The sequence below is a fragment of the Emticicia soli genome, assembly GCF_037860775.1.
GTDB classification, from domain to species: domain Bacteria; phylum Bacteroidota; class Bacteroidia; order Cytophagales; family Spirosomataceae; genus Emticicia; species Emticicia soli.
In genome coordinates, this window is the sequence record NZ_JBBEWC010000014.1 from 57,672 (window position 1) to 158,515 (window position 100,844).

Here is a 100,844-nt window from a genome sequence, read left to right on the forward strand (position 1 = left end):
TTGATTGAATAATTAAAGCTTAATGTTGTTGTATATGAGCACATTAAATACCATGATAATTACTGGCTTTAACGTATTATTGTTTCAACCCAATTACTTTAAAATAAGCGGGCTTGGGCTCATTATTTCTGTCAAAGAGTAATGGGTAGTTTGTCCGTCCACGGATCGGCCAGTTGTTAAGCCAGCTATCGCCATCATTAACTCCCCAGAAAGTAACTCTTGCTATTTTGTCTTTGTGTTTCAGAAATAATTTAAAAAGTGCTTCATAGTCATCAGCAAGTTGTTTTTGGATAGAATCGGGGAGACCATTAGGATACGGATTTGATTCAGTTGTATTTGCCAAACGCTGGCTTACATCAGCTCCCTGAAAATTTCGGGGTAAAATCTCAATATCTAATTCGGTAATCATTACTTTTATGCCAAGTGCCGAATACGCAAGAATACTTTCTTCTATATCTTTCAAAGGTATTTTACCAAGATGCCAGTGGCCTTGTATCCCTACGCCGTCAATACGGGCGCCCGATTCTTGGATTTTTTTTATGAGCTTAATACAGCCGGCTCTTTTAGCGGGTTGCTCGTTGTTATAGTCGTTGTAATACAGCTCGGTGTCTGGAGAGGCTTCTTGTGTCAGGCGAAACGCTTCTGCAATATAGCCCTCACCTAATTTTTGAAGAAATATCGAATTTCTGAGTGTACCATCTTCGTTTAACGCTTCATTTACTACATCCCACGAAAATACCTTGCCTTTGTAGTGCCCTGCCACTGTTTTGATATGGTCGTTGAAAAACGTTTTAACCGAATCGGTGCTTTGCATGCGGCGCATAAAACCGGGTAACTGGCTATGCCAGATTAATGTATGCCCATTGATTTTGATATTGTGTTTATTGCCATACTCTATCAGTTTATCGGCCATTTTGAAATCATAAATACCCCACTTGGGCTGTAACAAGGCCGATTTCATTACATTTTCGGGCGTAGCAACATTAAACTGTTGTATAATAAGGTTATTAACTGTCGGATTCCGCTCCTCAATCTGTGCCGAATTAAGCGCAGTGCCAATGGTAAAATCATTTTTAAAAGCCTCTTTCAATGAGTCGATGCCTGGCTTGGTATCTTGATAAGTAAAGTTTGAGAATAAAATTATTACCCAAACAACGAGCATAAATGTTTTTATTTTCATGTAATTAATTAGGTATGATAAAATAAACACTGAAAAAACTGATACTAAATTTAGATAAAATCTAACGCCTATAATTTACAGACGTTAGACTAACTTCACTAAAACAAAACTGCTATTATGATTAACCTATGATTCTGTGATTACTTATTCTACTGTATTGGTTAGAGTTCCGATTCCTTCAATCGAAATATGTACAGTATCTCCTTGTATTAAAGAAAAGCTATCGGGTGGTACAATCCCGGTACCTGTCATCAGAAAACAACCATTGGCAAAAGTGCAGTCAAAGGTCAGATACCTCACAAGTTCAGGCAACTCTCTTTTCATTTGGGTTAAATGAGTAGATTGTGAAAATATGTTTATGCCGTTTCTTTCAATATCAAGCCTAATTTCGGTTTCTTTAGGGATTGGCTGCTCTAGCACCAATATACAAGGGCCAATAGCCGCACTTTTATCATACGATTTGGCTTGTGGCAAATACAATGGATTTTCTCCTTCAATGTCTCTCGAACTCATGTCGTTGCCTATGGTATAGCCCGCAATCGTTCCGCTTGCATTTACAAAGAGTGTTAGTTCAGGCTCAGGTACATTCCATTTTGAATCTCGCCTGATTTTTACACCTTGCTTATGCCCAACAGTACGTGCAGCAGTTGCTTTAAAAAAGATCTCAGGGCGTTCGGCAGAATAAACTCTATCATAAAAATCTCTTCCACCTGCATCTTTCGATTCCTCCATTCGGGCATTTTTGCTACGCAGATATGTTACCCCTGATGCCCAAACTTCCTGAGAAACAATTGGTGGAAGCAAGACACTATCTAAACTGAAATCTTTTTCAGGAGCTTTGTTTGTAATAGCCTGCGCTAAAAATTGATAAAGATTAGGCTCGTTAATCAGCGAATCAAAAGAGTACTCATTAAAGGAATAAAAATCTTTGTTGTGTTCAATATAAGGGCCAAGGGTTGTATTGTAAACTTTCATTAGCTAGTAAAATATTTATTTTTTGAGAATTAAGTGTAGAGCTAATGGTAGTATAATTTAATAAGATTAGACTATCATTAGCTATTACTAAAATGCTTATTCAAAGAAAGGCACGCCTGGGGTAGCGTACTTTTTCATACCTTCTTCGTTAATTTCTACGCCAATGCCCGGTTCGTCTCTTACCTTAATAAAACCATTTTTTTCTACCATATCACCTTTAAATGTTACGATTTCTTTAAACATAGGGTCTTTATGAAAATATATCTGCCATTCCATAATCATAAAATTGGGCACAGAGGCACATACGTGTGCACAAGCCATAGCACCAAGGTAGGAAGCTACCATGTGCGGCGCAAATGGCACATAATACAAATTGGCTAAATTGGCAATCCGTTGGCCTTCTCCCAATCCTCCACATTTTTGTAAATCGGGCATAATAATATCTACAGCTCCGCTTTCAAGCAGAGGTCTGAACCCATAAGCAAGGTAGTGGTTTTCTCCAGCACAGATCGGGGTAGATGTAGATGCTGTTATCTTCTTGTAGGCGTCTGTATTTTCTGCTGGAATTGGTTCTTCAAGCCACATCAGGCCCAGTGGTTCAAGCATTTTAGCGGCTCTTTCGCCGCTGGTTGCATCGTAGCGTCCGTGCATATCGGCACAAATATCTATTTTATTCCCTACTTCTTTCCTAGCCGCAGCCATCTGGTCATACATCCGTTGTAGTTCACCTGGGCTGGCTGTCCAGTTGAAGCGGTCATATTTATTAGGGTCATTACCCTGATCTAAATCAAATTTAACGGCCGTAAATCCCATATCAACGGCTTCACGGGCTGCCTTGGCAAAATCTTCGGGCTTAGGTAATTGATTCTGATAGAGAGCCGTATCCATATAAACTCTGATGTTGTCTCTGAATTTACCACCTAAAAGCTGATAAACAGGTACCCCTAGTGCTTTGCCTGCCAAATCCCACAAGGCAGTTTCAATAGCTGTTAGTACGGCAACAAACATACCTGATTGTGCTCCCTCAAAAAAACCGGATTTTCGGATTGATTCAAACAAGCGATTCACATTTAAAGGGTTTTGCCCCTGAATTCGTCTTGCCATTGATTTTACAAGATGATAAGTGCCGGGGGTCGCATCAACCCCTTCTCCATGCCCGATTATGCCTTGGTTTGTATAAATCTTCACAAATAAACTATGCCCACCACGTATGTATCCGGCTTTAATATCAGTTATTTTTAAATCAGACGGTGCAGAGCTTTTCGGAGCTTTATCAATGGCCTGTATAAACTCATTTCCAAACGTCGAAAATGAAGTGGCAGCTAAAGCAGAACTTACGGCTGCTTTCTGGAAAAAATTTCTTCTATTCACTTATTATAAAGGTTTTAGTGAGGGGGTAGCCCTCAGGCTGAATTGAATATTTTAAAAAAAAGCTTGATTACCAGGTTCTTTGCTTCAATATTTCCTGAATCTGTGCAGGGTCTACCGGTAATTTATTGATATGTTCACGAAGCCATTGAGAAAAGTCTTTCTCAATTTCATCAGACCATCGGTTGTCAATTTGGCCAGGGGTATACTTTTGTTCGCGCAGTCTTTGATGCCCAAACATATCACGCAGCCGAACTACCTCAGAAACTTTAACTACTTCTTCGGCAAGGTGAGGAGGTATGAAAATTACACCACCTTCTCTTCCGAGTACAACATCGCCCGGCATCACAGTAGCAGAGCCAATACGTGTTGGTTGGTTAATACCTACCAGCGTAGTATTTAAGGCTCTTTTAGCTTCATTTAAATGATGTGATGGATGGTAACTCCGATAAAAAGACGTAAACCCGCCTATTTCTTTCAATCCGCTTAAATCTCTTACAGCTCCATCATAGACAATTCCGTTACCTGTTTTGGCATAAATAGAATTGCCTAGGTTGTCGCCAATAGTGGGGCCATCTATGTAGGCATTAAACTGGTCAACTACATATACATCTCCTTTAACCAGCAAATCAATTGGCCAGGCATTCTGAGATTTGATGCGGCCATCTTTTTCGTGTCCTTTATCATCAATAGCTGTTTGCAAATCTGGTCGTCCAGGAGTGAAAATGGCTGTTACAGCTCTACCAACCAGCACCGAGTCTGGATTAATGGTTTGCCAGTTACCTTCAAACTGGTATCTATAATTATGATTTCTTAATACAGCCCATGCTTCTTCTAAGGTTACTTTTTTCATGCGTTTCAAGAGCACATCATCTACTTTGGGTCTGCCATCGGCGAATCTTTCTCCTTTCCACTCACGGGTCAGATGAAGCAGATATTCTTTTGATATTTGCTGGGCATAAAGGCTTGATATTGCTAAAAAGAAGCATATACTTAAATAAATTTTTCTCATGGTTCTTAGGTTAAATATGGTTTTGGATGGTTTTCAATATTTGTCTGTTTTATTATTACTTTTTTGGAGGGCGTTTATTCCAGAAATTGGCTAACATTGAACCAATAATATTCATAACCGGCCCAAAAATAGCTGCTGCCAGCCCAACTGTGGCAATACGACCCATTTCGTTTGCTAAAGCAGAGGCCAGCCCCGCATTCTGCATACCTACTTCGAAAGAAATAGCACGTGCATCTGATTCTGTGAATTTTAAAAGTCGGGAGAAAAAATAACCAAGGGTATAACCAAAAATATTATGGATTATTACCACAATAACCAGTGTTATACCAACTGTTTTAAGTGAATTGGCACCACTTGCCGTAACTATTAATATAATATACGCAATGCCTAGCATAGAAAAAATAGGCAATATTTTGTTAAATCGTGCCATAAGCTCTGGCATTATTTTATAGAGTACTAAGCCTAGGAGTATGGGTAAAATAACCATTTGAGACATATCCCAGAACATAGCCCAGAACTCTACTTCTATTAAACCTCCTCCCAGCGTTTTCATCAGAAAAGGGGTCATAATCGGAGCTGCCAGTGTAGATAAAGTAGTTATCGTAACCGAAAGTGCCACGTTTGCTCTGGCCATAAGTGCCATTACATTAGAAGCGAGGCCACTCGGGCTACTTCCGATTAAAATAATGCCAGCTGCGATTTCTGGTGGGAAACTGAAAATTTTTGATAGTGCCAGCCCTGAAAAAGGCATAATAGTAAAATGACAAACTAAGCCTATTAATACCTTAAGTGGAGACTTAAAAACTTCTGTAAAGTCGTCAACAGTCATTGTTGCTCCCATTCCCAGCATAATAACTTGTAAAACAGGTTTTATGAATGTATTAAGTTTAACTCCTCCAACGCTACTGAAGGTATCAGGAAAATGATAACCAAGTATAACAAGCAGAATAATACTTAGTGGGTACCAATAATCTTTTAATTTCATTAGAGAGTAATAAAAAAGTGGTTAAGTAATGAAATAGCAAGGTCTAAGTTTAACCATTGCACTAGCAAAATGACTAATCAGTATTCCAGTTCTAAAACTATCTTTTTTGATAGGGAATGTTCTTTGATTGTATTAGGATTTTATTTGATTAGTACAATTTTTTGTAATTCGAATGCTAAAATTTCTGATTAACAAAGAAAATAATTACCTAAACTATAGGTAGGATTTTGAATTCCAAACAAAAAGTGTCAATTTGACACCAATTATTGAACGTCAACTATCAGAAACGTTTGTGATAAGCGTTTTTACCATGTTTTTGGCAAGAGAATAGTTAAATTGAATGTATATGAATTAATGATAAGAGATTTTTGTCTAATTTGATTATTGATAAGTAATCTTAAAAAAATACAACTTGATGTATGCAAAGATGTATTAAATGTAATTCGGTAGATGGGGTGATAAAGTCTGGTTTTCTGAGAGGAAAGCAGCGTTTTTTTTGTAAACTGTGTGATTTCTATTTCATTTTAGAAAATGAAAATACCAGATTGCCTCAGAAAACTAACCAGACCACTATTTTAGATGTGGCAAAGCATCTAGGTATTGCTGCTTCAACGGTTTCAAGAGCATTGAATGGGAAATCTGATATAAGCCCATTTACCAGAAAGGCAGTACAACAAGCGGCGATAGATTTAGACTATAAACCTAATTTATTAGCACAGAGCCTTAATAAAGGCAAGACCAATACAATTGGCGTGGTGATTCCGAATGTTGAGTTACCTTTCTTTGCAACTGCTCTGGCTAGTATGCAGCAAGTAGCCATTAACACGGGTTATAGAATTATGGTTTGTCATTCAAGTGAATGTGAAGCAATTGAAAAATTAAATATTGAAACGCTCATTTCGTGCCGTGTAGATGGCTTATTGGTAAGCCACTCAAAAGAAACTACCTCTTTTGAGCATATTAAACGGGTTATAGCAAAAAATATCCCTATAGTGCATTTTGACAGAGTCTGTAATGAAATAACTACTCCTAAGGTAATACATGAAGATTTTAAAGGAAGTTTTGAGTTAGTAGAGCATTTAATACTTCAGGGATGCAAAAAAATAGGAGTGATGCTTGGCCCTGAGAAGTTCTATATTTCACAGATTAGGCTCGAAGGTTATAAAGCAGCCCTTCAAAAATATAACATTCCAATAATTGAGGAATACATCTATTATTCAGACATGAATAAATATGATGGAGCAAAAGCCTTTGAATATTTCATTAATCTACCAGCGCCACCTGATGGCGTTTTTTCTATACTTTCAAGAAATGCTATAGAGATGATGGTAGAGGCCAAAAAAAGACATATTAAAATTCCGGAAGAAATGGCTTTTGTAGGTTTTGGTGACGATACCCTGTGCGAGTTATTTGAGCCGTCTCTCACAGTATTTAATCATTTTCCATCTAAAGTTGGCGAGGCTGCTATTAATTTGCTTATTGAGAACATTAAGAATAAAAATAGCTTGATTCCTGCTGTTTTATCGATTCAAGGAGAGTTAATTATTAGAGATTCTTCAAGGGTTAAAACTGGCGTGAATAGTTGGTCTGTAGGTCAGAAATTTACTGAATAGAAAGAAGATTTTGTAAAACTTATTTTACCCCTCTGGTTAATGGATAGATTGTAAGCCTTTTAAGTCAGCAAAAGAGGCCGTCTTCTATGTCGAAAACAAGCCTCGTTTTGGATGTATATCTGTTGTAAATAAATTTTTTGTAATAAGACTTGCAACAAACAATCTGGAGCATCATTAATCTAGGCTCAGACCAAAAAAAAGTTTGAGTTGGTCATGCGCCTAGATTGTACTGATGATTCAGCAAAAGTTTAAATGTTATTCAAATATAAGTTTTATTACTTCAGGTTCATGGCCTTTCTTAACAGCCCGTAGGTATTATACCCCGCACACAAAGCTGATGGGATTTATTCCTGATAGCAATTATTCCTAATGTGCTAAATTTCAGAGTTTCCTTATTTCTTTAATTTCTATTTTTTCATATCCAGGGCTTCTCCACCCGCAAGTCCACTTTGTAGATTGGATTTCATATTTTACTGTGACTTCCAAGCTATCGACCTGATATTGCGAGCTTAGATTAACAGGGTAATAAAATTTGTCTTTTACACTAAGCAACCAACCACATCCATCAACTGCCGGATCTCCTTCAAACACCACAATAGCTTTTTGAGCTTCAGATATTTCATCTAAAGCCGCTACTTCATTTCTGCAACTCACTAGCATAATTGGTGAAGCACAAACTACTAGCAGAATTTTTATGAAATCTCGCATAATATGAATGATTAAAATTTGTGAGTAAACCAAACTATCTATAGATTTAATTGAAGATAGGCGTTATTTATAAATAGGGATATGAAAGTCATTCAAATGGTTGGAATAAACGCAAAACTTTTATCACAATCTAGTGGGGTTTTGCACATTTTTACTTATCCCTTTTATATTTTATACCCAAAAAGGTATTATTGTAAATCCAAAAGAAGAGAGATATAAGCAAAGAGATAATAGGCTATAAGAAAATTGTCTTTTTATTCCAAGTATTAAATACAACTACCCACTCATGAAAATCCAATACTGTTCCGACCTGCATCTGGAAATGAATACCAACAAAGAATATTTGTTGCAAAACCCGATTTTACCACAAGGCGAGGTGCTGATACTGGCCGGAGATATTACAAATGCGAAATATTATGATTCTCCTCGGCTGATTGAGAAAGAATTTTTTAAGCGCTTATCAGGGCAGTTTGAGCTGATTTTTATTATTGCCGGTAATCATGAGTTTTATCGAAGTTGGGATGTAAGCGTGTTTCAAAAACCATTGTTACAAGAAATAGAGACCAATATTTTTCTGCTTAATAACCAGGAGATTGTCTATAAAGATGTAGCTTTCTTTTTTTCAACATTGTGGTCTGAAATAAATCAGTTAGATGAAGCCTTCGTAAAAAAACATATGCCCGATTTTGGCTTAATTGCTTATAAAAATGCGAGCCTTTTGGTAAAACACTATAATCAGTTACATGAGCAAGCATTGGCTTTTTTAGCTAATTCGATGGTTAAGTCAGATGCGAATAAGAAAGTAGTGGTGAGCCATCATTTGCCTTCTATTCAATGTGTTCATCCCGACCACATAGGTAGCAGGCTGAACTCGGCTTTTGCCACCGATTTAGATGATTTTATTCTAACACATCAACCTGATTATTGGATATATGGACATAGCCATCGTAATATGCCTGAGATTCAAATTGGTAAAACAAAGCTTATCTGCAACCAGTTAGGCTATGTTCCTTATCAGGAGCATTATGATTGGAATAATGGGAAGTTTTTTGAGTTATAAACCTCATAAATTTAATGCCTGAGCATAGGTCTCAGGCATTAATATTAAATAAAGTATTCAATTCTTACCTCCCCGCCTTTGGATCAAAGCTAATTAACCAGTTAATGCCAAATTTATCGGTAAACATACCAAAATAAGAACCCCAGAAAGTATCTTCCATTGGCATTGTTTGTATACCACCTGCCGAAAGTTCATTGTACAAACGGTCGGCTTCTTCTTTTGCATCAACATTAATAGATAAGCTGAAATTATTGCCAAAAATTGTTTTGCCAACTCCTGCTCCGCCAGTATCAGAGCCCATTAATGTGGTTTCTTTACTTATAGGCAGGCTAATATGCATTAATCGATTGCCTTGTCCTTCTGGAATGGCTTCTATTCCAGCTAGCGGAGGCATATCTTTGAATCTGTTTATACTTGCAAATTCTCCACCAAAAACAGACTTATAAAAATTAAAAGCTTCTTCGCAATTATCTTCAAAAGTGAGGTAGACGTTTACTGTAGTCATTTTTTATTGGTTATAAGTGTGAAAAATCGTTAGCAAAATTTAGTAATACATAGGGCTTTAAATCAGAAAGATTCTTTATCAAAACTAACTGCAAAGTTATTGATCGTGAGGGCTTAGGGCTTTAATTTTGTTTTATATTATTTTTGCCTGATATATACCTGAAGACAGTAGGGGCGAAATAAGTAAATATGCATCAGCAAATTCAGATTAAAATCATACTTTCTCCTTTTGAATTTTATTGCTTTATGCTTACTTTAAGGGCCGAAAGTAATACTTACCCATGTTAGCAGAATTATATTATCCCTCGTTACTCGAACCCAAAGATTTAGATGCACACCTTGAAGACGGTTGGTTCAGAATGGGTCAAGCTATTTTTACTACCAATTTCCTTAAATTCAAAGAAGTACTTTATAGTGCTATCTGGCTACGGATTGATTTAAATACTTTTGAGCCCTCTGGCACTCAGCAAAAACTTCAGAAACTCAATTCAAACTTTACTATACATATTCGGGAGGCTTACATTGATGATGCTAAAGAAATACTCTTCGAAAAATATCAGAATCATGTTAAGTTTGATACAGCCCCCAATTTACAGCAATTGTTGTTTGGGCATGGTAGCCATGATATTTATGATACCCTTGAAGTATGTATTTATGATGATACCAAACTGATTGCCTGTGGTTTTTTTGATTTGGGCGAAACCACCTCGGCCGGCATTTCGTGTTTCTACGACCCCGACTATAAAAAGCATAGCCTAGGTAAATACCTGATGTTTCAGAAAATGGAGTTCTCTAAAAAAAGAGGGCTAGATTTTTTTTACCTCGGCTATTTTGCCCCTGGTTACCCTTTATTCGACTATAAACTGGACTTATCCCGAACATCATTAGAATACCTCGATTTAGTTACAGATGTATGGCTACCTATAAAGCAATTCAGTTATGATTCGATACCGCTCGATACCATGATTGCTAAATTACATATGCTACATAATGCCCTGAAAAAAGAACAGGTAAATAGTGTGTTTCAGTACTATGAATTTTTTGACGCCGATTTAATTAATAGTTTGAATGGCCTGCGACTTTTTGATTTTCCTGTTTTTCTGTTTTGTTTTGGCATCAATACCTCGAATCCGATAGTTGTATATGATGTGCGTGATGAAAAATATCATCTGATTACCTATCATTGCATTTACGAAACGATGTTTGAACAAAAAGATAAGACCCGTTTTAATACCCATTTACTACAACTTTCGAAAGTACTTTATTCTACCTCTTCAATAGAAACAATGGTTAAGGTTATCAGTACTGCTTTACGAAGAAATACCAATGGTAATTTTTTTATTCTTGACTTAGTGTTGAAAGAAGTATAGCCAACCCAGAGTAATAAGTAAAAAACTTTGAAACGTAAATTCTGTGCAAAGAAAATCCATTTCACTTTTGGTTCCGGCAGCAGTATTTTTAGATTTTCTGTTTAATTAATAGTGCTTCTATACATTCGCTAAATTTATTAAACTATTGTTCGGTTTCCTCAGTCAATAGCCCATCCAGCAATTTTATAAGTATAGGTATTGAGGTAAAGATATTATTAATAATTAGCTTTGTAGACCTAGCTAAGTGATTAATATTTTATATTTACACCTTGATTTTATACTAAACTCCCCTAATACTTCGACAGCCCTTATGGAGACAAGAAGAGAATTTATTCAGAAAGCCGCAGTTTTAGCCAGTGGCACAGGATTAGCCGGAATGCTACCTCCGGTTATTCAGAAAGCACTCGCCATCGACCCTAAAGCAGGTAGCACTTACCTTGATGCCGAGCACGTAGTGATTTTGATGCAAGAAAACCGTTCGTTCGACCACTCTTTTGGGACTTTGCAAGGCGTGCGTGGTTTCAACGACCCAAGAGCTATTTCGCTTCCAAATAAAAATAAGGTATGGCTTCAGCCAAACGCTGCCGGAGAAACCTTTGCACCGTTCAGACTAGACCTGAAAGATACCAAAGCAACCTGGATGAGCTCTTTGCCGCACTCGTGGGAAAACCAGGTTGATGCCCGTAATCATGGTAAATATGATAAATGGCTCGATGTGAAGCAGTCGGGTAATAAAGATTTCAAGAAAATGCCCCTCACAATGGGCTATTATGACCGTGAGGATATTCCGTTTTACTATGCGCTAGCCGATGCCTTTACGGTTTGCGACCAGAATTTCTGCTCTTCGCTTACGGGTACTACGCCAAACCGCTTGTATTTATGGACGGGTACTATCAGAGAAGAGCAAAATGAAAATTCTAAAGCTAATGTAAAAAACGAAGACGTAGACTACGACCGTTGGGCTCGTTGGAAAACTTACCCTGAAAGGCTAGAAGAAAACAATATTTCGTGGAAAATATATCAGAATGAAATAAGTCTTTCAGTTGGTTTAGAGGGCGAAGAAGATTCTTGGTTAGCCAATTTTACCGATAATCCGATTGAATGGTTTGAGCAATACAATGTGAAGTTTTCGCCAGAGTATTATCAGTATCTGGTAAAGATGGAGAAAGCATTGCCGGGTAAAATCGCAGAGTTGAAAACCAAACTTGCCTCTTTAACCGAAGGAACTGCCGATTATGCTAAAACCAAAAAAGAACTGACACAGAGCGAAGACGAACTGGTTACAGCAAAAAAAGATTTACAAGAATGGACACCTGAAAAATTTGAGAAACTATCAGAGTTTCATAAAAACATTCATAAAAAGGCTTTTTCAAATAACCGAAACGACCCTGACTATCATAAACTTACAACCCTTGAATATGAAGATAATGGTGTAAAACGCACTGTGCAAGTGCCTAAGGGGGATGTTTTGCATCAGTTCCGTGAAGATGTAAATACAGGTAAACTACCACAGGTTTCGTGGATTGTAGCACCTGAAAATTTCTCTGACCACCCTGGTGCACCTTGGTATGGTGCTTGGTATTTGTCGGAAGTGATGGATATTCTGACTAAAAACCCTGAGGTTTGGAAGAAGACGATTTTTATTTTAACCTACGACGAAAACGATGGTTACTTTGACCACGTTCCGCCGTTTGTACCCCCAAACCCAAAACAACCCCATACAGGTAAAGTATCGGCAGGTATTGACCCTGGTGTAGAGCAAGTTGGTATAGCCCAAGAATTGAAACGTAAACGTACCAACCCTGAGCGTGATTCTCGTGCAAGCCCGATTGGTTTAGGCTTCCGTGTGCCAATGGTAATTGCTTCTCCCTGGAGCCGAGGCGGTAATGTATGTTCTGAGGTTTTCGACCATACATCTGTATTACAGTTTCTTGAGAAATTCCTGAAACATAAAACAGGTAAAGACATAAAAGAAACTAATATCAGCGAGTGGCGCAGAGCTATCTGTGGAGACCTCACTTCTAGCTTTGAACCTTATAATGGTGAGAAAATCAAACTACCAACATTTGTTCAGAAAGAAGCTTTTATTAAAACCGTATATAATGCTAAGTTTAAAGGGCTACCGTCGAACTTTAAAAAGCTAAACGAAAGTGAGATAGCACAGCTAAACGAAGGTAAAGACCTTGGTATTTTGCCAAAGCAAGAGCCAGGTGTGCGTAAAGCAATGCCGATTCCGTATCAATTGTATGTAGATGGAATGCTAAGTGCCGATAAAAAGACTTTTGCAATTAATATGCATTCGTCAAACGAGCTATTTGCTAAGCAGTCTGGCGGAACGCCTTTCATTGTTTATGCACCAGGCAAATATGCTATGCGTGATAAAGACAACCAGAAAACAGGCTATGAAACCGTAAGAACATGGAACTACGCAGTTGCCAATGGCGATAAATTATCAGACGAATGGCAATTAGATGATTTTGAGAATGAGCAATATCACCTGATAGCCTATGGCCCAAATGGCTATATGCGTGAGTTTAAAGGAGACGTCAACGATCCGTCATTAGATATTAACTGCGAGTATCAACGTGTGAAAGGCAGCACTAAAAAACTGACAGGAAATGTTGAGTTGAAGATTAAAAACCAAAGCACAAGTGCAATTACTATTGAGGTGGCCGACCAGTCGTACAAAAACGGTAAGCATAGCAAAACCGTAGCAGCCGGCGCTAGCGCAACCATCGTGATTGACCTTGCCAAAAGCTTCAACTGGTACGATTTCAGTGTGAAGGTAAAAGGTAACAGTACTTTTGAAAAACGCTATGCCGGACACGTAGAGACCGGGAAGCCAAGCTTTACTGACCCTGCGATGGGTAAAGTGGTAGCATAAAATAAAATTTATTAATACGCTAAAAGCCCTTTTCTACCCGCTAGAAAGGGCTTTTAGCGTATTAATCAAACATTGTTTTTGATAGTTCTTTACTTTGTATGCTGAGTGCTAAAATTTGTAAGCCTTTGTCGTTTAATCAATCTACTACCTAATATTTGTTGGTTTCGCACGCTTATTTTCGATTTTCGCACTAACTTGCCACCATTATTCATACAAGCCTTTATTTAGTGGAATCGAACGAGATAAAAATAGCAGTAATCGGACTTGGGTATGTGGGTTTACCACTGGCGATTGAATTTGGTAAAAAGTATACTACCATTGGTTTTGATAATAATACACAACGAATCAAAGAATTAACTACTCATTTCGACCACAACCGTGAGCATGAAACAGCTGCATTTGAAGCTGCCAGGTATTTGACTTTCTCATACCAGCAAGAGCTATTAGCTGGCTACAATGTTTATATTATTACGGTTCCAACACCGGTTGATAATTTCAAAAAACCAAACCTTAAACCATTGCTTAAGGCTACCCAAACAGTAGCTGAAGTATTGAAAAAGGGCGATACTGTTATTTATGAGTCGACAGTATACCCAGGTTGTACCGAAGAAGACTGCGTACCTGTGCTAGAACAATACAGCGGCTTGGTGTTTAATAAGGATTTTGTTTGTGGTTATTCGCCCGAACGAATTAACCCTGGCGATAAAACCCGAACGCTTACAAGTATTCAGAAAATAACTTCAGGCTCTACACCTGAAGCTGCAAAGCAAATAGATGCACTGTACCAGAGTATTGTAATGGCCGGTACTTACCTTGCTCCTTCAATCAAAGTAGCTGAGGCTGCCAAGGTAATTGAAAATACCCAGCGAGACCTGAATATTTCATTTGTAAATGAACTGGCGCTTATTTTCGATAAAATGGGGATTGATACTACCGAAGTTTTACAAGCCGCTGCTACTAAATGGAATTTTATGCCTTTTAAGCCGGGCCTTGTTGGGGGTAATTGTATCAGTGTTGACCCCCATTATCTTTTGCATAAATCGCAGTCTTTGGGTTATCATCCACAGGTAATTTTGTCAGGTAGGAGTGTAAACGAAAAAATGGGGGTATTTGTAGCTTCAAAATTAGTTAAAACCATGCTGCAAAGAGGCATTACCATTAAGAATAGCGATGTATTGGTAATGGGTATTACGTTTAAAGAAAACTGTTCAGATATACGAAATACAGGAGTACTTGATGTAATAAGAGAGCTAAATGAATACGGAGTAAAAACTTATGTGTATGATACCTGGGCCGATGCTACCGAAGTACAACGAGAGTATGGAATAAATCTTTTGCAAGAAATTAATAATCAATATGACGGTATTATTCTGGCAGTTCCTCATCAGGATTTCTTAACGCTCGATTTGCAGGTATTAAAAAAAGAAAAACATTCAGTGATTTTTGATATAAAAGCAGTTTTGAATAAAAAAGATACCGATATACGTCTGTAAAAGCAATAATTTTGCTTTTTTTATTTTTCTTTCTACCTTTATGCAATAACCATACATTGTTACTAAACCTAGTACTATCTTAAGCCAACCTATAATAATTATTTTAAGCTAAGGTTTCTTTAAATTCGAAGTATGATTTTTAGTAATATATTGTTAATAGATGACGACGAAGACGACCAGGAGATTTTCCAGTCGGCGGTGCAGCAGATTTCTACCTCAGTTCAATACAAATATCTGAATAGTGCCAGGGAAGCGTTACAGAAATTATCATCGGGTGAGGTTTCACCCGAAGTAATCTTTCTTGACCTGAATATGCCTCTTATGAGTGGGCAGGAGTTTTTGGGTCAAATAAAACAAAATGAACTTCTTTCAACTATACCGGTAATAATTTTTTCTACCTCATCAGACCCCACTACCAAAGAGCTGACCAAACACCTTGGCGCCCATGATTTTATAACAAAACCTTCTGATTTCGACCAGTTAGTAGATTTATTGAAGCCTCTAATTCGTTAAAATTGTTTATGAACACATCAGGTAAAGCTGTTAATGATTTCCCGTTCCTGCAAGGAGGTGGCGAAGTTGGTGCTTTAATGCGAATTAAAGACTGGAGCCAAACATCTCTGGGTACTCCAGATTTATGGCCTATACAATTAAAACAGTTAGTGGCTACCATGCTCACTACGCCTACTCCAATGCTTATTTGTTGGGGCGAGAAGCGCACCCAGTTTTATAACGATGCTTTTTTGCCAATTCTTGGTGATTCTGAGCATCCGCAGTCGTTGGGGTTAAGTGTTGAGGAGACCAATGCCGAGATATGGCGGACATTTTCTTCGCTTTTTGAACAGGTAATAAAGGGTGAGGATGCGAGCTATAAAGACTTTAAATTGCAACTCAGCAGAAATGGAACTTTTGAAGATGCTTTCTTTGATTTTTCATACAGTGCAATTAAAGACGAAAATGCTGCAATAAAGGGAATATTGGTAATAGGTAAAGAAACTACCGACAAGGTAAAGTCAATCAAGAATCTGGAAGAAAGTGAAGATCGTTTTGAGACTATGGCCGAAAGTAGCGATATTCTGATTACCATTGGCGACCCTGATGGCAATATTGCTTATATGAATAATGCATGGGTAAACCTGACTGGTAAACCTATACCTGAATTATATAAAAATGGCTGGCTTGGCCTAATTCATCCCGAAGACAAAGAACGATTTTTTCAATCAGCATCAAAGGCTTTTAAAGATCGGGTTTCGTTCAAAAGCGAGTTCAGGATCTTGGGTAGAGATGGAGAATACCATTTACTATTAGGCCATTCTACTGTTCGTTTTAGTAAAGAAGGCCTGTTTTTGGGCTATATCGGATTATGTACTGAAATAACCGAACGAGCACGGCATGAATACGAATTAGAGAGAGCCGTTGAACAATTGCGTCTATCAAAAGAAGCCGCTCAATTAGGTACTTTTGATTTAGACCTTGAAAAAGGTACAATGGAATGGGACGAGCGATGCCGTATTCTTTTTGGAATCAGCCATAAAGATGATGTTAGCTACGATAAAGATTTTGTGGGAGGGCTTCATCCGAAAGACCGTGAACGCATTCTGTACCAGATTGATAAATCTTTTATAAAATCGGTCAGCAATGGAGATTATGATGTTGAATACCGCACTGTAGGTTTTGAAGATGGCATAGTAAGATGGGTTAAAGCCAAAGGCAAAGTACTTTTTGATAATAACGATAAACCTATACGTTTTATCGGCTCGGTGCTTGATATTACCGATCAGAAAAATGCAACTAAAAAACTTGAAGAAAGCGAAGCACGTTTCCGTGCATTGATTGAAGAGGCACCGATAGCAACAAGCCTTTTTGTAGGCCGAGACCAAGTGATTGAAATAGCCAATGAAAAGATGCTGGATATATGGGGGAAAGGCAAATCGGTATTTGGCAAACCATTAGCAGAAGCATTACCTGAGCTAAAAGGCCAGCCGTTTTTATCATTACTCGACGAAATATATACTACTGGTGTTGCCTATTCAGCTAATGCCATGCGTGCCGATTTAGAAGTGGGCGGCGTTTTAGGTACTTATTATTTCGATTTTACATATAAACCACTCTTAGATAACACCGGTAAAGTTTATGGCATTATGGATATGGCCGTAGATGTAACCGAGCAGGTAGAGGCACAAAAAAAAGTAGAAGAAGCCCAGCGAGAACTACTCACTTCTTTTGAAGAATCTCCGGTAGCTATTGCCATTATAAGTGAAAATAATCTTACGTTCAGAAATGTAAATAAATTCTACGCCGCATTGGTAGGCCGAAAACAGGAGGAACTGATTGATAAACCTATGATGGAAGCACTTCCTGAACTGGTAGGTCAGGGGTTTGACCTGTTGCTGAAAGGAGTAATCAGTACAGGCCAGCCATATATTGCCAAAGAAGTAAGAGCCGATGTAGTACGCAATGGTAAATTAGAAACTATTTTTGTTGACTTGGTTTACCAACCTCGCTACGAAGGCAGCGGCAAAATTGTAGGTGTGCTTGTAGTGGCCACCGATATAACCGAGCAGGTACTTGCCCGACAGAAGATAGAAGAGAGTGAAACCAAATTAAGAAGCATTCTGGCTTCGGCTCCGGCAGGAATAGGGCTTTATGTTGGAAAGGATTTTATTATTGAAAGTCCGAATCAGACCTTTATTGATCTGATGGGTAAAGGGCCTGATATCACAGGTAAATCACTCAGAGAAGTAATGCCTGAATTGATAAGTGAAAATCAGCCGTTTTTAGATATATTGGCCGATGTATTTGCAACCGGGAAGGAGTATCATTCTTCAGGCTCATTGGCCAAAATAGTGAAAAATGGCATAATGACCGATAGCTATTATAACATTACCTATACACCTGTATTTAATGCCGAAGGTGAGGTATATGCCATACTTGAGATTGCTGTTGATGTAACCGACCAGATTAAAGCACAACAGGCACTTGAAGATGCAGAAGCTGAATTACGTGGCGCAATAGAATTGGCCGGCCTTGCTACCTGGAAACTTAATATTAAAAATAATACGTATCAATACTCCCAAAGGTTTATGGAGTGGCTCGGGTTTACCGAAGAAACCCAGAATTTGGTAGCTGCATATAACCCATTACCGGGTGAATACCGTGAATCGGTACCTGCACTTATAGAAAAAACAATTTTACCAGATAGTTCAGGTTTTTATGACAACATACATCCGGTTGTGAATCATAACACGGGGCAGGTAAGACTTATTCATGCTCAGGGGCAAGTGTTTTATGATTCGTCGGGTGCTCCGGCTTTTTTGAGTGGTACGGCGCAAGATATTACGCTTCAACGAGAAATGCAGATGGCACTGGAAGCAGAAGTAAAGTTGCGCACAAAAGAGCTTGATGAAGTAGTAGAAAAACTACAAACAACTGTTGAAGAGCTTGCCGAGTCTAATGCACAACTCATACAGTCTAATGCAGAGTTGGCACAGTTTGCTTATATAGCTTCACATGACTTACAAGAACCTCTGCGTAAAATAAGTACTTTTTCTCAACTTCTTGAGCGAAGCCTCGGTAGCCATGCCACTGATGAATCAAAGAATTTTCTGGCAAAAATCCGTAATTCATCGGCCCGCATGACAGCCCTCATCAGAGATGTACTGATGTACTCGCAGTTGGCAAAAGAAAATGAAACCTATGAAAAGGTAAATCTTAACCAGATTGTAAAGAATGTACTGGCCGATTATGATTTATTAATTGAGCAAAAAGAGGCTACTATTGAGCAGCAGCAATTGCCTGTTATTGAAGCTATACCTTTACAAATGATTCAGTTATTTGCCAATTTAATAGGCAATGCTTTAAAATTTGTTGCTAAAGATGTAAAACCTATAATAAATATAAGTGCAGAAAAAGTAAGTGACGAGTCGGTGCAGAGGCTTGGTTTAAGCCCTGATTCAGAGTATTATAACATACAATGTGCCGATAACGGAATTGGAATTCCGCCTGAATATGCCGAAAAAATATTCAATATATTTCAGCGGCTTCATCGTAAATCAGAGTACGAAGGTACAGGTATTGGCCTTGCCATGTGTAAAAAAATAGTGCAGAACCATAAAGGTAATATAAGCATAGAAAACAATAAGAATGGCGGAACAATATTTAATGTGATTTTGCCTGTAAAGCAACTCTTATAAAAAAAACAGGGGTGCTAACTTAGCATCCCTGCAAATAATACTATTTCTTCTTTTATCTGAAAAAACGTTTCATCTTCTTATTCTTCTTTTTTAGAATCATTTCCGGCAAAACTCCCGACCATGAGTTTGGAATATCTTTCAGGTTGAAGATATTGGCTATTACCAGCGAAGTATTCTTATTACTATTGGGATAATCTGCAAGCCCAAGTTTATTGATTTGTGGCCCTGTGGCTGCCCACGGAATCTGCATTTCTGACATCGTAACACCTCCATGTCCGGCTTCGATGCCACCGTGGTCGGTAATGAGCATGAAATGGGTATCTTTATACAGATTTTCAGCCTTTAACTGAGTTGTGAGTTTACCTATCACACTATCGGCCTCTTCAATAGCTGCTATATACTGCGGCGACATCCACTTGTAAGTATGCCCGGCGTGGTCGGTATGTACGGTATACAGAAACACCATTGTAGGTTCTTGCTGATGCTTTACAATGAAATCATGGGCTTTCTGATAATTGTTTTTGTACCCGTATCCATCTTCAAACGAAACTTCATCAAGGTAATTTTTATTGAACGATTTTATCAGGTTGCCCCAATTGTAATAAAAGGCCGTTTTTACATTAGGTACCTGGTCTTTCAAGAGTTTAAATATTGATGGGTAAAAACCCTCTTTATCGGCCTCTATAGGTTGTAACTGATGGTTATCTATTGTCCAGTTGTTGTTTACTACACCGTGCTCTTCCGGCCCTGCGCCAGAAAGGTGGCTTGTCCAGTTAGGCATTGTTACCGAGGGCATTACAGGGCGGGTTGTTAAAGACAATACCCCTTCTGCTACCAAGGCATCAATATTTGGGTGTTTTGATGCTTTATAACCTTCAGTTCCAAAGCCATCTAGCCCTATCACAACTACTCTTTGGGCAAAAAGACCAGCACTAGCCAGATGAAAATACAGTAGGGTAAAATAAATTACTTTCACAGATTTCATAGTAAAAACGCTTATAGATTTTAATAAGACTAATAGACGCAATATTAACAAAAAGCCCGCTGATGTTTCCCTGTGCTGTGTTATCAATTAGTTATTTTGATCTGATACCATTTAAGCTTGCCTTATTCGCCCGGATGATAGCTCTTTTCGGCATTTTTCAATACATCATCTTTATAAAACAAAACATCTTTAAATTGTCCTTTGGTGTACATTTCGGCTTGGTCTTTAAAATGCGGAGAGTCTGGATTACTACTCTGCCCACCTGCCAGCAAAGATTTTGCTTTGATTTTAGAGCCAAATTCAACAGCACATATAAAGCTATTACCGCTTATTCCGTATCTTTTTTTAGTATTTGCATAAGCCCGGCTGTTGTATGATGGCAACATACCCCACAAAGCAGATGCATAGCCAATCGGGAAACTTGCTTGTTTGTCGTCATATTTACCTTGCAGTTCACCCGTCAGGCGTTGAAAACGGTTAATATCGCCCCAAGGTGTATGCCATGTGCCATATCTGGCTTTTAAATCTTTGAGTGCTTGCGCAAAAGGTTTCAGTAGCTGCTCATGTGTAGCTGTTTCAGCAAACTTTTTGGTGCGGGTTACTTGGTCGGCTTCGCCTTCATCAATGTAAATTTTTTGTATCTCACTACCCAATTTCTGCGCCCACTCAATGGCTATTGAAGTTTCAACTGAGTTTTCACTCGTACGATAATCCCATTTATCCAATAGCTTAATGGCATCAATTACTTGCCCGTGAAGGGTGTCTTTGGGTGCAACATGTTCCTCAAATGATTTTACCAAGGCAGGAACAAGTACTTCAAATGCTGACAGATAGGTGTCATATCCGGCTTCAATTACTTTATCGATAGTGAAATCTTTACCTTGGCTCAATACTCGTGCTGCATTTACCCCTCTGAAATTCTCACCATCGGGTGCCATGTAGGGTGGGTAGTCTGCTTTGTTAGGGCTTTTATCGCCGGCTACCGTAAAGGGCGTAGAGTTACAGTTTTGCAACCAACCATTAGTGGGGTTGTATGAATGTACCGTTTCTTCTACTGTGTGCAAGCCTTTCCATTCGGTTGCGCTGGTGCTTCCATCAACAGGTTTCGACCAGTTCAAAGATTTATCTCTGTTTGGTACATAATTGCCATGCCAGTAAGCAATATTTCCTTTATTATCAGCAAAAACAGTGTTATTTGAAGTATTAGCCTTTAAATCCATCACTTTTTTGTAATCTTCAAGCCCTTTGGCTTTGGTGCGTTTCCAACTTTGTATAAGGCTTACAACTGAGCGGTTATATGATTTCAGACTCATCCACATATCATTGCGTTTGGCCATTATTGGGCCGTGGTGTGTGGCATAAGTCGTAAACTCACGGGTTTGTAGTTCTCCGTCTTTCAGGTATTTTATACTGATTTTCTTTTCTGAAACGGGTTTCAGTTGGCCATCATATTCATAAAAAAACTTACCTTCTTTCTTGCTTATTTTCTCGGCGTAGAGGTCGGCCACATCAACTGCACTTGAGGTGTGCATCCAACCACAATAAGGGTTAAAACCTTGATACACAAAGAATTGTCCCCAAGTTACGGCACCGTAGGCATTTAACCCTTCTTCGCTCACAACTTGAACCTCAGGGCGGAAATAAAAAGTTACGTGCGGATTTATATACAAAATAGCATTGCCCGAAGCAGTTTTTGATGGAGCAATAGCAAAACCATTAGAGCCTGTTTGCATTTCGGGATCTTTTGGTTCATCAACATAAGAAACTTTATCGCCTGAGTAGAAGTTTTTTAATTCTGAAATCGTAGCATCAGCAGTACTTATTGCTCCAATACTGCCATCAGTCCACAAAAGCGGATACCAGGCTTTGAAGCGTGTAAGCATAGCTGGTTTTACCTCAGGATGCTTATATAAATAATAATTAATGCCATCGGCATAGGCATTCATCAGTTTTTTGAGCCAGGGGTCTGCTTTATTATAATCGGCAATGGCCTCGGTGGTATCTATCAACATACGTATTTGCAAGTCGTTGTAAAGCTCGCCTTCGCCTTTTAACTCGGCCATCCTGCCCAGTTTTTCGATGTAGTTCATTTCTACACGCTTAAAATCGTCTTCACATTGGGCATAAAGCAAGCCAAAAACTGCATTGGCGTCGGTTTTGCCATAAATATGCGGAATTCCCCAATTATCGCGAATAATCGTAACCTGCTGCGCTTGTTGTTCGAAACGCTTGATTTCAGCAGCCGAAAATGTTCGAGAAACTTTTTGCGCAAATAATGAAACAGGTAATAGGAGCAAATAGACAAGAATCCTCATATTATTAGTAGTTTGTTTAGATGATTTTCGCTTCACAAAGTACATAAATAATCTTATTAAGTCAATTCAGTGATTATAATATAGACCAAAAGTGAAGATTATGAGAATTGTAAAAGTGTGCATACAGCAAGGTAATTTGCAGTTTCGACTACGAAAAAGGAAATCTTGTTTTTAAGATTGTGTGATTTGAGAAGATGAAAAAAGAGTATTTTTGACATAATAACAGTAATAAGTAAATACACCCAAATTGGGTGAGATTCAGATAGGCTTTAATTTCGTAAATTAGCGTTTAAATTAGGGCCTATGTTAGCAAGACTTTTTATTATTTTCTTTTTGCTGGGTTTCAGAGTATTGGCTATCCCCGGTTTAGACCAGATTGGCTTGAAAGAAGGACTGAGCCAGAGCGAAGTTCGTACAATTTTACAAGATAAAGAGGGCTATATGTGGTTTGGTACCCAAAACGGACTAAACCGCTATGATGGTGCTCAGATGAAACATTTCTATAATAATCCATTTGAGAAAAACAGCTTATCGAACGACGACGTAACGTTTTTGTACGAAGACTCTCAACAAAAACTTTGGATAGGGACTAAATATGGGCTCAATAGTTTCAATAAAATAACGAAAGATTTTGTGCGCCACACCGAGCTTTTCGGTAAAAATAAGCCAGACTACAGCTATGTCGTAACAGGAATTGTAGAAGACCAGTATAAAACACTTTGGATAAGTACCTACGATGGCCTATGGCGGCTTATTCCGAAAGGAAAGGGCTACAAAGCCATTCATTTTGAGCATGATTCGACCAATAATAAAAGTTTACCCAGCTATGGCGTAGGCTATATTGTGAAAGACAAAAAGGGAGGCTTATGGATAACCTCAAGAATCGGGCTTAGTAAAATAGTGATTAAAGATGCTACTAAGCACCCCGAACAACAGCAGGTTGAGTTTTTGCATGCCAATAATACGCCACAAGAGTTTTACAAAAAACTGAATTCCCCGATTCAACGGCTTTTTTGCGATGAACATAATAATCTCTGGATAGCTGCACAAGAACGCTTGTTCAGGCTTAACTTGAATACGGCCGAATTACAGAATTTTTCAGAACAATTGCTTCAGCCTGACGTATTTATATCGGCCATTATGCTTGATAGATTTGGCACTGTTTGGGTGGGTACTATGGCCAAGGGCGTGTTCAGATATGAAGTAAGAGGCAATAGTATTGAACTCATAGAGCACATAGAAGAAGATGCCCTTAGCCGAAAAGGTTTAAAAAGCAGTTCTATTTACTCGATTTATGAAGGAAAAGAAGCCAACGAAGACATTGTATGGATAGGTACACGTGAAGCAGGAGTGCATTTGTTCAGCCATTCTAAAAACAGTTTTAAGCAATGGGATAAAGTACTAGCCAGAGAAAATTCGATAGCAGCTACATCGGTTTCGGGTATTTGTAAAGATAGTTATAATGATATATGGGTAGGTACTTTTGATGGGCTCTTCAAGATTAATGCGCATACCAGTAAATACAAAAAATATGTTTTAAGTACCACAAATAGCCAACTCAATGCACATCAGGTTATTTTTGAAGATTCAAGAAAAAATCTTTGGCTGGGTAGTAACGAGGGGGTATTCAGGTATAACAGGCAGGCCGATAAGTTTTATAATTTCCCGATTCCGAAAATAAAAGGCCATGAACCGGCTGTAATGAGCTTTCTGGAAGATAAGAACCATACGCTCTGGATAGGCACAGGGGGGTATTTGTTGCATATTAATGGCAGCAACATAAAAAAATATGAGCAAACACCTGATGGATTACGGCTCTCGGTTGCAGCTCTTGAAGAAGATAATAGCGGCAATTTATGGATAGGTACATATAATGGCTTAGTGAAGTTTAATAAAGCAAATGGGACTTTTAAAACCTATTTAAACGACCCTAACCAGCCAAAGGGGCTAATCAGCGATTTGATACTCTCGGTATTATGCGATAAAAATAATCAGATATGGGTAGGTAGTGCCAAAGGCTTGAGTAAACTAGTGGTAGAAAAAGGTAAAGAAGCCTTTGTGCATTATACCGAAAAAGACGGCTTGCCTAATAGCTTTGTGTACTCGACACTAGCCGATGCCAAGGGTAGAATCTGGATGAGCACCAACAACGGGATTTCATGCTTTGACCCAAAAGCCAGAACTTTTCAGAATTACTCTTCTGACGACGGCTTGTCGAACAGAGAGTTTAATTCGGGAGCTTATTTTCAGACCAAATCGGGCGAGATTTTCTTTGGCGGTTTAGGAGTATTTGTGAGTTTTAACCCTTTACAAATGACCAATAATAAGCATTTGCCTAAAACGGTGATTACCTCTTTCACAAAGTTTGAAAAAGAGCAGAATCTGGATAGCTTGTTAATGAAAGACGGAAAAATAAAACTGAATTATGATGAAAACTTTTTCGCTTTCCGCTTTGCTTCGCTCGATTTTACGAATCCTGAAAAAAATCAGATAGCGTATAAACTTGAGAATTTCGATAAAGACTGGATTTATTATGGTACCCGTCGCTACATAAATTTCACGAACCTAAGGGCGGGAGATTACACACTGAAAATAAAAAGTGCCAATAATCAGGGTTTCTGGAACGAAAAAGATATTCTGACTATACCGATTTCAATAGCGCCACCTTTCTGGCAACGCTGGTGGTTTTATCTGCTTTCGTTTGTAGTGCTGGGTACTTTGGTAATGACTTTTTATAGGGTAAGAGTAAACCGTATACTAGAGATTGAACGGGTAAAACTGGAAGAAAACGAGCGGGTGCGCAAAATAGCAGCGCAAGATATGCACGATGAGTTTGGCAACTCACTAACCCGAATTACTTTATTGACAGAACTGATAAAGAATAAACTCGTAAAATCGGAGCGGGACGAGGCGCTGGTTCTACTTGCTAAAATAGGTGACAACGCCAGCCGCTTATATCAGGGGACAAAAGATTTTATATGGGCTATTAATCCTGAGCATGACAATATGTTTGAAATTGCCATAAGGATAAAGGATTTTTGCGATGAGATTTTAGATAAACAAGATATAAGATTTGTGTGCGAGGGGATTTCGGAAGACTTTGAGCATATTAAATTACCAATGGGCGCAAGCCGACATCTGGTAATGTTGTTTAAAGAGGCCATCATGAACACCCTGAAACATGCCAATGCCACCGAAGTAAAACTCAACTTCAAGGCTGAGCCTAACACTCTGACGATATGTTGGCAGGATAACGGAAGTGGTATTCAGCAAAATAAGCCTAATAATGGCAATGGCTTAGGTAATATCAGAAGCCGTGCCGAGAAGATTGGGGCAGAAGTAGAGATTATATCAAAAGATAGAGTAGGAACGACTGTGAAGTTAGTCATCAACAATATAAAAAAATGAGCTATCAAAATACGAACCCTATCAAAATCAGCCTGGTAGAGGACGATAATATTATTCGGGAAGGATTTGTCATGCTTTTGAACGAAAATCAAGGTTTTAGAGTAGTGAGTGCCTATAATAACTGTGAGGATTTTCTGCGAAACGTTCAAACCGATAAACCTAATGTGGTGCTGATGGATATTGAGCTGCCGGGCATGAATGGTATTGAAGGCATTGAGCGCACAAAAAAGATATATCCGCATGCGCAAATTATAGTAGTAACGGTTTATGAAAACGATGATTTGGTTTTTAAGGCGCTATGTGCCGGCGCAGGTGGGTACCTGACCAAAAATATGCCTTCGCAACGACTGATTGAGGCCATAAGAGAGATTATGGGTGGCGGAGCGCCTATGAGTACCAACATTGCCCGATTGGTGGTGGCATCGTTTCAGAAGAACCATAATTCGCCATTATCATCAAGAGAAACAGAGGTTTTAGAGTTACTTTCGAGAGGGAAAAGTTATACCAATATTGCCGAAGGCTTGTTTATTGACAAAGAAACCGTACGAACGCACATCAAGAATATCTATTGGAAACTTGAAGTTCACTCAAAAGCCGAGGCTATTGAAAAGGCGATGAAAGAGAAATTGATATAGGGGTTAACAAAAAGAGACAAATTGATTAAATTACTTTGTCTCTTTTGTTTAGCATATATTTCCTCAGTTCAAAGGCGTAAAAATACAAAACGTTGCTCCTTTGCCTGGTTCGCCGATGGCGGTAATAAATCCCTCGTGGTTCTGAATGATTTTCTTGCATATTGCCAAGCCAATACCAGTACCCGAATACTCATTTTTATTATGCAAACGCTGGAATAACTCAAATATCTTCTGCGAGTATTGTTGGTCGAAACCAATACCATTATCGCTGATGCTCAGCATCTGGTAATTTTTATCTGCTTTAGCCCCTTCGTTAATATACGCATTACCTGCTACTACTTTAGCGTTAATTTTTATTTCTACCGGAACATCAGCTTTACTGTATTTAATAGCATTGCTTATAATGTTTTCAAGCAATTGTTGAAACTGGAAAGAAATCAACCTTAATTCAGGTAAAGTAGTATAAGTGATGCTTACGTTTTTTTCTTCGATACTATCTTTAAGTGTAGTTTTTATTTCTTCAAGCAGCGTATTTAAATCAGTTTGCTCAAATACTTTATCAGCCGAGGTAGCTCTCGAAAACGCCAGCAAGTCATTAATGAGCTTTTGCATTTGTGTAGCCGACGACATGATACGAGGCAAAAACTCTTTAGCCGTAGGCGATAAAAGATTAAAGTCTTTCTCAAAAATACGGTTACTGAACAACTTGATTTTGCGTAAAGGCTCTTGCAGGTCGTGGCTGGCTATGTAGTTAAACGACATCAACTCTTCATTACTACGTTGTAGGTCAAGGTTTTTCTGCGCTAGCTGAAGGTTGGTATTGTATTGTTCGGTAATATCCTGGCATGTGCCGGTTATCTTATAGGGTTTGTTAAACTCATCTAATACTACTTCGCCTCTACCTTGTAGTACTCTTATAGTGCCATCGTCCCATACAATTCGCATTACATAATCTTCGGCTATGTGTGTGGCAAGAGCTCTTTGTATTTCTTCTACACGGCGTTCACGGTCTTCGGGATGAACCAAGGAAAGAAAACGCTCAAAATGAATATTTTCAGATTGTGGCTCAAGGCCGTAAATGCGATACATCTCGTCGCTCCACTCAATAGTATTGGTTGGAATATCCCAGCTCCAGTTTCCGATGTGTGTAAGTGCCTGCGCTTGTTTGTGTAGGTCAACAGTATGCTTTAATTGCTGAAGCATAGCGTGTCGTTCGGTTACATCCATCACAGTACCTCTCATTTTGATTGGTTTTCCATCTTGGAAAGTAACAATTCCACGCGACCATATTATTTTATCAGTATATCTTTTATAACGATACTCACATTCATATATACCATTGCCTGTAATAGCCTCATTGATAGCTGCTGATAGCATCACCTGGTCAGCAGGGTGTACAAACTGCAAAAAAGAGAGATAGTCTTGCGCTTCTTCAAGCTCAAATATTTTGAATAACTGCTCAGAATTGCTTGATGTATGATTTTGCAAATCCCAGTCAAAACTACCCAAGCCTGCTATTTCCTGTGCTTCACTTAGTTGTTGCTCTCGTAACTGGAGTTGCTGTAGTGCTCCTTTTTCTTTGTTAATATCAAGCGATATGCCAATGATGTGCTCTGGTATTCCTTCGTCATTACGTTTGAATACTGTTTCATATACCCTTTGCCAATGATATTTGCCGCTTTTGGTTTTAACTCTATACTCTAAAATTCGTATTTCACCATCGTTGGCTAAAGCGAAATCCTGTAAATGACTAATCCTTTTCTCATAATCATCAGGATGCACCAATGCCTTAAATACGTGAGGGCCAAATTCGGCTATTTCTTTATGATTATAGCCCAGAATATGCTCCCTTTTGCTGGTAGTATATATTTCTTTAAAATTAATTATATCATATACGTAGATAATGCCAGGGAGAGTATTGTTTACTTTTTCGATAAAATACAGGTGCTCGTTTATTTTTTGTTGCTTAATATTGAAGAGTGTATTATAAGATTGCTCTTCAACAGTAAGCACAAACCTGTCGATTTCATCAAGAATATTGTTATACAGTAGAAGGTCGGTTGTGTAATCAGGCAAAAAATGCCGAAAAGCGGCTCGGCGTGTATAACTAACCGTTGAAATATCTTGTGCTACTATTTCATTATTCTGCACAAGAGGTAGCTGGTTGTCGGTCCAGCGTTTCAATGAAAGCGCAATAAATTCATCTACTTTGTTGGCTGCAAAATAGCTGAGATAATCTTGCGTGCCCTGAATCGACAGTTTTATTAGCTCATCTTCGGGCATATTCTCAAAGAATCTCAACAAAGGTATTTTTACTTCTCTTGAGATAGCGAGTGTTTTACGGGTAAAATCTTCGAGCCTGTTGCTCAGAAGATATTGTGCGTAGTCTGGTAAGTATTGAAAGTTTAAAGAATCAGGCGTAATGAACTCGCTTTCAGCACGAGTTACGTCTGACTGTTCTTTGCTAAGGGCCATACTTAATAAAGTTTTAATACTTTAAAACAAACTTTTCTTTATCTGGTTGGGGTTTATACTCTTCGCATTTTAGGGTAAAAACCTTTTTTAGGATAATTTTCAGTTTTAGGTATGAGTCAGGCTTAGGGATATACAAATTAGCGCCTGCTTTAAAGGTGGAATTTATCTGGTCGATATTTGAACTGGTAGAGTAGATTACTACCGGAATATTCTTATAGTGTTTATGTGTTTTTATTTCACTGAGGCACTCCTGACCGTTTTTGAAGGGCATATTCAAGTCGAGGAAGATAGCATCGGGCAATGTGTCAGAAAGCATACTCATCAGTTCCATTCCGTCACTAACAGTATTAACAGTTACCGAACTTACAGTTTCTGACATGGCCTCTTTGAAGAAAATCTGGTCATCTTCGTCGTCATCGGCAAGAATGATATTATAGTTTAACTTGGTCATGCAGTTTTAATGGTTAGGGGTCATCGTTTTAATAGTTTTCTTACTTTTAATTAAAGCTCAGGAAAGCAAGTAAAACAATTAATAGAGCGTTGCCAATAGTAAATAAGTTAAGGCAAACGCTTTTATTATCTTTAGAAGGCATAATCTTCTGAAAGATACGTTAAAATTACACACTTTTGTTCAATTATTCTTTTTTTATTTTGTATTCTTACCATTTCAAAAACTCTTTAACTTTTAAACTAATGATAAGACCTATGAATAGAAGCAGACTTGTTATTCTTTTTGTTTTTTATATTGCCACAAGCGTGTATGCACAGGCGCAAATAGGGGTAGGAGCCAAAGCGCCCAAAGGTGCCGAGGTATACTTAGATGGCTCACGCAAGATGCTTGATGAAAAATGGATTTACTGGCAAGGCCCAAGGCTGGCAGCTACTATGCCCATTAAATGGTTTGTGGTTGATGACCCTACCGGAAAAGGCACAGCTATAAATACAAATGACCCTGCCGCTGCTGGTGGTAAATATGGTGCTGCCGATATTGTTACGAAAGATACGTTTCGTGATTTCAGAGCGCACGTTGAGTTTTATATAAGTAAGCCTGGTGGCAATAGTGGTGTGTATTTACAAAACCGCTACGAGATTCAGGTTTTAGATGGCGACACTACCTCACACGGAATGGCGGCTGTTATCAATGAGTCGAAATCGCCGTATTATGCTTATAATGGTGTAGGTAAATGGAATGCCTACGATATAGTTTTCAGAGCGGCACGTTTTAAAGATGGCAAACTGGTAGAACAGCCAATGGTAACAATGTATTTTAATGGTAAAAAGGTACACGTTAATCAGAAAATCAGTCAGGTTTGGGGTGGGCCAAACTCTGGTATTGATGGGGGCAACGATGGCGGCAAGGGTATTACCGACACGCCGGGTGGACTGAAATTACAAGCCGAAGGCCACGATGTATTGTACCGCAATATCTGGATTAAAAAGCTGGATATAAAAGAGGCTAATACTGATTTTTGATATAATTCTTCGCTGATATCCTACATTAAAGCGGCACTTTATCGTATTATTGATAAAGTGCCTGTTTAATTTAAAATTACCTGATATGCTATAAATTATGGTCTTCCCACAAGTTCATTGTATTCAGGATCTAGTATTGAATATTTAATTTTAACGCTATCACCTACATAGTAATCTAAACTGCCAGTGGGTCCGGTATATTTTTTGCCATTCAGCCAAAAAGCATAAAGGTAATAGTGCTTTTGAATCTTACCTTTTCGGTATCGTGTTGAGTTGTACGCCTCGTCTATTACTATGCCATGTATATATTTTGTTTTAGATGATAGCATATCCCTCTTGATAGCTGTAGGAATGCCGAAGACAATTAGACAAAACAATAAATACGCCCACAATTTTTTGAATAGTTCTTTTATTAGAGTCCATAAGAATACTAATGGAGTAAGTAAAATTTGAAGAAACTTATTCTGAGGAGTAGACATTACTCTTTTCTTTATTACTTTTTTGTTAGTCTTAACGGGTATCTTTTTCTGCTTCATCTATTAGGCTTTAGGAATTTCATAATTAAGGTTACTTTAGGGATTTATTTTCGCTGTCACAAAGCAAATATAGAGTTTTTAATAAACTGTAATACTTACGCTGCTCGATCGTCTTTAAAAAAATCAATAAATATGCTGTAACCTTTTGAAATCACACGAGTTTCCGTGTCAGAAATAAAGGTTGTTTATAAGTATTTATCAGGCTAAAATATATTCTACGAAAATTTTCGTAATAAATTTTGGAGGATAAGGAAAGAGTCTCTATATTTGCTACGAAATATTTCGTAGTTAAAAAATGTTAAACGCAAATTGGGTGATTTAACGATAGTTTTAAACATTTATATTTGCATTAAAATTACTTTGCTGGGCATCTTATAAGCATACAGATACGTTTGTACCTGTTATAAAATTAATGAAAAAGCTATAAAAATTGTTATGAAAAATCTGTTACTCGTATTCCTCTTCACGAGCATATCTCAGCTTGTGTATGCACAAACATTTTCTGTTAAAGGTCAGGTGAAAAATCAGCAGAACGAAGTAGTTTCGTTTGCTACCATTGCTGTTCATGTAAGCAAAGATTCCTCTCTTGCAAAAGCTGATATAGCCGACGAAAACGGAAGTTTTAAGATTAGTAATCTTAAAGCCGGTAAATATTTTATCAAAATTACGGCGGTGAGTTTTAATCCGTTTAGCTCTCCGGCTTTTGAGGTGGTTGATAAAGACCTCGAATTTCAGCCTTTTACGGTATTGGCTGATACCAAACAACTCAACGAAGTAAAAGTGGTAGCGGCTAAACCATTGATTGAAGTACAAAACGATAAAATCGTATTCAATGTAGAAGGGAGCGTAAATGCCACAGGTTTAACGGCCCTTGAATTACTACAAAAATCGCCGGGTGTTCAGGTCGATAGAGACGAAAACATATTGGTAAAAGGCAAATCAGGCGTTCGTATTTTTATTGATGGTCGGCCCTCGCCAATGAGCGGGAAAGACCTGGCATCGACCTTGAAAAGCATGAACTCGGCTGACATTGAAGCCATTGAGGTAATCACCAATCCATCAGCCAAGTATGATGCAGCAGGCGATTTGGGTATTATCAACATCAGGCTTAAAAAGAACAAAAAAATTGGTACTAACGGAAACGTAGCACTTGGCTCTAACTTTGGTATTACGCCTAAATTTAACGGTTCGCTAAACCTTAACCATAGAGATAAAAAAATCAATGTTTATGGTAATTACAGCTATAATCAAGGAGCATGGCACAACCGCACGCTCGACGACCAGATACTAAACAACATTGCCTATAATAAAACATGGAATGGAATCTGGCGTGATACCTCGCACAATGCCAAAATTGGTATGGATTATTTCATTAATTCTAAGCATACCATTGGTATCAGTGCCAATGGCCGTGCCAGCGACCACAATGGTGGTGGCGAAAGCCAGACTTTAATTGGCAACAGAAACTTGGCTCGCCCAGATTCGGCGATTTTGAACTCTCGTACCTCAAATCCTGAGCAAAACAAGAACCTTAATATTAATCTGAATTATCGCTTTGCCGATACAACCGGAAGAGAACTGAATATTGATGCCGATTATGGTATTTTTACCTCAAGAGGCATCAGCTATCAGCCGAATACTTATGAGTTTCCGAATTCTGACAGACCTTCGTTCAGCCGAAACTTTGTTACCAAAACGCCTATTGATATTAGTATTAAATCGTTTAAGATAGACTATGAGCAACCCTTGAAAAAAGGCAAGCTGGGTTATGGTATCAAGTTATCAGACGTAAAATCAGATAACACCTTCGATTTCTTTAATGTACTGAACGATATTGAAGTAAGAGACATTGAAAGAAGCAACAACTTTGTATATACCGAGCGTGTCTATGCCGCTTATGCAAACTACAATGTATCGCTTAACAAAAAATGGGATTTACAATTGGGGCTTAGGGCCGAACGCACGCATTCGTTAGGGCAACTGACAAGTTATAAGCAGAATGATTTAGACAAAGTAGATACAACTTACATTAACTTGTTTCCGAGTGGGGCTATTTCTTATAAATTATCAGAAAACCACAACCTGAATCTGAACTATAGCCGACGCATCAACCGCCCAAGCTATCAGAATCTAAACCCGTTTGAGTACAGAATTGATGAGTTGGTGTACTCGAAAGGTAACCCGTTTCTACGCCCCGAATATGCCAATAATTTTAAACTGACACACGTATATAAAGGTAAACTTACAACCTCGTTGGGCTACTGGCGTACTCGATTTCCGGTAGTGGGTTTAAGAATGCCTTATGATGAGAGCCGTACCTATTTTATTGCCCAAAACTTAGATTATACCCAAGGCTTTAGCCTAGATGTGAGCCTGGCAACTGATATTACCAAATGGTGGAATATCTACGTAAACGTGAGTGGCTATACTAACGTGTTCAGAGGTGATCTGGAAAATGGGCTTAAAATCAATAATAGTACTATTGCAGCTAACGCCAATGCACAAACTACCTTCAAACTAAAAAATAATTGGACGATAGAACTTTCGGGTTGGTATAATTCACCTTACCGCCGTATTGACTACAACACAGCTATGGGTACGATGGACGCCGGCGTGCAGAAAAAATTCTGGAAAGATAATGCTACGCTGAAAGTGAGCTTTACTGATGTGTTACATACAGGTAGGGGAGGGCACTATTCTGAATACGCTGGTATTGCCACCAACCTACGTTTCCAATGGGAGTCGCAGCAGTTGAGAGTAAACTTTACTTATCGCTTTGGTAGCAACGAAATTAAAGGTGCCCGTAACCGTAGTAGCGGCTCAGAAGACGAGCAAAGTCGTATTAAAGGCGGGTGATGACGTGGTAAAAAGACCACTGGTGAAAAGGAAAATAAATCGTTGAATTATTCGATAAGAATAAATTGAGTATAAGAGTATGTTTAAAAATTGTATTTCGACCTACGGAGTAATCTTTTTTTACTACACTGCGTTGCATTTTTTCGATGTAGCTGCCGGCTACATCTGCAAAATACGCCTTGTTTAGTGAAAAAATCTTTACTTCTCGGTCAGAAAAACAAAATTTAAACACACTCTAAAATGTAAAATTACGAACAAAATTGTATTACAGCAGGTGGATAATATTGCAGTATCCCAATTTTATCCACCTCAAACTACTCGGAAGAAGACTAATAATTTCTGATCTGAGAAAAACGTTTCTATCAGAAGTTGTTTTCTCTAAAAACTTTTTGCTATATATCTCCAAAAAATCAGGAAATGCTATCTCTTCGGCATTTTATTTTATCTGGTCGTTTATTCCGCTTGGTGGGTTTGTCATAATAGTAGTACCTGTATATATAAGCCTAAAAGTACCACTTTCTTTTGTGATTGTAACCGCAAAATTGCCATAGAAATTGGTATTACAGACACCCAACTGGCTGCCAAAACAGATTAATAAAAGTATGCTTATCGCCTCACCTTAGCTATGAGCTAATTATCTACAAATACATACAAATCAGGCTGACAAATTAAAATTTACGGGCATCAGCAAAAATCCTTTTCCGAGTAAATTATTCTCTATATCTTCCCGAGATTTTTAATCAGTTTTAACCTAATCACATTTATGAGTATTGAATTTAAGCAAAAAGATGGCACTGTTAGTGCGCTGAAAGGGTATTCTTATATGGCTGCAAGCCCGGCTGCTGAAAACTACAAACCCTCGTCTCAAGTAAAGAAAGCTAGTCTCCCGCAAAAAGTCGATTTGCGTCCATTTATGACAGCAGTCGAAAATCAAAAAAACCTTAGTAGTTGTACTGCCAATGCTACTGCTGGTGCTTATGAGTATCTGGCAAAAAAACACTTAAAAAACAGGGCCTTCGAAGTAAGCAGGCTGTTTGTGTATTACAATGCAAGACTTAGAGCTGGTAGCGAGATTAAAGATAAAGGAAGCTACATACAATACGCCATTGATAGTTTGCACAAAATGGGTGCTTGTACTGAAGAAACATGGCCCTATGATACAAAAAAAGTAAACGACAAACCCCATACTAATACCTACGAAGAAGCGGCAAACTTCAAGGTTCAGGAGTCGAAATATGTTCCGACCGATTTGAAAGCCTGGAAACAATGTTTGTCAGAGGGTTATCCGATTATATTTGGTATTGCACTTTTCAAAGGATTCGATTCTTGTACACAAAATAAAGGCATTGTACCAATGCCATCTCCAGACGAAGCTACTCGTCAGGCGCACGGGCTTCATGCTATGTTATGCGTAGGGTATTCGGAGGTTGACCAGATGTTTATCGTGCGTAATTCGTGGGGTGAGCAATGGGGCGACAAAGGCTATTGCTATATGCCATACGATTACGTAATAAACTCTAAGCTGAATATGGGTGATAGCTGGATGATTGCAAGAACAGCCCCAATCCCTGATTTTGAAGATACCTGGGTTAACGATAAACGTTCGGTGGTAGATGGTGGTAAAGGCTATGACCATAACAAGTTTGTAGTTTATACCGAAGATGATTATGAAGATTTTGATGTATTTGATACCATCGAAATAATAGAATATGATGAAGAAGAGCCTGAAGAATACGAAGAGCTAGAGTTTGAAGATGCCGGCCTCTATGACGAAGACGAGGAGGAGGAAGATGAAGAAGAGGAGTACGACGAGGAGGAAGAAGGTGATGAAGAAGAGGAGTACGATGAGGAGGAAGAAGGCGATGAAGAAGAGGAATACGACGAGGAGGAAGAAGGTGATGAAGAAGAGGAATACGACGAGGAGGAAGAAGGCGATGAAGAAGAGGAGTACGACGAGGAAGAAGAAAGTGAAGAAGAGTACGATGAGGAGGAAGAAGGCGATGAAGAAGAGGAGTACGACGAGGAGGAAGAAAGTGAAGAAGAAGAAGAGTACGAGGAGGAAGAAGAAGGTGATGAAGAAGAGGAATATGAGGAGGAAGAAGCCGAAGAAGAGGAGGAGTATGAAGAGGAAGAAGCCGAAGAAGAAGGCGGTGAAGAAGAGGAGGAAGAACAGTAAAATATTAAGACTAGCCCTCTCCAATGTTGTATTGGGGAGGGTTTGTTTTTTTATGAATGATACACAAATAGCCTGCATTCCTCAATCATACATCAAACTATCTGATGTTTACTAGTGATAATTTGGTTATTCGGTAAAAATTTATTGAAAAAAATACTATATTTATTGTTTATCAATAAATTTTTATTACTTTTGATGCATTAATTTAAAATCAAAAGCAATGTCAAAAGCAAATAACACCGTATTTTGGGGTCTACATATTGTAGCCTGGATTTTTTTTGTAGGCTTGTGCATAGAAGCAGGCGGCTTACTGGTAAATTTCTTTTTCAGTATCTATAAGCCTGAATTTATCCCGAATCTTTATCAAAAATTAGACTTAACGGATATCTATAAAGATAGTAAGTGGGTGTTTTTCTTTGTCTACAGTCTTATCCTAAGCATTTCGATGTCAAAGGCATATTTGTTTTATGTAGTTATTATGCTGATGCTTAAAATGGATTTATCAAAACCGTTTAATACTTTCGTTGAGAGACGGTTCTTCAAGATTAGTTACATCACTCTTACAGTTGGTTTTTTTAGTCATATAGCCAATCAAGTTGCTAAAAAATTAGCGTATTATGGTTTTGTTACCGATAACTTAAACCAATTCTGGACAGATAGCCAGGCATTTATTCTGATGGGAGCGGTAATCTATATTATTGCAACTATTTTTAAAAAAGGAGTAGATATTCAAAACGAAAACGATTTAACTGTATAATTTATGCCAATCATTATAAACTTAGATGTAATGATGGCAAAGCGAAAAATGTCGCTTAATGAGCTATCAGAAAAAGTCGAACTAACGCTTTCTAATCTATCTATCTTAAAAACGGGCAAAGCAAAAGCTATACGTTTTAGCACTTTAGAGGCTATTTGCAAAGCACTGAATTGCCAGCCTGCTGATATACTTGAATATGTAGAAGAAAGCGAAAACTAATTGGTTTGTGAAAACAATTATAAGGTAGAAAGCCGAAACAGTTTTCACCAAAAAATAACAAATCTTTGCTATTTTATCTCAACTTATAACCAAATCATCTGTTTTTGAGGCATTTAACATGATTTTGTTATAAATTTGATCGTTAATCAACAAGCTATCATAGCAATGAAAAAAACTCTTTTAACCTCAACAATCACCCTTTTTACGGCATTTTGTCTGCAAGCGCAAAATTCTTTGTTGCTTCGCCAGCCGGCTATCAATAAAGACGGCTCTTTGGTGGCTTTCTCGTTTCAGGGCGATATCTGGACCGTTCCGGCTTCGGGTGGTAAGGCTTCTCGCCTCACGATTCATGATGCCTATGAGTCGAACCCTGTATTTAGTCCTGATGGTAAGCAGATTGCTTTTTCAGGAGCCAGATTTGGCAATAACGATATTTTTGTAATGTCGGCCGAAGGAAGTATGCCCAAACGCCTTACTTTCCACTCGGGTGCTGATAATATCTCGAGCTGGACACAGCCCGATAAAATCTTGTTTTCTACCAATCGTGAGTTCCGCCAGATTGAACGCCCTAACGAAGTGTACACTATCAGCCCTAAAGGGGGCACCGAATCAAGAATCCTTGATGCCGTAGGCTTCGACCCTGTGCTTTCGCCTGATGGTCGTTTTCTGGCATTTGTACGTGGCGATATAAATCCCGTAGCCCGACAAGACTACAAAGGCAGCTCAGACCGAGACATCTGGATTTATGATACCAAAAACAAAACCTATCAGCAATTACCAGGTTTTGAAACCAACGATGTGTATCCGCAATGGGGTAGTAACAATACCTTGTATTTTCTGAGCAGCGAGTCGGGAGCATATAATTTGTATCGACTTAAAATTGATGGCAATGGCAAGGCGAGCGATAAGCCCGAAAAACTGACTAATTACAAAGATGAGTCTATCCGTGCATTTGGTATATCGGCCGATGGTAACTCGATTGTTTTTGAAAAAGACATGAATCTTTATACCATGAAAACCGATAAAGGCTCGGCTCAGAAACTAAACGTAATTATTAGCGCCGATGACCGTCTTGATGCTACCGAACAAAAAACAATGAGCAGCGGCGCAAGCGATTTAGCGGTTTCTCCTAATGGTAAACTCCTTGCTTTTTCGATAAGAGGCGAGATATTCATTAAAGAAGCTAACAAAGAAAAAAGCAGAAGCATCAATGTTTCGCAGCATCCTTACAGAGACATAGAGCCAACATGGTTGAACGATTCGACTTTGCTATTTACGAGCGATAGAGCCAACGGCAATTTTGATATTTATATGATGAGCTCAATAGATACGGTTGAGCACAACGTGTTTAAATCAATGAAACATGGTTTGGTACAAGTTACTAAAACCGCCGGAGACGAAACCAATCTGGTGGTATCGCCCGATAATAAAAAAATTGCCTATGTGCGTGGCCGTGGCACTTTTGTAGTGGCCGATATTAGTGCAAACGGTAAACTGACAAACGAAAAAATATTGAGCGAAGGCTGGAGTAATCCGAACGGTATAGCGTGGAGTCCTGATAGTAAATGGTTGGCTTACTCAATGAGCGACTTATACTTTAATAATGAAATTTATATTCAGGCAGCTGATAATTCAACCAAACCTGTAAACGTATCGATGCACCCACGTACTGATAGCCGTCCGTTCTGGAGCGCTGATGGCTCAAAACTGGGCTTTATTTCGGGGCGTAGCAGTGGGCGCAGTAATGATGTGTGGTTTGTATGGTTGAAAAAAGAAGACTGGGAGCGTGAAACGCAAGACTGGCAAGATAGAGATATGCCAGAGCCTGCTGCACCAGCCAAAAGTGGTAATGATAAAAAAGCACCCAAGCCTATCAAGATTGATTTTGATAAAATTCATGAAAGAATTGTGCGTGTAACGAGTTTTCCGGGAGACGAGAGTGATTTGGTGATTTCGAAAGACGGCGAGACTTTTTACTATACAACATCTACAAGTACAGCTAAAGGCCGAGACCTGTATAGCATTAAATGGGACGGCAAAGACCTGAAAGAAATAACCAAAGGCGGTGCAAACCCTAACGGAGTTACGATGGACAGAGACGGTAAATACCTGTATTATTCGCGCATGGGTGGTGCTTTTGCTCGCATCGACATGAAATCGAATGCTACCGAGACTTTGCCTTATACAGCCAAAATGAAAATCGATTATAATGCGGAGCGCACGCAGGTATTTGAGGAAGCATGGCGCACCATTCGTGATGGTTTCTATGATCCTAAATTTCATGGCAACGACTGGGCAAAACTGCGTGAAAAATACAAAGAACGTTGTATCAATGCAAGCACTAGCCAGGATTTCAGAGATATGTTTAACCTGCTTTTAGGAGAACTTAACTCTAGCCACATGGGTATGACCGTTGCTGACCGCATTGATACCCAAAAAGAAAGCACCGGATTAATCGGAACAGAATTGATACCAGTAAATGGCGGAGCGAAAGTAACGCACGTAGTGCCTGGCACACCTGCCGACAAAGAGAAAAGCAAGCTCAACGAAGGCGATGTGATTACGGCTGTAAACGGGCAAAAAGTGAATAACAGCGATAATTTCTATGATTTACTGAATGGACTGGTAAACGAAAAAGTATTGCTTAATGTACGTGGTGCCGATAACAAAGAAAGAGAAGTGGTGATTCGCCTCACATCGAGCATTGCAAGCAACTTGTATGACGAATGGGTAGAAAACCGTAAAAAACTGGTAGAGAAATACTCAAACGGACGTTTAGGTTATATTCATATTAAAGGCATGGATTTCCCTAGTTTTGAGGTAGTAGAAAGAGAATTTACGGCCGCTGGTTTTGGTAAAGAAGGCTTGGTAATTGATGTACGCTACAATGGTGGCGGCTCAACAACCGACTATCTGATGACGATTCTGAACTACAAACAGCACGCTTATACTATACCAAGAGGTGCAAGCGAAGACCTTGAGAAAGATAAGTTGAAGTTTAAAGACTACTACCCAATAGGTGAAAGATTGGTTTACGCCGCATGGACAAAACCATCTATCACGCTTTGTAATGAGGGTAGTTACTCCAATGCCGAGATTTTCTCGCACGCTTATAAGTCTTTAGGTATCGGTAAGCTGGTAGGTGTACCAACCAATGGCTCTGTGATTTCGACAGGTGGTAAAGGCTTAATGGATGGCTCGTTTGTACGTTTGCCGGGTCGTGGCTGGTTTACAAAGGCTACTGATAAAAATCAGGAATTAGGGCCTGCTGTACCGGATATTATCGTAGAAAACCAACCAGACTGGTTATCTAAAGGCACCGACGACCAACTAAAAGCAGCAGTAGATGAGTTGTTGAAGGAGATTAAGAAATAGAAATAAGCGCACCCCTAGCCCCTAAAGGGGGATTTTTAAAAAGCCTTTCTAAACAGTATTTAGGAAGGCTTTTTTATGCAAGAACGTGCATTCCCCTTCAGGGGCTAGGGGTGCATTTATTTTTTTATTCCCCTTTAGGGGCTAGGGGCTATAAATCACCCAAAATGGGGTAAAACAATCAGCGAATAGCTTTTTATTTTTGCTTTACCGAATATGAAAAAGCATTATTATGAAAAAGCTATTTACTGCTTACCTGTTAAGTATTACTGTGCCCCTATGTGCCCAGACCCTCACGGGTAGGGTAGAAGGACAAGTAAACAACGACTCAAAGAAGCTTGTTGAGTTTGCCAATGTAACGCTACATCGAGAAAAATATTCAAAGCTTATAAAAGATACATTACTGACAAGCAACGCCGCCGCCTTGCTAGTTGCTTTGCTATGGTGTCGTTCAACTATCGTTTTGGAAAATCAACAGTAGCACCTGCACGCAGAAGAAACGGAGTATTGGAAGAAGAAAACCGCAGGGTTCATACCAACGGATAATCCCTCTTTTTGAGGCTTACATACAGTTTGTTAGTTTAAAATCCTATCCGGTTTGAGATAGGATTTTTTTATGCCTAGTTATAAATCGCTAAGCCTATATACCTGTTTTAACAAATTTTAACATCACGTTTTTCGACCGTTTATCCAAATCCCCCAATATGGGTTAAGAACTAACCATATTTTTTATTACCTTTGCAATACAATTATGAAAAGCATTAAATGAAGAAGCTATTTACCTGTTATTACCGGGCTCTGGCCATGCCTAGCTATGCGCTGTCTGTAGAAGACAGAACGATAGCACAGGTAAACGATAATGATAAGGAAATAGCGCAGATGCTTTTGAATAATAAAGATGATAACACTTGCTCTTTGAAGGTAGATTTTAATTTGAGGCAGAGCAAAAGAGACAGGAAGTGTAAGTCAGGAGGGGAGCAGACCATTGCTAAAGGAGTACAACTAATAAGCACCGATTCGTCGTTTAATCGTAATTCTTTCAGGCTATTTTCGAACCTGAATGTTAATTATGATACTACAAAAAATCATACGAGGAAGCTTAGCATGAGCCGTAGAAAACCCTATGCGGACTACGCTCAATTAAATCCTTTCAAATTTTTCGTTGACCCTACAACAATTCGTAATAAAAATGCGTTTTTATTACCGATAACGTATAGTGTTAGAATTTCACACACGTATAAACGAACACTTACGACCTCAGTTGACACCAGCCATAAGGTTGATGTTATTGCCTCAACACTTTTGCCCAATAACGCAGAGCGTATTACTATTCAGACAGTTAAGAACAGTGCTGTTTCAGACCATTACGGCATGGGCTTTGTAGAGCCTGGCAGTAGTAACTTATACCTATGCCATAAGCCTGACAGTGCTAAAACAAGCGGTACTATCCAATACCAGGGGCAGCCCTCGTTTGGAATGTATAGTGCAAATGCACTTACTTTGCTAAAAGACATTGAAAACAGAAGACATACACGTAGCTAATAAAGCTTTACCAACGAGGTACACAATGAGTGATAAATATCAGTGGAAATTAAAGCAAATGGCAAAACGAATAAAGATTTATACAGTTTAGTTTAGTTTATTGAGACAAAGACCGACCGCATTGAGTCGGTTTTTTTTGTGCCATAGTGTGAAGCTCAAAGGCGCAATTCTACCTATTTTTGCAGATAATAAGCTAATATAAGTAAAATTAATATTTTGTTAATATGGGTGTTGTTGAGTGGAAATAAGTGCCAAAGCCTAGCCCAAGAGTTCCTTTACTTGGTCTAAGCAAGTGCAAAATCTAGTTGTCTCGGCCGAGTCTCCCGTGTGAGTAAGCCAATGGTTGGCAAGGGGACTCTGCCACTATAGAAATACAAAACCTCAAATTCCGTCTAAAGCCGAAGAGTCCCCTTGCTAGTTTTAGGCAAGCGCGCACGGGAGACTCTTCGGAGACATAAAAAACTGTTTTCTGTATTTTTTAGGACCGAAAAACTAAGGAAATGGAAATTTAATATTTTATTAATATTGTATCAAAAAAGTAGAAGTTTTTGTAGGATTGTAGCTTACGCTTATTTTTCTGATGTCTCCGTTTTATTTTTAATATTTACTAGCGTTGCACGCCAATAAAACTCCAGATGTTTACGGATACTTTCAGTCGGGAAATTTTCTATATTAAGGCTTAGTAGTGTGTGCTCTCCAACAGGCTCTAAGATAAATGTAAGTTTTGAATAGCTTTCAGGTATATCAGGTAATTGAGATACAGAACTCAGATGCGTAAAGCTTAATTTCTGTTCTATATCAAACGTGAGTACAATGCCTTTGTTTTCAAATTTTGTATGATGAAATCCGCTTATAATGATTGGGCTGTTGATTTTCCAATTGGTATCTATTTGTAAATCCATATCAGGGTCGCCCATCCATTCAAGCATGATTGAAGGTCTTGTCAAGTTTTGCCAGACTTTATCCTGAGCAGCGTTGATAATTACGTTTGTATAAAAACTATCGTTCATTAACTATGTTTTTTAGCAGTTTATCAACGTGAAGAAAGGCGAAAAAGTTTGCTTTTATGTAAAGTAGAAGATTCTCTTTGCTTAGTTAAACCCTCTCTAAATTTGATGTTTTATTGTTCAAGAAAAATATGTTTTCTTATCATTTTCAACAACACTTAAGAGATTAGATAAACCAATATAAACGTAAGTCTTAAGTTTCTACAAAGCCAAAAAACATCTTGCTACAGCAAAACAAAAAATATATCATCCATTGCCCAACATTTTGTCGTAATTTTACCGCTGTTTAGCAGTATAACATAACCTAAGTCTTTGTTTTTCTCTCATGAGTAGTACGTACGGAACAATTTTTAAGATTTCAACATTTGGTGAATCGCACGGTAAAGCCATTGGCGTAGTGATTGATGGTTGCCCTGCAGGTGTAGATTTTGACGAAGCATATATTCAGCATGAATTAGACCGTCGTAAACCCGGACAGTCGCGTATTACAACGCAACGCAAAGAAGCCGATGAGTTTCAGGTATTGTCGGGTATTTTTGAGGGAAAAACAACCGGAACTCCCATAGCAATGGTGATTCCGAACGAAGACCAACGTTCTAAAGACTACGGGCACATAGCGCACCAGTTTCGCCCATCGCATGCCGACTATACTTATACAACCAAATATGGCGTGCGCGATTACCGTGGTGGTGGCCGTAGCTCAGCCCGTGAAACAGCGGCACGTGTAGCAGCAGGTGCATTGGCAAAAATCTTGTTGGGGTCTCAGCAAATTACAATTCAAGCCTATGTGTCGCAGGTTGGAAAGATAAAACTAGGTAAAGAATACTGGGAACTTGACCTTTCTAAAACCGACGATAACGCCGTTCGTTGTCCTGATGAAGCCGTAGCGCAAGAAATGTTCGATTTCATTGACCAGACCCGTAAAAAAGGCGATTCGATAGGTGGAATCATTACTTGTGTTATCAAAGGTGTCCCGGCTGGTTGGGGTGAGCCTGTGTTTGATAAACTCCATGCCGAGCTAGGCAAAGCCATGTTGGGCATTAATGCTGTAAAAGGCTTTGAATACGGCAGCGGCTTTGATGGTGTTGAGCTTTATGGTTCTCAGCACAACGACGAGTTCTATATGGGCGAAGATGGTAAAGTACATACCAAAACCAATCATTCGGGTGGTATTCAGGGTGGAATCTCCAACGGTGAAGATATTTATTTCAGAGTTGCCTTTAAGCCTGTGGCTACCATTATGCAAGACCAGGACAGTGTGAATGATACAGGCGAAAAAGTAACGGTATCGGGCAAAGGCCGCCACGACCCTTGTGTGTTGCCTCGTGCAGTGCCTATTGTTGAAGCAATGGCAGCACTTGTACTGGCCGATTTTAGTTTGAGAAGTAAGAGTAATAAGGTTTAAGAAACAATTCTAGAAGAAGACCGTTTAATAGGTAGTAGGGCAAAAAAAGCTACCTATTTAGTTGGTTTTTTCAAAATTGTTCTATTTTTGTATAAAAATGCTTTCCTGATGGAATTTATTCCCGCCGATATTGACCAATATTGCGTAGACCACACTACGCCCGAAGACGACCTTTTGAGTAAACTCAACCGTGAAACTCATGCCAAGGTCTTGCAGTCCCGAATGCTATCGGGGCATATCCAAGGGCGGTTTCTATCCATGTTGTCTCACATGATTCAGCCAAAGCTTATTCTTGAAATTGGCACTTACACCGGTTATTCGGCCTTATGTCTGGCCGAGGGTTTAGCAGAAAACGGGAAAATCATTACGATTGATGTAAACGAAGAATTAGAGGATTTTGTAAGAGATTTCTTCAAACAATCTCCTTTAAACGATAAAATAGATTTCAGAATCGGTAATGCGTTGCAGATTATTCCTGTGATAGCCGATGCGTTTGACATTGTTTTTATTGATGCCGATAAAATGAATTATAAAAACTATTATGATTTGGTTATCGACAAGGTGCGTACGGGAGGCTATATTATAGCCGATAATGTATTGTGGAGCGGTAAAGTGAGTAATCCGGCGGCTAAAGATAAAGACACGCTCAATATCAGAGAGTTCAACAAAATGATACAAGACGATGCCAGAGTAGAAAATATCCTACTCCCGATTCGTGACGGATTGATGGTTGTGCGTAAAAAATAAAACCCCACCCTGACCCTCCCCAACAGTGGAGAGGGAATCCAAAAAGTCCCTCTCTCCACTGTTGGGGAGAGGGATTTAGGGAGTGGGGTCAATGCTTTAAATAAATTGTGCTTTAAATTATAATTTCCTAATTCCATGAAAAAAACGTTTGCTTTCTCGTTTTTTCTGGTAAGCTTTAATATCGCTCTTGCTCAGCAGGTAAGCTTACCTGAGGTATCCAGAAAAGTTGATTTTGCGGGTATAACCGTTCGACTAGATGCCGATGCTCAAAAACTGGTTCAAAAAGAGGTTTCTACTTTATTAGTTCCTGAGAATAAATATGTGCTGGATAAGCTTCAGCGAATCCAATGGTATTTCCCGATTATAGAGCGTATTCTTGAACTGGAAAAAGTACCAGATGATTTCAAGTATCTTGCAGTAGTTGAAAGTGCTTTGTTGCCTGATGCCGTATCGACCTCTAATGCCGTAGGTTTCTGGCAGATGAAAGCTGCTACTGCACAAGAATTGGGCTTGCGTGTAGATAGTGATATTGATGAGCGTAAAAACATTTATTCGTCTACAAGAGCAGCCGCTGCTTACCTGAAACGCAACAATCAGATTTATAAAAACTGGATTTCGACGCTCTACTCTTATATGCTAGGTGCGGGGGGGATCAGCAAAATTGTACCTTCAGAATGGACAAACGCCTCGGAAGTAGAATTTGATGGACGCACAGACCGTTATTTGCTTAAAACCATTGCGGCACGTATCGCTTTTGAATACCGAATAAACCGCATGAAAGACAATGCCTTTGCATTTGTAGAATACCGCAAGGGTAAAGGTAAAACTTTGTCGCAAATTGCATCGATGGTTAATGTTGATGCAACCGATTTGAAAAAGAATAATTCGTGGTTACAAACTAATACAATTCCAGACGATTACTCGGTAGCTATTCTGGTACCTGTAACCCGCATGGACGAAGTGCAGTCTAAAATTGGCCGTCAGCCAGATGTAATAGCTACCACTAATAAAGGCAACAAAAACAATAATAAAGAAGAAATCAAGCACCGAGATTATCCGGTATTGGAGCGTATCACAACGCAGGTAAATAACGAAGAAGACCCCGTTTTTTACACGATAAACGAAATGAAGGGGATTCTGGCCAAGCCGGGCGATGATATTGCTTCTTTGGCAAGAGGTGGTAAGTTGAAAATAAAAGATTTCTTGCTTTTTAACGACATGAGCGATAAAGATGCCGTGGAAGAAGGACAGGTGTATTATCTGCAAAGAAAACTACGCAAAGGACCTATCGAAAAGCATCAGGTACAAGCAGGTGAATCGATATGGAGTATTTCGCAGATGTTTGGTATCAAGTTGAAAAACCTCTTGAAACTAAACCGTATGAGAACAGCTCATGCTATTCAAGAAGGTCAGATTGTGTACTTGCAGAAGAAACGCCCGAAAAACGAGCCATTGGAAATTGGTCGTGGTGGTGTAAAAGAGCAAGAACCACAACGTAAGGTACCTGTGGTTGAAGAGTATGGTACAGAAGTAGCAACCAATAACAGCAAGCCTAAAAGAACCCCAAGCCCAGACGAAACAATGAGCAGCCAGGGTGAAACAATTGTAATTGAAAGACCTGCCAAAAAACAACCACAGTCGCAAACACAAGCGCCGGTTAAGAAAGAAATACCGGATACAGATACTACCAGCCCTTATCAGGAAAACGACGATGATGATGATATAGTAGTAATTGCCGAAGACGAAGATAAACCAACTTATACTGCGCCTTCAACACCTGCAAGACCGGCAGCTACAAATCCTAATGTAACTATTAGGCCATCGTCAAGTACTACAGAGCCTAAGCGTACTAATGTGCCTGCTACTACAACAGCAACGAGTTCAGTGCCAAAATCGGGTACGCATACGGTTGATGTAGGTCAAACACTTTATAGTGTTGCCCGCCAATATGGTGTTTCGGTAAGAGACCTTGCAGCATGGAATGGCATAAGTACTAACGAACGCATTAAAGTAGGGCAGGAGCTTATTGTACGAGGCTCAGCAAAGGCATCTGCCGGCAATAGTAGTGTTGCTTCTGCAAAAGCCGAAACAGGTGGTAAAGTGGCTACACATCAGGTGGCAAAGGGTGAAACCTTATTCAGTATAGCCAAACGTTACAGCGTGGCTATGAAACAGATTCAGGAATGGAACAATATGACCGACCAGAATGTTAAAATAGGGCAGAAGTTAATTATCAGAAAGATTTGATGTATCTTTGATACGCTAAAATAAATTTAAGATTAAGTATGCCATGCTTTTGAGTATGGCATATTTTATTGCATATATACCAATGATATTAATAGACAACACTTGTATAAGTGATGACGTAGCAGAGAAATTCTTCGTTTGCAATTTAGAAAAATGCAAAGGTGCTTGTTGTGTAGAAGGTGACCTGGGTGCTCCGCTCGAGGAGTCTGAATTGCCGATACTTGAAGAAATATACGAAACAGTAAAACCGTATCTTTCAGAGGCCGGAATCAAGGCTATTGAAGAACAAGGCAAATACATTAAAGACTGGGAGGGTGATTTCTCAACAACTACTATCGACGACCGTGAGTGTGCATACGCTATCTACGACGATAGAGGGATTTTGAAATGCGGCATAGAGCAAGCCTACATTGATGGTAAAATATCGTGGAAGAAACCTATCTCGTGCCACCTGTATCCTATTCGTATTACCAAATACGATGACTTCCACGCAGTTAACTACGACCGCTGGTCTATTTGCAGCGATGCCTGCGAGCTAGGTGATAAACTAGGTGTACCAGTCTATAAGTTTCTACAAGCCCCACTAACCCGCTTCTATGGCGAAGAGTGGTTTAATAAATTAGATAAAGAAATAAAAGATAGAGAAATCAAATAGTGAATTTGTCTGAACTTTGCTAAGACGGCGTACCGTTTTACCTGATTTTATAATTGTTACGATAAATGTGAAGATGTTTCATGAAGTTTTTCAGTGTAGATCAGCCCAATCAGGTAAATCATAGTTCAAGATAACGTAATCCACCATTCACAATTAAAAACAATCACTCTAATCACAAATCACTCATTCACTCAATAGGCAAATGGCTTCTTCAGTCGATAATCTTTTTGATGGTATTTATCAGGTAGTAAAGCTGATACCTGAAGGTAGAGTAAGCAGTTACGGAGCTATTGCGCAGTATCTGGGTACTAAATCAGGTGCCAGATTAGTTGGTTGGGCCATGAATGCCTGCCATAATATGCCTGATGTACCAGCACATAGGGTTGTAAACCGGAATGGGATGCTTACAGGCAAACATCATTTTGGAGGCAATGTAATGCAAGAAAGACTAGAGGCCGAAGGGGTGAAAGTAGAGAACGATAAAATAATTAATTTCGAAGCACATTTCTGGAATCCTTCAACAGAATTATTGTAGACTGGCTATAAAGAAAAAACCCCCGAAGCTCGGGGGTATTTCTCAACTTTATAGCCATGAAAACTAATTTCTTTATAACATATATGCAATATCTATGCTAATGTTAGTTTCAAATCGTTTAATTTTTTTCTGATAGAGGTATCTACCTGTTTATCATCCAAAGTCAACACATAACCTCCAATCAGGTTTTCATTGATTTTCTCTTCTAAAATTACATCTTTTTTGGTAGCTTTTGCAACCATGTCTGTAAATTCTTTACGTTGAGCGTCGGTCAATGGAGAAACCGTAGTAACTGTAGCTTTTTGAATACCTTTTTGCTCGTTATACAATTTTTGAAATTCTTCGGCAATAGAGTATATCAAATTCTCTCTATGTTTTTTTGTTAAGACGTTGAATATCGAAAAAGTAACATCGTCTACACGATTTTCGAAAATATTTTTCAATATTCCTAATTTTTTGTCGTGACGAACAATAGGATTATTCATAACAACAGCAAATTGTCTATTTTCGTCGCAGATTTGTTTAAACAACAGCATATCGTTATTAACTGTCTCTACAACTTTTTTTTCTGTAGCCAGGTCAAATAATGACTTAGCGTATCTATATGCAACTATTGAATCTGCCATTTTTTCTTGATAAAAAACTAAATTCTCGGTTGCAACATATAATTACACAAAAATACAACCGACTCTATGAAAAAAACAAATTTTAGAACACTTATTTTGCAAAAGCTTAACACAAAATAGTAAAAAAGTATGATTTTTTATCTAACGGTGTTAAACAAACTGATAGAATGACCAATTAGTTTAATTTTGCTTCCGAAATAAGGTTTGATACCAAAGACTCCTGTGCTTTTTTGTCGGCTAGCTCTTTACGTAAAACTTTCTCTGCGATTTCGATTGAAAAAGCGGCTACGTCTTTTTTCATTTGAGCAACCATTGCATTTTTTTCTTGTTGAATGGCTTCACGGGCATCAGCAATGATTTTTACACCTTCTGCTGTTGCTTTCTCTCTCGCTTCTGCAAGCAAGTTATCAGATGCATTTTTTGCATCACGGATAATCTTATCACGTTCCAAACGGGCTTCAGCAATGATTCTCTCATTATCTGATTTCAATTTTGCCATTTCTGCACGTGTTTCTTCTGCCATTCTCAAGGCTGACTCAATCGAGTCTTCACGCTCTTTCAGGGCACTTAAAATGGGCTTCCATGCAAATTTAGCTAAGAAAAAAACTAAAATACCAAAAACCAAAAGCATCCAGAAAATCAATCCGGGGCTGGGGGTCAGTAATTCCATATCAGTTTAAAAATTTATTTTAATTATTTGATTCGTAAAGGTCTGTTAATCTATAACAACTAATTTATTATAAACTGCTTTACACTTGTTGGTTGCTGTCAGATTTAATCCTGTACTAACGCCTAATGCGAGTAGTACAGGATTTTAATCAAGCGTCGTTCAATTTGATTCTTAAACTAATTTGAAAGAGATCAAAAGACAGATTACTGCTGCAAAAAGAGCTACGGCTTCTACAAGGGCAGCGATGATGATCATCATAGTTTGGATTTTGTTAGCTGCTTCTGGTTGACGAGCTACACCTTCCAATGCACTACCACCAATACGGCCAAGACCTAAACCAGCACCGATTGCTGCAAGACCAGCACCTAAAGCTGCACCAAATACTGCAAGACCACGAGTTGAGTCAGCACCTGCTTGTAAAAGAACTTGTAATAAAGACATGATTAAAACAATTTATATATTAATAAAAAATAAATACTACTTAAAACAGCCCTTGGGCTTTTACTTATCAATGGCCGTGGTCGGCATCATGATGCTCTTCTATGGCACTACCTATGTACATTGATGATAACAATGTAAAGATAAAGGCTTGCAAAAACGCAACCAATAACTCAATTGTATTCATGAACAAGGTAAACAGTGTAACAACGCCACCTACTGCATAGTTTTGGAAAATGAAAATTAAACCTAACAAACTCAGGATAATGATGTGGCCCGCCGTGATATTGGCAAAAAGACGAATCATAAGAGACATAGGTTTCATAAACACACCGGCAATTTCAACTACCCACATCAAAGGTAACATAATTACAGGTACACCTTCTGGTTTTACTAAGTGCAACCAATAATGCTTGTTGGCATTGATATGCGTAAGAATAAAAGTGATAACAGCCAATACCATAGTAATAGCAATATTACCCGTTACATTGGCGCCACCCGGCAACAAACCTAAAAGGTTGTTGATTAAGATAAAGAAGAACAAAGTAAGCAAGTAAGGCAAATATTTAGCGTAATTAGGGCCGATATTTGGTTTTACTACTTCGTCTCTGATAAAGAATATAATTGGCTCAAGAAACGACTGTATACCTTTTGGTGCTTTACCTCTGTTGGTATTGAAGCTTTTGGCAACTGTCGTCATTAATACGATAAGAATAACGGCGCTTAAAATAAGTGAAGCTACGTTTTTAGTAATAGAAAAATCCCATACATGAATGGCTTCGTCAATTGAGCCATCAGGGCTTAGTCTGTGAATGTGTTCGTGTAGGTTGATGTAACCATTGTAAACATTATTTCCTTCTTTAAATCTGGCTGAAGAGAAAACTTCAATACCATATTCTTTAGTATAAAGGATAACTGGAAGCGGAATAACTGCACCGTGTGAAAATTCCCACTCATGAGAATCAGAAATATGGTGCATAATCATTTCACCAATATTGAAAGGTTTTTCTTCGTGTGCACCTTCTTCTTTTGCTTCATGATGGCCTTCGTGCCCTTCTTGTGCGAATGAAAAAGTCAGAGAAAATATTGAAAATGAGGCTATTAATAAGAACTTATTTGTAAGTAAACGCAACATAATTTTTGAATTATTCGGTCAATCAACGTTTCTGGATAATCACTTTTCTGAATTTCGGCGCAAGTTACTATTTAAATTCCAAATCTCAAAGATTGTATAAAATAAATATAATACAAAAAAGTTTCCTACGAACAATTCTTGTTGCTTTAAACCCCTGTATAATTCGACTCCGATAAAGATAATACTAAGAAGTAGACGTAAAACCACTGTTGTAAGATAAAACTGGATAAAGTTTTTACGATTTTCTCTAAAACCTAATTCCATTATACGGCTAAAAAGAAATGCACTGGCAGCAAAAAAGCCTAGAATTACCCATTTTTGCGGATGTAGCAGGTATCCTAGCCCAATGGCCTCAGCTAAAAAAAATACAATTACAAGTATAGCTGTAAGTATAAGCGTTTTTGACATATTGTGTTGGTAAGAGTGCAGATAAGTGCTTTTTACTGTTTAGGTAATTGCCTTATTACATTATATAGAGAGACTCCGATGGAAGAAAGTGACAAAACGAGTGTCCAGACAGGGGTTTTGTTGGCAGCTCTTCCGTCGAGCCAGTAGCCAAACCATGTACCTAAACCTATGGTAAGAATCATCTGCAGGCCAATTTGTGTAAATTTTAGCCAGGTTTTTGAGTTCTTCATGTTGTTGTTCTCTTCCATACACTTGTTTTTTTTGCAAAATTACGATTTAATCGCAGAAGTACGGTAAATCATATTTACTAAATAATAAGTAGCGTTTTTTACATCCTCATACCCCGATTGCAGGGCATCGGCTAAAGTCTGAGGTTTGTTGAGTATTGAGCCGGCATAAGCAATGCCTATTTCTTGCATTTGTTCTGGAGTGGCATCAAGCGTACCACAGATAGCTGCTACCGGAATTTCTCCGGCTTTGCTGGTAATACCTTTAATAAGTTTGCCCTGCAAGGTTTGGCTATCAATTTTGCCTTCTCCTGTAATAATCAGGTCGACATTCTTCAGGTGTTCATCAAAACCACAGAAATCCATCAGTAATTTTACGCCCTCTTTAAGGCTGGCATTCAGAAAAAATACACTTCCGAAACCCAAGCCACCTGCTGCACCAAAGCCGGGGCTATCAACTATTGCTTCTGATAAGCCTGTAACACGTGCAAAATCCTGCAAGCCCTTATCTAATATGGCTACTGCGGCAGCATTGGCACCTTTTTGTGGGCCGTAAACGTGAGCGGCTCCGTTAATGCCATATAAGGGATTTGTTACATCGCAAGCTACCTGAATTTTTGGGAGCACAGAGGCAAGCGGGGAAGGGATAATTTTCTTTATCAGTGATAAATTTCCCCCGATGGCTTCTATTTCTCTATCGTCGGCATCAAGAAACTGCCAGCCTAGTGCTTTTGCCATGCCTATACCTGCATCGGTTGTAGCACTGCCACCAATACCCATAATGATGTGTTTCACACCTGCTTCAATCACAGTCTTTATTAGCTGCCCTGTGCCATAGGTACTGGTAAGTAGGGGATTCCGCTCTTCGTTTTTGAGTAAGCTTAAGCCAGATGCCGTAGCCATTTCAATAAAAGCCATTTTGCCATCTGCTGAAATACCGTATTGTGCCTCAATAAGCCGCCCTAGTGGGTCTTGCACCGTTGCCGTTTTCTTCTGCCCGCCAGTATACCACAAGAGCAGGTCGAGTGTGCCTTCGCCACCATCAGCCATTGGTAGGTTTATGGTTTCAATATGGGTCGAAACCATGGCAATTCCTTCGGCCATAGCCTGGCAGACCTGAGGGGCATCTAGCGACCCTCTGAATTTATCGGGGGTTAAAAGTATTTTCATTCGAAAATAGCGGCTATTCTTTTGTTGGCTAAAAAATGCGTATCTGTATCGGCTTGGGCGGGGGCTTGTCTGGGTGTATCTTTAGGGGAAATAAATTTATTGACACCCACCATCACCTTGCCGTTTTTCAGTAATTCTACTTTTTGCTCATAAGCCTTCGCTATTGCTGTTTGCACAAATCCTGTTTCAAAGGCTTGTAGCATACCCCCCTTTTGTTCTATATCCAGAAACAAATCCCAAGCTTTGGTTGACAAATCGGTGGTGAGGTTTTCGATATAATAAGAGCCTGCCGAAACATCGAGACTTTTGCCGAGGTAGCTTTCATCGCTCAGCAAAACCGAAATATTGCGAGCAATGCGCTCGCTCATTTCATTGTATGAGGCAGAAGAAACGGCATCATACCCATGAATCGTGAGCGAATCACAACCACCAATAACAGCCGACATGGCCTCTGTTGTGGCTCTAAGCATATTGGTATGTGCGTCGAGCGTTGAATCGTAAAAATAAGACGTTTGGCAGTTTATCTGGCAACTTGTTGCATTGCAATTGTAAGCTTCCAGAATTTTGCTCCACAGCAAACGCAGGCTTCTGATTTTTGCAATTTCCATGAAGTAATTGGGGCCTATTGCCAAAGAAAATTCTAGCTTAGCCACTATCTGCTCAATGCTTAAGCCGAGGTCGCTTAATTTATCCAAATATGTAGTGGCAGTAGCTAGTGTAAAGGCTAGCTCTTGCACAGCATTGGCACCGGCATTATGGAAGGTGTCAGACCGAATAGTAATTGCTGTAAAACCCGGATAAACGGTACATTGACTAATGAGATTTTTTGTACTTTCCCAAGTTGAATCGTCTATTTTAGCCTTTCCTGCAAAGAAACTACCTAACGAATCGTAGATTAGCCCTCCCTTGGGTTGGTAATGAATGTATTTGCTTAGGGTTGATAACAGTGCTTCATTATATAGAGTCTTGAAATAAATTGGTGTATCGCTTAATTTGATTTTGTCAAGTAGCTTTACAAAATCAATCTGATTGATGTCTGTATCAGCAAAATCAATAATAAGTGCATTGGCACCATTCTGTAAAATATCAATAAAAAGCTTATTGCTCGGTTTTTCTTGCGAAAATTTCGCTATCGGCCTGTTTTGCCAATTGAGCGTTTTTTTGCCCGCCTGTGCTTGCTGAATAGATTCGAGTGGGAGTGAGCTGATGTCTTCTTCCGAATAATAAGGTTGTACTGAAATTCCTTCGGGTGTTTGCCAGACAAGGGTCTCTTCAAAGTTTTTTCCTTTCAAATCTTTTGTTACCTGTGCCTCCCAAATTTTTTTTGTCGATTCCGGAAATTCATCAAAGAAATTTTTCGCCATAGCAGAATTGTATTTTTCGGTGAAAAAAAATCAGTTACCAAAGTAATTGTAAAGGTACATTTTGTATTTTTATAAGGCAAATCAAATTTGGTAAAATAATGTTAGGTATTTGCTTTGAAAATACACGAAAAATCTCAAAATTCACTTCTTGGTAGGTACATGATTTTTATTATCTTTGCACCCCCTTAGAATCCCAATGTAGCCAAATGACTATTTTAGAAACTCCTAAAGTGCAACGAGATGTTGACATAGTATGGCAAAATTGCCTCAAGATTATCCGTGATAGTATCTCGGAACAAAGTTATAAAACTTGGTTCGAACCTATTATTCCGGGTAAACTAGAGGGCAAAAAGCTGACTATTCAAGTGCCAAGCCAGTTTTTCTACGAGTGGCTAGAGGAGAACTATGTGCATTTGCTAAGAAAAGCTTTAGACTACGCAATTGGGCGTGAGGGGATGCTAGAGTATTCTATTATAGTAGATAGCGGGAATCAGAAGAAAAATGAGCCACCTATTGCTGTGAATATGCCACAGCATAACTCTCCGGTAAACAACAGGCTTGAAAATAAAATTGTGAACGAGCAGGTTAAAAATCCTTTTGAGATGAGAGACCTCGACTCGCTGAACCTTGATTCTTTTCTTAATCCTAATTATACGTTCGATAATTTTGTGGAAGGAGACTGTAACCGTTTGGCCAGAGCAGCAGGGTTTGCTGTTGCCTCTAAGCCCGGAGTTACGTCTTTCAACCCACTTATGATTTATGGTGGTGTAGGGCTAGGTAAAACGCACTTGGTACAGGCCATTGGTAATTTCATGAAAAACAAGGCTGTAAATAAGTTTGTGCTGTATGTATCGTCAGAGAAATTTACAAGCCAGTTTATCAATGCTATCAGAAACAATAGCCTGCAAGACTTTATGACGTTTTATATGCAGGTAGATATTCTGATTATTGACGACGTACAGTTTCTTTCAGGTAAAGAAAAGACACAGGAGACTTTCTTCCATATATTTAACCATCTGCATCAATCAGGTAAACAAATCGTGATGACATCAGACCGCCCTCCACGTGAATTGGAAGGGGTAGAAGACCGCCTGTTGTCTCGTTTTAAATGGGGTTTAACGGCCGACCTGCAAACACCTGATTTTGAAACCCGCATTGCCATTATTCAGAAAAAAGCACACGCCGAGGGTATTGATATTGCCTACGAGGTAATAGAGTATTTAGCGCACAGCATTGATACCAACGTACGTGAACTTGAAGGCGTTATGATTTCTTTATTGGCGCAGGCTTCGCTTACCCGCCGTGATATTGATGTAGAACTAGCTAAAAATACGCTTCGCCATCTGATAAAAGATTCGGAAAGAGAGGTAACTATTGATACAATTATTGAAGCCGTAACCGAACATTTCAAGGTGCGTATCCCTGACCTGAAAGGCAAAAGCCGCTTGCGTGAAATTGTGTTGCCAAGGCAGATAGCCATGTATCTGGCAAAAGAACTTACCAATTTATCGTTAAAATCAATCGGGTATCATTTCGGAGGTCGTGACCACAGTACGGTAATACACGCTATTCAGACCGTAAACGATTTGATGGATACTGATAAAGATATAAGCGGTGCTGTGAACAAACTATTGAAGTTATTCAGAAAATAATATTAAGCCTGTGTGCTTAATTTCTCATGCAATTCCAGAACCTGCGGTATAAGCAGGTGTTCATCATCATTAATAATAGTATAGTTGGCTATCGAAGCAAATTGTTCTTCGGTTTTTTGGCGTGTCATAATCGCCTTTATTTCTTCTTCGCTTCTTTGAGGGTCTCGTTTTTTTGTACGGGCAATTCTTATGCCTACGGGAGCATTCACTAAAATTACGGCATCAAAATCGTTGTTATCTCCGGCCGCATTCATCAATGCAGCTTCCCGAAGGATATACGGAGCATCCTGATTTTGCAAGAACCATTGGTCGGTATCAGCAAACACCCGTGGGTGAATGAGGGAATTGAGCATTTTTAGTAGTTCGGGGTTATTAAACACCTGAGCAGCTACCCATTTGCGATTATATTGTCCTTGTTCGTCGTAGGCTTGTCGGCCCAGTAATTCCTTGATTTCTTTGCGAAGTTGCAAATCATTATTCGTGAGCCACTTGGCACGCTCATCGGCATAATACACCGGAACGCCTAAGATTTCGAACATCTTGCAGACAATGGTCTTCCCCGACCCAATACCACCAGTAATACCTATTTTAAGCAATGTAGAATTGTGTTTTGTGTTTTACAAATATAGGAGAATTTTTGGAATGGGGGGAGACTGAACGGCTAGTTCTTTAATAGTGCTATTTGATTTTTCTATGAATATATAAAATGGGGAGAAAAGTAATTGATGTTATTTTACCACAGAGTGACTCAGAGTTTTGCACGGAGTTATACGGAGTATTTTTATATAGACTTTGTGATACTCTGTGTTTTAAACTTGGTGCAACTCCGTGGTTTAAAGTTTAAGCAGCTTATTTTTTACCTCCTAATAATCTTTGAGCTCTTCACAACTCCCTAAAAGTCTTCTTTTTCTTCAAAAAATAGGCAAGTACAATACTTTTGGGATAAATGTCTTTTAGTAGCTTGGGTGATTTGCGTTCCAGGCGTGGAATCATAGCATAGAATGCAAAGTGTGCTTTCAGAATAGCCCAGATGTCTTTAAATGAGCCCGCAAGCAAAAACTTGATACTCGACACTCCATCAAGAACCAGACGCATAAAAATAGTGCTGAATAACTGATTATCAGGCAGATTTTTGTACATCATGGCTAAGCCATTTCGATAGTTCAGAAAAGTTTTCCGTGGGTTTGATTTATGAAGTGTACCTCCACCCACATGATAAACCGTTGAGGCAGGGGAGTAGTATATTTCATAACCTGCGTTTTTCATACGCCAGCATAGATCAATTTCTTCCATGTGAGCAAAAAACTGTGCATCAAACCCGCCTAATGCATGAAACACATTGGCTCGCACAAACATACAAGCACCTGTGGCCCAGAAAACTTCACGGGCATCATCGTATTGGCCTGTGTCTGGTTCGCAGGTATCAAAAATACGACCTCTGCAAAACGGATAACCGAGCCAATCGATATAGCCACCTGCTGCTCCGGCATATTCAAAATGCGATTGTTTATGATAATCTCTTATTTTGGGTTGACAAGCAGCCATATTTGGATTAGCATCCATCAAATCGATTACGGGTGCTATCCAGTTGGGTGTAACTTCAATATCAGAATTTAAGAGAATATAGTAAGTAGCCTTTATCTGTTTGAGTGCCTCGTTATACCCCCCCGCAAAACCGCTATTATGAAGGAGTTGAATCAACCTGATTTCGGGATAAACCTGCGTCATAAACGGGACAGAATTATCGGTAGAGGCGTTATCAGCTACTATAATTTCACAAGCATCAGCGTTTTGTATAACAGACGGCAGAAATTTCTCAAGAAACCTTTGCCCATTATAGTTTAAAATAACTATGGCAACTTTTGACATGAATCGGTGGGTAGGGAATTATAAATTGGTGAATGGTGAATTAACGAATGAAGATAATCCACTTTTTTAGGGTAAATGTTGCTGGAAAATGTCAGATTGGATGAGGCCGTCTCAAAAGAAAACTGCACAAAATATTATTTGGCAAGGCTTCAACCCCACACCCCAACGGCAGCGGCCGACCGCCCCTCTCCCCAACTGTAGGGAGAGGGGCTTTTTTGTCCCCTCCCCACAGTTGGGGAGGGTTAGGGTGGGGTCTTTTCCAAATATTATTTGGTATAGGAGAATTTTGAGACGGCCTCACGTTTACAAAACCTTTTACTTGAAATTAATCAATAGGATTTGCAATTCAATAAGGCATTATGCATTTACTACCGCTCAATTATTTATTAAACATCTTCTCGAAATCCATACCCGGAATATTCGGCATCATGCCTTCGGTGCTTTTTTTCAATTCTTCTTTGGCTTTTTCTTCTACTTTCTCAAGGGCTTTGTTTGTTGCAGCCACAATCAAATCCTGTAAGATTTCACGTTGGTCTTTGCTGATGAGGTCTTCATCTATTTCAATTTTTAACAATTGTCTTTTTCCATTTACAGTGGCTTTAACCATACCTGCGCCGGCTTCTCCGGTTTCAGTAACTTTGCCAAGGTTCTCTTGCGCTTCTTGCATACGGGTTTGCATTTCTTTCATTTTACCTGCCAACCCGAAAATATCTCCCATGTTCATATTTTGTATTCGATTAAGTGATAAACATTTTCCAACAACAAAACTACAAAAAAAGGCAGTCGGTTCAGACTGCCCTTAAAAATATCGTATAACATTCTATTATCTCATCAATAAAACCGAGCCTGTTTTACTAAATTCCTGCCCTGCGTTGTCGATTCCGAATATTTTGAAACTATAATACCCTGTCGGTGCAGGAGAACCATTTTCTTTACCGTCCCAACCGATTTTTATGTCTTTTGATTCAAAAATCGGAGCGCCCCAGCGGTCGTATATAATCATGTTAAATTGAGCGATATATTTTCCGGTGGCTAAAAATACATCATTGTGTGTATCTCCATTTGGTGTAAAAGCCGAAGGGAAGTAAACCAAAGCAGGGGTGATAAAGGTATAATCGTTAGAATAGCTGAAGAATGGAAAAGTAACTGGAGGCCCAGACCCTCCTATAGACACCTCTGCATTTTGTAAGGCAAGGATTCTAAAAGTTACTTTTCCGTTCATTGCAGGGTCATCTAAGTATTTATCTAATTCGTTTCTTACATCAGCTTCGTTGTCAAATGTGATACTAGGAGTATGTACTACGATTCCGTCTTGGTCTAGTATCTGTATAGTATATTCTGTTGCTTGCACATTTTGCAATACAGGCGGAGTACCAACTACTGTAAAGGGTGTCCAGTTGATTGTATTAGATTGAGCAGATGTTAGAAAAAGAGTGCAGGCCGATGGGCTTTGATCCGAAATATTACCACAGTTATCTTCATACTCAACTTTATAGCAATATTGTTGTTTGGTTAATTCTACATTCCTATCTTCCCATACATTGCTTGTGATAGTTTGTACTAGTTGAAAATTTGTTGAACTTCCTTCTGCCTTATAAATATTTATTTTAGGAAAGCTGAGAAGAGTATTAACCTTTGCAATGTTATTATCGGTTGATACTACTAGTAGATTTTCAAAAGGTACTCGCCCTCCTTGCAATGGTGTAACAATAAAAGCAGGCGATTTAATTATTGCTCTGTCTGCAGGTATGCCTGTAGTTGTTCCAATTATCTGAAATTCATACTTTGTACTGCAATCCATATCAGAGAACGTAAAGGTTTTTACACTTGGTGAGGAAGTTCGACCTGAGTTCTGATTGGCTCCAGATGGAAAGTCTTTATAAAATACATCGTAATAGTTAATGTTTCCTTGAGTGTTTACCCAATCAACTTTCACCTCTGTTGCTGATATTACATTATGTGTTGGCTTGATAGTACAAACTTCGTTTGATTGTATTGGGGTTGAACAAGCGCCTGTTTTTAATAGACGGAAGCAATATTCACTTGTAGCATTAAGACCTGTGATGGTTGCGGAAGAGGTATTACTCGCAGTTGGTGCTTTTATGGTTTGGGTCGTTGCGGCCCATGTACCATTATTAGTACTCATTTCAATGATATAATCTTCGCCCGGATTCCCATCTTTCATTGTTATTTTATTCTCAGTACCGCCGTTTAAACCTTCTAGTTCAGAAATTTTTGGGTTTATATTAGTACCAACATTGAAATTTACCGGATCACTAGGGCACCTATTAACGCCGCCACGAACATATTGCCCTTGAATTTTAGGATTTGATGTGGGAGCGCTAGTGTAACTATGCTGAATCGTCATAGGGCGGCTCGTAACATCATAAGTGTTAATATTACCATCACCCCAGTCTATTGTTACCCGGTCTTGCTTTTGATTGATTGGTGTATCCTGAATCTCAACACTTACATTCAGAGGGTCGCAAGCATCAACCCTAATATCTGGTTGTTCTGTTTTGATTACCTCTACAGATTTACACATTAAATAAGTATTGCTGCCTTGTTTACCTGAAACCGCAACCCAGTATTCACCTGCTTGATTATATGTATAAATAGGAGGAGTTCCTGCTGTAAACTCTACACCAGTTGGAAAAAGAGCATCTGTATAGTTGAAATTGTATTTAATCTCATTACCAGCGCCTACGTCAAAAATACCTGTAGGAGGCTTGGCATTTGTAACCGTTACTATGGCTGTTCCGGTATTTGTATTTATACATGCATAATTTGGAGTTAAATTGAAGGTTCCTCCAGGGGTCATTCCGGGTGGCAGAGTTATACAATCTTTAGGCTTCTGCCCCAAAGCGGCAATTGTAGTAAATAAAGTTATAAATCCAAGCAAGTATAGTTTAATGCGGGACATAAATCAGATAGTTTCTATGGTATTCACTCAGTGTAATTACTCAAAAATCATGCCCGATAAGAAGAGGGCCCAACAATTTAACGAATCGTAATGCAGTTTATTTAACAAATAAGTGTCATTTTTGCCTAAAAAGCAAGTTTTTTAATAAAAACTTACAGCTTACTTGCTTGAAAATCAGCAAGTTGTGAATTGTTTATCGGTATTGCTTGCCGTTTGGCGTGAATTTTGAGGCTGGTTTTTGTAAAGTTTTTAAGCGGTTACATGCTGTAAAATGAAAGGTTGCGTGCCATTGAGTGTTCCCTGTGAGCGGATAGGAATAAAGCGTGCAAAGAGCTCTTCGGAGTACCATTCTTCACTGCGTGTTTTCTTGATGATACTGGCATGTTTCTGTTTTCGATAAGCAAATTGTTTTACGGCATCAAGGTTTTCCCAAACCGAAAAAGTAGCTTGTCTTACAAATGGTACTTCGCCTATACCTACCGAAGTAATGAATCCCTCGGCTTCTGCTAAATTTTGCGCTACACCCGGCACATTGCTCCAAAAACTTTTTAGTTTTGATACCCTTATGCTGGCACGGGTAAGCACAGCAACCGGGCCTTGATAGTTTTTATAAGCATTATTTGGAATAAATGGCTGTTTGCCATCCCATTTTCCGTGTGCTTCGTAGGGAATACACAAGATTGTCCATTGTTCGTGGGCAAAGGTCTTCCACCATTTCCGGATAAAAGATTTTTGTTGAAACCTGTCGAAATCTTCTTCTTGTTCCCACACCGCCAGTAAGCCCCATTGCATCCAGTCTGGTTTAATATCAAAAGTGCCGTTTTTGCCACAACCCATTAACTTCCAGAATGTAAGGCCGGACGTAAACAAGAGTGGAAGCCTGAAAACTGCCATTGAAAGTAGTGCAAACGGGATAAAATAGCGAGGGTACCGAACAATACTAAGGGATACAAACATATTTGGTTTAGGTTTTATTTCTCTACAATAATAAGCCATCTGAATGCCCATTTCCACCTGATACTATAATTTTTTATGCCTGCCTGATTCAGCAGTGCTTCCCATTCTTTACGGCTGAAACCTCGCAAGACCGAGAGCGGAGCATCGTTTTTTACTAAATATGATTTTGAAAACAAGCCCGTGAGCCACTTAATAGAATAATAAGCTAGCGGATGGCGGTGTAAGTCGGCGATAAAAAAGCCTTTTTCGGCGTTCTGGTGCATCCAGCTTAACATTTTTACCAATTGGTCGTCGGTGAAATGATGGCAAAATAAAGAATTAAATATATAATGTGGCTTTTTGGTATGCGTATCAGCCAGTTGGTAATCACAAATCTGATAGTTTATTGGAATTGTCTGTTGCTGACGGGCAAATTGTACGCAGTCTTCTTTTAAATCAATGCCCTGTAATTGATAGGGTATTTTCTTTTTGTTGAGCAATACGCCTGTTTCTCGCAAGTTATCACCACCACCACTACCAATTTCCATGATTGAAAGTGGCTGATGAGTCGGATTCTTTTTCAGAAAAGTTCTGATTCCATCTAGTACCACCTTATGGCCACCAAGATACTTGTTGATGAAGTCCAGCTCACGCAGGTTCTGATACAAGTCGGCAGTCGGAATAGTATCATTATCGAGCAATTCGGGTGTATAAGAGCGTTGGCTGAAATTCATAGCGTGAGCATAACGGTTTCTATAGTGATACCCGGCCCAAAGGCTACTGCGAAAATATTGCCTTCTACTGACGCCTCTTGCATCATTTGTTTAAGTACAAATAAAATAGTAGCCGACGACATATTACCATAATTACGCAAAACATTGTATGAAGCAGCCAAATCGGATGAATTAAGCGAGAGAGAAGTTTCTACAGCCTCAAGGATATTTTTCCCTCCGGGATGAATTGCCCAATTAGAAATATCTTTGATTGAGAGGTTAAGCTGTTCTAACGCACTATTCAGTAAACCTCCGATTTCTTCTTTAATCAGTTTCGGAACATGATTTGTGAGGGTCATCAGAAAACCATTGGCCGAAAGTTGCCAAGCCATATCTGGTTGCCCTGCTAAGGCAATTTTCGAAAAAAACTGTCTTATACTCAAACCCTTTGTTTTTTCGTCGCCAACTACCAAACAAGCCGCTGACCCATCAGCAAATAGGGTAGATGATAAAATAGAATCGATATCGTTTGATTTTTGGAAATGTAGTGTGCAGAGTTCGGTACATACAATCAGTACTTTGGCTGAGGCATCGGCTCTACAAAAGGCATCAGCTATTTTGAGCGCATGCAAAGCAGCATAACAACCCATAAAATTGACCGACGTGCGTATGGTATGAGCTGGCAGTTTGAGCCTTTCCATAAGCAGAATGTCTAAACCCGGAGCCGATAAGCCAGTGCAAGTAACTGTTATCAGATGAGTGATTTCTTCCGTTCTTGTGTTTTGTAAGCAGTCATGAACAGCACTTTCAGATAAAGCCACTACTTCTTCGTTGAACAGCTTCATGCGTTGCTCTAGTGATGGAGCTGTACAGTTATTACCAAAAAAATGCCAGTTACCACGATGTAATGAAAAATCAGAAAAAACTGAGTGTCGGGTATCAATGCCGCTACGCTTGTAGAGCATGGGGATGAGTTTCTTGGTTTTTTCGTCAGGGTTAGTGGCATCAAGCATAAAACGCATGATGTCGTCTTGCCTGTGTGCATAGCGAGGTACGGCTGTTCCGATAGAAACGATTTTTGACATTGTGGTTTCGGGGCTATTAAATATGGGCTGGATTTACTTACGTTCGACGAATACTATCTAAATACGCAAACAAACTAAATAGGTTGCTTATGCTGCAAACATTTGTTAGCCCGAAACAGAATCATTCAAACGCTTGTAATAGAAACTCCGGAAACATACTTTTTGTTTTTTTGCAGGTCTTCATATTTCACATTTAATGGCTGAATTCAAATTAAATTCAAGAAAATCGTTTTAAGCGCTGTATTATAAAAAAACCTTTTCCTTCAAAACTTTTCAATTCCAACGCTTTCCGTCATAACTTTGTGTAAAAGAAAAATGCTTGCATGAGAAAATTACAAATGGAAGAACTGAATCGGCTGTCGGTAGAGGAGTTTCAGGAGGTTGATAAAAAGAATTTTTGTCTGATACTAGACGATGTCAGAAGTATGAACAACGTAGGCTCTGCTTTTCGTACGGGCGATGCTTTTCTGGTCGAGAAAATCTATTTATGTGGCATTACGGGTACACCGCCACACCGTGAGATAGAGAAAACAGCGCTAGGCTCAACTGATTCGGTAGCGTGGGAGCATAAGGCCGATATTATTGAATTGATTACTGAATTGAAACAAAACGGCTATACTGTACTGGCAGTAGAACAAGTAGAAAACAGTTTAAAGCTGACCGATTTTCAGCCGGAGCCTGCTAAGAAATATGCCTTTGTGTTTGGCAACGAAGTTTTTGGTGTGAATGATGCCGCCATTGCCGCTGCCGACCATTGTTTGGAGGTACCACAGTTCGGCACAAAGCACTCGCTCAACATAGCCGTTACAGTAGGAATTATTTGTTGGGATTACGTTTCGAAAGTAATAAGTAAGTAATTGCTCGCAGCATGATGCAATTTTTTAACAAGTTTTTCCGTCTTTATAGGGGAGAGAAATGTCGAATTAGTGAATTGTGAATTAGCGAATATGAGTGTATAGTTGGTAGGTGAAGCAATTCGCTGTTTTTGGGAATAATCTAAAATCATTCACTAATTCGCCATTCGCTAATTCATGATTATCAACCTAAACATCTGAAAATGCGTTTGTTTGGAAAAATTCTTCTTTTTTTATTGACCTGTCAGACACTACTCGCGCAGCAAGAATCTATGCCTGCCGAGCCTGTTATATGCCATTATACCGAAGAAGATAGTTTCACCGAGATTCTACCAAATAAAAACTTCTCGGTAAACTCCAGAATGGCAGCAACTTCAACTATCGAGGTTTCTTATGTCGATTTTCCGGCAGCAGCTAAAGCAGCTTATGAAACAGCTATGAATTTCTGGTCGAAATACCTTATTTCAACGCAACCCATTCGCATAAAAGCTACCTGGACGCCCCTTGCCTCAGGTGTATTGGCCGTTACAGGCTCTACTCGTATCTACAAAAACTTTGTGAATGCTCCTTTTCAGAATGTGTGGTATCCGGTATCGTTGGCTGAGGCCCTTTCAGGGAAAGACCTCAACGAAGGTGATTTTGAGATTGAGATGAAAATCAACAGTAACATGAGTTGGTCTTACAGCACTGATGCAAAGGCACAAGCGGGCAGGTTTGATTTAGTAACAGTTGTGATGCACGAAATAGCGCATGGACTGGGTTTTTCGTCATCAATGAAACTGGTAAATGGCAATACTCAAGGGCAGTACGGGCAGTCAGGTAGTAATTATATCTACGATTTGTTTTTACAGAATACCGGAAAAATCAAACTCACCAATAATGGTGTTTTTGGAAATCCGTCCACCGATTTGAAGGGGGCTTTAACCGGAAATGCCTTGTATTTTGGTTTGAGAAACAGCAAGTTTGCCAATGCACTGCCTAAATTGTATGCTCCTTCGGCTTTTAATGATGGTTCAAGCATTTCGCATCTCGATGAAGCTGCTTATCCACAAGGAAGCGCCAATTCGATGATGTCGCCCAATATTCGCTCGGCAGAGGTTAACCATAGTCCCGGAGAATTATTGCTGCGATGCCTGCAAGATATGGGCTGGCAGATTGTAGATATGGATGGAAACATCATCACCTCAACCGAATATGTGGTTGAGCCTGTGTTAAGCGCAATTGTATTTCCAAATCCGGTGGCCGATGTGGTGCAGGTAGCTTTTCCGTTGCGAAACCAAGCCCGAGATATAAGTATCGAATTATTTGATACCAGAGGCGCTACACTTCAACACATTGTCCGCTCATCAATCACTTCTGAAACCATTCCGTTAGACCTACAAAAACTGCCCGATGGCGTTTATATTCTAAAAGTTACCGACGACAAAGAGATTATTACCAAAAAACTAGTAAAAGCAGAATAAAGAGCCTGTTTAAATATTGTTTTTCTGACCGAGAAGGACAGATTTTTTAGCTGGACAAGGCGCGTTTTGCAGACGTAGCCAGCAGCTACGGCGAAAAAATGCAACGCAGTATAGATAAAAAAGATGCCTTCGTAGGTCGAACAATAATTTTTAAACAGGCTCAAACTTCGATTCTAATACCCAAATTTATCTTTCCATTTATTGATAGGTTTCTCAATCAAATACCATGAAAGGGTAGCTACGCCTATGGTAATTGCATAAAGAAAAATGAATTTCAGCGGTAAATGGTTGGCTATAAAAGGGAGCTTATTCAGTACCTTGATAGTTGGATGATTGGGCGATGAATGGTAAAAATTATAGATAAAATTATGGTAGATGTATATGCCATAACTAATACGCCCGATGTAGATACTGAATTTGTTTTCGAGTATGGTTTTTAAGATACCGTCGAAATTATAAGCTGCATTGCCTACTAAGAAAAGCGAAAGCAAGGACTCAAACACACGCAAGAAAACGATAGTAATAATATTTTGCCCTTCCGACATCTGCTTGCTTACTAACACCACCGCTACATAAGCTACAAGGCTAAGTATAAGCCACAATTTATTAGTAATAAAAGCTTTGACCTTCTCATTTTTATGATAAAAAAAGTAGGCTAGCAAGCCACCCATGCCAAAGGCATCGAGGCAGGTAGGCATGAGCACATAAGAGGCCATCCAGGCTATGCCATTCAGATAAAAAATAAGGCGAAGCAATATTGATAAGCCAATAAAGCCAAACAATACTTTAACCAGATAGCGAGAAGGAATAAAAAATATTACAAACGGGAAAAACAAATAGAATTGCTCTTCTACTGCCAAAGACCAAAGGTGGTCTATCACACCCAACCACGATTGATGAATGGCTATGTAAATATTAGTAGAGTAGGTAAGACACCACACTATTTTATCTCTAACAGGCTCTACGTTAAGAATATACAAGATAAAAATAGTAAGGTAATAAACCGGAAAAATACGGATAGTACGGCGTATATAGAATTGCTTCAACGAAAAACCATGCGAACGGCCAAGTGCTTCGTCTTTATCTTTGGCGTTCATCAGAATACGGGTTATCAAGAATCCACTCAAGACAAAAAACATACAAACACCCAGAAAACCCAAGGGGAATTTAAGTCTTTCGTCAGACCAGTGGTCTATTAATACCAACGATACTGCTATGAAACGAATGCCATCTAATTGCTTTAAGTAAGAAGTGTTTTGTGCCGACATCAGAGTTTGGATTCTTACAGAAATTTACCAGTTTTGCTTAGGTTTTTGTTTCTGTACTGCTTGAATATTGATTGATTGGTTTGTCCAGGTAATGTGGGTTTGTTTGTTTTCGACCCTGATAGTGCCTATCTGGTAATTACCCGATTGAATATAAAACTTCGTAAAATCACTCACAAAGCTACCGAGCCGAATTTGATTTCTGAAAAGAAAACTGATATTAAAATAATCTTTTAGCTGAAATGCGCTTGGCGTAATGATTCTCGACGGAAATAAATAGATATTTTGTGCCGACCGTAACACCGTGTATTGCCCTGCCTCGGCAGTACTTATATTGAGTGTGCCGCTTTGCTTATCAGTAAGTATAAAGCCCGTTTCGTTCTCTTCGATGTTGATGTTTGATTGAACCGAGTCTTTGGCTGAAAGTAAGGCAGGTATGAGTGCATCATAAAATGTAGAGGCAGGCTGTTGCAATTGGGCATAAATGCCGCTAGTTGGCAATTCTTTGTCGCTGTGCTGTATTTTAAACTGGTCGGTGATGCGTTCGTGATGCAAATAATGCACGTGCTTGAACTCGGCCAGATAATTATAAAAATTGAAAGCAATGCTCAAGACGATAGCTACATTGATGATTTTCTGTTTTCTGTGCGCAGGAAGCGAATTAAGAATAATAAGGTACGCAATACACAAAATCAATACCGAGTTGATTTTGTACTTGCTTGTAAGCAATACTTCAATACCATACGAAAGCCTGCCGAGTACAATACCTGCGCAGGTAATTCCCAGAAACACCAGACAACTTAGCAAAAGTAAATCGTTGTTGCGTTGGTCGATGTCATATTTACGTACCAAGACCTGAAAACTAAATAAGCCAGCCAGCACAAGAACAATAAATCCCGTAGCCATCGAGAGGTCGAGGTGTTTGTTTGGGGCGATGAACGAAACATCTATGGCATTGCCCAGTACAGCCAATAAACCTTTACCAATAAGCGTAGGCGAAAAACTTATCTGCGCAGCTTTATCGGGCGATGATTGGTATTGAAAAAAGTAAAAGAACAAGAATACTAACGAAACCCCTGCCCAGATAGCTAATTCACGGTAACGTTTTTGAAACACCAGAATACCCATGCCCAGTATTGGTATCAGAATGCCGTTGCTACTTGTATAGGTACCTAAAAAACAAGCAACAAGTGCGAGATAAAAATAGGTTTTTCGGGCTTGGTTATAAGCGTATATCAACCAGTAAAAAGAAACAAATGCAAGAAAAATTACCCAGAAGTTTTGTACTGATGCCATGCCCCAAAATACGTTTTCGTATAAAGCAGTGTTGAACAGCAGAAACGAAATAGGCACCAAAGCCCATAATTGCAGGCTATTGTGGCGGATAATCTTATAGAATAGCAACAATATGCCAACCAGACTCAAATTACCAAGCAACATAAGAGTTTTGAGGTCGAGTGTGCCTTTTATCAGATAAACGAACAACGCAAATAACCTTGTAAGAAAAATTCGGTGCTCGTTGTGCTGGGCAAACAGTAGTTTGATTTTATGGGCGAACGAATCGGCTGTCAGGAAATCAGCTAGTGAGTTTCTGACAGCGAGGTCGTCCCAGTGGGGTATATTGATAGCATATTTCTGAAAGGTATATCCAAAAAAAATCAGTGGAATCAGTATAAGGCAAAGCGTGAGTGCTGTGCGTACGATAGCGTTTTTTAAAAGCATTGATTACAATTTCAAAATCGAAAACTCTACTCTACGATTTTTCTTTCTCGTTTCTTCGGTGGCATTGCTGGCTACAGGTCTCGATGGCCCCCAACCTTTGGTTTGTATATGGCTGGCATCAATGCCGCCTACTTCAACAAGATATTTCTTCACCTCGTTGGCTCTGTCTTGCGACAACTTCACGTTCAGCATCAGGTCGTCGTCGCTGCCGTCGGTATGGCCTCCAATCATTACCTCCATGTTTGGATATTCTTTCATAAGGGCTATAATACGATTTAGCTCAGGGTATGATGGAGGCAGGATTTCATATTTACTCTGGTTGAAAAACAAGTTATTTAAGACAATCGTCTGCCCTTCTTTGATAGGCAGAAGGTTGATATTTCGCCTGATTTCTCTGAAACGATTATCTTTTGTTAAATCTATATTGTCGCTTAGAGCCAGAAAACCCTTTTTGGTGGCACTCAGGCTATAATTTTTTTTCAAAGGTACAACAAATTTGTATTCTCCGGTTTCGGGGTCAAACTCTGATACAATATTATCTTTTTTATCTTTAAAAGTAGTATCGTTAATTACCTCAAGCAACACATCGGCAGCTATTGGTTTTTTATCAAATGCATTCAGTACTGTTCCTGATATAATAGCCACAGGCTCGGGTTTTATTGAAGGAAAAAGCTTGATTCTGAAAATATCTTCAGCACCTATTGAGCGTTCAACCGAGCTCAGGTAGGCATACTCGCCTGATGCCGGAATGGTAAAGAAACCATCCCATTTGGGAGTATTAATCAAAGGGCCTATGTTTTCGGGTTGGCTCCATTTGGTCCATGAACTATCAAGACGGCGGCTTACAAAAATGTCGCTGTCTCCGTAACCCGGAAAACCACTGGTCGAAAAATAAATCGTTTTAGAGTCGGCAGCAATAAAAGGGCCGCTTTCATCTTCTACCGTATTTATATCACCACCCATATTTAATGGTTTAGACCACGTGCCGTTATCGTTAAGAAACGATACATATAAATCTTTGCCACCTCGTGTATCTTTGCGTTTACAGGTCATTACTAACACCTTTCCATTAAGAGCCATCGAAAATTCGGTAAATAAACCAGAATTATAATAGTCGTTAATCTTTACTTCTTTCGGAAACTCCCAGCCATTCATGGCTCTCTTTGATTTTGACAACCCTGCAAGAAGCAGCCCATTAGGTACGTACACATTTAGCAGAAAAATCGTTTTTCCGTCAGCCGATATTGATGTTACTGCATTATCTTCTTCGGTATTAATTGGTGCTTGCACATTTTCGGCAGTTCCCCAGGTACCATCGGGCTGTATTTTCGACAACCAGACATCTTGTTTTTTTAGTTTGCCAACGTTACCCTCATGCCCTATGCGTGTAAAAAAAAGTGTTTTCCCGTCAGGAGAGATAATCGGTGCTACCTCGCCCGTTTTAGAATTAACACCTTTGCCAAGATTCTCTTTTATTATTTCTTTCGGCAGGTTTTTAGCCAGATTTATTTTGGCTTCATAAGGTGTTTTGTTTTCTGAAATACCGATGGCATCAATCTGATTAAAGCCGGGTATTCTTGAGGGAGTCATTACTATTTTAATAGCGTGTACGGCATAGGGCGTTTGCGGAATCACAATGTTCCACATACGGCCTTGCATTTTGGGGGTTTCTTCGGTATTCTCATGAATAAGATGCTCAACATCGGTAGAGTCATAAGCAAATACCCTGATGATTGCTCCGGGGTTGTAGTTTTCGGCTATACTTACTTGCTTGATACGGGTGGGTCTTTCAAAGCCTACTTTTATCCATTCGTCGCCATTGGTATCAGCACCTGCCGACGACCACGCTGCTTTGCTATCGCCTGTTTGGGGCAATTTGCTTGGTGCACCAAGTATCTGCGAGGCTCTGAACTCTAACCCTTGATTGGTGGGGTCGGTACGCTCTGAAGAAAATCCTAATACTTTGCTGGCCCATTGTACGGGCTGTGCATTTGTGATTAAAGCGTTAAAAAACAGCAGAAAGGTAAGCCCAAAACAGGGTAGGTGTTTTTGAAAAAACACTTTTGTTTTTTCGGTTTTGGGGTTTGTTAATACGTTCATACAATTTATCTACTTTTTGAAAAAAGAGGAAACTGTCATATTCAGGTTTATTTTAGGTTTTTAAAGGCGTAAAACCCGAATATGAGCTGTATCGCTTGTAAGAAAACGAAAGTAACAGAAATTTATTAAACTTTCAAGCACGCAATGTGTCTAATAAGGCAGAAACAGTATTATATTGAGGATAAACACCGTTTAACTTTTCGTTAACAAAATAATGTATTAAAAATTTAACAAATACTTTCATCCTAACGTTTTGTTTACGAATTTAGCGGAAGAATTTCCTCTTCGACTTAAGTATTATTTTAAATCTATTTATAAGTAACCAATGAAAAAAACATTCTTGACCGTTGCCGTTGTACTTGGTATTGCTTCGGTATCGAAGGCCCAAAGCAAAATCCCACCAGATATTGAAAAGTTGTTGCAGAAAAATACTTGTTTGGCTTGCCATAAAGTAGATACTCGTTTAGTGGGGCCTGCTTACAAGGAAGTTATGAAGAAGAAAAAATACAAACCAGAACAAATAGTTGAGTTGATTTATAAACCAAATCCGGCTAACTGGGAAGGTTATCCTCCGATGGCTCCTATGGCTAACGTACCGAAAGACGAAGCCTTGAAAATTGCAAAATGGATTGCTACGCTTAAGTAATCATCAGCGATATACAACAAAAACCCTCTGTTGGCTCAGGCTGGCAGAGGGTTTTTAGTTTTTTATTATGCCACAATGATCTATTCTTTTTCTGCTAATACTTTTTCGCTGAAAAGCATATTTACCAAACTTTGTACTTTAGGCCCGATAAGCAAAATACAAGGTATCACTACCGTATAAGACATAGCCCAAGACCTGAGCCATATTACCAGAAACTGTGGTACAAACCCGATATTGATGCTGATAAGCGTAAAGGAAATGATTCCGGTGGTAATACTACCCATTATTAAGGCGAAGGCTATTTTTTGTTTCATTGTATTATATTGATTAATCCGAAATTGGCAGCTAGCTTTTAGTCCTGTAAGGACGATATATCGGTAGAAAAACTAAGAGCCCAGGAGATGAAGTCCCATCGGGACGAGATATTAAAAAATATACCGTCCCGATGGGACTTGGTTTTTCTTGATTATAATTTTCTACCGATATATCGTCCCTGACGGGACTGGAAACGCTTATTTCTTGAGTCCTAATAAGTTTAATTAAGCCTGAAAAGCAGGATTCATGGCATAAAGTGCATCAGTCGGTGAGCTTAGGAATAACTTGTAAAACTCTGCTGTATGCCCTACGTGGATTTCATACGTATCTGTTTCAAAGGCTTTCAGTAGGTCTTCGGCTACTGCCGTTGGCGAAATGCCGTTTGCTCCACCAATTGGTTGAGAGAAATCTGTGTTTACTAGCGGAGGCATTAGCTCAAATACTTTTACAGAAGTTTTGCTCAACGATAATCTTAATGACAGCGAATAAGAGTGTAAAGCCGCTTTGCTTGCTCCATAAGTAGGTAATACATTATTAGGAGCAAAAGCCACAATTGACGATACATTTACGATAGCTGCTTCCGCTTGCTTTGTGAGCAAAGGCTGTAGTTTTTCGTTGAGCCTTACAATAGAAAGATAGTTTGTCAGCATTTCTTCTTGTGCTTTTTCGAAGGTACGGTCTGTTTCCAGCAGATTATTCAGAAAGGCACTGCCTGCGTTGTTGATTACCACATTCAGATTCGGGAAGTCGGAGTAGAGAATTTTTACTATGGCTTCTACATCTGCTTCTTTGCTTACATCGCCCACTAAAGGCGTTACATTTTGTAGTTTTGCTGCTGCCTGAGCCAGACGCTCTTCGTTTCTACCTACTATAATTACATGATTGCCTTGTTGACTGAAAAGTCGGGCAATTTCAAAGCCGATTCCTGCACTTCCGCCTGTAATCAGTATTGTGTTTTGTGTTGTTTTCATTTTTTTCGATGGTTTAATATTTCAAAATCAAACAAGTGCTTACGCCGAGTGCGTAAATTACATTGTCTTTATCTATCAATTGTGCTTCTACTAAGGCAGTTCTTCCGCCTGAGTGAATGATTTTTCCTACGGCCTGTAATTCGCTTAGCTTGGCTGTAACGGCTTTCAGAAAGTTTACTTTTAGTTCTAAAGTTGTATACCCTGTGCCTGCTTCGAGTATAGAGTGTAGCGTACAACCCATTGCCGAATCGAGAATGGCAGAGATAACACCACCATGTACGCTGCCTATGGGGTTATAATGAAATTCCTGTGGTTGAAACGAGAAAATAACTTTGCCTTTTTCGAGGTGTGTGGGTTTAAAATCGAGCGTGTGGAGTAGGGGAGGAAACGGTATTTTGCCGTCGCCCATTGCTTGCAGGTAATCAAGCCCCGATAGCTGCAATGCTTGTTTTGCTCCTACTAATGGATTCTCCCATTCAAAAGTTCTTTCTCGTTTTTCGCTTGTCATGTCTTTTTATACCGATTGGTATTTTATTTGTTAAAAAAAAGAGGGTGTTGTAATCCCTCAACTCAAATCTCTTATTACTCGCTCAACCGATTGCATTACTACTTTTCTGTAGTTGAGTTTGCCTGTCAGTTTGGTAATCATTATGCCGCCTTCAATCATGGCAATCATGGTTAAGGCTGTGTGTTCAGCGTTAATATCAGCCCTGAACTCCTTGGCATCAATACCTTTTTGTATAAGGGCTATAATCTTGTTTTTCCAGCCGTAAATGGCATTTGCTGCCCTTTCCTTCAATGCCGGATGGGTGTCGTCGGCTTCAATAGCCGTGTTCAGAATAGGGCATCCACCTACCGGAAAAGGGTATTTCAGAAAGTTTTCGTACACATTGGCATATACCAGCAGTTTGTCCTGAAAGGTTTTATGCTTGCTCATTTCCTGGCTTATAATGTCTTCTACGCATTGCAGGTTATGGTCGAAAGCAGCTATGGCTACTTCGTCTTTATTCATGAAATTACCGTAGATACTACCCTTGGTTAAACCCGTTGCATCGGTTATGTCATTTAGCGAAGTACCGGCATATCCTTTTACATTAAAAAGAGGTGCTGTTTTTTCAATGATAAACTCTTTTGTGCGTGCTGCTTTGCTCATGGCGCTGTTAAATTGTTGATGCAAAATTATACCAATCGGTATAATATATGCAAACATTATTTATAGTTTTTTAAGCGAAATGTATTAATTAGTTGATTATCAGCCTGTTACTGCACAATCAATGGCTCGAAGTGATTCAGGGCTTCGTCGAAAACCACAAATGTTGCCGGAAAACCCTCGGCAATCTGCCCGATGCTTTGCTCCATACCTACTGCTTTTGCTGCTCTGATAGTTGCCATTTTGATGGCTTCTTCGGTGCTGATACCCACTTGCTGAACAGCATTACGCACGCCATCAGCCATCGAAATAGCTGCTCCGGCAAGGTTGCCTTCTGAGTTTCGGTACTGTCCGTCGTTCAGGTAAGCGTCAAATTCTTCCCATTTAAAATGGGTAACTTTATCGCCTACAAACAAGGCATCAGAAATCAGAAATAGTTTATCTTTCTTGATTTTATAAGCAATACGTGCAGCAGCATAATCACAATGAAAACCATCTAGAATGATAGGGGCGTAAACATCAGCATTATCAAAAGTTGCACCTACTACACCCGGTTCACGGTGGCCCATCTGGGTCATTGCGTTGTAGAGGTGTGTACATAGGCTAATGCCTTTACGGTAAGCGTGTTGTGCTTGTTTATGCGTAGCGTTTGAATGCCCAAGTGATAATTTTATACCGTTTTCGAGCAACAAATCCAGTTGTTCGTCGGTGAAATTCTCGGCTGCAATGGTCATTATTTTTATCACATCTTTGCCGTATTTTATAATCTCTTCCAGCTCGGCATTGGTCGGTTTTCTGATATAAGCTGCCAAATGTGCGCCACGTTTAGCCAGATTCAGAAAAGGACCTTCGAGGTGCATGCCTAATACGCCTGCCTTTGGGTTTTTCTGCATAAAACTTCTGGTGGCTTCTATGCCTTGCAGAATATTGTCGAGCGGAGAGGTGATGAGGCAGGGCAGCACATGGGTTGTGCCCAATGCAAGGCTCGACTCATAAATATCCTGTAGCGTTTCTTCGGTAGGGTATTGGGTAAAATAATGCTTCTGGCCACCATTGATATGCGTATCAATAAACCCTGCTGCAATATGTTTACCTGCGAGGTCGATGGTACGGGCGTTTTCATGACCAAAATTATCGATAGGCTCAATAGACCTGATGCGGCCGTTTTCAACAATAATGGTATGGTTTTCAAGCACTTGGGTGCCTGTATGAATAGTGGCGTAATTAATGGCTGTCTGCATAGGTAGAGTAGAACTGAAATTTTTGGCAATTTATGAAAAAACTGTCTTATCATCTTACCTTATATTACATATAATGCTGTCATCTTGTCAGTAAATTTCGTATTGGCAAAATAATTGTCGAAATTTGTAAAAACAAAATGCATTGAAAAATGGCAGAGAATAAAGAAGGACAAGAAATAACTGAAGAACAAACAACAGAAAATACTGAAAATCTGGCAGAAGATACTGCAACAACAGGCGCTGAGACAAATGAGGTAGAAGATATTCAGGCCAAATTGGAAGGCCAGTTGGCAGAAGCAAAAGACAAATATCTACGCTTGTATGCCGAATTTGAAAATTTCCGTCGCCGTACAGCTAAAGAGAAAATCGAAACGATTCAGAATGCCTCTGAGGGATTAATAAAAGAGTTGATTCCGGTGATTGATGATTTTGAACGTGCCAATAAGTCGTTCGAGACAGTAACAGAAGTTGAACCTTTGAAAGAAGGTATTGCTTTGATATTCAACAAGCTACAAAAAACCTTGGCTGCTAAAGGCTTAAAACCAATGGAAGCAAAAGACCAGACGTTTGATGTAGAATTGCATGAGTGTATCACCCAGTTTGCAGCCGGAGACGATAAAAAAGGTAAAGTGATTGACGAGGTAGAGAAAGGGTATTTTCTGAACGATAAAGTGATTCGCTACGCAAAGGTTGTAGTAGGAAACTAAACTATATAACATTTTCTGATTTAAGAGAAATGAGGTTGTTTTGGAAGATTTTGTCAAAATAATATTTGAAAAAGACCCCACCCTAGCCCTCCCCAACAGTGGGGAGGGGACAAAAAGTCCCGCTTTTTTAATATTGAAGAGAGGGATTTTTACCTCCCTTCCCCATTGTTGGGGAAGGGTCGGGGATGGGGTCTTTTCAGCATAAATTGCCATTTTCCTTTCAATACACCTTCATTGCATTTATACACAATCATTATGGCACAGAAGAAAGATTATTACGAAGTATTAGGGGTAAGCAAAACTGCTACAGAAGATGAGCTGAAAAAAGCCTATCGGAAGCTGGCTATTCAATATCACCCTGATAAAAATCCGGGCGATAAGGCGGCTGAAGAGAAGTTTAAGGAGATTGCCGAAGCCTACGGAGTATTATCAGATGCCGAAAAACGCCAACGTTACGACCAATACGGTCATCAGGGCATGGGTGGTGCCGGTGGATTTGGTGGTGCCGGAGTAAACATGGAAGATATTTTTAGTTCTGTGTTTGGCGACGATAGCCCGTTTGGCAGTTTCTTTGGTGGCGGTGGCCGCCGTGGAGGTGGTGGACAAGCCGTGCGCAAGGGGTCTGACCTACGCATAAAACTGAAACTAGACCTTGAAGAGGTTGCTAACGGTGTTGAAAAGAAAATAAAAGTAAAACGTTACGTTTCGTGTAATACTTGTGGTGGTAATGGGTCGAAAAACGGTAACTCACTTAAAACCTGCCAGACTTGTAATGGACAGGGGCAAATACGCAAAACCGTAAGCACTATGCTTGGGCAAATGGTGTCTACAAGCACTTGCCATACTTGCCAGGGTGAAGGTAAAGTGATTGTTGACCGTTGTGAAACTTGTTTTGGTGAAGGCCGTGTGTTGAACGAAGACCTGATTTCAATCAAGATTCCGGCTGGTGTGGGCGAAGGTATGCAACTATCGATGACAGGCAAAGGAAACGTGCCAACCCGTGGTGGTGTGGCCGGAGACCTGCTCATTGTGATTGAGGAAGAAGAACACCCAGAGTTGAAACGTGATGGTAGTAATATTATCTACGATTTGAAACTTAACTTTGCCGATGCCGTATTAGGCAAAGAAGCCGAGATTCCGACAATTGGCGGTAGAGTAAAAATAAACATTAAAGCAGGTACTCAGCCGGGCGAAGTGCTACGCCTGAAAGGTAAAGGCTTGAAAGAAATAAATAGCTATGGTATAGGCGACCAACTGGTGCATGTAAATATTTACACACCAACGAGCGTAAACAGCGAAGAAAAAGCCATGTTAGAAAAACTACGTGAAGCACCGAATTTCCAGCCAAGAGCTACCAAAAACGATAAGAGTTTCTTTGATAGAATGAAAGATTTCTTTCATTAAGACGATAAACAAAGCCTTCTGAATAAGAGGGCTTTGTTGTTTTTAGGGTGATAAAATCCCGTTTTTCGTAGAGCCGTATTGCGATACGGCTCCAAGGAACTGTCTAGATTTTTTAATGATATATGGGCATATAATCGAAAAATTGCCTTGATTTAGCCTATTAATAGGCAAAAAAACATATTCGACGACAGGAGCCGTATTGCAATACGGCTCTACGAAAAAGCATTTTTTATTAAAAATTTACTCCCGCAACAAATAATCTGCTAAATCTAAACCTTGTTGGCGGTCTTGGTCGGTGGCTATTGTTTCGAGCACGTCCGACACCTTGAAGTTGGTGATATAAGCAAGCTCATGGGCTTTTTGCTGCCATTTCTCGGTGGCATTTACATCAGGGAATAGATACACCTTTCGTCCCTTTAATACCTTACATTTTTCAGCCGTCAGGTTACTGAGGCTACCTGATGCCAACCAGATAAAAGCAGGCTCGTAGGCGCTGGCTACAAGTGCTGTTTTTTCGCTTTCTACAATAGCTACAGGCTTATTGCTTTGCTTTAAAAGATGCTCACCAAAAAAACATTGTTGTAAGTTATAATCAGGCAGATGCAGCACACTATGCACCCACGTAATATGGCTGAACGGCTCTTTTATCCGCTTGCCGATACTCGGGTTATAAAGCATGATTTTGCCAGTTCTGACCCGCATTCGGGTATCTATCTGCCAGAAAACCGTTGCTCCCGGCCAATGCTTTGAGCTACCAATAAAATAGTCTTCAATGAGCTGATTGGTGATTGATTCGCCCAAAGTATGACTCAAAAACGTGACAAGGTGGTTGGACTCATGCCCCTTTAAACTCGCCAGAAACAGGTCTTTGCTGATATAAGACACAGGAGGCTGGGGCAGAGGCTTACGCCGCACAGGTGTTGGCGACGAAGCCGGATTATCTTGCAAATATTCTTTGGGTGAATAGTGGTAGCCACAGTTGATTTCACGGTTGCATCGGCCTACGTGGTCGGCTAGTTGCTGGCCTGTTTCGGTATCAATATACCTCACAAAGACCTTCTTTTGCCCACAGCTGGGGCAGGTATAACGGGTTTTCATACCCTTGTAGGGCTGTAATATATATTTATGTGGGTACATTGGTTGTTGTGGAGGTAGCTCGACGTAATTCGACGCATTCGACTCTTTTGGAAAGTCGTCGAGCCCGTCGAACTCAGAAGTCATTTTATATCAAAATTGTGTTGTTTTAAAAGAGTTAAAGTTTGTATTCGACGCAATTCGACGCATTCGACTCTCTTGGAAAGTCGTCGAATGCGTCGAGCCGTCGAATCCGTAAAGCCTAATTTTTAATTATTAAATCAATTATCTAAAGGCTATAGTAATTTAAGATAGATTATATCTATTGAATTATATATTTAAAATCTATTTAATAATAATAAATAAGAAACAAGAACTTGAAATGATGATACTCGACACCCTCGACGCCTCGACGACTTTCCAAGAGAGTCGAATAGCGTCGAATGCGTCGAGGAAGGTTTTAATTCTTTTCTTTTTTAAGCCATCTTCTCACAGATGTTTCAGCTACCCCAAATCGCTTAGCAATCTCAGTATTGTTAAGGCCCATCTTCTTCATTTCCAGCGCATCGGCAATGCGTTTTTCTTTTTCTTTTTCGCCTACCTCTTTCATATGGTGGCGTTCGGAGTCAAAGCCAATGAGCTCGAATTGTAGAAAATTACCAGGCTTGTTTATCTGGCAAACCGCTACATTATCGCTATTAAACAGATACTCGTTCATACGGGTTTTTATCTGTTTCAGGAAGCGGGTATTAGGGTCACGGGTGCTTGCACTGATGGTAAACGATGAATCCAGAAAGTTTACAAGCATCTTGCTGCCCTGCATATTGTTCTGGTTTACGGGTTTGGTCAAATCCCGCTTGGGTGTATGGGCCAATAGCAGAAGCGATAAATGGTAGTCGTCTGCTAGGTCTTGCAAGCCTTTCATAAAGGGCTTTGCATGCTGTGATTTTTCGCCTTCCGATAACAGATACGTCAGGTTGTCAATAATGAGTATCTTGGCATTGGTGTGTAGCAGGCTCCTTTCAATCTCTGCAATCAGAAACTCCTCAAAACTCTGTTTTTCAGGAATAGCAACTTTGCGATTAATCTCGATTCGTTTAAAATTCTCATCAAACTGATACGGATGCTCAAAGTTTAGCGAGTAGCGATTCTGAAACTGTTTGGCCGATAACTCAAAATCTAAATACAGAATCTCTTGTTTCGGAACTCCCAGCCGAAAGCCCGGAATAGGCTCACCTTTGCTGATACTATTGCCAATCTGCACCGCCAGAATCGACTTCCCGAGGTTTGTGTCGGCAAACAACACGCATACTTCGCCCTCAAACCAAAACTCATCAAAGAGCATTTCGGGGTTGGGCTGTGTGCGGGCAATCTCAAGCCAGTCGTTAGCCGATTTTATCAGCAGCAGGTCTTTTTTTGACGTCTCTGAGTCCTCACATTCGTCTGATTCTTCAGGCTCATCAAACGCCATTTGCTGACTTATTTCTTCAAAATGTGCCCTAATGCGCTGCTGCACATTTTCGGGGTCTTCGAGGTTAAAACGTGGTTTGTCTTGTGTGGATTCTTGTGTTTTTTTCTTGTGTGAATTGTGAGACTTTTTTGTCATGTATAAGTTGTGTTTATGTAAAAAATTAAATTTATTCAAGTTGTATCTGTTTCATGATTTTATGGCGTATTTATTAAGTTATTGTATAAAAATAAATAAAATTTCCCAATAATTTTTCGGTATTGGTCAGAAATTTCAAAAGTTTTATTTTGATAATACCTACTCTTTCTGGGTTTTATTTTGTTGTACTTTTTTTATATTTTTAGTGTGTTTTTGTGCTTATGATATAAGGATTAATATTTGTAAAAAATTAATCCTTATACTATTGCACAAATACCCCATCCCCGACCCTTCCCCAACTGTGGGGAAGGGAGTTAAAAGCCCCTCTCCCCACAGTTGGGGAGAGGGGTTGGGGTGTGGGGTTATAAAATCCTCCACCAAATTATTGTCAGCGCAACTCGCATTCTTTCCTGCATTTAACATAATTTAAGTTCGATTTTTCTAAACTATGCCCTAAATTCTCTATTTTTGGGCCATCGTTGTGATTTGGGAATCGAATTCACTTCCTGAACTAAAGCATTCATACATTTATTCACTATCAAATGAACAATTTTCAAAGGCTCAATAATATCGTTGGCTGGGCAATATTTGCCATTTCATTGATTTCTTACACACTAACTGTTGAACCTACTGCTAGTTTCTGGGATTGTGGCGAGTTTATCGCCTGTGCCTACAAACTGCAAGTACCTCACCCTGCCGGTGCACCTTTCTTCTTATTAATAGGCCGTATGGCATCTTTATTAGCCGGAAGCGACGTAACCAAAGTAGCACTCATGATAAACATGGTGTCGGTTATTTCGAGTGCATTTACCATCCTTTTCATGTTCTGGACAATCTCTTTGCTGGCACGTAAAGTATTTGGTAAAAAAGGCGAGGAACTAGACTCAACACAAACCATTCTGGTACTAGGCGCAAGTGCGGTAGGCTCGTTGGTATACGCATTCTCTGACTCGTTCTGGTTTTCGGCAGTTGAGGCAGAGGTTTACGGTATGTCATCGTTCTTTACGGCCATAGTAGTCTGGGCTGCTTTCCGTTGGGAATTAATAGAAGATGAAGCAGCGGCCAATCGCTGGTTGATATTTTTGGCCTATCTGGTAGGTCTTTCTATCGGAGTTCACTTGTTAAACCTTGTTACGATTCCTGCTTTGGCTTTAATCTATTACTACAAAAAGACCAAAAAAGTATCGTGGAAAGGTGGCATCATTGCCTTTTTGATAGGTATGGTGGTGTTGGGTATCATCAACGTAGGTGTTATTACGGGTATTCCGTCGTTGGCATTTACTTTCGAGAAATTGTTTGTAAATACATTTGGTTTACCATTCAGCTCAGGTAGTTTGTTCTTCGTAATCTTGCTCATTGGCTCATTGGCTTATGCCATTTTCTATACCAACAAAAAAGGTATGGCTATTGCCAACACAGCTTTAGTAGCTTTTGCGTTTGTTCTTATCGGATACTCGAGCTACACAATCGCCTTGATTCGTTCAAACTACAACCCGCCAATCAACGAAAACAACCCAAGTAATGTATTGAACTACGTATCGTATCTGAAACGTGAGCAATACGGTAGCCGCCCGTTATTATATGGTCCGGTGTTTACAGGTAAGCTGGAGTCTATCGAAAACGGCGAACCTATCTACAAAATGGGTAAAGATAAATATGAGGTTTACGACCACAAACCTAGCTATGTATGGGCACCAAACAGCGAAAGCCTATTGCCTCGTATGTGGAGCACAGATGCTGGCCATCAGGCAGTATATCGTCAGGAAATGGGTCTTCAGCAAGGAGAAAAACCTACTTTAATAACCAATATCGGTTATATGTTTAAGCGTCAGTTGGGTTATATGTACTGGCGTTATTTTACATGGAATTTCTGGGGACGCTCAAGCGATATTGAAGGCGCAGGCCCAACCAATATTTTAGAATCAAAAAGCAGCTTGCCTCCGGCAGTGAAAGACAACCGTGGCCGTACCAATTTCTTTGGTTTGCCTGTAATACTAGGTATTTTAGGTTTATTGTACCACTATTTCCGTCGTGAGCGTGACGCCCTTGTGTTATTATTATTATTTGTGTTTACGGGTGTAGCCCTGGTTGTATTCCTGAATGCACCTCCGGTTGAACCACGTGAGCGTGATTATATCTACGTAGGTTCGTTCTATATCTGGGCTATCTGGATAGGCTTGGGCGTAATGGGCTTGTTCGATTATGCTTTGAAATTTATCAAAAATACACAAACAAGAGCTATTGCTGCTACGGTAATAGGCTTGGCTGTGCCATTGATTATGTTTCCGCAAGCATGGAGAGGCCACGACCGCTCGAACCGTTACCATCAGGTAGATTTTGCTAAAAACCTTTTGAACTCTTGTGCAAAAGATGCAATTCTTTTCACAGGTGGCGATAACGATACTTTCCCGCTTTGGTATGTGCAAGAGGTTGAAGGCTTCCGTACCGACGTACGTGTGTGTAACCTTAGCTTATTGGGTACCGATTGGTATTGCGAGCAAATGAAACGTAAAACGTATGAGTCAGACCCACTACCGATTACTTTCACAACCGACCAGTTGTTGAGCGGTATCAACGACCAGATTCCGTTCGTAGAGCGTTTGCAACAACCAATTAACCTGAAAGAGTTCTTGGAATTGGTTAAGAAAAACGACCCGGCTATCCAGATTCCGCTTACAACAGGCGAGAGCATCAACTCATTACCGTCTGATAGCCTTTTCTTGACTTATAATGTTGAAGATGTGAAAAAACTGGGCTTTGTTGGCAAGCAATATGAGCCATTCCTGACAGGACAAATGGTTTGGAACATCGGTAAACGTGATTTGTTGAAAAACGACTTGATGCAGTTGGAAATGATTGCACAAAACAACTGGAAACGCCCAATCTATTTTGCAGGAACGTTGGCATCAGACAATTACCTGAACATGAGAGATTACATGCAGTTGGAAGGATACGCTTACCGCTTAATGCCTTTCAGAATTTCTGCGGGTGATGATGGTTTTGTAAACACCGATGTGATGTATGATACCATGCTTAAAAAGATGTCGTGGAGAGGAATGAACAACCCGAATGTGTACTACGATTCTGAAACGTATCTGAAAGTACCTGTGGTAACGGCTCGTCTGGCTTTCTTACGCTTAACCGACCAATTGGTAAGAGAAGATAAAAAAGCAAAAGCCAAAGAAGTATTAGACTACGCCAACAAGGTAATGCCAGATAACACAATTCCGTACGACCAGCTATGTACCAACTACGTAATGTATTATTTTGAAGTAGGCGATAGCAAAAAGGCAATGGAAATAGCAGAAGTAATGGCTAAACGTGCCGATGAAAATCTGGCTTATTTTACCGAGAAAGCACAACGCACAAGTGCCGAATGGATGCCTGACAACGTACGGCAGTTTATCGAGGTGAGCCTACGCAACTTGCAGATAATGGCCAACGTTTGTAGCCGCAACGGCCAAACAGAAGCCGCTAAACGTTACGAAGCAATTTACAATAAATATTATGCAAGATTGGGTTAATCAATTAAGCGAGCATAGAGATAGAGGCATCAAAAGTGCCTCTATTTTTATATCCACCCAAAGATACGATAGCTGATATAACCTATTATTTCTCTGAAAAGTAATTGCGAAGAACCTAAGCCACCGCCTAAAGGCAGAAGTGCCGAAAGCCTTAGCTGTCGGTCGTGTGATACGTAATTAGCACCGTAAGGTGTTACTTTTACTCCTGCTTTTGTGAAACAACCCAAGGCCCTTTTCATATGAAAAGCCGAAGTAATAAGTAGACAACTCTGGTTTGGGAATTGGTTTTTTAAGATTTTAGAAACATTTCTGGCGTTTTCGTGGGTATTGGTAGAGCGGTCTTCCAGAAAAATATGTTCTCTGGGTACACCACTCACAATCAGGTAGCGGGCAATCTGGTCTATCTCACGGGTAGTCGATTTCCCTAGAATCGGAACCTCGCCACCACTAATAAGTATCTTTTTTATTGTACCTCGTTTATACAACTGTAATGTCTGCCCGATTCGGTCGGCTGTTCCACCCAAAAAGATATTCTCGGTAGGTTTTCGAGAATTATTAATGGTATTTCCTGTCAGCACAATGCCAATATCGTGTGGTTTAACGCTAGAGATAGGCGTTGGAGCTACTTCCCATAACAGAAAAAATTCGTTGACAATAAGCGGTGTAGAAAACACGTAGAAAAAAATCAGGGCAAGCCCTATACTTTTTCTCGATTTGGTACGATTTTTTGTGTAGATAGCATAAGCCAGCAAAATAAAAATAATGCCTTGCGGCATAATAAAGAAAGTAAGTAGCTTTGAAACAATATGAAACATGACTTTTCGTTAAAGTTGGAGTTATATTTATACAGATTGAACCTGTTTAAACTTTTTATTTGTTGACGAGAATGAACTAATATTTACTCAGATGAGATTAATTATTGAGTGCGTAGCAGCGCTACGGACGAAATGATTAAACGAAATATGAGTGAAAATTAGTCATTCGTAGGCAAAAGAAATAAGTTTAAAAAGGTTCTTTAACAAGTTTTTAACAAGAACTCACAAATTAAGCATTTATCTTTGCTACTGCCGTTGGTCAGAATCATAAATTTGAAATATATCTTTACAAAGTAGTATTAAGACTAAAAAAACAAAAATATGCTTTTTAAACATTACCGAACACCCTTTCTCGTACTCTCGCTATTGTTATCAGTTGGTGTAGTGTTCGCCCAACAACCGGGGCATCAGATTAAAGTACGCCTAAAAGGCACACAAGAAGGTAAAACCTGCCATTTAGCACATTTTTTTGGCTACAACCAATACATCAAAGTCGACTCGGCTAAGGTACAAAACGGCGAATTGAATTTTCAGGGCAAAGACCCACTCAAAGGTGGTATTTACCTTATAGTATTGTCGCCATCAAAATACTATGATTTTGCCATTGACGGCAAAGAGCAATTTATGGAGATAGAAAGTGATACCGTTGATTTTGTTGGTCATGTAAAGTTTAAAGGCTCAAAAGAAAACGATTTGCTATTTGCCTACCGTAAATTCTTGCAAGATAAAGGTAAAGAAGCCGAAAGTATATCAGCCAAAGCAAAAACCGACCCATCGGCTCAGGAAGCAACCCGTAAGCAAATGGAGAAAATTCAGGCTGATGTAGATGCTTACATGAAGAACTTCATCAAAACCAACGAAGGTTCGTTTGCAGCCAAAGTAATAAAAGGTAACATGGAGCCCGAATTACCTAAAGAACTTCCTAAAAAAGCCAATGGTCGCCCTGATTCTACTTATTTATTCAATTATTACAAAGGACATTTCTTCGATAATATCGATTTCACCGACGACCGTCTGTTACGTTCACCTTTCTTGCATAGCCGTGTAGAGCGTTATTTCAAAGACCTGGTTTATCAGGTAACCGACTCAATCAACCGTGATGCCGACAGAGTACTGAAACTGGCAAAACCTAACCAAGAGGTATATCGTTTTGTATTATGGCAGATTACCAACAAATATGAAAACAACGAAATAGTAGGTTTAGATGGTGTTTTTGTACACTTGGCCGAAAACTATTATCTTAAAAATGCTCCTTGGCTCGACTCAACACAAAGAGCGAAGTTTCAGGAAAGAGTTGATATTCTGAAACCACTACAAACAGGTTTCGTATTCCCTGAGCTGATTGTTACTGACTCTCTCGGTAAGGAGCATTCGCCAATGCAGAGCAAAACCAAATACACGCTAGTACATTTCTACGACCCCGAATGTGGGCATTGTAAAGATTCAGCACCTAAACTGGTAGAGTTTTATAAGGCCAACAAAGGCCGTGTAACTGTGTACAACGTGAGTATTGTGTACGACAAGAAAAAGGTAATGAATTTTGTAAATACATATAAAACCGGAGACTTACTGAACCTATGGGATGCCAAAGGCAGATACTATTTCAGAAACAATTTTGATGTGTATTCTACACCAACCAATTATATTTTGGATAAAGACAAAAAGATTATAGCCCGACGTATTCCGGTAGATAAATTAGATGATTTTCTGACTTTCTACGAGCGTCAGCAAGTACAGCAAATGGCTGGTAAAAACGGTGCTAAATAGGCTTGATGCTATTGTAAAGGGCTTTTAATTTTAAAAGACCCCATCCCCAACCCTTCCGCGCGGCGTCCGCCCCAACAATGCGGAAGGGGGCAAAAGTCGCTCTCCCCACAGTTGGGGAGAGGGATTTAGGGAGTGGGGTCTTTTTCGATGTATTTGTTTGCTATAAATGCCGTTTTTTTTGTAATTTGAATTATATATCATTGCTATTTACCTGTGTTTCGGAAATTGACTACCACTCATGCCTATTCAGAGATTTTTACCACTCAAGTGGTTTTTTTTATCAGGAATAGTGTTCTTCAACCAGTTTTGGGTAGCTGCCCAGAAACTGAATTACAGAATTGACCACTATGGTACCGAAAAAGGGCTTTCGCAGGGGTCGGTATTTGCCATGCTGAAAGATTCGAGAGGTACAATGTGGTTTGGTACACAAGACGGCCTCAACCGCTGGGATGGAGAGTCTTTTACGGTTTTCCGTCCGTCACGCAAAAAGCCTAATAGCATTGATGGTATCGAAATCAAAAAAATAATCGAAGACGAAAACGGCGATTTATGGATAGGAACCGAAAGCGCACTCAACCATTATAGCTATGTTTCTAATAGTTTCAGACAATATCGGTTTAAAGATAAGCAGGGCAAAGTAAGCAAAAGCGAGGTTTTCCCGATTAAAGCCATGAATGGCATGGTGTGGTATTGGTCAGCCTTAGAAGGCTTGGTTAAACTAAATACAGCCACAGCCCATAAGCAGCTTATACTACCCAATCAATCGTTTAAAACAAGCTATTTTCGCACGGTTAATTCTACTCAGTTCGATACACAAGGCAAACTCTGGATTCATAGTTCTGATGCCATTATCAGGCTCGACACCACAACCGGCAAGCACAATACCATTGAATATTTCTTCTCGAATCATCCACAAAACAAAGCCGGAAAACCGCTTGAAACCATCAAGATTCTGCCTGTGAATAACTTGCTATGGATTGCTACTACCGATGGCCTCGTCCGTTTCGATTACACCACTAATGCCATACAACAAATTAAAGAATTTGACAAAAACAAGCCAATACAACTCGTTTTCGATTTAGATACTGATGGCAAAGGGAATTTATGGTTAGGTACTGAAAAACACGGGTTACTTAGGTATTCTATTCGTAATCAGGTATTTACACAAATCAAGAACGAAGGCTTTTTAGATAAAAACAACCTGTATATAAACGAGATAAGCCAGGTATATATCGATTACGACGGTATCATCTGGGTTAATACCGACCCTTATGGCATAGATAGAATCCAGATTTTACCTAATAACCTGAGCAGTTTTCGCATTCCTTTTCCAAAAGAGTTTCCGAAGCAGCTACAGAATTATTCTATCCGATTCATCATTAAAGACGAAGCCAAGCAGCAGCTCATTATGGGTACTCAGCAGAGCGGGCTTTGGATTATAAACGATAAGGATTTAAGTATAGAAAAGAGTTTTTATAACGATAATGCGCATAATCCGCTGCCATCAAATACTATCAGATACCTCAAAAAAGATGCTACCGGAAATCTATGGATAGGTACTACCCAAGGACTGGCTTTTATGAAAGGTTACAGTATTCAGAAGCTCAATAATACAAGAGGCAAAGACCCTGTGTTGGCAAATTTTATCAGGTGTATTGAAGAAGAAAAAGATGCAATGGTGCTGGGTACAGAAGGTGGCATCTATTTTATTGACAAGCAAACTCGTCAGTTTCAGAAGCAGGTATTGCTACCAAACAAGCGGATTTCTTTAGTGAAGAGAGTAGGCGAGGGGCAATATTTTGTAGGCATATATAACGAAGGGCTTTGGCAAATAGAGAGTAAAGACAATTTTAAGCATTATACAATCACAAAAATAATTCAGGAAGGAATTCCGATTTGTGCGCAGCCATCAAAAGACCATAAAACATGGTGGATAGGTACAAGTAAAGGCTTAATTCGCTATTCGCTGGCTACTAAAGTTGTAGAAATGCTTACAACAGAAGATGGCCTGCCCAATAATTTTATTTATGCCTGCGAGATAGACAAGAACAATAATCTTTGGGTAAGCACCAATCGGGGCATAGCCCGTTTCGATACCCAAGAGCAACGTTTTACAGCTTTTAACCTTAACGATGGCCTGCAAGCCTATGAGTTTAATGGCTATAGTTCGTTTCAGGCTTCTGATGGAGAATTATTTTTTGGCGGAGTAAATGGGCTTAACAGGTTTTATCCCGACAATATCACCAAAAGCATACTTTCGCCCAACTTTACGCTAAACAAAGAAACCACACAGCTTTTTGTGGGAGATAAATGCTTAACTTTTATTGACGAAAACAATCGTTACAAACGACCAATGGTCGACGACCCCGATTTTATGAGTCAGTTCGGAATAACTACTAACGATATTCCTAATTTTGGTTATTCTGATAAAACGGTGTGGCTCATGATGCGTGTCATGAATCTGGCAGACAGGCAGTGGTTAATGGAAGTAGCTAATAGCAGGCTCAATGAAGTAGATTTATTTGTGGTAGAAAACAACCGCATCATTAATTCTAAAAAACTAGGCGACCATTATCCGTATCATCTGAACCCTATTAAAGATGCCAATCCGATTTTTAAGATAGACATGATTGAAAATCAGGAATACATCGTTTTTCTGAAATGCCGAAGCACCGAAGACTTAAAGTTTCCGATTTATTTCTGGCATGAGTCTGATTTATTTCAGGCGGTATCAAACCGTAAGATAATCTGGGGAATATACTTCGGCTTTATATTTCTGATAGTGCTGTATAACTTTTTTCTGTGGCTGGTTATTCGTGACCAATCGTTGGTTTATTATATTTGTTATGTGCTGTGTTTCGGAGGTTTACAAGCAGTTTTGTATGGTTTTTTCTACCAGTATGTCTGGTCAAATTCATGGCTTAACGATAGAGGACATCTTATTTTTCTGAACCTCTCATCATTCTTCATGATTTATTTTACACTTGAGTTCCTTAATTTTAAAACGCATCTACCTCAATTTATCAAGCCTTTACGTTGCTTGTCATACTTGTTTCTGGCGTTTAGTATTCTTTTGCTTTTTCATTACGAATGGCATTCTAATTTCATAAGTATTGGGCTTATGTTTTTCTTGTTACTTATACAAGGATATGTGGTTTATAATTATGTTTCACGCAATATCCGCATCATCTGGCTTTATGCTTTGGCTATGGTGAGTATCTCGATTGCTGCCATTATTGTAGCCCTCAAAAATCTAAATACTATCTCGGCTATGAATCAGGAGTATTACCTTATGGTAGGCTCAATGCTCGAAATCGTGTTATTCTCGGTAGCGTTTGGCGATAAACTAAGGCGTAGCCAGAAAGAACAACAAAGACAACAATCATTAAGAAACGAGATTTCGAGTAATCTGCACGATGACTTGGCAGCTTCGTTGAGTAGCCTGACTATGTTTTCAGAGCTGAATCGGATGAAATTTAAGAAAACTACGCCCGAAACATCAGAGATTTTTAATAAAATAAGTAGCCGTTCAAGAGAAATGATGAGGCAGGTGCGAGAAACGGTTTATGACATGAATCCACAAAACGATGACTCTGTCGAGTGGCTTGACCGCATGGTACAGTTTGCAAATGAAATGCTATCGGCCAAGCAAATAGAACTCAATCTGGCTATTGACGATAGTATCCGTAATTTGCCATTATCTACCCAACAACGCCGAAATCTGTATCTTTTCTTTAAAGAAGCTATCAATAACATTGCAAAGCATTCGGAAGCAACCGAAGTGAAAGTGAGTTTTAATCTACTGCAATCAACCTTTGGCAAGCACGGAAGATTAACTATAGCAGATAATGGTAAAGGCTTTGATACCGGCGATACAAGCCAGGGAAATGGGCTACTCAACTTCCAGAGAAGGGCAGAAGCAATGGGAGGAAAAGTGGAGATTACCTCAACCATAGGCAAGGGAACAAGCATAGAATTGAACTTCAGTTTTCAATAAAACCTTTCTGTTTCGGGCTTACAATCCTACTAATTTTAGTAGTTGTACAACAGCCGGATTATCATGAATTTTACGGAAATTCTTTATAACTACTATGATACGGGTTACTATTTTTGAAGACATTAGAGAAATACGTGAATTATTGGCTGAGACAATCAGAGTAGCAGAAGAATTATTACTTACGGGTGCTTATGCAAATGCCAACGACGTAACAAAAATTATGCGTCGTGATAAACCCGATGTGGTTTTAATGGATATTCAGATGCCCGGTATTACAGGCATAGAGGCTGTTCAGAAAATAAAGGCTGAGTTCCCTGAGGTACAGATACTAATGCAGACAGTCTTTGAAGACAACGCACGCATTTTTGCCTCAATTTGTGCCGGAGCAAGTGGCTATATTTTGAAAGACTCAAGCCCTGAGCGATACATTGAGGCCATTATTGAGGTTTCGCAAGGCGGTTCACCCATGCCCCCTGTAATTGCCCGTAAGGTCTGGACCATGTTCCAGCAACAAAACCAAACATTTGCCAAAGAAGAGTATAAAGAACTATCGGTAAACGAACAGAAAGTACTCGATTGTCTGGTGAAAGGCTTGAGCTATAAACTAATAGCCGACGAGTGTAAAATAAGTATTTCAACCGTTAATTTTCACCTCAAGAATATATACCGCAAACTTCACGTAAACTCAGCAACCGAAGCCATATCGAAAGCTGTAAAAAAACAGATTGTGTAGGGCAAGCCATTCCCGAAACAACATTTGCTGATACATTATTTAGCCAAACCCATTTATAATAAATCCATGAAACGAACATTAATTATTCTTTTTTATCTAAGCTACAACGTAGCCATGTCACAATCTTTTATTGGTGATTGGTACGGAAATGTACAAAATGCCAATGGTCAATTACCTGCCGAAATGCATTTGAAACAGGCAACAAGCAACAGCATTGAAGGACAATTAATTGTGCAGGCTAACGGAGCTAAAGACAGCTATGTATTAAAAGGCAACACAAATGCGAACAGCGCCAACGGAACACTCACCTATAAAGATGGGACTGTGTTTAATTTTTCAATGGAGCTATCGTCGGGCAAAGTGAAACAACAAATCAGCTATAATGGGCAGGTAATTCTGCAAGGAGAGTTTGGCCGACAGGCTGTTACCAACAATACTACTACTGCTGCTAGTAAAGCCGATGGCTTGTACCGAGACCCAAAACTTGTTGGTAAATGGACAAACAAAGAAAATTATTCGAGTAGCGGAGGGTTTTATGGGGGTTCAAGCAGTGCTATTATTCTGAATGCTGATGGCACAATTGATGATGGTGGTTCAAGGTCTTATGTAAGTGGCCCTAACAGTGCCGGAAGCTCAGAAGGTGGTGGTAATAAAATGATTGCCGAAGCCAAGGCCGCAGGAGCAAGATGGTTTACAAAAGGCAACATATTTTACTGGCGATTAACAGTGAATGGCAAGGTAACCGACATAGCTAATTCGAAGTATTATATAGAAAAAGGAGCCTTGCTGCTTACCGATTTAAAAACTGGAAAAAAACTACTTTATTATAAAAACTAGGGTGTTCAACGAGCGGCGTACCTACTAACTTTAGTAGGTGCGCTGTGCTTTTTTATGGTTTAGCTTTGTGTCAGTTAAATAACAGGCCATCCCATGAAAAGAATAACTTTACTTCTACTCTCAATAATAGCGGTTGAAACAAAAGCGCAATTTATTGAAGCCTCTAAAGACTCTCTTGTAACAGCCGTACCTCTCAGGTTCAAGAACATTGGTGAAGGTGCAGGCAAAGTTTTAACCTCTGATGCACTAGGAAGAGCTACCTGGCAAATACCTGCAAGCGGAGCAGGGTTGTGGTCAGTAAATGGCTTAGGTGGTAACGAAATCCAGAACACCAATGCAGGTGGCTTCTGGTCGAGTTATGCCACTATAGTACCTTATGCAGCCACTAATACTTCAAATCCGCCAACTGCTCCTGTAGCCGGTGCAGGTACACGCATGATGTGGATTCCGTCGAGAAGTGCATTCAGAAGCGGCACAGTAAACGCCGATGCTTGGGATGCCAACAACATCGGTCTACACTCTTTTGCTTCAGGATACAACTCAAAAGCCACCGGAACCGGCAATGTGGCTATTGGCACAAACGCCATTTCAGACGGAACTTCTAACACCATTGCCATTGGCGAAAACGCAAGAGCCTCGGGGCTTAACGGTATAGCCATCGGCACAGGTACAACAGCAAATGCCTATTATTCTGTGGCAATGGGATATTATAATTCTCCTATTGCAACGGCCAATGCCAGTAGCTGGGTAAGTACCGACCCACTGCTTTATATAGGCAACGGGCAGAGTGCTGCAAGCCCAAGTAACGCAATGGTAATACAGAAAAACGGTGTGGTAAATATCGGTACAACACCCAATATCTCAACAACGTATAAACTAAGAGTTTCGGGAAGTATATCGGCTACTTCAACAATACAGGCGGCTAATCTGAGGTCCACCAGCCTAGGCGGAAACGGTGTGCGTCAGGTATGTACCGACGATAGTGGTAACCTGATAGAGTGTAATAGCGCAGCAGGTAATTTATCTTACTATAATGTGTCGGCTATGGGTTTTCATGCGGTTGTAGCAAACCATCTTCCTAGTTATACTTTCGTGAAAGATGTAGTAAAATGTATGATTTCGTTTGTAAATGATACCAAAAGTACCAACGGATATGCCTATGCACCAGTAGAGTTGCCCAATGGCGCTGTAATGGATAAAATGATATTTAACTATCTGCAAAACTCTGGCGGCACCATGATATTAAAGTTTTATAGTGTCGAGAAACAGACAAATGCAGCAGCTACGCTGGAAGCAACTGTGAGTAGTACTCCCGTAAGCGGAATGGGGGAATCTAGTACTACTTTTTCGAAGAATCTGGTGATTGATAACAGTAAGTTTTATTACTATTTGCGATTAGATGCTGGTGTGAACTGGCAGGGTTCCGACATGGCCTTAAGAGGCGTAATTTTTTCATACAATAAATAACACACACTCATGGACAAAATCAGAATAAGTAAAAAAGATATTAGCCTCAACGATATTGTGTATCTCGAGTCTCAGGGCAATTACACGATGGTTTACCTGAATAACAATAGAAAAGAGCTAAGCTCTCGAACCCTGCAAATATTTGAAGAACGGCTAAAAGATTATAATTTTTACAGACTCAGCCGAAGCTGCATAGTAAATACTTCAGCTATAGCATGGTTTGGATCGAACTGTAAAAAAATGAGTGTTTTACTTAAAAACGGAGCATTACTTCCGGTATCTCGCAGGCGTAGAAAAAAATTTAGTACAAGTATAAAAACTATCTGATAGGTATAATTATACAAAAAATGTAATAATCCGGTTGATAATTTTCTCACCTACCGCAATCAATATAATTCTTTAGGGTATTCTGTTCTACCTGCTGTCCTGACGATTTTAGCCATAAAACTCCTAAGAAAATGTTTAGAAAATATTTTCCGCTTATCTTTTTGTGCATACTATTTGGTGAGAGCTTTTCGCAAACTACTTTTTCAGAAGACAGTCTGCGGTATTTTATTGACAATGGAATTGTAAAAATTGGTTTCGATAAACGCATGGGTGGAGCTATAAGCTATCTTGCGAGGCTTTCTAATGGTATTAATATGATTAATAATCATGATGCCGGTAGGCAAGCAGGTTTTGAAACCCGTATTTATCCCGACCAGCCTAATACCTGGAAGCCTTATACCAATGCTAAATACCTTACTGATGTATTTCCGTTTGCCGGAGGGGCATCTCGAGAATGGAATGGTTTGGTGCAAGGCAGTTTTTATAATGAGTTTATTACTAATACCGATAATTTAGGAGGAGAACCTGAAATTGTAACTTTCAACGAGCATACAGGTGTTTTATACATCAAAGCCAAACTCTGGGAATGGGGTTTTGTAAAAGATAGTGTAGGTATCTATAAAAAAATAGATGCAGGCGCTTATAACGAATGCTGGATAAGTTTAGAGGGTATTGCTGTAAATTTTTCGGTTAAGCAAACCCGCAACATACCTTATTTTGTGAGTTATAATAATACCGGTGTTAGCTTGCATGTATTTATTAATCTTAATTATCCGTATGCGGCAAAATGGCAGACATACAATGCTTCAATGCCTTTCAATAACGACCCTGTGGCTGTTAGAACAGATTTTGACCGCAATGCACCAAACTATGGTAATTTTTGGGATACTGCAACCGAAAACTGGGTAGCTATGACAGACCAAAATGATTTTGGCCTAGGCATTTATACCGATGATACCCGTTTCAGGTTTCTGTATGCCGAGAGGCAATTCCAGGAAGCGTGTCCTTTTGGTGTGCCAAACTGCCCCGATGAGTATAAATATTCATTCGGTACTTTTTCGTTTAGTACTTATAGTTTCCCATGTGGCGAAAACTGCACCAATGCCAATAATTCAACTACGCTCAACTTTAGTTTTCTGGCTGGTAGCATTAGCGAAATGCGGGAATTAGCCTACAACCGAAACACCAACCCATGCGCCCACGCAATTGTATTAGGCAGTGTAAACGATGATTTTAGCGAAAATACAAGCAAAACATCTAAAATAATGATAGAAGCTAATAATACGATTGCTGATGCATCAACAACGTATGAGACAGGGAAGTTTATTTTACTAAAACCGGGCTTCAAAGTAGAAAATGGGGCAACTTTCAGCGCAAAAGTAACGGCTGACCCATGTAATTGATAATTGTACGATAGAGTTTGTAAAAGGTCTTTTTTGTTCTAACTTTGCCTCACACAAAAGCCTTTTTTAATCTATGAGTCGTATTAATATTTCTACCGGAGCTAAATGGGAAGACATTATCGGGTATTCAAGAGCCGTAAAAATCGGGAATCTGATTGAAGTTACCGGAACCGTTGCTACTGATAACAGCGGAGAACTTGTTGGAAAAAACGATGTGCATATCCAGACCAAATTCATTATTCTGAAAGTAGAAAAAGTATTGGAGCAATTGGGTGCAAGCCTGAAAGACGTAGTGCGCACACGCATTTTTACAACCGATATTTCGAAATGGGAAGCCATAGGCAAAGCACATGGCGAGTTCTTTGGCACAATCAAGCCATGTACAACCATGGTTGAAGTAAACGCCCTTATCGGAGAAGATTATCTGGTTGAAATAGAGTTTACGGCTGTCTTAGAGTCTTAAATCAATTGGTTTTTGATAGCAAATGCTACCAGACCTGCTGTATTCTTTACACCCAGTTTTTCTATCATTCTTAGCCTATGGCCCTCAACTGTACGGGGGCTTAAGGCTAATATATCGCCTATTTCTGCCGTGGTGAGTCCTTCACATATCAGTTTCAGTACTTCAATCTCACGGTCTGATAAATCAGTTTTATAATTAAAGATCTTCTTATCCTGCTGTGTTTTGCGTGTTATTTTACGCATCATAACCTTGCTCACAAAATCGCTGAAATAGATATCAGTTTCTATCACTTTTCTGATGGCCTTTTCTACCTCCTCGGGGTCGTTATCTTTTAATAAATAGCCGTTCGCACCAATTTCCATCAAATGCAGAATATACTTGTCTTCGTCGTGCATTGACAATATAATTACTTTCACCTCAGGAAACTTCTGCCTTACTATTTCAGTGGCTTTTGTGCCATCGAGTTGTGGCATTTGTATATCCATCAATACTACATCTACTTGTGTACTGGGTAGTTTGTCTATAAACTCCTGTCCGTTAGTAGCCTCCATCACCACCTCAAAGTCAGATACTTGTTGTAGAATCGAAATCAAGCCTTTTCTGAACAGGCTGTGGTCGTCAACAACCGCAATTCTTATATTTGACATATCATGCATAATTTTTAAGCAGGGGAATATCTATTCGGGTATTTGTACCTTCCCCTTTTGCTGATTTAATCTTGAAAGTGCCGTCTACTACACTTAGCCGGCTTTCTATGTTTCTTAGTCCCAGTCCGGCTTTAGGGTCTTGTTTCACAGCCTCTAAATCAAAACCTTTGCCATTATCTGTAAATACAAAGCTAAGTTTATTGGGTTTCAGCAATAATTTCAGCGAAATTTCTTGAGCTTCGGCATGTTTCAAAGCATTATTTACCAACTCTTGCGCTATTCTGTAAATAGTTAGCTCAATTTTTTTATCAAATCGCTGGCCTTCTTCTATGCCTTCATGGTTAAAAATAAACAACACTCCCGAGGCAATGTGTATTTTCTGAATAAATTCGTCGATAGCCGAAATAAGCCCGAAATCTTCGAGCGTACTTGGTACTAACTCACGCGATATACGCCGTACCTGGCTGATAGATTCTTCTAAAAACTCCTTGGTTTTTTTGCCTTGGTCTGTCAGGTCAGGCGAGGTATTAATTTTTTTTAGTAGCTGATTAAAGCTCATCTTCGTTACCGATAGCATAGCCCCCACCTCGTCGTGTAAGTCTTTGGCTATACGGCGGCGCTCAACCTCCTGTACTTCCAGCGACGATTCGAGCAATTGCCTCTGCATTTCGGCTTTTAGCTCTTGCATAGCTATTTTTTGTTCGGCTTGTTTTTGTTTGTAGTACACCACAAACAGAATACTAAAGGTAATTAGTACAATAAAAGCCGAAGAACCTATAAATATTAGTTGCAAGTCACTCATCGTTATGGGTATTATACAAAGAGCTACTATACCAGAATGCCAGTGAGATTGTAAAATGAAATAAAATACTAAGCGCAGAATTAATAATTCCCCAGGTCATTTGGTTGGTGGCTTTGGCAGCTTTCATCAAGAACAAGTTTACAAATAGATTTCCGCCAAAATAAAATAACAGACCTACGCTTACCCAAAAGTAAGGAAATTTAGTAATATTTTCAACTTTCAGATCTTGCAAAAGCTGATAAAGATATGCCAGTACAACGATAAGCACTATCATGCTAGAAGCCGTATAGGTATAATTGTTGAACAAGCCGGTACCTACATTAGTAATTGAGCCAGAGGGAATTTCTAAGGCACAAAAGAAAGTGAAAACACCGCAGACGAGTATAATGAAGCCTCGCCAGTATTTATGGTCTAGCAGGCGATAATACAACAGGGCTATGATATAAAACCCTAGAATAGAGTGCCAGTTGTAGTAAAATAATGTATGAAAGTTGTTTAATCCTGTAAAATACAGAATGTCGGAGGTTACTCCAAAAAAGTTTCTGATGAGTGTAACAACCACGTAAGCAGTAAGTATTCTTAATTCTGTATTCAGGTATTTTCGTTTGGCGAGAATCAGTGCCACAGGAATAAGAATACTTACTTCTGAAACCGTGGAAAAAAGCATTAATCCATTCATTCGTTTTCCAAGTGCTTGTTTTTATTTAGGCCGACCCAAAAGGTGGTTGTGGCGAACCATTCCCCACACCGTTACCATCTGGTGCATCTTTAAAGCCAGTTGCATCAATCTCAATATCTTTACCATCTGCATCTACTGCAACAAGAAATAGCCTAGGTCTTAAAGTTGAATCATTAACACCTTTAAGCGGGCTGATTGCAATTTTTGATTCACTTGTGCTTCCATCGAAACTCTCATGAGCCAAACCATAATATACTCTGATTCCTGATATACTTGAACTCTTTGCTTTTGCCAGAGTAATTAATTGATTTACTTTGTCAATTCCAAAAAATTCTCCATTTCTTACCTCTCCATTTACTACAAATTTTGCAGCCAGTGAGTCTTGCCCTTTGGCTAAACCAACTTCTGTTTTAAACTTGTTAGTGAAATCTTTAATTTCTGCTAAAGAGAAAAGGTCTCCGAGTTTGCTTACCCTTTCACGGGTAAAAGGCCATTTTAGTGCCATGTTAGTAGGGGTTTTAGATTAAGTAATGAATAATAGGGAAAGTATTCGAACTAGGGTTTCGAAATACATTGGAAATATATCATTAAGTATTTAGATAATCATAAGCCGCACAGTAAAATGCGTAAAAACCCCTAAGGAATTGAGGAAAACTACGTTGGGCGTAAAAAGAAAAACCTCACTATTGATGTGAATAGTGAGGTTTGTGGAACTGAAACAATCGTACTCAGAAAAAAAATTATATTTTTTTCACGTTGACTGCATTCAAACCCTTGCGACCTTCGACAACTTCGTATTCAACATGGTCGTTTTCACGAATCTTTCTGCCGCCGAGACCTGTCACGTGAACGAAGATTTCTTGCCCTGAAGCATCGTCAACGATGAAACCAAAACCTTTAGTTTCGTTGAAGAATTTAACTACACCTGTTTGCATTGCAATAAAAAAAATTAAGAGAATAATGAAGAATTGAATCGCAATGTACATATTTTAAATGATAAAACAAGTTTTAGAAGAAATATATTTGGACAAAACTCATATTTATTTGTACAAAAAAGTAGCGACATTTATTATTTTTTTGTTGTTTTATTGTTATTTAAGAGATTATTGTTAGATTCGTCATATTTTTGTAAAAAAAAGAAAATGATACGCCTAAGATATCTCGTAGAAAACCAGCTTTTTGGAGTTTGCTCTCGCCTCGGAGAGAAACTTAACTTTTCGGCAAGTAGTGTAAGGCTTTATTTTATATATGCTTCTTTTTTCACATTCGGCTCTCCGATAATCATTTATCTGGTGCTGGCTTTCTGGATGGAAGTCCGCAAGCATCTACGTCGCCACAAGAATCCTACCGTGTGGGAGTTTTAATCAGTAACCTTTAAGTACTGTCTTTGCTAATATCTATTTGTTAGAAGTATATCGTTGGATATTCTGTTCAAAAAATGTATTTTTGGACAATAGAAACATCTAAACACTTCTAAACAAACACCATGAAGAAAACCCTCTTTTTGTTGCTTTTTTTTGCATACTCGAGCTTCGCACAAAACACTGATTCGCTTCAAATCAGAAAAATCTATGACGAAATCCTGACCAATGGCGAATGCTACAAAACACTGACGCATCTCTGTAAAAACATAGGGCCACGGTTAAGTGGCTCGGCAGGCGCAGCCAAAGCCGTTGAATATACAAAAAAAGTGATGGAAGACTATGGTTTTGAGAAAGTCTTTCTGCAAGATGTGATGGTACCGCATTGGGTGCGTGGTGCAAAAGAAGAAGCGTATATAGAAAACGGAAAAACCAAAACCAAAGTGCCGGTAGTGGCATTGGGTGGCTCGGTGGCTACACCTTTGGCGGGTATTAAAGCAGAGGTGATAGAGGTACGCACATTTGAAGAACTAAAAGCCTTGGGTGAAGCAAAAGTAAAAGGTAAAATTGTACTTTTTAATCGCCCAATGGACCCTACAAAGATAAACACTTTTGAAGCCTATGCCGGAGCCGTTGGGCAACGTGGCAATGGTGCTTCTGAAGCCGCTAAATATGGTGCAGTAGGGGCTATTGTACGTTCAATGACTACGCTGCAAGACGATATTCCTCATACTGGCGGTATGCGTTATGCGCCGGGAATCCCGATGATTCCGACGGCGGCTATCAGTACGAATGGTGCTAATTTATTGAGCAAATTGTTGAAAGAGAATCCAAAATTGAAGTTTTACTTCAAACAAAACTGCGAAACACTACCTGATGCACCTTCGCACAATGTAATAGGGGAGATACGTGGTACTGAAAAACCAGACGAAATTATTGTAATAGGTGGGCACCTTGATTCGTGGGACTTGGCAGAAGGAGCACAAGACGATGGCTCGGGTTGTGTACAAGCCATTGAGGTACTACGTGCTATGAAAGCGCTTGGTATTAAACCAAAACGTACAATAAGAGCCGTAATGTTTATGAACGAAGAGAATGGTTTAAGAGGTGGTACTAAATATGCCGATTTAGCCAAACAAAACAACGAAAAACACATTGCAGCCATTGAGTCAGATAACGGTGGTTTTACGCCAAGAGGCTTTGGTATGGTAGGTACCAGCGAGCAGATTTCTAAGGTAACAGTTTATAAAAACCTTTTAGCTCCTTATGGGCTAGCTGAAATTGGCAGAGGTAGCGGTGGTGCTGATATTGGGCCATTAGGAAACTTGGGCACTTTATTGATTGGATTCAAGCCCGACTCACAACGCTATTTCGATTTTCACCATGCAAAAAACGATAATCTTGAGGCAGTAAACGAAAGAGAATTGCAACTTGGTGCAGCTTCAATGGCAGCTTTGGTGTATCTGATTGATAAATATGGTTTGTAAGATTATATCATAAAAACATGAGTCATCCCGAATTTTAGGATGCTATGAAAAAAAAGAACCTTCTGGTTAAATTTGTGAATCACTACAAACGCAAATTTTTACCAGAAGGTC

At 39.4% G+C, this 100,844-nt stretch carries 82 protein-coding genes; 39 read left to right on the plus strand and 43 right to left on the minus strand.

Annotated elements, in window-relative coordinates; all coding sequences use genetic code 11:
* Window positions 1–76 precede the first annotated feature (76 nt).
* The 5 genes from WAE64_RS20700 to WAE64_RS20720 form a co-directional block, all read right to left on the minus strand.
* Window positions 77–1,180: an endo-1,4-beta-xylanase gene (locus WAE64_RS20700; protein ID WP_340239685.1), complete on the minus strand. Its 1,104-nt coding sequence runs from the start codon at window positions 1,178–1,180 to the stop codon at window positions 77–79.
* 144 nt (window positions 1,181–1,324) lie between these two features.
* Window positions 1,325–2,155 carry a fumarylacetoacetate hydrolase family protein gene (locus tag WAE64_RS20705; RefSeq protein ID WP_340239686.1) on the minus strand — a complete coding sequence of 277 codons (831 nt, stop codon included), beginning with the start codon at window positions 2,153–2,155 and terminating at the stop codon, window positions 1,325–1,327.
* Window positions 2,156–2,251: 96 nt separating this feature from the next.
* Window positions 2,252–3,526: a mandelate racemase/muconate lactonizing enzyme family protein gene (locus tag WAE64_RS20710; RefSeq protein WP_340239687.1), complete on the minus strand. Its 1,275-nt coding sequence runs from the start codon at window positions 3,524–3,526 to the stop codon at window positions 2,252–2,254.
* A 67-nt stretch (window positions 3,527–3,593) separates the two neighbouring features.
* Window positions 3,594–4,535: an RraA family protein gene (locus tag WAE64_RS20715; RefSeq protein WP_340239688.1), complete on the minus strand. Its 942-nt coding sequence runs from the start codon at window positions 4,533–4,535 to the stop codon at window positions 3,594–3,596.
* 55 nt (window positions 4,536–4,590) lie between these two features.
* Complete coding sequence (locus WAE64_RS20720; RefSeq protein WP_340239689.1) at window positions 4,591–5,520, minus strand: bile acid:sodium symporter family protein; 930 nt, start codon at window positions 5,518–5,520, stop codon at window positions 4,591–4,593.
* A 419-nt stretch (window positions 5,521–5,939) separates the two neighbouring features.
* Between WAE64_RS20720 and WAE64_RS20725 the strand changes: the two genes are divergently transcribed.
* Window positions 5,940–7,133: a LacI family DNA-binding transcriptional regulator gene (locus WAE64_RS20725; protein WP_340239690.1), complete on the plus strand. Its 1,194-nt coding sequence runs from the start codon at window positions 5,940–5,942 to the stop codon at window positions 7,131–7,133.
* 381 nt (window positions 7,134–7,514) lie between these two features.
* Here the strand turns inward: WAE64_RS20725 and WAE64_RS20730 are convergent, their stop codons facing one another.
* On the minus strand, window positions 7,515–7,841 hold the full coding sequence (locus WAE64_RS20730) for a hypothetical protein (RefSeq protein WP_340239691.1): 327 nt from the start codon (window positions 7,839–7,841) through the stop codon (window positions 7,515–7,517).
* Between the two features lie 286 nt (window positions 7,842–8,127).
* Here WAE64_RS20730 and WAE64_RS20735 point away from each other — a divergent pair, with 286 nt between their 5' ends.
* A complete protein-coding gene (locus tag WAE64_RS20735) occupies window positions 8,128–8,901 on the plus strand; it encodes a metallophosphoesterase (protein ID WP_340239692.1) in 774 nt (257 codons plus the stop codon).
* Window positions 8,902–8,965: 64 nt separating this feature from the next.
* Here the strand turns inward: WAE64_RS20735 and WAE64_RS20740 are convergent, their stop codons facing one another.
* Entirely contained in the window at window positions 8,966–9,406 is a 441-nt protein-coding gene (locus tag WAE64_RS20740; RefSeq protein WP_340239693.1) for a VOC family protein, read from the minus strand.
* A 280-nt stretch (window positions 9,407–9,686) separates the two neighbouring features.
* Between WAE64_RS20740 and WAE64_RS20745 the strand changes: the two genes are divergently transcribed.
* From WAE64_RS20745 to WAE64_RS20765, 5 genes are all read left to right on the plus strand, one after another.
* Window positions 9,687–10,775 (plus strand): GNAT family N-acetyltransferase, encoded by a 1,089-nt coding sequence (locus tag WAE64_RS20745; RefSeq protein WP_340239694.1) that lies wholly within the window; start codon window positions 9,687–9,689, stop codon window positions 10,773–10,775.
* A gap of 310 nt (window positions 10,776–11,085) precedes the next feature.
* The gene (locus tag WAE64_RS20750) at window positions 11,086–13,659 is read left to right on the plus strand and encodes a phosphocholine-specific phospholipase C (protein WP_340239695.1); all 2,574 of its coding nucleotides are present in this window, start codon (window positions 11,086–11,088) and stop codon (window positions 13,657–13,659) included.
* 227 nt (window positions 13,660–13,886) lie between these two features.
* Window positions 13,887–15,152, plus strand: coding sequence for a nucleotide sugar dehydrogenase (locus WAE64_RS20755; RefSeq protein ID WP_340239696.1), 1,266 nt, complete (start codon window positions 13,887–13,889; stop codon window positions 15,150–15,152).
* 132 nt (window positions 15,153–15,284) lie between these two features.
* Window positions 15,285–15,665, plus strand: a complete 381-nt coding sequence (locus WAE64_RS20760; protein ID WP_340239697.1) for a response regulator — start codon at window positions 15,285–15,287, stop codon at window positions 15,663–15,665.
* A gap of 8 nt (window positions 15,666–15,673) precedes the next feature.
* Window positions 15,674–19,345 (plus strand): PAS domain S-box protein, encoded by a 3,672-nt coding sequence (locus tag WAE64_RS20765; RefSeq protein ID WP_340239698.1) that lies wholly within the window; start codon window positions 15,674–15,676, stop codon window positions 19,343–19,345.
* A gap of 52 nt (window positions 19,346–19,397) precedes the next feature.
* Here the strand turns inward: WAE64_RS20765 and WAE64_RS20770 are convergent, their stop codons facing one another.
* Both WAE64_RS20770 and WAE64_RS20775 read right to left on the minus strand, forming a co-directional pair.
* Window positions 19,398–20,330, minus strand: a complete 933-nt coding sequence (locus WAE64_RS20770) for an alkaline phosphatase family protein (RefSeq protein ID WP_340239699.1) — start codon at window positions 20,328–20,330, stop codon at window positions 19,398–19,400.
* 122 nt (window positions 20,331–20,452) lie between these two features.
* A complete protein-coding gene (locus WAE64_RS20775) occupies window positions 20,453–22,645 on the minus strand; it encodes a penicillin acylase family protein (RefSeq protein WP_340239700.1) in 2,193 nt (730 codons plus the stop codon).
* Window positions 22,646–22,948: 303 nt separating this feature from the next.
* On the opposite strand from WAE64_RS20775, the gene WAE64_RS20780 reads away from it, so the two are divergent.
* A complete protein-coding gene (locus WAE64_RS20780) occupies window positions 22,949–26,053 on the plus strand; it encodes a ligand-binding sensor domain-containing protein (RefSeq protein ID WP_340239701.1) in 3,105 nt (1,034 codons plus the stop codon).
* Window positions 26,050–26,688 carry a response regulator transcription factor gene (locus WAE64_RS20785; protein ID WP_340239702.1) on the plus strand — a complete coding sequence of 213 codons (639 nt, stop codon included), beginning with the start codon at window positions 26,050–26,052 and terminating at the stop codon, window positions 26,686–26,688. Before WAE64_RS20780 ends, WAE64_RS20785 begins: the two co-directional genes overlap by 4 nt.
* A 63-nt stretch (window positions 26,689–26,751) precedes the next feature.
* On the opposite strand, the gene WAE64_RS20790 is transcribed toward WAE64_RS20785, so the two are convergent.
* Together WAE64_RS20790 and WAE64_RS20795 are read right to left on the minus strand one after the other, a co-directional pair.
* On the minus strand, window positions 26,752–29,163 hold the full coding sequence (locus WAE64_RS20790) for a PAS domain-containing sensor histidine kinase (protein ID WP_340239703.1): 2,412 nt from the start codon (window positions 29,161–29,163) through the stop codon (window positions 26,752–26,754).
* A gap of 13 nt (window positions 29,164–29,176) precedes the next feature.
* The gene (locus WAE64_RS20795; protein WP_340239704.1) at window positions 29,177–29,614 is read right to left on the minus strand and encodes a response regulator; all 438 of its coding nucleotides are present in this window, start codon (window positions 29,612–29,614) and stop codon (window positions 29,177–29,179) included.
* 254 nt (window positions 29,615–29,868) lie between these two features.
* Between WAE64_RS20795 and WAE64_RS20800 the strand changes: the two genes are divergently transcribed.
* The 8 genes from WAE64_RS20800 (at window position 29,869) to WAE64_RS20835 (ending at window position 42,094) form a co-directional block, all read left to right on the plus strand.
* Window positions 29,869–30,636 carry a 3-keto-disaccharide hydrolase gene (locus WAE64_RS20800; RefSeq protein ID WP_340239705.1) on the plus strand — a complete coding sequence of 256 codons (768 nt, stop codon included), beginning with the start codon at window positions 29,869–29,871 and terminating at the stop codon, window positions 30,634–30,636.
* A 971-nt stretch (window positions 30,637–31,607) separates the two neighbouring features.
* Entirely contained in the window at window positions 31,608–34,028 is a 2,421-nt protein-coding gene (locus WAE64_RS20805; protein ID WP_340239706.1) for a TonB-dependent receptor domain-containing protein, read from the plus strand.
* 763 nt (window positions 34,029–34,791) lie between these two features.
* Complete coding sequence (locus WAE64_RS20810) at window positions 34,792–36,204, plus strand: C1 family peptidase (RefSeq protein ID WP_340239707.1); 1,413 nt, start codon at window positions 34,792–34,794, stop codon at window positions 36,202–36,204.
* Window positions 36,205–36,424: 220 nt separating this feature from the next.
* Window positions 36,425–36,961 (plus strand): DUF2975 domain-containing protein, encoded by a 537-nt coding sequence (locus tag WAE64_RS20815; RefSeq protein ID WP_340239708.1) that lies wholly within the window; start codon window positions 36,425–36,427, stop codon window positions 36,959–36,961.
* A gap of 3 nt (window positions 36,962–36,964) precedes the next feature.
* Window positions 36,965–37,180, plus strand: a complete 216-nt coding sequence (locus WAE64_RS20820; protein WP_340239709.1) for a helix-turn-helix domain-containing protein — start codon at window positions 36,965–36,967, stop codon at window positions 37,178–37,180.
* A 165-nt stretch (window positions 37,181–37,345) separates the two neighbouring features.
* The gene (locus tag WAE64_RS20825) at window positions 37,346–40,555 is read left to right on the plus strand and encodes a S41 family peptidase (protein WP_340239710.1); all 3,210 of its coding nucleotides are present in this window, start codon (window positions 37,346–37,348) and stop codon (window positions 40,553–40,555) included.
* A gap of 229 nt (window positions 40,556–40,784) precedes the next feature.
* Window positions 40,785–41,033, plus strand: coding sequence for a hypothetical protein (locus tag WAE64_RS20830; protein WP_340239711.1), 249 nt, complete (start codon window positions 40,785–40,787; stop codon window positions 41,031–41,033).
* 284 nt (window positions 41,034–41,317) lie between these two features.
* On the plus strand, window positions 41,318–42,094 hold the full coding sequence (locus WAE64_RS20835; RefSeq protein WP_340239712.1) for an outer membrane beta-barrel protein: 777 nt from the start codon (window positions 41,318–41,320) through the stop codon (window positions 42,092–42,094).
* Window positions 42,095–42,663: 569 nt separating this feature from the next.
* Here WAE64_RS20835 and WAE64_RS20840 read toward each other — a convergent pair.
* The gene (locus WAE64_RS20840; RefSeq protein WP_340239713.1) at window positions 42,664–43,104 is read right to left on the minus strand and encodes an SRPBCC family protein; all 441 of its coding nucleotides are present in this window, start codon (window positions 43,102–43,104) and stop codon (window positions 42,664–42,666) included.
* Between the two features lie 322 nt (window positions 43,105–43,426).
* Between WAE64_RS20840 and aroC the strand changes: the two genes are divergently transcribed.
* From aroC to WAE64_RS20865, 5 genes are all read left to right on the plus strand, one after another.
* Window positions 43,427–44,506 (plus strand): chorismate synthase, encoded by a 1,080-nt coding sequence (gene aroC, locus WAE64_RS20845; RefSeq protein WP_340239714.1) that lies wholly within the window; start codon window positions 43,427–43,429, stop codon window positions 44,504–44,506.
* A 108-nt stretch (window positions 44,507–44,614) separates the two neighbouring features.
* Window positions 44,615–45,253 carry an O-methyltransferase gene (locus tag WAE64_RS20850; protein WP_340239715.1) on the plus strand — a complete coding sequence of 213 codons (639 nt, stop codon included), beginning with the start codon at window positions 44,615–44,617 and terminating at the stop codon, window positions 45,251–45,253.
* Between the two features lie 135 nt (window positions 45,254–45,388).
* On the plus strand, window positions 45,389–47,500 hold the full coding sequence (locus WAE64_RS20855) for a LysM peptidoglycan-binding domain-containing protein (protein ID WP_340239716.1): 2,112 nt from the start codon (window positions 45,389–45,391) through the stop codon (window positions 47,498–47,500).
* Between the two features lie 82 nt (window positions 47,501–47,582).
* The gene (locus WAE64_RS20860; protein WP_340239717.1) at window positions 47,583–48,155 is read left to right on the plus strand and encodes a DUF3109 family protein; all 573 of its coding nucleotides are present in this window, start codon (window positions 47,583–47,585) and stop codon (window positions 48,153–48,155) included.
* Window positions 48,156–48,357: 202 nt separating this feature from the next.
* Window positions 48,358–48,690, plus strand: a complete 333-nt coding sequence (locus WAE64_RS20865; protein ID WP_340239718.1) for an MGMT family protein — start codon at window positions 48,358–48,360, stop codon at window positions 48,688–48,690.
* A gap of 92 nt (window positions 48,691–48,782) precedes the next feature.
* On the opposite strand, the gene atpH is transcribed toward WAE64_RS20865, so the two are convergent.
* The 8 genes from atpH to WAE64_RS20905 all read right to left on the minus strand — a co-directional run bounded on the left by atpH (window position 48,783) and on the right by WAE64_RS20905 (window position 54,728).
* Window positions 48,783–49,316, minus strand: coding sequence for an ATP synthase F1 subunit delta (atpH, locus tag WAE64_RS20870; protein WP_340239719.1), 534 nt, complete (start codon window positions 49,314–49,316; stop codon window positions 48,783–48,785).
* A gap of 175 nt (window positions 49,317–49,491) precedes the next feature.
* The gene (gene atpF, locus WAE64_RS20875; protein WP_340239720.1) at window positions 49,492–49,986 is read right to left on the minus strand and encodes a F0F1 ATP synthase subunit B; all 495 of its coding nucleotides are present in this window, start codon (window positions 49,984–49,986) and stop codon (window positions 49,492–49,494) included.
* A gap of 171 nt (window positions 49,987–50,157) precedes the next feature.
* Window positions 50,158–50,427, minus strand: coding sequence for a F0F1 ATP synthase subunit C (atpE, locus tag WAE64_RS20880; RefSeq protein WP_340239721.1), 270 nt, complete (start codon window positions 50,425–50,427; stop codon window positions 50,158–50,160).
* 67 nt (window positions 50,428–50,494) lie between these two features.
* On the minus strand, window positions 50,495–51,559 hold the full coding sequence (atpB, locus tag WAE64_RS20885; protein WP_340239722.1) for a F0F1 ATP synthase subunit A: 1,065 nt from the start codon (window positions 51,557–51,559) through the stop codon (window positions 50,495–50,497).
* A gap of 39 nt (window positions 51,560–51,598) precedes the next feature.
* Window positions 51,599–51,967, minus strand: coding sequence for a hypothetical protein (locus WAE64_RS20890; RefSeq protein ID WP_340239723.1), 369 nt, complete (start codon window positions 51,965–51,967; stop codon window positions 51,599–51,601).
* Window positions 51,968–51,999: 32 nt separating this feature from the next.
* Window positions 52,000–52,215 carry an AtpZ/AtpI family protein gene (locus WAE64_RS20895; RefSeq protein ID WP_340239724.1) on the minus strand — a complete coding sequence of 72 codons (216 nt, stop codon included), beginning with the start codon at window positions 52,213–52,215 and terminating at the stop codon, window positions 52,000–52,002.
* Between the two features lie 21 nt (window positions 52,216–52,236).
* Window positions 52,237–53,364: a glycerate kinase gene (locus WAE64_RS20900; protein WP_340239725.1), complete on the minus strand. Its 1,128-nt coding sequence runs from the start codon at window positions 53,362–53,364 to the stop codon at window positions 52,237–52,239.
* Window positions 53,361–54,728 (minus strand): methylmalonyl-CoA mutase family protein, encoded by a 1,368-nt coding sequence (locus WAE64_RS20905; protein ID WP_340239726.1) that lies wholly within the window; start codon window positions 54,726–54,728, stop codon window positions 53,361–53,363. The genes WAE64_RS20900 and WAE64_RS20905 overlap by 4 nt, the downstream gene beginning before the upstream one ends.
* 206 nt (window positions 54,729–54,934) lie before the next feature.
* On the opposite strand from WAE64_RS20905, the gene dnaA reads away from it, so the two are divergent.
* Window positions 54,935–56,380 (plus strand): chromosomal replication initiator protein DnaA, encoded by a 1,446-nt coding sequence (gene dnaA, locus WAE64_RS20910; protein WP_340239727.1) that lies wholly within the window; start codon window positions 54,935–54,937, stop codon window positions 56,378–56,380.
* A 2-nt stretch (window positions 56,381–56,382) separates the two neighbouring features.
* On the opposite strand, the gene coaE is transcribed toward dnaA, so the two are convergent.
* The 7 genes from coaE to WAE64_RS20945 all read right to left on the minus strand — a co-directional run bounded on the left by coaE (window position 56,383) and on the right by WAE64_RS20945 (window position 63,906).
* Window positions 56,383–56,976 carry a dephospho-CoA kinase gene (gene coaE, locus WAE64_RS20915; RefSeq protein WP_340239728.1) on the minus strand — a complete coding sequence of 198 codons (594 nt, stop codon included), beginning with the start codon at window positions 56,974–56,976 and terminating at the stop codon, window positions 56,383–56,385.
* 286 nt (window positions 56,977–57,262) lie between these two features.
* Entirely contained in the window at window positions 57,263–58,249 is a 987-nt protein-coding gene (locus WAE64_RS20920; RefSeq protein ID WP_340239729.1) for a glycosyltransferase family 2 protein, read from the minus strand.
* A gap of 379 nt (window positions 58,250–58,628) precedes the next feature.
* On the minus strand, window positions 58,629–58,973 hold the full coding sequence (locus WAE64_RS20925; RefSeq protein WP_340239730.1) for a YbaB/EbfC family nucleoid-associated protein: 345 nt from the start codon (window positions 58,971–58,973) through the stop codon (window positions 58,629–58,631).
* 99 nt (window positions 58,974–59,072) lie between these two features.
* On the minus strand, window positions 59,073–61,070 hold the full coding sequence (locus WAE64_RS20930) for a T9SS type B sorting domain-containing protein (RefSeq protein WP_340239731.1): 1,998 nt from the start codon (window positions 61,068–61,070) through the stop codon (window positions 59,073–59,075).
* Window positions 61,071–61,421: 351 nt separating this feature from the next.
* Window positions 61,422–62,129: a DUF3291 domain-containing protein gene (locus tag WAE64_RS20935; protein WP_340239732.1), complete on the minus strand. Its 708-nt coding sequence runs from the start codon at window positions 62,127–62,129 to the stop codon at window positions 61,422–61,424.
* A gap of 14 nt (window positions 62,130–62,143) precedes the next feature.
* Window positions 62,144–62,842: a class I SAM-dependent methyltransferase gene (locus WAE64_RS20940; protein ID WP_340239733.1), complete on the minus strand. Its 699-nt coding sequence runs from the start codon at window positions 62,840–62,842 to the stop codon at window positions 62,144–62,146.
* Complete coding sequence (locus WAE64_RS20945) at window positions 62,839–63,906, minus strand: type III polyketide synthase (RefSeq protein ID WP_340239734.1); 1,068 nt, start codon at window positions 63,904–63,906, stop codon at window positions 62,839–62,841. Before WAE64_RS20945 ends, WAE64_RS20940 begins: the two co-directional genes overlap by 4 nt.
* Window positions 63,907–64,229: 323 nt before the next feature.
* On the opposite strand from WAE64_RS20945, the gene WAE64_RS20950 reads away from it, so the two are divergent.
* Together WAE64_RS20950 and WAE64_RS20955 are read left to right on the plus strand one after the other, a co-directional pair.
* The gene (locus WAE64_RS20950; RefSeq protein ID WP_340239735.1) at window positions 64,230–64,763 is read left to right on the plus strand and encodes an RNA methyltransferase; all 534 of its coding nucleotides are present in this window, start codon (window positions 64,230–64,232) and stop codon (window positions 64,761–64,763) included.
* Window positions 64,764–64,963: 200 nt separating this feature from the next.
* The gene (locus WAE64_RS20955) at window positions 64,964–66,223 is read left to right on the plus strand and encodes a T9SS type A sorting domain-containing protein (protein WP_340239736.1); all 1,260 of its coding nucleotides are present in this window, start codon (window positions 64,964–64,966) and stop codon (window positions 66,221–66,223) included.
* A gap of 173 nt (window positions 66,224–66,396) precedes the next feature.
* Here WAE64_RS20955 and WAE64_RS20960 read toward each other — a convergent pair whose 3' ends face one another.
* From WAE64_RS20960 to WAE64_RS20970, 3 genes are read right to left on the minus strand one after another with little or no spacing between them, the layout of a single operon-like run.
* Complete coding sequence (locus WAE64_RS20960) at window positions 66,397–67,491, minus strand: acyltransferase family protein (protein WP_340239737.1); 1,095 nt, start codon at window positions 67,489–67,491, stop codon at window positions 66,397–66,399.
* Window positions 67,492–67,515: 24 nt separating this feature from the next.
* Entirely contained in the window at window positions 67,516–69,210 is a 1,695-nt protein-coding gene (locus WAE64_RS20965) for a hypothetical protein (protein ID WP_340239738.1), read from the minus strand.
* A 3-nt stretch (window positions 69,211–69,213) separates the two neighbouring features.
* Window positions 69,214–71,310 (minus strand): OmpA family protein, encoded by a 2,097-nt coding sequence (locus WAE64_RS20970; RefSeq protein WP_340239739.1) that lies wholly within the window; start codon window positions 71,308–71,310, stop codon window positions 69,214–69,216.
* A gap of 325 nt (window positions 71,311–71,635) precedes the next feature.
* Here WAE64_RS20970 and WAE64_RS20975 point away from each other — a divergent pair, with 325 nt between their 5' ends.
* Window positions 71,636–71,956: a c-type cytochrome gene (locus WAE64_RS20975; protein ID WP_340239740.1), complete on the plus strand. Its 321-nt coding sequence runs from the start codon at window positions 71,636–71,638 to the stop codon at window positions 71,954–71,956.
* Between the two features lie 80 nt (window positions 71,957–72,036).
* Here WAE64_RS20975 and WAE64_RS20980 read toward each other — a convergent pair whose 3' ends face one another.
* The 5 genes from WAE64_RS20980 to nagA form a co-directional block, all read right to left on the minus strand.
* Window positions 72,037–72,270: a DUF2798 domain-containing protein gene (locus tag WAE64_RS20980; protein WP_340239741.1), complete on the minus strand. Its 234-nt coding sequence runs from the start codon at window positions 72,268–72,270 to the stop codon at window positions 72,037–72,039.
* A gap of 225 nt (window positions 72,271–72,495) precedes the next feature.
* Window positions 72,496–73,242: an SDR family oxidoreductase gene (locus WAE64_RS20985; protein ID WP_340239742.1), complete on the minus strand. Its 747-nt coding sequence runs from the start codon at window positions 73,240–73,242 to the stop codon at window positions 72,496–72,498.
* Window positions 73,243–73,255: 13 nt separating this feature from the next.
* Window positions 73,256–73,750: a PaaI family thioesterase gene (locus tag WAE64_RS20990; RefSeq protein ID WP_340239743.1), complete on the minus strand. Its 495-nt coding sequence runs from the start codon at window positions 73,748–73,750 to the stop codon at window positions 73,256–73,258.
* A 57-nt stretch (window positions 73,751–73,807) separates the two neighbouring features.
* Window positions 73,808–74,452, minus strand: coding sequence for a TetR/AcrR family transcriptional regulator (locus tag WAE64_RS20995; RefSeq protein WP_340239744.1), 645 nt, complete (start codon window positions 74,450–74,452; stop codon window positions 73,808–73,810).
* 50 nt (window positions 74,453–74,502) lie between these two features.
* Window positions 74,503–75,633 (minus strand): N-acetylglucosamine-6-phosphate deacetylase, encoded by a 1,131-nt coding sequence (gene nagA, locus WAE64_RS21000; protein WP_340239745.1) that lies wholly within the window; start codon window positions 75,631–75,633, stop codon window positions 74,503–74,505.
* Window positions 75,634–75,782: 149 nt separating this feature from the next.
* Here nagA and WAE64_RS21005 point away from each other — a divergent pair, with 149 nt between their 5' ends.
* Together WAE64_RS21005 and dnaJ are read left to right on the plus strand one after the other, a co-directional pair.
* Window positions 75,783–76,340 (plus strand): nucleotide exchange factor GrpE, encoded by a 558-nt coding sequence (locus WAE64_RS21005; protein WP_340239746.1) that lies wholly within the window; start codon window positions 75,783–75,785, stop codon window positions 76,338–76,340.
* Window positions 76,341–76,595: 255 nt separating this feature from the next.
* Entirely contained in the window at window positions 76,596–77,744 is a 1,149-nt protein-coding gene (gene dnaJ / locus WAE64_RS21010) for a molecular chaperone DnaJ (protein WP_340239747.1), read from the plus strand.
* Between the two features lie 240 nt (window positions 77,745–77,984).
* Here dnaJ and WAE64_RS21015 read toward each other — a convergent pair whose 3' ends face one another.
* On the minus strand, window positions 77,985–78,965 hold the full coding sequence (locus WAE64_RS21015; protein ID WP_340239748.1) for a DUF6371 domain-containing protein: 981 nt from the start codon (window positions 78,963–78,965) through the stop codon (window positions 77,985–77,987).
* Window positions 78,966–79,278: 313 nt separating this feature from the next.
* Window positions 79,279–80,424: an AAA family ATPase gene (locus tag WAE64_RS21020; RefSeq protein WP_340239749.1), complete on the minus strand. Its 1,146-nt coding sequence runs from the start codon at window positions 80,422–80,424 to the stop codon at window positions 79,279–79,281.
* A gap of 542 nt (window positions 80,425–80,966) precedes the next feature.
* On the opposite strand from WAE64_RS21020, the gene WAE64_RS21025 reads away from it, so the two are divergent.
* Window positions 80,967–83,948 (plus strand): protein O-mannosyl-transferase family, encoded by a 2,982-nt coding sequence (locus tag WAE64_RS21025; RefSeq protein ID WP_340239750.1) that lies wholly within the window; start codon window positions 80,967–80,969, stop codon window positions 83,946–83,948.
* Window positions 83,949–83,995: 47 nt separating this feature from the next.
* Here the strand turns inward: WAE64_RS21025 and WAE64_RS21030 are convergent, their stop codons facing one another.
* A complete protein-coding gene (locus tag WAE64_RS21030) occupies window positions 83,996–84,763 on the minus strand; it encodes a YdcF family protein (RefSeq protein ID WP_340239751.1) in 768 nt (255 codons plus the stop codon).
* Between the two features lie 321 nt (window positions 84,764–85,084).
* Here WAE64_RS21030 and WAE64_RS21035 point away from each other — a divergent pair, with 321 nt between their 5' ends.
* The 8 genes from WAE64_RS21035 (at window position 85,085) to WAE64_RS21070 (ending at window position 95,757) form a co-directional block, all read left to right on the plus strand.
* On the plus strand, window positions 85,085–86,530 hold the full coding sequence (locus tag WAE64_RS21035) for a DUF4369 domain-containing protein (protein ID WP_340239752.1): 1,446 nt from the start codon (window positions 85,085–85,087) through the stop codon (window positions 86,528–86,530).
* A 238-nt stretch (window positions 86,531–86,768) separates the two neighbouring features.
* Window positions 86,769–90,527 (plus strand): 7TM diverse intracellular signaling domain-containing protein, encoded by a 3,759-nt coding sequence (locus WAE64_RS21040; RefSeq protein WP_340239753.1) that lies wholly within the window; start codon window positions 86,769–86,771, stop codon window positions 90,525–90,527.
* A gap of 94 nt (window positions 90,528–90,621) precedes the next feature.
* Window positions 90,622–91,260 (plus strand): response regulator, encoded by a 639-nt coding sequence (locus tag WAE64_RS21045; RefSeq protein WP_340239754.1) that lies wholly within the window; start codon window positions 90,622–90,624, stop codon window positions 91,258–91,260.
* A 66-nt stretch (window positions 91,261–91,326) separates the two neighbouring features.
* The gene (locus tag WAE64_RS21050; RefSeq protein ID WP_340239755.1) at window positions 91,327–92,097 is read left to right on the plus strand and encodes a hypothetical protein; all 771 of its coding nucleotides are present in this window, start codon (window positions 91,327–91,329) and stop codon (window positions 92,095–92,097) included.
* Between the two features lie 93 nt (window positions 92,098–92,190).
* The gene (locus WAE64_RS21055; RefSeq protein ID WP_340239756.1) at window positions 92,191–93,564 is read left to right on the plus strand and encodes a hypothetical protein; all 1,374 of its coding nucleotides are present in this window, start codon (window positions 92,191–92,193) and stop codon (window positions 93,562–93,564) included.
* Window positions 93,565–93,573: 9 nt separating this feature from the next.
* A complete protein-coding gene (locus WAE64_RS21060; RefSeq protein ID WP_340239757.1) occupies window positions 93,574–93,891 on the plus strand; it encodes a LytR/AlgR family response regulator transcription factor in 318 nt (105 codons plus the stop codon).
* A 131-nt stretch (window positions 93,892–94,022) separates the two neighbouring features.
* A complete protein-coding gene (locus tag WAE64_RS21065; RefSeq protein ID WP_340239758.1) occupies window positions 94,023–95,294 on the plus strand; it encodes a 3-coathanger stack domain-containing protein in 1,272 nt (423 codons plus the stop codon).
* Between the two features lie 73 nt (window positions 95,295–95,367).
* The gene (locus WAE64_RS21070; RefSeq protein ID WP_340239759.1) at window positions 95,368–95,757 is read left to right on the plus strand and encodes a RidA family protein; all 390 of its coding nucleotides are present in this window, start codon (window positions 95,368–95,370) and stop codon (window positions 95,755–95,757) included.
* Here the strand turns inward: WAE64_RS21070 and WAE64_RS21075 are convergent.
* From WAE64_RS21075 to WAE64_RS21095, 5 genes are all read right to left on the minus strand, one after another.
* On the minus strand, window positions 95,754–96,404 hold the full coding sequence (locus WAE64_RS21075) for a response regulator (protein ID WP_340239760.1): 651 nt from the start codon (window positions 96,402–96,404) through the stop codon (window positions 95,754–95,756). The two genes, WAE64_RS21070 and WAE64_RS21075, sit on opposite strands and share 4 nt — an antisense overlap.
* 1 nt (window position 96,405) lies before the next feature.
* Entirely contained in the window at window positions 96,406–97,206 is an 801-nt protein-coding gene (locus WAE64_RS21080) for a sensor histidine kinase (RefSeq protein WP_340239761.1), read from the minus strand.
* Window positions 97,199–97,873 (minus strand): hypothetical protein, encoded by a 675-nt coding sequence (locus WAE64_RS21085; RefSeq protein ID WP_340239762.1) that lies wholly within the window; start codon window positions 97,871–97,873, stop codon window positions 97,199–97,201. The genes WAE64_RS21080 and WAE64_RS21085 overlap by 8 nt, the downstream gene beginning before the upstream one ends.
* 37 nt (window positions 97,874–97,910) lie before the next feature.
* The gene (locus WAE64_RS21090; protein ID WP_340239763.1) at window positions 97,911–98,390 is read right to left on the minus strand and encodes a hypothetical protein; all 480 of its coding nucleotides are present in this window, start codon (window positions 98,388–98,390) and stop codon (window positions 97,911–97,913) included.
* 235 nt (window positions 98,391–98,625) lie between these two features.
* A complete protein-coding gene (locus WAE64_RS21095; RefSeq protein ID WP_130019762.1) occupies window positions 98,626–98,820 on the minus strand; it encodes a cold-shock protein in 195 nt (64 codons plus the stop codon).
* A gap of 207 nt (window positions 98,821–99,027) precedes the next feature.
* Between WAE64_RS21095 and WAE64_RS21100 the strand changes: the two genes are divergently transcribed.
* A complete protein-coding gene (locus tag WAE64_RS21100) occupies window positions 99,028–99,249 on the plus strand; it encodes a PspC domain-containing protein (protein WP_340239764.1) in 222 nt (73 codons plus the stop codon).
* 122 nt (window positions 99,250–99,371) lie between these two features.
* Window positions 99,372–100,733, plus strand: a complete 1,362-nt coding sequence (locus tag WAE64_RS21105) for a M20/M25/M40 family metallo-hydrolase (protein WP_340239765.1) — start codon at window positions 99,372–99,374, stop codon at window positions 100,731–100,733.
* The last annotated feature ends 111 nt before the right edge of the window (window positions 100,734–100,844 follow it).

What these genes read in the sequence shown, in the direction of transcription:
- WAE64_RS20905 (WP_340239726.1), bottom strand. Translation starts at nt 54,728, where the DNA reads ATGGCGAAAAATTTCTTTGATGAATTTCCGGAATCGACAAAAAAAATT.
- WAE64_RS20985 (WP_340239742.1), bottom strand. Translation starts at nt 73,242, where the DNA reads ATGAAAACAACACAAAACACAATACTGATTACAGGCGGAAGTGCAGGA.
- WAE64_RS20855 (WP_340239716.1), top strand. Translation starts at nt 45,389, where the DNA reads ATGAAAAAAACGTTTGCTTTCTCGTTTTTTCTGGTAAGCTTTAATATC.
- WAE64_RS20945 (WP_340239734.1), bottom strand. Translation starts at nt 63,906, where the DNA reads ATGTCAAAAATCGTTTCTATCGGAACAGCCGTACCTCGCTATGCACAC.
- WAE64_RS20955 (WP_340239736.1), top strand. Translation starts at nt 64,964, where the DNA reads ATGCGTTTGTTTGGAAAAATTCTTCTTTTTTTATTGACCTGTCAGACA.
- WAE64_RS20840 (WP_340239713.1), bottom strand. Translation starts at nt 43,104, where the DNA reads ATGAACGATAGTTTTTATACAAACGTAATTATCAACGCTGCTCAGGAT.
- WAE64_RS20745 (WP_340239694.1), top strand. Translation starts at nt 9,687, where the DNA reads ATGTTAGCAGAATTATATTATCCCTCGTTACTCGAACCCAAAGATTTA.
- WAE64_RS21065 (WP_340239758.1), top strand. Translation starts at nt 94,023, where the DNA reads ATGTTTAGAAAATATTTTCCGCTTATCTTTTTGTGCATACTATTTGGT.
- atpE (WP_340239721.1), bottom strand. Translation starts at nt 50,427, where the DNA reads ATGTCTTTATTACAAGTTCTTTTACAAGCAGGTGCTGACTCAACTCGT.
- WAE64_RS20820 (WP_340239709.1), top strand. Translation starts at nt 36,965, where the DNA reads ATGCCAATCATTATAAACTTAGATGTAATGATGGCAAAGCGAAAAATG.
- WAE64_RS20895 (WP_340239724.1), bottom strand. Translation starts at nt 52,215, where the DNA reads ATGGAAGAGAACAACAACATGAAGAACTCAAAAACCTGGCTAAAATTT.
- WAE64_RS20705 (WP_340239686.1), bottom strand. Translation starts at nt 2,155, where the DNA reads ATGAAAGTTTACAATACAACCCTTGGCCCTTATATTGAACACAACAAA.
- WAE64_RS21080 (WP_340239761.1), bottom strand. Translation starts at nt 97,206, where the DNA reads ATGAGTGACTTGCAACTAATATTTATAGGTTCTTCGGCTTTTATTGTA.
- WAE64_RS20825 (WP_340239710.1), top strand. Translation starts at nt 37,346, where the DNA reads ATGAAAAAAACTCTTTTAACCTCAACAATCACCCTTTTTACGGCATTT.
- WAE64_RS20785 (WP_340239702.1), top strand. Translation starts at nt 26,050, where the DNA reads ATGAGCTATCAAAATACGAACCCTATCAAAATCAGCCTGGTAGAGGAC.
- WAE64_RS20935 (WP_340239732.1), bottom strand. Translation starts at nt 62,129, where the DNA reads ATGTTTGTATCCCTTAGTATTGTTCGGTACCCTCGCTATTTTATCCCG.
- WAE64_RS20735 (WP_340239692.1), top strand. Translation starts at nt 8,128, where the DNA reads ATGAAAATCCAATACTGTTCCGACCTGCATCTGGAAATGAATACCAAC.
- WAE64_RS20795 (WP_340239704.1), bottom strand. Translation starts at nt 29,614, where the DNA reads ATGACCAAGTTAAACTATAATATCATTCTTGCCGATGACGACGAAGAT.
- WAE64_RS20900 (WP_340239725.1), bottom strand. Translation starts at nt 53,364, where the DNA reads ATGAAAATACTTTTAACCCCCGATAAATTCAGAGGGTCGCTAGATGCC.
- WAE64_RS20995 (WP_340239744.1), bottom strand. Translation starts at nt 74,452, where the DNA reads ATGTTTGCATATATTATACCGATTGGTATAATTTTGCATCAACAATTT.
- WAE64_RS20860 (WP_340239717.1), top strand. Translation starts at nt 47,583, where the DNA reads ATGATATTAATAGACAACACTTGTATAAGTGATGACGTAGCAGAGAAA.
- WAE64_RS20990 (WP_340239743.1), bottom strand. Translation starts at nt 73,750, where the DNA reads ATGACAAGCGAAAAACGAGAAAGAACTTTTGAATGGGAGAATCCATTA.
- WAE64_RS20790 (WP_340239703.1), bottom strand. Translation starts at nt 29,163, where the DNA reads ATGGCCCTTAGCAAAGAACAGTCAGACGTAACTCGTGCTGAAAGCGAG.
- WAE64_RS21030 (WP_340239751.1), bottom strand. Translation starts at nt 84,763, where the DNA reads ATGTTTCATATTGTTTCAAAGCTACTTACTTTCTTTATTATGCCGCAA.
- WAE64_RS20815 (WP_340239708.1), top strand. Translation starts at nt 36,425, where the DNA reads ATGTCAAAAGCAAATAACACCGTATTTTGGGGTCTACATATTGTAGCC.
- WAE64_RS21060 (WP_340239757.1), top strand. Translation starts at nt 93,574, where the DNA reads ATGGACAAAATCAGAATAAGTAAAAAAGATATTAGCCTCAACGATATT.
- WAE64_RS20730 (WP_340239691.1), bottom strand. Translation starts at nt 7,841, where the DNA reads ATGCGAGATTTCATAAAAATTCTGCTAGTAGTTTGTGCTTCACCAATT.
- WAE64_RS20715 (WP_340239688.1), bottom strand. Translation starts at nt 4,535, where the DNA reads ATGAGAAAAATTTATTTAAGTATATGCTTCTTTTTAGCAATATCAAGC.
- WAE64_RS21050 (WP_340239755.1), top strand. Translation starts at nt 91,327, where the DNA reads ATGAAACGAACATTAATTATTCTTTTTTATCTAAGCTACAACGTAGCC.
- WAE64_RS21055 (WP_340239756.1), top strand. Translation starts at nt 92,191, where the DNA reads ATGAAAAGAATAACTTTACTTCTACTCTCAATAATAGCGGTTGAAACA.
- WAE64_RS20925 (WP_340239730.1), bottom strand. Translation starts at nt 58,973, where the DNA reads ATGAACATGGGAGATATTTTCGGGTTGGCAGGTAAAATGAAAGAAATG.
- WAE64_RS21005 (WP_340239746.1), top strand. Translation starts at nt 75,783, where the DNA reads ATGGCAGAGAATAAAGAAGGACAAGAAATAACTGAAGAACAAACAACA.
- WAE64_RS20810 (WP_340239707.1), top strand. Translation starts at nt 34,792, where the DNA reads ATGAGTATTGAATTTAAGCAAAAAGATGGCACTGTTAGTGCGCTGAAA.
- WAE64_RS20775 (WP_340239700.1), bottom strand. Translation starts at nt 22,645, where the DNA reads ATGAGGATTCTTGTCTATTTGCTCCTATTACCTGTTTCATTATTTGCG.
- WAE64_RS21085 (WP_340239762.1), bottom strand. Translation starts at nt 97,873, where the DNA reads ATGCTTTTTTCCACGGTTTCAGAAGTAAGTATTCTTATTCCTGTGGCA.
- WAE64_RS20780 (WP_340239701.1), top strand. Translation starts at nt 22,949, where the DNA reads ATGTTAGCAAGACTTTTTATTATTTTCTTTTTGCTGGGTTTCAGAGTA.
- WAE64_RS21035 (WP_340239752.1), top strand. Translation starts at nt 85,085, where the DNA reads ATGCTTTTTAAACATTACCGAACACCCTTTCTCGTACTCTCGCTATTG.
- WAE64_RS20950 (WP_340239735.1), top strand. Translation starts at nt 64,230, where the DNA reads ATGAGAAAATTACAAATGGAAGAACTGAATCGGCTGTCGGTAGAGGAG.
- WAE64_RS20830 (WP_340239711.1), top strand. Translation starts at nt 40,785, where the DNA reads ATGAAAAAGCTATTTACTGCTTACCTGTTAAGTATTACTGTGCCCCTA.
- dnaJ (WP_340239747.1), top strand. Translation starts at nt 76,596, where the DNA reads ATGGCACAGAAGAAAGATTATTACGAAGTATTAGGGGTAAGCAAAACT.
- WAE64_RS21045 (WP_340239754.1), top strand. Translation starts at nt 90,622, where the DNA reads ATGATACGGGTTACTATTTTTGAAGACATTAGAGAAATACGTGAATTA.
- WAE64_RS21100 (WP_340239764.1), top strand. Translation starts at nt 99,028, where the DNA reads ATGATACGCCTAAGATATCTCGTAGAAAACCAGCTTTTTGGAGTTTGC.
- WAE64_RS21040 (WP_340239753.1), top strand. Translation starts at nt 86,769, where the DNA reads ATGCCTATTCAGAGATTTTTACCACTCAAGTGGTTTTTTTTATCAGGA.
- atpH (WP_340239719.1), bottom strand. Translation starts at nt 49,316, where the DNA reads ATGGCAGATTCAATAGTTGCATATAGATACGCTAAGTCATTATTTGAC.
- WAE64_RS21015 (WP_340239748.1), bottom strand. Translation starts at nt 78,965, where the DNA reads ATGACTTCTGAGTTCGACGGGCTCGACGACTTTCCAAAAGAGTCGAAT.
- WAE64_RS20700 (WP_340239685.1), bottom strand. Translation starts at nt 1,180, where the DNA reads ATGAAAATAAAAACATTTATGCTCGTTGTTTGGGTAATAATTTTATTC.
- WAE64_RS20835 (WP_340239712.1), top strand. Translation starts at nt 41,318, where the DNA reads ATGAAGAAGCTATTTACCTGTTATTACCGGGCTCTGGCCATGCCTAGC.
- WAE64_RS20740 (WP_340239693.1), bottom strand. Translation starts at nt 9,406, where the DNA reads ATGACTACAGTAAACGTCTACCTCACTTTTGAAGATAATTGCGAAGAA.
- WAE64_RS20850 (WP_340239715.1), top strand. Translation starts at nt 44,615, where the DNA reads ATGGAATTTATTCCCGCCGATATTGACCAATATTGCGTAGACCACACT.
- dnaA (WP_340239727.1), top strand. Translation starts at nt 54,935, where the DNA reads ATGACTATTTTAGAAACTCCTAAAGTGCAACGAGATGTTGACATAGTA.
- WAE64_RS21075 (WP_340239760.1), bottom strand. Translation starts at nt 96,404, where the DNA reads ATGTCAAATATAAGAATTGCGGTTGTTGACGACCACAGCCTGTTCAGA.
- WAE64_RS20940 (WP_340239733.1), bottom strand. Translation starts at nt 62,842, where the DNA reads ATGAATTTCAGCCAACGCTCTTATACACCCGAATTGCTCGATAATGAT.
- WAE64_RS21070 (WP_340239759.1), top strand. Translation starts at nt 95,368, where the DNA reads ATGAGTCGTATTAATATTTCTACCGGAGCTAAATGGGAAGACATTATC.
- WAE64_RS20865 (WP_340239718.1), top strand. Translation starts at nt 48,358, where the DNA reads ATGGCTTCTTCAGTCGATAATCTTTTTGATGGTATTTATCAGGTAGTA.
- WAE64_RS20725 (WP_340239690.1), top strand. Translation starts at nt 5,940, where the DNA reads ATGCAAAGATGTATTAAATGTAATTCGGTAGATGGGGTGATAAAGTCT.
- WAE64_RS21025 (WP_340239750.1), top strand. Translation starts at nt 80,967, where the DNA reads ATGAACAATTTTCAAAGGCTCAATAATATCGTTGGCTGGGCAATATTT.
- atpB (WP_340239722.1), bottom strand. Translation starts at nt 51,559, where the DNA reads ATGTTGCGTTTACTTACAAATAAGTTCTTATTAATAGCCTCATTTTCA.
- WAE64_RS20765 (WP_340239698.1), top strand. Translation starts at nt 15,674, where the DNA reads ATGAACACATCAGGTAAAGCTGTTAATGATTTCCCGTTCCTGCAAGGA.
- atpF (WP_340239720.1), bottom strand. Translation starts at nt 49,986, where the DNA reads ATGGAATTACTGACCCCCAGCCCCGGATTGATTTTCTGGATGCTTTTG.
- WAE64_RS20760 (WP_340239697.1), top strand. Translation starts at nt 15,285, where the DNA reads ATGATTTTTAGTAATATATTGTTAATAGATGACGACGAAGACGACCAG.
- WAE64_RS20965 (WP_340239738.1), bottom strand. Translation starts at nt 69,210, where the DNA reads ATGCTTTTAAAAAACGCTATCGTACGCACAGCACTCACGCTTTGCCTT.
- WAE64_RS20770 (WP_340239699.1), bottom strand. Translation starts at nt 20,330, where the DNA reads ATGAAATCTGTGAAAGTAATTTATTTTACCCTACTGTATTTTCATCTG.
- WAE64_RS20970 (WP_340239739.1), bottom strand. Translation starts at nt 71,310, where the DNA reads ATGAACGTATTAACAAACCCCAAAACCGAAAAAACAAAAGTGTTTTTT.
- WAE64_RS20890 (WP_340239723.1), bottom strand. Translation starts at nt 51,967, where the DNA reads ATGTCAAAAACGCTTATACTTACAGCTATACTTGTAATTGTATTTTTT.
- WAE64_RS20920 (WP_340239729.1), bottom strand. Translation starts at nt 58,249, where the DNA reads ATGTCAAAAGTTGCCATAGTTATTTTAAACTATAATGGGCAAAGGTTT.
- WAE64_RS20805 (WP_340239706.1), top strand. Translation starts at nt 31,608, where the DNA reads ATGAAAAATCTGTTACTCGTATTCCTCTTCACGAGCATATCTCAGCTT.
- aroC (WP_340239714.1), top strand. Translation starts at nt 43,427, where the DNA reads ATGAGTAGTACGTACGGAACAATTTTTAAGATTTCAACATTTGGTGAA.
- WAE64_RS20980 (WP_340239741.1), bottom strand. Translation starts at nt 72,270, where the DNA reads ATGAAACAAAAAATAGCCTTCGCCTTAATAATGGGTAGTATTACCACC.
- nagA (WP_340239745.1), bottom strand. Translation starts at nt 75,633, where the DNA reads ATGCAGACAGCCATTAATTACGCCACTATTCATACAGGCACCCAAGTG.
- WAE64_RS20720 (WP_340239689.1), bottom strand. Translation starts at nt 5,520, where the DNA reads ATGAAATTAAAAGATTATTGGTACCCACTAAGTATTATTCTGCTTGTT.
- WAE64_RS20960 (WP_340239737.1), bottom strand. Translation starts at nt 67,491, where the DNA reads ATGTCGGCACAAAACACTTCTTACTTAAAGCAATTAGATGGCATTCGT.
- WAE64_RS20930 (WP_340239731.1), bottom strand. Translation starts at nt 61,070, where the DNA reads ATGACCCCTGGAGGAACCTTCAATTTAACTCCAAATTATGCATGTATA.
- WAE64_RS21090 (WP_340239763.1), bottom strand. Translation starts at nt 98,390, where the DNA reads ATGGCACTAAAATGGCCTTTTACCCGTGAAAGGGTAAGCAAACTCGGA.
- WAE64_RS21095 (WP_130019762.1), bottom strand. Translation starts at nt 98,820, where the DNA reads ATGCAAACAGGTGTAGTTAAATTCTTCAACGAAACTAAAGGTTTTGGT.
- WAE64_RS21020 (WP_340239749.1), bottom strand. Translation starts at nt 80,424, where the DNA reads ATGACAAAAAAGTCTCACAATTCACACAAGAAAAAAACACAAGAATCC.
- WAE64_RS20975 (WP_340239740.1), top strand. Translation starts at nt 71,636, where the DNA reads ATGAAAAAAACATTCTTGACCGTTGCCGTTGTACTTGGTATTGCTTCG.
- WAE64_RS21105 (WP_340239765.1), top strand. Translation starts at nt 99,372, where the DNA reads ATGAAGAAAACCCTCTTTTTGTTGCTTTTTTTTGCATACTCGAGCTTC.
- WAE64_RS20800 (WP_340239705.1), top strand. Translation starts at nt 29,869, where the DNA reads ATGAATAGAAGCAGACTTGTTATTCTTTTTGTTTTTTATATTGCCACA.
- WAE64_RS20750 (WP_340239695.1), top strand. Translation starts at nt 11,086, where the DNA reads ATGGAGACAAGAAGAGAATTTATTCAGAAAGCCGCAGTTTTAGCCAGT.